At 68.2% G+C, this 115,343-nt stretch carries 103 protein-coding genes (1 of these 103 running past the window's edge); 65 read left to right on the forward strand and 38 right to left on the reverse strand.

Annotated features, from left to right (window positions below):
• From NN2_RS00005 to NN2_RS00020, 4 genes are all read left to right on the forward strand, one after another.
• Window positions 1-1,057: S1C family serine protease (locus NN2_RS00005; RefSeq protein WP_063910619.1), on the forward strand; the 1,057-nt coding region annotated here is incomplete at its 5' end.
• A gap of 98 nt (window positions 1,058-1,155) precedes the next feature.
• Window positions 1,156-1,650, forward strand: coding sequence for a MogA/MoaB family molybdenum cofactor biosynthesis protein (locus NN2_RS00010; RefSeq protein WP_081879443.1), 495 nt, complete (start codon window positions 1,156-1,158; stop codon window positions 1,648-1,650).
• Window positions 1,651-1,657: 7 nt separating this feature from the next.
• The gene (locus NN2_RS00015) at window positions 1,658-1,879 is read left to right on the forward strand and encodes a hypothetical protein (protein ID WP_063009126.1); all 222 of its coding nucleotides are present in this window, start codon (window positions 1,658-1,660) and stop codon (window positions 1,877-1,879) included.
• 107 nt (window positions 1,880-1,986) lie between these two features.
• Window positions 1,987-2,673: an MspA family porin gene (locus tag NN2_RS00020; RefSeq protein ID WP_063009128.1), complete on the forward strand. Its 687-nt coding sequence runs from the start codon at window positions 1,987-1,989 to the stop codon at window positions 2,671-2,673.
• Window positions 2,674-2,712: 39 nt separating this feature from the next.
• Here the strand turns inward: NN2_RS00020 and mscL are convergent, their stop codons facing one another.
• The 4 genes from mscL to NN2_RS00040 all read right to left on the reverse strand — a co-directional run bounded on the left by mscL (window position 2,713) and on the right by NN2_RS00040 (window position 5,274).
• Window positions 2,713-3,120, reverse strand: coding sequence for a large conductance mechanosensitive channel protein MscL (gene mscL, locus NN2_RS00025; protein WP_063009130.1), 408 nt, complete (start codon window positions 3,118-3,120; stop codon window positions 2,713-2,715).
• Between the two features lie 144 nt (window positions 3,121-3,264).
• A complete protein-coding gene (gene cpaB / locus NN2_RS00030) occupies window positions 3,265-3,999 on the reverse strand; it encodes a Flp pilus assembly protein CpaB (protein ID WP_063009429.1) in 735 nt (244 codons plus the stop codon).
• A gap of 159 nt (window positions 4,000-4,158) precedes the next feature.
• On the reverse strand, window positions 4,159-4,458 hold the full coding sequence (locus NN2_RS00035) for an FmdB family zinc ribbon protein (protein ID WP_063009132.1): 300 nt from the start codon (window positions 4,456-4,458) through the stop codon (window positions 4,159-4,161).
• Window positions 4,459-4,578: 120 nt separating this feature from the next.
• Complete coding sequence (locus NN2_RS00040) at window positions 4,579-5,274, reverse strand: 5-formyltetrahydrofolate cyclo-ligase (RefSeq protein ID WP_063009134.1); 696 nt, start codon at window positions 5,272-5,274, stop codon at window positions 4,579-4,581.
• A gap of 292 nt (window positions 5,275-5,566) precedes the next feature.
• On the opposite strand from NN2_RS00040, the gene NN2_RS00045 reads away from it, so the two are divergent.
• The 18 genes from NN2_RS00045 (at window position 5,567) to NN2_RS00130 (ending at window position 38,112) form a co-directional block, all read left to right on the forward strand.
• Window positions 5,567-6,520, forward strand: a complete 954-nt coding sequence (locus NN2_RS00045; RefSeq protein WP_030515108.1) for a UTP--glucose-1-phosphate uridylyltransferase — start codon at window positions 5,567-5,569, stop codon at window positions 6,518-6,520.
• A 68-nt stretch (window positions 6,521-6,588) separates the two neighbouring features.
• The gene (glp, locus tag NN2_RS00050; RefSeq protein ID WP_030515109.1) at window positions 6,589-7,842 is read left to right on the forward strand and encodes a molybdotransferase-like divisome protein Glp; all 1,254 of its coding nucleotides are present in this window, start codon (window positions 6,589-6,591) and stop codon (window positions 7,840-7,842) included.
• A 9-nt stretch (window positions 7,843-7,851) separates the two neighbouring features.
• Window positions 7,852-8,502, forward strand: a complete 651-nt coding sequence (locus NN2_RS00055) for a GNAT family N-acetyltransferase (RefSeq protein ID WP_030515110.1) — start codon at window positions 7,852-7,854, stop codon at window positions 8,500-8,502.
• Between the two features lie 230 nt (window positions 8,503-8,732).
• A complete protein-coding gene (sepX, locus tag NN2_RS00060; RefSeq protein WP_063009136.1) occupies window positions 8,733-9,935 on the forward strand; it encodes a divisome protein SepX/GlpR in 1,203 nt (400 codons plus the stop codon).
• A 499-nt stretch (window positions 9,936-10,434) separates the two neighbouring features.
• Window positions 10,435-11,400 (forward strand): ferritin family protein, encoded by a 966-nt coding sequence (locus NN2_RS00065; protein ID WP_030515112.1) that lies wholly within the window; start codon window positions 10,435-10,437, stop codon window positions 11,398-11,400.
• Between the two features lie 24 nt (window positions 11,401-11,424).
• Window positions 11,425-11,682 carry an acyl carrier protein gene (locus tag NN2_RS00070; protein ID WP_030515113.1) on the forward strand — a complete coding sequence of 86 codons (258 nt, stop codon included), beginning with the start codon at window positions 11,425-11,427 and terminating at the stop codon, window positions 11,680-11,682.
• Complete coding sequence (locus tag NN2_RS00075; RefSeq protein ID WP_063009138.1) at window positions 11,679-13,310, forward strand: AMP-binding protein; 1,632 nt, start codon at window positions 11,679-11,681, stop codon at window positions 13,308-13,310. Before NN2_RS00070 ends, NN2_RS00075 begins: the two co-directional genes overlap by 4 nt.
• A gap of 2 nt (window positions 13,311-13,312) precedes the next feature.
• Window positions 13,313-14,458: an acyltransferase gene (locus NN2_RS00080; protein WP_063009140.1), complete on the forward strand. Its 1,146-nt coding sequence runs from the start codon at window positions 13,313-13,315 to the stop codon at window positions 14,456-14,458.
• Window positions 14,459-14,473: 15 nt separating this feature from the next.
• Window positions 14,474-15,298, forward strand: a complete 825-nt coding sequence (locus tag NN2_RS00085) for a class I SAM-dependent methyltransferase (RefSeq protein WP_081879446.1) — start codon at window positions 14,474-14,476, stop codon at window positions 15,296-15,298.
• A 9-nt stretch (window positions 15,299-15,307) separates the two neighbouring features.
• On the forward strand, window positions 15,308-17,104 hold the full coding sequence (locus tag NN2_RS00090) for a carbamoyltransferase family protein (RefSeq protein ID WP_063009142.1): 1,797 nt from the start codon (window positions 15,308-15,310) through the stop codon (window positions 17,102-17,104).
• Window positions 17,105-17,120: 16 nt separating this feature from the next.
• Window positions 17,121-24,782: an amino acid adenylation domain-containing protein gene (locus NN2_RS00095; protein ID WP_063009144.1), complete on the forward strand. Its 7,662-nt coding sequence runs from the start codon at window positions 17,121-17,123 to the stop codon at window positions 24,780-24,782.
• A gap of 5 nt (window positions 24,783-24,787) precedes the next feature.
• Window positions 24,788-28,171: a type I polyketide synthase gene (locus NN2_RS00100; protein WP_082856604.1), complete on the forward strand. Its 3,384-nt coding sequence runs from the start codon at window positions 24,788-24,790 to the stop codon at window positions 28,169-28,171.
• Window positions 28,168-34,467, forward strand: a complete 6,300-nt coding sequence (locus tag NN2_RS00105) for a type I polyketide synthase (protein WP_063009148.1) — start codon at window positions 28,168-28,170, stop codon at window positions 34,465-34,467. The genes NN2_RS00100 and NN2_RS00105 overlap by 4 nt, the downstream gene beginning before the upstream one ends.
• Window positions 34,464-35,369, forward strand: coding sequence for a 3-oxoacyl-[acyl-carrier-protein] synthase III C-terminal domain-containing protein (locus tag NN2_RS00110; protein ID WP_063009150.1), 906 nt, complete (start codon window positions 34,464-34,466; stop codon window positions 35,367-35,369). Before NN2_RS00105 ends, NN2_RS00110 begins: the two co-directional genes overlap by 4 nt.
• 1 nt (window position 35,370) lies before the next feature.
• On the forward strand, window positions 35,371-36,702 hold the full coding sequence (gene fabD, locus NN2_RS00115; protein ID WP_063009152.1) for an ACP S-malonyltransferase: 1,332 nt from the start codon (window positions 35,371-35,373) through the stop codon (window positions 36,700-36,702).
• Window positions 36,703-36,786: 84 nt separating this feature from the next.
• Window positions 36,787-37,095, forward strand: coding sequence for a hypothetical protein (locus NN2_RS00120; protein WP_063009154.1), 309 nt, complete (start codon window positions 36,787-36,789; stop codon window positions 37,093-37,095).
• Window positions 37,092-37,523 carry a hypothetical protein gene (locus tag NN2_RS00125; protein WP_063009156.1) on the forward strand — a complete coding sequence of 144 codons (432 nt, stop codon included), beginning with the start codon at window positions 37,092-37,094 and terminating at the stop codon, window positions 37,521-37,523. Before NN2_RS00120 ends, NN2_RS00125 begins: the two co-directional genes overlap by 4 nt.
• On the forward strand, window positions 37,513-38,112 hold the full coding sequence (locus NN2_RS00130; protein ID WP_063009158.1) for a TetR/AcrR family transcriptional regulator: 600 nt from the start codon (window positions 37,513-37,515) through the stop codon (window positions 38,110-38,112). The genes NN2_RS00125 and NN2_RS00130 overlap by 11 nt, the downstream gene beginning before the upstream one ends.
• Window positions 38,113-38,129: 17 nt before the next feature.
• Here the strand turns inward: NN2_RS00130 and NN2_RS00135 are convergent, their stop codons facing one another.
• On the reverse strand, window positions 38,130-38,348 hold the full coding sequence (locus NN2_RS00135; protein WP_030515125.1) for a hypothetical protein: 219 nt from the start codon (window positions 38,346-38,348) through the stop codon (window positions 38,130-38,132).
• Between the two features lie 89 nt (window positions 38,349-38,437).
• On the opposite strand from NN2_RS00135, the gene NN2_RS00140 reads away from it, so the two are divergent.
• From NN2_RS00140 to NN2_RS00150, 3 genes are all read left to right on the forward strand, one after another.
• Window positions 38,438-39,475 (forward strand): AraC family transcriptional regulator, encoded by a 1,038-nt coding sequence (locus NN2_RS00140; RefSeq protein WP_146098713.1) that lies wholly within the window; start codon window positions 38,438-38,440, stop codon window positions 39,473-39,475.
• 367 nt (window positions 39,476-39,842) lie between these two features.
• Window positions 39,843-41,615: an FUSC family protein gene (locus NN2_RS00145; protein WP_156511169.1), complete on the forward strand. Its 1,773-nt coding sequence runs from the start codon at window positions 39,843-39,845 to the stop codon at window positions 41,613-41,615.
• Window positions 41,615-42,196: a MarR family winged helix-turn-helix transcriptional regulator gene (locus NN2_RS00150; protein ID WP_082856606.1), complete on the forward strand. Its 582-nt coding sequence runs from the start codon at window positions 41,615-41,617 to the stop codon at window positions 42,194-42,196. The genes NN2_RS00145 and NN2_RS00150 overlap by 1 nt, the downstream gene beginning before the upstream one ends.
• 91 nt (window positions 42,197-42,287) lie before the next feature.
• Here the strand turns inward: NN2_RS00150 and NN2_RS00155 are convergent, their stop codons facing one another.
• On the reverse strand, window positions 42,288-43,661 hold the full coding sequence (locus tag NN2_RS00155; protein WP_156511170.1) for a glycosyltransferase family 4 protein: 1,374 nt from the start codon (window positions 43,659-43,661) through the stop codon (window positions 42,288-42,290).
• A 699-nt stretch (window positions 43,662-44,360) separates the two neighbouring features.
• Between NN2_RS00155 and NN2_RS00160 the strand changes: the two genes are divergently transcribed.
• The 5 genes from NN2_RS00160 to NN2_RS00180 are packed head-to-tail and all read left to right on the forward strand — an operon-like array spanning window position 44,361 to window position 46,891.
• A complete protein-coding gene (locus NN2_RS00160; RefSeq protein WP_030515130.1) occupies window positions 44,361-44,741 on the forward strand; it encodes an ATP synthase subunit I in 381 nt (126 codons plus the stop codon).
• Entirely contained in the window at window positions 44,738-45,499 is a 762-nt protein-coding gene (gene atpB, locus NN2_RS00165; RefSeq protein ID WP_030515131.1) for a F0F1 ATP synthase subunit A, read from the forward strand. Before NN2_RS00160 ends, atpB begins: the two co-directional genes overlap by 4 nt.
• 56 nt (window positions 45,500-45,555) lie before the next feature.
• The gene (locus tag NN2_RS00170; RefSeq protein ID WP_025352811.1) at window positions 45,556-45,807 is read left to right on the forward strand and encodes a F0F1 ATP synthase subunit C; all 252 of its coding nucleotides are present in this window, start codon (window positions 45,556-45,558) and stop codon (window positions 45,805-45,807) included.
• An 8-nt stretch (window positions 45,808-45,815) separates the two neighbouring features.
• A complete protein-coding gene (locus NN2_RS00175; RefSeq protein WP_036524281.1) occupies window positions 45,816-46,316 on the forward strand; it encodes a F0F1 ATP synthase subunit B in 501 nt (166 codons plus the stop codon).
• Window positions 46,316-46,891, forward strand: coding sequence for a F0F1 ATP synthase subunit B family protein (locus tag NN2_RS00180; RefSeq protein ID WP_030515133.1), 576 nt, complete (start codon window positions 46,316-46,318; stop codon window positions 46,889-46,891). Before NN2_RS00175 ends, NN2_RS00180 begins: the two co-directional genes overlap by 1 nt.
• Window positions 46,892-46,940: 49 nt before the next feature.
• Here the strand turns inward: NN2_RS00180 and NN2_RS00185 are convergent, their stop codons facing one another.
• Entirely contained in the window at window positions 46,941-47,807 is an 867-nt protein-coding gene (locus NN2_RS00185) for an NAD-dependent protein deacetylase (protein ID WP_063009164.1), read from the reverse strand.
• A gap of 41 nt (window positions 47,808-47,848) precedes the next feature.
• Window positions 47,849-48,670, reverse strand: coding sequence for a COG4705 family protein (locus NN2_RS00190; protein WP_063009166.1), 822 nt, complete (start codon window positions 48,668-48,670; stop codon window positions 47,849-47,851).
• Between the two features lie 130 nt (window positions 48,671-48,800).
• On the opposite strand from NN2_RS00190, the gene NN2_RS00195 reads away from it, so the two are divergent.
• Entirely contained in the window at window positions 48,801-50,195 is a 1,395-nt protein-coding gene (locus NN2_RS00195; RefSeq protein ID WP_063009168.1) for a sensor histidine kinase, read from the forward strand.
• Window position 50,196: 1 nt separating this feature from the next.
• On the opposite strand, the gene NN2_RS00200 is transcribed toward NN2_RS00195, so the two are convergent.
• The 8 genes from NN2_RS00200 to NN2_RS00235 all read right to left on the reverse strand — a co-directional run bounded on the left by NN2_RS00200 (window position 50,197) and on the right by NN2_RS00235 (window position 55,802).
• Complete coding sequence (locus NN2_RS00200) at window positions 50,197-50,889, reverse strand: response regulator transcription factor (protein ID WP_063009170.1); 693 nt, start codon at window positions 50,887-50,889, stop codon at window positions 50,197-50,199.
• Between the two features lie 41 nt (window positions 50,890-50,930).
• On the reverse strand, window positions 50,931-51,545 hold the full coding sequence (locus NN2_RS00205) for a hypothetical protein (protein ID WP_063009172.1): 615 nt from the start codon (window positions 51,543-51,545) through the stop codon (window positions 50,931-50,933).
• 101 nt (window positions 51,546-51,646) lie between these two features.
• Window positions 51,647-52,411, reverse strand: coding sequence for an IclR family transcriptional regulator (locus tag NN2_RS00210; protein ID WP_063910620.1), 765 nt, complete (start codon window positions 52,409-52,411; stop codon window positions 51,647-51,649).
• Window positions 52,412-52,474: 63 nt separating this feature from the next.
• On the reverse strand, window positions 52,475-53,209 hold the full coding sequence (locus NN2_RS00215; protein ID WP_063009176.1) for a DUF8020 domain-containing protein: 735 nt from the start codon (window positions 53,207-53,209) through the stop codon (window positions 52,475-52,477).
• Window positions 53,210-53,224: 15 nt separating this feature from the next.
• Window positions 53,225-53,926 carry a DUF8020 domain-containing protein gene (locus tag NN2_RS00220; RefSeq protein WP_063009182.1) on the reverse strand — a complete coding sequence of 234 codons (702 nt, stop codon included), beginning with the start codon at window positions 53,924-53,926 and terminating at the stop codon, window positions 53,225-53,227.
• 131 nt (window positions 53,927-54,057) lie between these two features.
• Complete coding sequence (locus NN2_RS00225; RefSeq protein ID WP_063009184.1) at window positions 54,058-54,903, reverse strand: alpha/beta fold hydrolase; 846 nt, start codon at window positions 54,901-54,903, stop codon at window positions 54,058-54,060.
• A 73-nt stretch (window positions 54,904-54,976) separates the two neighbouring features.
• On the reverse strand, window positions 54,977-55,324 hold the full coding sequence (locus NN2_RS00230; RefSeq protein ID WP_063009433.1) for a DoxX family protein: 348 nt from the start codon (window positions 55,322-55,324) through the stop codon (window positions 54,977-54,979).
• A 58-nt stretch (window positions 55,325-55,382) separates the two neighbouring features.
• Complete coding sequence (locus tag NN2_RS00235) at window positions 55,383-55,802, reverse strand: hypothetical protein (RefSeq protein ID WP_063009187.1); 420 nt, start codon at window positions 55,800-55,802, stop codon at window positions 55,383-55,385.
• 371 nt (window positions 55,803-56,173) lie between these two features.
• On the opposite strand from NN2_RS00235, the gene NN2_RS00240 reads away from it, so the two are divergent.
• From NN2_RS00240 to NN2_RS00265, 6 genes are all read left to right on the forward strand, one after another.
• Complete coding sequence (locus tag NN2_RS00240; protein ID WP_063009188.1) at window positions 56,174-57,166, forward strand: quinone oxidoreductase family protein; 993 nt, start codon at window positions 56,174-56,176, stop codon at window positions 57,164-57,166.
• On the forward strand, window positions 57,163-58,056 hold the full coding sequence (locus tag NN2_RS00245; RefSeq protein WP_063009190.1) for a TauD/TfdA dioxygenase family protein: 894 nt from the start codon (window positions 57,163-57,165) through the stop codon (window positions 58,054-58,056). The genes NN2_RS00240 and NN2_RS00245 overlap by 4 nt, the downstream gene beginning before the upstream one ends.
• A gap of 57 nt (window positions 58,057-58,113) precedes the next feature.
• Window positions 58,114-59,166 (forward strand): beta-keto acid cleavage family enzyme, encoded by a 1,053-nt coding sequence (locus NN2_RS00250; protein WP_063009192.1) that lies wholly within the window; start codon window positions 58,114-58,116, stop codon window positions 59,164-59,166.
• A gap of 90 nt (window positions 59,167-59,256) precedes the next feature.
• On the forward strand, window positions 59,257-59,856 hold the full coding sequence (locus NN2_RS00255; RefSeq protein ID WP_030515148.1) for an RBBP9/YdeN family alpha/beta hydrolase: 600 nt from the start codon (window positions 59,257-59,259) through the stop codon (window positions 59,854-59,856).
• The gene (locus NN2_RS00260; RefSeq protein ID WP_063009194.1) at window positions 59,853-60,623 is read left to right on the forward strand and encodes a CoA transferase subunit A; all 771 of its coding nucleotides are present in this window, start codon (window positions 59,853-59,855) and stop codon (window positions 60,621-60,623) included. Before NN2_RS00255 ends, NN2_RS00260 begins: the two co-directional genes overlap by 4 nt.
• The gene (locus NN2_RS00265) at window positions 60,620-61,285 is read left to right on the forward strand and encodes a 3-oxoacid CoA-transferase subunit B (RefSeq protein ID WP_063009196.1); all 666 of its coding nucleotides are present in this window, start codon (window positions 60,620-60,622) and stop codon (window positions 61,283-61,285) included. Before NN2_RS00260 ends, NN2_RS00265 begins: the two co-directional genes overlap by 4 nt.
• 35 nt (window positions 61,286-61,320) lie before the next feature.
• Here the strand turns inward: NN2_RS00265 and NN2_RS00270 are convergent, their stop codons facing one another.
• The gene (locus NN2_RS00270; RefSeq protein WP_063009435.1) at window positions 61,321-62,352 is read right to left on the reverse strand and encodes an AraC family transcriptional regulator; all 1,032 of its coding nucleotides are present in this window, start codon (window positions 62,350-62,352) and stop codon (window positions 61,321-61,323) included.
• 206 nt (window positions 62,353-62,558) lie between these two features.
• On the opposite strand from NN2_RS00270, the gene NN2_RS00275 reads away from it, so the two are divergent.
• The 4 genes from NN2_RS00275 (at window position 62,559) to NN2_RS00290 (ending at window position 65,935) form a co-directional block, all read left to right on the forward strand.
• Window positions 62,559-63,866: an MFS transporter gene (locus tag NN2_RS00275; protein ID WP_063009198.1), complete on the forward strand. Its 1,308-nt coding sequence runs from the start codon at window positions 62,559-62,561 to the stop codon at window positions 63,864-63,866.
• An 11-nt stretch (window positions 63,867-63,877) separates the two neighbouring features.
• Entirely contained in the window at window positions 63,878-64,609 is a 732-nt protein-coding gene (locus NN2_RS00280) for a DUF8020 domain-containing protein (protein WP_063009200.1), read from the forward strand.
• Window positions 64,610-64,693: 84 nt separating this feature from the next.
• Window positions 64,694-65,032 (forward strand): carboxymuconolactone decarboxylase family protein, encoded by a 339-nt coding sequence (locus NN2_RS00285; RefSeq protein ID WP_063009437.1) that lies wholly within the window; start codon window positions 64,694-64,696, stop codon window positions 65,030-65,032.
• Between the two features lie 126 nt (window positions 65,033-65,158).
• Window positions 65,159-65,935 carry an acyl-[acyl-carrier-protein] thioesterase gene (locus NN2_RS00290; protein WP_063009202.1) on the forward strand — a complete coding sequence of 259 codons (777 nt, stop codon included), beginning with the start codon at window positions 65,159-65,161 and terminating at the stop codon, window positions 65,933-65,935.
• 43 nt (window positions 65,936-65,978) lie between these two features.
• Here NN2_RS00290 and NN2_RS00295 read toward each other — a convergent pair whose 3' ends face one another.
• Window positions 65,979-66,443 carry a hypothetical protein gene (locus NN2_RS00295; protein ID WP_063009203.1) on the reverse strand — a complete coding sequence of 155 codons (465 nt, stop codon included), beginning with the start codon at window positions 66,441-66,443 and terminating at the stop codon, window positions 65,979-65,981.
• A gap of 124 nt (window positions 66,444-66,567) precedes the next feature.
• Here NN2_RS00295 and NN2_RS00300 point away from each other — a divergent pair, with 124 nt between their 5' ends.
• From NN2_RS00300 to NN2_RS00320, 5 genes are all read left to right on the forward strand, one after another.
• Window positions 66,568-67,188, forward strand: a complete 621-nt coding sequence (locus NN2_RS00300) for a PadR family transcriptional regulator (protein WP_063009439.1) — start codon at window positions 66,568-66,570, stop codon at window positions 67,186-67,188.
• Between the two features lie 108 nt (window positions 67,189-67,296).
• Window positions 67,297-68,430 (forward strand): saccharopine dehydrogenase NADP-binding domain-containing protein, encoded by a 1,134-nt coding sequence (locus NN2_RS00305; protein ID WP_245658464.1) that lies wholly within the window; start codon window positions 67,297-67,299, stop codon window positions 68,428-68,430.
• A 91-nt stretch (window positions 68,431-68,521) separates the two neighbouring features.
• Window positions 68,522-69,700 (forward strand): FAD-dependent oxidoreductase, encoded by a 1,179-nt coding sequence (locus NN2_RS00310; protein ID WP_063009207.1) that lies wholly within the window; start codon window positions 68,522-68,524, stop codon window positions 69,698-69,700.
• A gap of 82 nt (window positions 69,701-69,782) precedes the next feature.
• A complete protein-coding gene (locus NN2_RS00315; RefSeq protein WP_063009209.1) occupies window positions 69,783-70,466 on the forward strand; it encodes a hypothetical protein in 684 nt (227 codons plus the stop codon).
• Between the two features lie 110 nt (window positions 70,467-70,576).
• Complete coding sequence (locus NN2_RS00320; RefSeq protein WP_063009441.1) at window positions 70,577-71,245, forward strand: phosphate signaling complex PhoU family protein; 669 nt, start codon at window positions 70,577-70,579, stop codon at window positions 71,243-71,245.
• Window positions 71,246-71,264: 19 nt separating this feature from the next.
• On the opposite strand, the gene NN2_RS00325 is transcribed toward NN2_RS00320, so the two are convergent.
• Complete coding sequence (locus NN2_RS00325; RefSeq protein ID WP_245658466.1) at window positions 71,265-72,194, reverse strand: family 43 glycosylhydrolase; 930 nt, start codon at window positions 72,192-72,194, stop codon at window positions 71,265-71,267.
• A 239-nt stretch (window positions 72,195-72,433) separates the two neighbouring features.
• Between NN2_RS00325 and NN2_RS00330 the strand changes: the two genes are divergently transcribed.
• The 3 genes from NN2_RS00330 (at window position 72,434) to NN2_RS00340 (ending at window position 76,665) form a co-directional block, all read left to right on the forward strand.
• Window positions 72,434-73,117 carry a hypothetical protein gene (locus tag NN2_RS00330; protein ID WP_063009211.1) on the forward strand — a complete coding sequence of 228 codons (684 nt, stop codon included), beginning with the start codon at window positions 72,434-72,436 and terminating at the stop codon, window positions 73,115-73,117.
• A 174-nt stretch (window positions 73,118-73,291) separates the two neighbouring features.
• Window positions 73,292-73,825 carry a hypothetical protein gene (locus NN2_RS00335; protein WP_063009213.1) on the forward strand — a complete coding sequence of 178 codons (534 nt, stop codon included), beginning with the start codon at window positions 73,292-73,294 and terminating at the stop codon, window positions 73,823-73,825.
• A 2-nt stretch (window positions 73,826-73,827) separates the two neighbouring features.
• Entirely contained in the window at window positions 73,828-76,665 is a 2,838-nt protein-coding gene (locus tag NN2_RS00340) for a M48 family metalloprotease (protein ID WP_063009215.1), read from the forward strand.
• Between the two features lie 19 nt (window positions 76,666-76,684).
• On the opposite strand, the gene NN2_RS00345 is transcribed toward NN2_RS00340, so the two are convergent.
• From NN2_RS00345 to NN2_RS00375, 8 genes are all read right to left on the reverse strand, one after another.
• Entirely contained in the window at window positions 76,685-77,527 is an 843-nt protein-coding gene (locus NN2_RS00345; protein ID WP_063009217.1) for a DUF8832 domain-containing protein, read from the reverse strand.
• 193 nt (window positions 77,528-77,720) lie between these two features.
• The gene (locus NN2_RS00350) at window positions 77,721-78,683 is read right to left on the reverse strand and encodes a DUF8129 domain-containing protein (protein ID WP_063009220.1); all 963 of its coding nucleotides are present in this window, start codon (window positions 78,681-78,683) and stop codon (window positions 77,721-77,723) included.
• A gap of 155 nt (window positions 78,684-78,838) precedes the next feature.
• Window positions 78,839-79,573, reverse strand: a complete 735-nt coding sequence (locus NN2_RS00355; protein WP_063009445.1) for an O-methyltransferase — start codon at window positions 79,571-79,573, stop codon at window positions 78,839-78,841.
• Window positions 79,574-79,743: 170 nt separating this feature from the next.
• Complete coding sequence (locus tag NN2_RS00360) at window positions 79,744-83,694, reverse strand: non-ribosomal peptide synthetase (RefSeq protein WP_063009222.1); 3,951 nt, start codon at window positions 83,692-83,694, stop codon at window positions 79,744-79,746.
• Window positions 83,695-83,756: 62 nt separating this feature from the next.
• Entirely contained in the window at window positions 83,757-84,521 is a 765-nt protein-coding gene (locus NN2_RS00365; RefSeq protein WP_063009224.1) for an amino acid hydroxylase, read from the reverse strand.
• A gap of 26 nt (window positions 84,522-84,547) precedes the next feature.
• Complete coding sequence (locus NN2_RS36815; protein WP_146102175.1) at window positions 84,548-84,865, reverse strand: hypothetical protein; 318 nt, start codon at window positions 84,863-84,865, stop codon at window positions 84,548-84,550.
• On the reverse strand, window positions 84,832-85,194 hold the full coding sequence (locus tag NN2_RS35885) for an alpha/beta hydrolase (protein ID WP_063009226.1): 363 nt from the start codon (window positions 85,192-85,194) through the stop codon (window positions 84,832-84,834). Before NN2_RS35885 ends, NN2_RS36815 begins: the two co-directional genes overlap by 34 nt.
• 135 nt (window positions 85,195-85,329) lie before the next feature.
• The gene (locus tag NN2_RS00375; RefSeq protein ID WP_063009228.1) at window positions 85,330-86,262 is read right to left on the reverse strand and encodes an SDR family NAD(P)-dependent oxidoreductase; all 933 of its coding nucleotides are present in this window, start codon (window positions 86,260-86,262) and stop codon (window positions 85,330-85,332) included.
• Window positions 86,263-86,626: 364 nt separating this feature from the next.
• On the opposite strand from NN2_RS00375, the gene NN2_RS38305 reads away from it, so the two are divergent.
• A complete protein-coding gene (locus tag NN2_RS38305) occupies window positions 86,627-87,244 on the forward strand; it encodes a hypothetical protein (protein ID WP_245658468.1) in 618 nt (205 codons plus the stop codon).
• Between the two features lie 336 nt (window positions 87,245-87,580).
• Window positions 87,581-88,102, forward strand: a complete 522-nt coding sequence (locus NN2_RS00390) for a MarR family winged helix-turn-helix transcriptional regulator (protein ID WP_063009232.1) — start codon at window positions 87,581-87,583, stop codon at window positions 88,100-88,102.
• A gap of 159 nt (window positions 88,103-88,261) precedes the next feature.
• On the opposite strand, the gene NN2_RS00395 is transcribed toward NN2_RS00390, so the two are convergent.
• Genes NN2_RS00395 through NN2_RS00405 form a run of 3 tightly spaced genes read right to left on the reverse strand, consistent with a single transcriptional unit; the run spans window position 88,262 to window position 90,307 of the window.
• Entirely contained in the window at window positions 88,262-89,281 is a 1,020-nt protein-coding gene (locus NN2_RS00395) for a hypothetical protein (RefSeq protein ID WP_063009234.1), read from the reverse strand.
• Between the two features lie 55 nt (window positions 89,282-89,336).
• Window positions 89,337-89,789, reverse strand: coding sequence for an RDD family protein (locus tag NN2_RS00400; RefSeq protein ID WP_030515175.1), 453 nt, complete (start codon window positions 89,787-89,789; stop codon window positions 89,337-89,339).
• Complete coding sequence (locus NN2_RS00405) at window positions 89,786-90,307, reverse strand: hypothetical protein (RefSeq protein WP_439955837.1); 522 nt, start codon at window positions 90,305-90,307, stop codon at window positions 89,786-89,788. Before NN2_RS00405 ends, NN2_RS00400 begins: the two co-directional genes overlap by 4 nt.
• 127 nt (window positions 90,308-90,434) lie before the next feature.
• On the opposite strand from NN2_RS00405, the gene NN2_RS00415 reads away from it, so the two are divergent.
• The gene (locus NN2_RS00415) at window positions 90,435-91,094 is read left to right on the forward strand and encodes a TetR family transcriptional regulator C-terminal domain-containing protein (RefSeq protein WP_156511171.1); all 660 of its coding nucleotides are present in this window, start codon (window positions 90,435-90,437) and stop codon (window positions 91,092-91,094) included.
• Here NN2_RS00415 and NN2_RS00420 read toward each other — a convergent pair whose 3' ends face one another.
• Together NN2_RS00420 and NN2_RS00425 are read right to left on the reverse strand one after the other, a co-directional pair.
• Window positions 91,095-92,768, reverse strand: coding sequence for a putative bifunctional diguanylate cyclase/phosphodiesterase (locus NN2_RS00420; RefSeq protein WP_245658469.1), 1,674 nt, complete (start codon window positions 92,766-92,768; stop codon window positions 91,095-91,097).
• Window positions 92,769-93,706: 938 nt separating this feature from the next.
• The gene (locus NN2_RS00425; protein ID WP_063009242.1) at window positions 93,707-94,912 is read right to left on the reverse strand and encodes a helix-turn-helix domain-containing protein; all 1,206 of its coding nucleotides are present in this window, start codon (window positions 94,910-94,912) and stop codon (window positions 93,707-93,709) included.
• A gap of 180 nt (window positions 94,913-95,092) precedes the next feature.
• Between NN2_RS00425 and NN2_RS36820 the strand changes: the two genes are divergently transcribed.
• Together NN2_RS36820 and NN2_RS36825 are read left to right on the forward strand one after the other, a co-directional pair.
• Window positions 95,093-95,308 carry a hypothetical protein gene (locus NN2_RS36820; RefSeq protein ID WP_156511172.1) on the forward strand — a complete coding sequence of 72 codons (216 nt, stop codon included), beginning with the start codon at window positions 95,093-95,095 and terminating at the stop codon, window positions 95,306-95,308.
• Window positions 95,305-95,466, forward strand: a complete 162-nt coding sequence (locus NN2_RS36825; RefSeq protein WP_156511173.1) for a hypothetical protein — start codon at window positions 95,305-95,307, stop codon at window positions 95,464-95,466. The genes NN2_RS36820 and NN2_RS36825 overlap by 4 nt, the downstream gene beginning before the upstream one ends.
• A gap of 88 nt (window positions 95,467-95,554) precedes the next feature.
• On the opposite strand, the gene NN2_RS00435 is transcribed toward NN2_RS36825, so the two are convergent.
• From NN2_RS00435 to NN2_RS00450, 4 genes are all read right to left on the reverse strand, one after another.
• Window positions 95,555-96,955, reverse strand: a complete 1,401-nt coding sequence (locus tag NN2_RS00435; protein ID WP_063009246.1) for a flavin monoamine oxidase family protein — start codon at window positions 96,953-96,955, stop codon at window positions 95,555-95,557.
• Window positions 96,948-97,340, reverse strand: coding sequence for a hotdog domain-containing protein (locus NN2_RS00440; RefSeq protein ID WP_063009248.1), 393 nt, complete (start codon window positions 97,338-97,340; stop codon window positions 96,948-96,950). Before NN2_RS00440 ends, NN2_RS00435 begins: the two co-directional genes overlap by 8 nt.
• Complete coding sequence (locus tag NN2_RS00445; RefSeq protein WP_082856610.1) at window positions 97,337-99,064, reverse strand: flavin-containing monooxygenase; 1,728 nt, start codon at window positions 99,062-99,064, stop codon at window positions 97,337-97,339. The genes NN2_RS00440 and NN2_RS00445 overlap by 4 nt, the downstream gene beginning before the upstream one ends.
• Before the next feature lie 109 nt (window positions 99,065-99,173).
• Window positions 99,174-100,178, reverse strand: coding sequence for an alpha/beta hydrolase (locus NN2_RS00450; RefSeq protein WP_063009250.1), 1,005 nt, complete (start codon window positions 100,176-100,178; stop codon window positions 99,174-99,176).
• 164 nt (window positions 100,179-100,342) lie between these two features.
• Here NN2_RS00450 and NN2_RS00455 point away from each other — a divergent pair, with 164 nt between their 5' ends.
• The 7 genes from NN2_RS00455 to NN2_RS00485 all read left to right on the forward strand — a co-directional run bounded on the left by NN2_RS00455 (window position 100,343) and on the right by NN2_RS00485 (window position 109,863).
• The gene (locus NN2_RS00455) at window positions 100,343-100,993 is read left to right on the forward strand and encodes a hypothetical protein (RefSeq protein WP_063009252.1); all 651 of its coding nucleotides are present in this window, start codon (window positions 100,343-100,345) and stop codon (window positions 100,991-100,993) included.
• Complete coding sequence (locus tag NN2_RS00460; protein WP_063009254.1) at window positions 100,986-102,341, forward strand: glutamine synthetase family protein; 1,356 nt, start codon at window positions 100,986-100,988, stop codon at window positions 102,339-102,341. Before NN2_RS00455 ends, NN2_RS00460 begins: the two co-directional genes overlap by 8 nt.
• Entirely contained in the window at window positions 102,338-103,150 is an 813-nt protein-coding gene (locus NN2_RS00465; protein ID WP_063009256.1) for a gamma-glutamyl-gamma-aminobutyrate hydrolase family protein, read from the forward strand. The genes NN2_RS00460 and NN2_RS00465 overlap by 4 nt, the downstream gene beginning before the upstream one ends.
• 71 nt (window positions 103,151-103,221) lie before the next feature.
• Window positions 103,222-105,552 (forward strand): AMP-binding protein, encoded by a 2,331-nt coding sequence (locus NN2_RS00470; RefSeq protein ID WP_063009449.1) that lies wholly within the window; start codon window positions 103,222-103,224, stop codon window positions 105,550-105,552.
• 37 nt (window positions 105,553-105,589) lie between these two features.
• On the forward strand, window positions 105,590-106,687 hold the full coding sequence (locus tag NN2_RS00475) for a Zn-dependent alcohol dehydrogenase (RefSeq protein ID WP_063009451.1): 1,098 nt from the start codon (window positions 105,590-105,592) through the stop codon (window positions 106,685-106,687).
• 29 nt (window positions 106,688-106,716) lie between these two features.
• Entirely contained in the window at window positions 106,717-108,180 is a 1,464-nt protein-coding gene (locus tag NN2_RS00480) for an aldehyde dehydrogenase family protein (RefSeq protein ID WP_063009258.1), read from the forward strand.
• Between the two features lie 45 nt (window positions 108,181-108,225).
• Window positions 108,226-109,863: an MFS transporter gene (locus NN2_RS00485; protein WP_082856611.1), complete on the forward strand. Its 1,638-nt coding sequence runs from the start codon at window positions 108,226-108,228 to the stop codon at window positions 109,861-109,863.
• Between the two features lie 59 nt (window positions 109,864-109,922).
• Here NN2_RS00485 and NN2_RS00490 read toward each other — a convergent pair whose 3' ends face one another.
• A complete protein-coding gene (locus NN2_RS00490) occupies window positions 109,923-110,531 on the reverse strand; it encodes a TetR/AcrR family transcriptional regulator (protein WP_063009262.1) in 609 nt (202 codons plus the stop codon).
• A gap of 226 nt (window positions 110,532-110,757) precedes the next feature.
• Between NN2_RS00490 and NN2_RS00495 the strand changes: the two genes are divergently transcribed.
• The 4 genes from NN2_RS00495 to NN2_RS00510 all read left to right on the forward strand — a co-directional run bounded on the left by NN2_RS00495 (window position 110,758) and on the right by NN2_RS00510 (window position 114,309).
• Complete coding sequence (locus NN2_RS00495) at window positions 110,758-111,450, forward strand: hypothetical protein (protein ID WP_063009264.1); 693 nt, start codon at window positions 110,758-110,760, stop codon at window positions 111,448-111,450.
• Between the two features lie 46 nt (window positions 111,451-111,496).
• Complete coding sequence (locus NN2_RS00500; protein WP_063009266.1) at window positions 111,497-112,888, forward strand: NAD(P)/FAD-dependent oxidoreductase; 1,392 nt, start codon at window positions 111,497-111,499, stop codon at window positions 112,886-112,888.
• A gap of 98 nt (window positions 112,889-112,986) precedes the next feature.
• Complete coding sequence (locus NN2_RS00505) at window positions 112,987-113,736, forward strand: DUF8020 domain-containing protein (RefSeq protein ID WP_063009268.1); 750 nt, start codon at window positions 112,987-112,989, stop codon at window positions 113,734-113,736.
• Between the two features lie 117 nt (window positions 113,737-113,853).
• The gene (locus NN2_RS00510) at window positions 113,854-114,309 is read left to right on the forward strand and encodes a Scr1 family TA system antitoxin-like transcriptional regulator (RefSeq protein ID WP_156511175.1); all 456 of its coding nucleotides are present in this window, start codon (window positions 113,854-113,856) and stop codon (window positions 114,307-114,309) included.
• 12 nt (window positions 114,310-114,321) lie between these two features.
• Here NN2_RS00510 and mobF read toward each other — a convergent pair whose 3' ends face one another.
• A protein-coding gene (mobF, locus tag NN2_RS00515; protein ID WP_063009272.1) for a MobF family relaxase crosses the window boundary here: on the reverse strand, window positions 114,322-115,343 show its end. It continues 3,082 nt past the right edge of the window; only the last 1,022 of its 4,104 coding nucleotides appear in the window; its start codon lies off the right edge, out of view; the stop codon is at window positions 114,322-114,324.

Raw genomic sequence — 115,343 nt, forward strand, 5'->3', positions numbered from 1 at the left:
CGCGGGTGGTATCGGCGGTGCGGTCGGCAGCCTCGCCACGCGTTCTGACAACAACGCGCCGGTCAACAATGCCCTGAACGCGCCCGCTCCGGTCGATCCGGCCTCGGCGAGCGCGCCGCCCGGATCCGTCCCCGCGGTCGCGCAGAAGGTCCTCCCCAGCGTGGTGATGATCCGCGTCGCGGGCGCCCGCGCGGAGGGCGAGGGCTCGGGTGTGGTGCTGTCCTCGGACGGGCTGATCCTCACCAACAACCATGTCGCCAGCGGTGCCGGTCCCAACGCGAAGATGGAGGTCGCCTTCCAGGACGGCAGTACCGCCAATGCTTCGGTCGTCGGTGTCGACCCGGTGTCGGATCTGGCTGTCATCAAGGCGGCAGGTAAGACCAACCTGACGCCGATCGAACTGGGCACCTCGCGCAACCTCATGGTCGGCCAGCCCGTGGTGGCGGTCGGCTCGCCGCTGGGCCTGGCCGGAACCGTCACCACCGGGATCGTGTCGGCGCTCAGCCGCCCGGTGTCGACCAGTGGTGAGGCCGGCTCACAGGGCACGGTCATCTCCGCGATCCAGACCGACGCCGCGATCAACCCCGGTAATTCCGGTGGCGCGCTGGTCGATACGAACGGCAAGCTGATCGGCATCAACACCGCGATCGCCACGCTCGGCGCCTCCGAGATGCCCGGTTCGCAGAGCGGATCGATCGGCCTGGGCTTCGCGATTCCGGTCGATCAGGCCCGTCGCGTGGCCGACGAACTGACCAAGTCCGGTCACGCCACCTATGCTCAGATCGGGATCTCGGTGCGCGCGCAGGACGACGTCAACGGCGCCCGGGTCTTGGACGTGACACCCGACGGTCCGGCCGCCAAGGCGGGCATCCCGTCGGGCGCGATCGTCACCCGCGTCGACGATCAGGTCATCGACTCGGGCAATTCGCTGATCGCCGCCGTGCGGTCGCACCAACCAGGTGACAAGGTGAAGGTCACCTACACCGATCCACAGGGACAGAATCCGAAAACCGTCGAGGTGACCCTCGGCGCCGCACCGGCGGAGGGTGGCCGATGATCCGTGAACCGCGTCCTTTGACAGTGCTCCCGACACCCGACGCCGACGAGCCCGGGGGACCGGAGTGGTTGTCGCCCACGGACGCTACGGTGAGCAATATGGAAATCGATGCTCCCGTGGCGGGCCGGGCACTTGTTGTGGTCGTCGACGATCGAACCGCGCACGGCGGGGTGGACTCGCTGGGCCCGCTGGTGACCGAATTGCTCACCGAATTCGGCTTCCTCGTGGATGCCACGGTGTCGGTGGCCGGTGACGAGATCGAGATTCGCAATGCCCTCAACACCGCCGTCATCGGCGGGGTCGACCTGGTGATCTCCGTGGGCGGCACCGGTATGTCGCCGCGGGATGTCACCCCGGAGGCGACCCTGGAGGTGCTCGATCGCGAACTGCCCGGAATCAGCGAGGCCCTGCGCGCCTCCGGACTCGCGGCCGGTTCGCTCGACGCCGGTCTGTCCCGTGGTCTGGCCGGCGTCTCGGGCAGCACCCTGGTCGTCAACCTGCCCGGCACGCGCGACGCCGTTCGCGACGGCATGGCCACGCTCGGTCCGCTCGTGAGCCGGGTCGTCGACGAACTGTCCGGATTGGCGGAATAATCGCGGTATGACCGACCGGCCGGCGGGGGCGCAGCGCCCGGACGATTCGCAATCGGCGGAACGCCCGGCGAAGGGGCGCACCCGTTCGGCCGCCGAGTCCGCGCGCCTGGCGCGGATCTTCGGCGAGGCGCTGCCGCGCACCAGCAGCGACGAGCGCGCCCCCGACTGTGAGTTGCCCCGCTCCGGGGACGACTGGCTGCGCGCGCAGGTCCCGCCACATCACGGATAATCGGACTTTGCGGTGCCTCGGATGCCGAGGCATGTCACCGTCCCCTGTCGGCAGCTGTGAATCTCGACGTTCATCGCGGCCGACCGCAAGAAGCTGACGAGAGAAATATGAATACGAACGGTCGGGTCTGGGGTGCGCGCATCGCCGGCATCGGTGCCGTGGCGACCGCCGCGCTCGGCCTGTTCTCCACCGGCGCCGCCAACGCCGGCACCTTCGTCCCGCTGCCCGGCGGCGACCTGTCCAAGACGCTGTCCGACGGCACCGTGGTGCACGTCCGGCTGGACGGCGAATCCGCGACCATCGATCCGGCGATCGTTGTCCCGGCGGTGCACCGCACTGCCCGGGTCTCGGGTAACGCCCATGTCGAACTGTCCGGCGACACGACCGTCGTGGGCGGCAGCATCTACCCCGGGTACACCGTGGGCTGCCAGGTCGACATCTCCGGTGTCGGCGTCGACGGCGGTCCCGGCGCGAGCATGGACTGGAGCGACGGCGAGAACGCCAAGCCGGATGCCGGCGGAAATGTCGGCGGCAATCTGATTCTCGCGCCGGGCCAGGCGAAGTCGTTCTATGTCCTCGACATCGAGGAGAAGGACGACGTCGGCCAGGATGTGCACAAGCCCCGCAACAAGTTCCGGGGTGACAGCGGTTCGGTGGCCTGGTCCGACGAAACCATCGGCCTGACCGGATGTGGCGGTGACGCGCAGGCGCGCGCATTCGTCAGCGTCGAGGTCGAGACCGACAACGTCATCTCATGGGTGACGCTGTGGGGCGAGCCGTTCAGCCTGGGCTGAGCCCGAGCCGGATACCCCTGGCGGCCTGCGGATTCGATCTCAGAACTCGTGCCGGCCGCCGGCGCTCTTGCTGCTCTCCGAGAGCAGATCGCGGATCTCGGCGAGCAGTGCGACCTCGGTCATCACCGCTTCCTTCTCGGTGCCGAATCGCTTCATCAGGCGGCCCGCCGGCAGGATCAGGATGAAGTACAAGATCGCCGCGATCAGAATGAAGTTGACCACGGCGGTGACGATCGGGCCGAGTGCGATGAACGTGGACGGCTTACTGGAATCCAGATAGAAGCCCCAGCCGTGTTCGTTCGCGCCGCCGAACAAATCCAGGAGGGGATTGACGATTCCGTTCACGATGGCGGTGACGACCGCGGTGAACGCGGTACCGATGACCACGGCAACCGCCAGATCGATCACGTTCCCACGGAGCAGGAAATCCCTGAAACCCTTCAGCATTGCGGCTCCTGTCTCATCCGGCGTGCCCCCGCCTCGCCGTTCGGTCTGGTCGTGGCATCCGATGCGATCGCTTTCCGCTATCGAATGAGGTACTCGGGATGCTAACGGACAGTTACGGCAAATGCTTGGCGAACACAGCGAACATCAGTGAAACACCACGGTCAGCGCCGTCTGCAACGAGGCGGCCGCGACGGTGGTCGCATGGCCCGGATCGAGTGCCAGCAGCACGATTCGTTCGGGGGCGGCTCGGGTCCGGGAGCCTGCGTCGGCGGCGCCGGAGATCAAGACCACCGCGGCATCGGAGGCGAGGGTGTGCGCGGACGGTGAACGCCCCCGTGGCGCAACCGTATCCGGATCGCCGTGGCCGCCGGTCTCTTCCGCGGCGACCACGTCCACCCGGTCGCCGGGCCGAAGAATATCGGCAATGGCGTTGTCCGCCAATCGCATCGGCACGATCCGGGCATTCGGCACACCGGTCGCCGCGGCTGCCAGCCGCGGGCCGACGATCCGGAGATCGGTCAGTATTTCCCCGGCGTGCACGGCGCCCGTGGAGGTCGCGCCGAGCAGTTTCGCGGGATCGGTGACGGCGCCGTCCGGTATCGCGTCGGGTGGCAGGTTCGCGCCCCGCAGATCCGCGGGGGACAGCACCTGTCCGGGTGCCACATCCCGCGCCGCGACGACGACCGGCGTGCGATGCCCGGCGGGGTCGCCGCGCAGGGCGACGACGGCCGCGGCGGCGGCCAGTCCGACGGCCGACAGGCGCCGTATCAGCGTCACGTCGAGCCAGGGTGGCCGTATCCGGGACAGGAATTCGGTGCCGCGAGCACGGCCGAGATCGGCGTCGAGGGGGCGTAGACGATCGAATCGCAAGGTCCGCATACCGGCCACCGTAGGGGCCGCAGCAGCTCGGTCATCCCGGAAAAGAGCAGGTCAGAACTTCTCTGTGGATAACGAAGAGGCTGTGGACAACCGGAGACCGGCGCGGACAGAAGACAGTGGCCGACCGGGCGGTCCGTGGCCGCCCGATTGCGGGCCGGGTCAGGCGACGGCGGTGCTGGTCGACGAGGAGCTCGACGAGGAACCCGAGCTGCTCGAGGCGGACGAATCGCTCGACTTGGATTCGCTCGACTTCGCGGCGGGCTCGCTGGCCGACGAGGAGCCGTTGCGGCTGTCGGTGCGGTAGAAGCCGCTGCCCTTGAAGACGATGCCGACCGAGTTGAACAGCTTGCGCAGCTTGCCGTTGCACTTCTCGCAGGTGGTCAGGGCGTCATCGGAGAACGACTGCACGATGTCGAACTTGTCGCCACACTGCGTGCACTGATACGAGTAAGTAGGCACCTGCGAACCTCCACGGTTTTCGTCTTTTAGCACTCTACAGCCGACAGTGCCAACAGTGCCAATCCGGTATTGATTCCCATGGTGCCGGTGCGGTCGGGCGCCGGCACGGTGGTCTCGCTCTCACCGTGGCACCGGGCGGACGTCGATCCGGCGATCGTCCGCGTCGAGCGTGCACAGCCCGGCCTCCGGCAGCAAGGCCCACCCCATCCGCCGATCGTGGGGTTCCTCCGGCAACACATCCAGCAGTTCCGAGTCCCGGACGACGGCCACCAGGCGTGCGTCCGGTCGCGCCGCGGGCAGTGTCCGGTCGTAGTAGCCGGCGCCTCGTCCCAGCCGCACGCCGCGCCGATCGACGGCGAGCGCCGGTATCACGATCACCTCCGGCCACTCGATCGCCGCCACGCCCAGCGGCGGTCCCTCGGGCTCGAGCAGGCCGTAGCGGGCGCGCCGCAGCCCCTCGATTCCGGTGTACTCCGCCCAGTCCAGTGGTCCGGGCGGTCCGGTCACGGGGACCATCACCCGAGCCCCCGCGGCCCGCAGCGCGTCGAGCATCGCCACCGAACCGGGTTCACCCGCGACCGGGAGATACCCGGCCACCCACTCCGAGCCCGGGGCACTCGAGCCGGATCCGCCCGCCGGGCGGCGCCGCTCGCCACCTGACCCATCGATACGCGACCGGTCGATGTCCAGGACCCGCGTCACGGAACGGGCCAGGGCGTCGGCCTCCGCGGCCCTGACCTCCGGCGGCACCGCCGCCCGGGCGGCCAGCAATCCCGCTCGCCACCGCCCCTTGTCCCGCTGACCGGCGATCTCCACAGGCTCACCCTAGGTGGGCGAACGGTGAGTTTGCCCGCTCCCGTGTTTCCAGGTGCCCTCGTCGGGGAATCGCTGACCCGACGCGGTATCGCGAACACGCTGGTAACGCAGTGAAACCATGGTTGCGGCCGGTTCCCCGACGGGTAGTCGCGGGGGCCGGCGGCGGACCTCGGCAGGGTTGCTGCCGCACCGTTTCGGTGCGACGGCGCCGCCGCGGCCGCCTAGGCTTCCCAGATGCCGGGCCGGTGTTGAGCCGGTCCGACGACAAGAGCGATGGATAGGGTGTGCACTTATGACAGCTGACGCCGGATCGGACGCGACGCAGGCCGTGAGTTCCTGCTTCCGTACCGCGGTGGTCCCCGCGGCCGGACTCGGGACACGGTTCCTGCCCGCGACCAAGACCGTGCCGAAAGAGCTGCTGCCGGTGGTGGACACGCCCGGTATCGAATTGGTGGCCGCCGAGGCCGCCGGATCGGGCGCCGAGCGGCTGGTCATCGTGACCTCGCCCGGTAAGGACGGGGTCGTCGCCCACTTCGTCGAGGACCTGGTGCTGGAGAGCACGCTCGCCGAGCGCGGGAAGTTCCAGCTGCTGGAGAAGGTGCGCAAGGCTCCGGGCCTGCTCGATGTGACCTCGGTGGTGCAGGACGAGCCCCTCGGGCTGGGCCATGCCGTCGCCCAGGCCGAGCAGGCGCTCGACCCCGACGAGGACGCCATCGCGGTGCTGCTGCCCGACGATCTGGTGCTGCCCTGCGGCGTCCTCGACGTGATGAGCCGTGTCCGCCGCAAACGCGGCGGCACGGTGCTGTGCGCGATCGACGTCCCGAAGCAGGAGGTCAGCGCCTACGGCGTCTTCGACGTGGAGCCGGTGACCGACAGTACGAACCCCGACGTGCTGCGTGTGGTCGGCATGGTGGAGAAGCCGGCGCTCGAGGAGGCGCCGTCGACCTTCACCGCCGCGGGCCGGTATCTGCTCGATCGTGCGATCTTCGACGCATTGCGCCGCATCGAGCCGGGTGCGGGCGGTGAGCTGCAGCTCACCGACGCCGTATCGCTGCTGATCGCGGAGGGACATCCGGTACATGTCGTTGTCCACCGTGGGTCGCGCCACGACCTCGGCAACCCTGGCGGTTATCTTCGTGCTGCGGTCGATTTCGCTTTGGAGCGAGACGAATACGGCCCCGCCTTGCGCGAGTGGTTGCAGCGTCGGCTTGCTCCGGATTGGAACCCGCAGCTGATCTCGTCGTGACGACGGGGTCGGCCGGGTCCCGTCACCGCGGGACCGGGTGATCAGTCGGAGTAAAGGGGAAGGGCGGCATGCGCTCGGTTGAGGACCAGCAGATCAAGGTGACCGCGGCGGCCGTGGCCCCGCGGCCGGTCCGGGTCGCGATCTCCGAGGCTCAGGGTCTGCTGTGTGCCGAGGACGTGGTCACCGAGCGTCCGCTGCCCGGATTCGATCAGGCCGCCATCGACGGTTATGCCGTGCGCAGCGTGGACGTGCAGGGCGCCGGCGCCGACATCCGCACCGAGGACGGCGATCCCATCGAGCTGACGCTGCCGGTGGTCGGCGAGGTCGCGGCCGGTTCGCGCCAGCCGATCCGACTGCAGCCGCGGCAATCGGTGCGCATCGATACCGGCGCGCCGCTGCCCACCCTCGCCGACGCCGTGCTGCCGCTGGATTTCACCGACGGTGGCCGGGCCCGGATCAAGATCTACGAGCCGGTTCGCTCCGGTGATTACGTGCGGCGCATCGGTGACGACGTGCAACCCGGCGATATCGCGGTCCGGGCGGGCACCATCATCGGCGCGGCGCAGGTCGGCCTGCTGGCGGCGGTCGGCCGGGACAAGGTGCTGGTGCATCCCCGGCCGCGGCTGTCGGTGATCTCGATCGGTGGTGAGCTGGTCGACATCGATCGCACGCCCGGCCCGGGACAGGTCTACGACGTGAACTCCTACGCGCTCGCCGCCGCCGCCCGCGACGCCGGCGCCGACGTGAATCGGGTCGGCATCGTCAGCGCCGATCCCAAGCGCCTGCGCGATGTGGTCGAGGGACAGCTCGTGCGTTCGGAGGTCGTCGTGATCGCGGGTGCGGTCGGCGGCTGGGCCTCCGAGCAGATCCGCGAGGCCCTGGAGGGGCTGGGTGAGCTGACGATCGACCGGGTGGCCATGCATCCGGGCTCGGTACAGGGCTTCGGCCGGCTCGGCCGCGACGAGGTGCCGACCTTCCTCCTCCCGTCGAATCCCGTTGGCGCCCTGGTCGTTTTCGAGATCATGGTGCGGCCGCTGATCCGGATCGCGCTGGGCCGCCGGCATCCGATGCGCCGCGTGGTGCGGGCCCGCACGATCATGCCGATCACCTCGATGGAGGGCCGTCGCGGTTACCTGCGCGCCCAACTGATGCGCGACGAGCAGACCGGTGAATACCTGGTGCAGCCGCTGGGGGTGAACGGCTCGTCGCATCTGCTCTCGACCCTGGCCGAGGCCAACAGCCTGATCGTCATCGACCCGGAGGTCACCGATATTCGCACCGGTGACGAGGTCCAGGTCGCATTTCTCGCACAGCGCGGGTGATCTGTGGACATGAACGTATTCCGGGCCGCCCAGCATCCGGGCTGGCCCGCACATCTCGGTCCGGTTCGAGTCGCGGGTGGGCGAGTGACCCTGCGCCCGATCCGGCTGCGGGACGCGGCGGCCTGGTCGCGAATCCGCCTGCGCGACCGCGAACATCTGGAGCCGTGGGAGCCGACCGGCCGGGGTAGCTGGGAGGCGCGCAATCACGCCTCCAACTGGCCCTCGCTGTGGTCGAGCCTGAAGGCCGAGGCGCGCCGGGGGGCGATGGTGCCGTTGGTGATCGAGGTGGACGGATCCTTCGGCGGCCAGCTGACCATCGGCAACATCGTGCGGGGTGCGTTGCGTTCGGCCTGGATCGGCTACTGGGTCGCCAAGGACGTCGGCGGCCAGGGTGTCGCCACCGCCGCGCTGGCGATGGGACTGGACCACTGCTTCGGGCCCGTGGGCCTGCACCGGGTGGAGGCGACGGTGCGGCCGGAGAATCTGGCCAGCCAGGCGGTACTGCGCAATGTGGGCTTCCGCGAGGAGGGCACGTTGCGGCGCTATCTGGACGTCGACGGCGCGTGGCGCGACCATCTGCTGGTCGCGATGACCGTCGAGGAGGTGTCCGGCACGGTCGTCGATCGCCTCATCCGCTCGGGTCGTGCCACGCCGCCGTGAGCGGCCCGGTCGCGCGGCGTTTTTCGGCGGTGACGCGCCCGGGCCTGGTGATGACCGCCTTGTGACGGGTGGGGCAGGTGTGGGCGGCGCGCCTGCGGGATATTCCTGTGACGCCGCATTAACCTACGGACGTCGGTGGTGCGTCCGGTGCCAGGACGAAACAGGTGGCGAGAACCTGCCCAGCGGTCGAGAAGGGACAGTGGTCAGGCGGGGACGGAGGTGGGAGCGCGATGCCGAATTCGATCTTGTGGATCGCGCTCGTCGTGCTCTGGGTCTTCGTGCTGTTCCCGATGCTGGCCGATCGGCATCCGCGGATCCGCCGCACCACGGACGTGGCCCTGGCAACCCGGGTGCTGCATCGAGGTGGTACCAGACGACGTGCGAAGAAAGGGCCGGCCACCGGGCATGAGACCGATCCGGACTGGGTGCCGACCCCTCGGCAGAAAAGGCTTTCCCACGGCGATGATGCGGAGGACCGGATGACGACATCGGCCGATGAGCCCGTCATCGAGGACGACCGGAACGCACCCGAGCGCGCCGAATCGGAGGTGACGCGGGCACACCGGAGCGCCGGTGATCCGCCCGGTCGCGCCGACGGGGGCGAGGAGCACGCCCGTGAAACCCCCGGCGACGCCGTCGATGCCGAGCCGGGCGACGAGCACGACGACTTCGGCGAAGTCGATCGCGACGGCGATCTCGCCGGAGACGCCCGCGCCGACGATCCAGACGATGCCGAGGAAGGTGAAGAGGCCGACGACGTCCCGGCCGCCGCCGAGACCGAGGATCGCCCGCAGGCGAGCATGGCCCGCATCCCACCCGCACCGAACGCGGCTGTTCCGGCCCGGCGCGGCGATGTGGATCCGGACGACGAGCTCGATGATCTCGACGACGGCGCCGACGGCGAACCCGGATCGGCCGCACGCGATTTCGTCCCCTCCCGGCGTGGCCGTGGCGGGTTCGATCCGGAGGCCGACGCCATCGCGCGCGCGGCCCGGTATCGCTTCCGGCAGCGCACCGCACTCGGATTGATCCTGAGCACACTGCTTTTCGGCGCCTTCGCGATCGCCGTGAGCGCGACCCTGTGGTGGGGGTGTGCGCTTTCGGTGGTGGCCTTCGGGGGCTATCTGGCCTACCTGCGGCGGCAGGTGCGCTTCGAGGAGGACATCCGCCGCCGCCGCGCGGCACGGCTGTCCGGAGCGCGGCAGCGCCCCGCCGAGAACGCCGAAGCCGTTGCGCAGGAAAGGGTCCGGGCCGAGCGTCGTCCGGGGATGGATCGCGATGCCGCCCGCGCGCTGCGCCGGCGCGCGGTGGTGCTCGACGTCGACGACGAGGACCCGCTGTTCGACCATCTGGAACATTTCGACGCCGCCGCTGCCCGGGCCACCCGGAACCGGGCCGCGGGTGGTGAAATCCGCCGCGCCGCAGGCGAATAGGAGCCGGGGAGCCGGTTGCCGACGGCCGCCGCATCGTAGCCAGGAGCTGCGAGCGGCGGCCGTTTCGGTGTGCCCTGGCGTTTTTTCGCGGCTGTGGCCGGACGAATCGGCGCTTGTGGCTAACTCTCCGCATCTCATAGGGGAGGTGGGGTGTGGTGGGCTGTCAGCCGGAATGTGAAACGTCCGTGTCCACTCACCGGGAGTGCCGAGAAGGCGGCAAATTCATAGGTAACCTTTTGTCGCTGTGATCTCCCCGTTACGAGTGGCTCGCGAGCTATTTCCGGAGTAAGCTCGGGCACCGTGCAGAATCGCTGTCCACAAGATCGAAGGATTTAATCCTTCCGGTACGGATGCGTGGTCACGGGTATTGACACGCCGCAGCAGGTGAGGACGCTGCGCGTGGGGTAGCTGGGCGGTTGGAAGGGTTGATCGACGTGTATGAAAGCACTCTGCTATCGATTTTCACCGGCCTGCTCGCGTAACAGATCGAGAAATCGCGATGAACAATTCAACGGTCATCGACGAGATCGAGATCGATCTTGCCGAACGGGTAACCGCGCTCGATCTCTATCGCCGCTGGGAAATGCAGCAATGGCAGGCGCAGAGCCTGGAATACGAGCGTGATGCCGAGGGCTGGACCCGGCTGCCTGCCTTCGCGCGGTTGCCGCTGCTGGCCACCCTGGCCCGCTTCCTGGTCGGCGAGACGACCGTGACCGAGACCTTGGCGCCGCTGGCCTACGCCGCGCCCGAGGTCGACTACAAGATGTATCTGGCCACCCAGCTGGCCGACGAGGCGCGCCACACCGTCTTCTTCCGGCGCTACCTCGCCTTTCTCTCCGAGACCCTCGGCAACGAGGAGTTATCGCAGGTCAGTGGCGTCGATCGGGTGGGCGACCTGTTCGAGAAGGCGCTCGTGGACGCGGTCGAGCGGGTGCGGGCGGACCCGGGCGACATCGCCGCCTGGTACGAGGGCGTGGTGGTCTACCACCTGCTGGTCGAGGGTGCGGTGGCGATGACCGGTCTGCACACCGTGCTGGGAACCGTGCGGGCGCTGCCACGCTTCGACATTCTGCGGACCGGTATCACGAATGTCGCCCGCGACGAATCGCGGCATATTTCCTTCGGTGTGCTGGCATTGCGCAACGGAGTGCGCGGCGGACAGCGCGACCATATTGTCGCGATGATTCGCAAACATATTCCGGCGGCCGCCCGGACATTGGTCGATCCGGAAACGCGTGATCCATTTCCGCGATTGGTGCCGGTGTTGCGGAAACGCGCCGAAATACTTCAGGAGCAATGGGAATTCGCGGAGAGTTCTCTCGGCCGGAGAATGACGTCGATCGGAATTCCTTCGGACACCATTTCGGAACTCACGGAGAATTGGCGGGAATCCTGTGCGGCAGCCGCGGGAGAATATGCCGATCTGCACGGTGAATCACATCCCATCACGTACCTCGTTCGATGAAAAAAAACAACTCGGGAGCATTTCGTGGACGAAAATGAAGTGCGCGACCAGGTACGGGAACTGGTCCGTCGGCACGCCCCCCAGCCTTCGGCGGAATTGGCCTCCGATGATGTGCTGGCCGAACAGCTGGGCTACGACTCGCTGGCCCTGATCGAACTCGCGCTCGGCCTGCAGGTGCGTTTCGGCATCGACGCCGGCGGCGATTCCGGTGCGACGAATGTGGTGACCGTCGGCGATATCGAGCAGATGGTGTGTGACGCGCTGCGGGCGAAACAGCCATGACCGGATTGCTCGACTGGCTGGCCTACGACGGCGAGGAACGAGGCTGGACCATCGCCGACAACGGCGATTGGCGCCGCATCGCCTATCCCCGGTTGAGTGAACAGGTGCGACGGGTGGCCGCGGCCTGTATCGAGGCCGGGGTACGTCCGGGTGCGGTGGTTTCCATCGTGGAATCGGCCCCGGAACGATTCATGACGAATTTCTTCGGCGTGCTGGCCGCGGGAGCCACTCCCAATCCGCTGGCGCCGCCACTACCACTGCAGAACGAGTCGGCGTATCGGCAGCAACTGTCCGCATTGCTGGCCGCGGCCGCTCCCTCGGCGATCATCGTGGCGGAGGAACTCGCCGGAGTGGTTCATCCGGTGCTCGAATCCGTGGGCGGGGTCACGATTGTCGGCACGTCGAATGCGACTCCCGCCGTGACCGAACTGCCGGGGTGTGCGCCGGACCGCATCGGTTTGCTCCAATTCACCTCCGGCAGTAGTGGTTCGCCCAAAGCGGTCCGGGTATCGGTGGCGAATCTGGAGGCCAATTGCGCCGCGATCGACCGGTGGCTGGAGTTTCGCCCGACTGACCGGATCGCCACCTGGCTGCCGCCGTATCACGATATGGGCCTGATCGGCTGCATCATCACGCCGACCATTCTGAATCTGGACATTCAGGCCATGACGCCGATCGATTTCATTCGGGACCCGTTGTCGTGGCTGTCCTGTTTCGGCCGCGACGGAGCGACGATCACCGCGACGCCGAACTTCGCGCTGGCGTATCTGCTGCGAAAGATGACCGACGAGGCCTTGGCCGGAATGGATTTCGATCCCTGGCGAGTGATGATCGTGGGCGCCGAACGGATCGATCCGGCGATTCTGCGCGGATTCGCCGAGCGATTGGCGCCCTACGGATTCGATTCGCGCACACCGTGTCCCGCCTACGGGCTGGCCGAGGGCACGCTCGCGGTCTCCGGCCTACGGCCGTCGGAGCCGGTGCAGGCCGCCGCGGTGACCCCCGAAACCGGCGCCGTGGACGGCCCGTTCGAGCTGATGTCGGCGCCGCTCGAGGACGGCCGGCGGTGGCTGGTCGGGTGTGGCGCACCGCTGGACGGAGTGACGGTGCGGACCGCGGCGACCGACGAATATGCCGGAGCGCCGGGCGAATTGATCGTCGGTGGCCCGAGCGTCGCCCGGGAATACCAGACGGCAGAGGGCACCCGCGATCTGTCGCGTGCCGAGGACGGTGCTCTGGCGACCGGTGATGCGGGGCTGCTGGTGGGTGGGCAGCTGTATCCGATCGGCCGGGTCGGCGACGCGGTGAAGGTGCGGGGCCGCACGATCTACGCCGAGGACATCGAGGCGGCCGTGGTGGAGGCCTTCGGCGTGCCCGCCAACCGAGTGGTCGCGCTGGCCGGCAACGCCTTCGGCGCCGCACGCGTCGCCGTGCTGGTCGAGGACAAGCCGGTCGAGGCCGTGCGGCTACGGCAGGTCCTGGCCGGGCAGCTGGGAACGGATACGTCGCTGCGGTTGTTCATCGGCGACCGGGGACTCATCGCGCGCACCACCAGCGGCAAGCCGCGGCGGCGGGTGATGTGGAACCAGTTGCTGCAGGGCGAATTCGACGCCCTGGAGAGGAGTTGACGATGGCGCCGGTACCGCTGTCGACCGTCGACCACATGTGGACGGCGAATATGGCCGGTCCGCTGCAGTTCGTGGTGGAGTTCGGCGAGGTGCTCGACGCCGATCGGATCGTCGAGGCCTATATCGAGACGGCCCGCGAATTCGTCGGCGCCGACGCGGCGCTGGTGCAACTCGACGAGCGCACCTTGGCGATGGATGTCGACGACCCGCGCCCCGCGATCCGGGCCACGGTCGCCGAATCCACCGTGCCGCTGAGCGAATGCCTCGATCCGGTCGAGATCGGAGTGGGGCATGTGCTCGCCCGCGGGCGGGTGGTGACCCGCGGCGACCGCACGGCCGTCGGGCTGTCGATGTCGCACGGCCTGGCCGACGGCTACGGCATGTTCTTCTTCCTGGCGGCCTGGGCGGCCCGGGCCCGCGGCGCTCGCTTCCTGTCGCCGCGCTGCGACCGCGAGGTGCTCACCCGCCCGCAGGCACGCGACCGCGACAGCGTCGATCCGGACGCGTTGCGCCGGGCGGGATTCGTGACGGTCGAGCCGGATCTGGAACTGCCCGAGCTCGACGTCCACACCGGTCGGCTGGATCTCGCCGAATGCGAGGCGCAAGCCGAGGTTTCGGGGTTGTCGACCGCGGATCTGGTGGCGGCGGGCCTGTTTCGCGACTACGCCGCGACCAAGGACACCGACCTGGTGACCCTGGCCTGCCCGGTCGACATCCGCCGCTTCGTCCGCGAACTCGGCCCGACCTATTTCGGCAACGCCTTCGTGCAGGTGCTGATCGATGTCGAGACCGAGCGCGTCCGCAACGCCTCGGTGCCGGAGATCGCCGGCTGGGTGCGTGACGCGATCGCCACCGCGCCCGGACGCATCGACGACGCGATCGCCGAACTCGAGGCGTTCCTGCAGGTGCACGGCATCGCGGGACTCGACCGGGTCTGGGGATATCCGCCGCAGTCGGGCTTTTTGGTCAGCAATCTGTCCCGGATCCCCGCCTCCTGGCTGGATTTCGGCGCCGGGCCGCCGGTCGGTCTGGTGACGCCGGGCCGCCGGCCGCGCCAGGACGGGTGCTATCTGCTGCCCGACCCCGAGCGGGCGCACAGCCTGCAGTGGGCCTCCACACTCGAGCACGAACCGGCCGCGCGTTCGTAGAGAGACGAATCCGATATGGCTGCAGCGATGACCTACAGCATGGCCGTCGGCGATCGCGACGCGGCGCGCCTGGCCCTGCTCGATCAGCATTACAACCCGAGTTCGCGTGCCTTCCTCGAATCGGTCGGGCTCTGCGCCGGCGCGACGGTGGCCGATATCGGCTGCGGGCACGGCGCGATGACGGCCTGGCTGGCCGAGCGGGTCGGACCCGACGGCGTCGTCTACGCCGTCGACGCCTCCGCCGAACAGCTCGAGATCGCGCGCCGCCTGGTGGGCGATCTGCCGCAGGTGCGCTACGTGCACGCGCGCATCGAAGACGCACCGCTCGAACCCGGTTCGGTCGATTGGGTGTACAGCCGCTTTCTGCTGATGCACGTGGCCGACGCCGCCGCCGCGCTCACCGCGATGGAGCGCATGCTCGCCGACGACGGCGCGCTGCTGCTGGAGATGTCCGATGTCGGGGCGCTGCGATTCGTGCCCGCCGACGATCCCGCCGCGGATCTGTGGCGGGAGTGGTGGTTCGCCCTCGGCCGGGCGCGCGGCGCCGCCCACGACATCTACGAGCGCACCCCACAGCTGCTCACCGAGGCCGGCTTCATCATCGCGCGTCGCGACCGCTTCCAGCCGGTCTCGGCTATGCCCGAGGCGAAGATGTTGCACGCCTTGGGATTCGAACAGTGCGTGCCGGCCTACCTCGAACACGCCGGCGCCGATCCGGCGGCCATCGATGCCCATCGCGCCTTCCTGCAGCGCGTCGTCCCGGATACCGACATCGCCGTCGAACTGTATGCGACCAGCCAGTATTTCGCCCGCAAACGTCCGCGGGCACGAAGATTGTGAGCCTCCGCCATGGTGAGAACACCAGCCGCGCAACCGAAATCGATCATGGGGATCAGCGGTCTGCACAACAGTGTGCCGTTCAAGCAGGCCCGCTTCCCGGGGCTGGAGTGGCGCGACTACCGCATCACCCAGGGCTTCGATTCCGCGGCGGCACTGCTGCACGACGGCGAGCTGGTCAGCGCGGTGGCCGAGGAGCGGTTCACCGGGGAGAAGGCGACCGGCGCCTTTCCCGAACACGCCATCCGATTCGGCTGTGAACGAGCCGGAATCTCGGTCGATTCGCTCGACGTGCTCGCCCACGGTTTCTCCTACGAGCCGCTGCGAGCCGAATTCGAACACAGCGAACTCGGACGCGCGCGGTTCCGCGAGGTCTTCGCCCGGCAGGTGCTGCTGGACAAACTCACCGAGACCTTCGGCGGCGACTGGGACGACCGGCTGGTGCAGGTACCGCATCACCTTGCCCACGCGGCCAGCACGTTCTATCCCAGCGGATTCGATTCGGCGCTGGTCCTCGTCGCCGACGGCATGGGGGAGCAGCACAGCGCGACCGTCGCGCTCGGAACGGATGCGGGCATCGAACCGATCGCGACGGTCTCGGAACTGAATTCCCTCGGAATTCTCTACGGCGTCTTCACCTACTATCTGGGCTTCGCGTTCGGCCTCGACGAGTACAAGATCATGGGGCTGGCGCCCTACGGTGACCACCGCAAACACTTCGCGGCGATGATGGATCTCATTCATCTGCGGCCCGACGGTACTTTCACGATTCCCATCCTGTACCGCAACGAAACCGATCTGGACCGGGAAACCTACCGCGGCACACTGAAAGCGATCGAGGAGATCTTCGGCCCGGCCCGCGGCCCCGACGACGAGTTGACCGACCACCACCGCGATATCGCCGCCGCCCTGCAGGCGGCGCTCGAGGCGACCCTGCTGCACACGCTGCGGTACTTCCGCAAACAGACCGGTGCGAAGAATCTGTGCATGGCCGGCGGGGTCGCGCTCAACTGCACGGCCAACGGCGTGATTCTGCGCAGCCGCCAGTTCAAGCGCATGTTCATCCAATCCGCCGCCGGTGACGACGGCACCGCGCTGGGTGCGGCGCTGTATGTGCACCACCAGCGCGAGGGGGCCGCCCCGATCGCGGGTATCGCGACACCGCTGAACGGCCCGGAATACTCCGACGAGCAGATCGCGGCGGCACTCGCGGGCCGGACCGATTGCACCGCAACCCGATTCGACGATTTCGCGGCGCTCGCCGCCGAATTGGGCCGCCGGTTGGCCGCCGGGCAGATCGGGGCGCTGTTTCAGGGACGTCTGGAATACGGTCCGCGCGCCCTGGGCAATCGCAGCATTCTCGGCGACCCGCGCCATCCGCGCATGCGCGACATCATCAACGCGAAGGTGAAGAAGCGGGAGGGCTTCCGCCCCTTCGCTCCCGCCGTCCTCGACGAGTACGCGACCACGTATTTCGACATCAAGGACGCCGAGGTCGACACCTATGCCTGGATGCTGTTCATCACCTCGGTGCGGCCGGAATTCCGCGAGGGGCTGCCGGCGGTCACCCATGTCGACGGATCGGCTCGGGTGCAGACGGTGTCGCGCGAGCGCAACGAGCGGTTCTGGACGGTGATCGACGCCTTCCGGCAGGAGACCGGCACACCGATCCTGCTGAACACCTCGTTCAACGTGAAGGGCCAGCCGATCGTGTGCACGCCGGCCGAGGGCCTGGACACCTTCGTCACCGCCGGACTGGACGTGCTGGCCATCGGCAATTACCTGGTAGAGCCGGTTCGCGCCGGATAAGTGGGATCGAGTTACTGTGCAAGCCGACTTTCTTCCCGGCGTCATCGCCATCGCCACCGATTTCCGCCGCGCACCGGTGCAGCGATACCTGCGTGCCCGGGAAGAGCATCGTCCCCGCTCGTCGGGTCCAGCAGTGGCGGCATTGATCGCCCTGATCCACCGGTATTCCGAACACGCCGAGGTCACACTCGGAGTGATTGCGCCGGAGGATGATTCACCGAGTCCGTTGCGGGTGGCCGTCGAGCCGGATCGCACGGCGCAGGCGCTGGCCGCAGAGGTCGATGCGGCCCGCTCGCGAGCGGCGGCCGCACGCGCCGGCTTCGACATCGACGAATTGATCGCGACGCTCTGTCCCACACCGGTATTCGATCGCCATCCGCTGTTCCAGATCGCCTACTGCGAAATCACCGGCGAGCACGACCCGGACGCGGCGGAGGACGCGCTCGAGGCCGTCGTCGGCTGCGATCTGGTCTTCGTCGAGGATCGCGGCGCGGGTGAACTGCGCTGCGAATACGATGCGGAGCTGTTCGAACCGCAGACGGTGCGGCGGCTGCTGGCGCAGTGGGCGATGCTGATCGACGCGTTCATCGCGCAGCCGGATACCGCGCTCGCGGCCTTGCCGATGCTGCCGGAGGAGGACCGGGCGGCCCTCGACGAGTGGTCGACCGGGCCGCAGCCGGCCCGTCCCGCGACGACGCTGCACGCACTGATCGCCGAACGAGCGGCGAGCCGGCCCGGCAGTCCCGCCGTGGTGTCCGAGGCGGGCACGCTGAGTTACGGCGAACTCGACGACCGCGCCGCGCGGGTCGCCGGATATCTGAGCGCCGCGGGGGTGCGGCCCCGGCAGATCGTCGCGCTGTGCCTGCGGCGTTCGCCGCGGGTGCCGGTGCTGGCGCTCGGTGTCATGAAGGCCGGTGCGGCCTATCTGCCGCTGGATCCCGCGGATCCGGATGCGCGGCTGGCGACGATCCTGGCGGATTCCGGGGCGTCGGTGGTGCTGTGTGACGACGCCGAGATCGCCGAACGCTTATCCGCCGAGGGCGTCACGGCGATCGATCTGGACGCCGTAGGGGACGAACTGGACCGGACCGAGCCCGCACCCGCCCGCGTCGGCGCGCCGACGGATCTCGCCTACGTCATCTACACCTCCGGTTCGACCGGCCGGCCCAAGGGTGTGCTGATCGAACATGCGGCGATCTGTAATCGCCTGCTGCACGACGCGATTCGCATCGACGAGTCCGACCGGGTGCTACAGAAGACGCCGCTGACGTTCGACGTGTCGGTGTGGGATCTGTTCTACCCGCTGGTGCACGGCGCGCAGTCGGTCCTGTGTGATGCCGAGGGGCATCGGGATTCGCGCTATCTCCTGGATGTCATTCGCGCGCGGGAGATCACCGTCGCGCACTTCGTGCCCTCGATGCTGCGCACGTGGCTGGCCGAGCCCGGCGCCGAGGCGTGCACCTCGCTGCGGTACGTGACCACCAGCGGTGAGGCGCTACCCGCCGACGTGGCCGCCGAATTCCACCGGCTGCTGCCGGATACCGCGCTCTACAACTACTACGGACCGACCGAAGCGGCCGTCGACGTCACCGGCGAACAGGTGCTTCCGGGGGCGGCGGTCACCCTCGGCCGACCGATCGAGAATGTGCGCGCCCTCGTCCTGGACGCCGCGGGACAGCTCGTGCCGGTGGGTGTTCCGGGGCAGCTGCATCTGGCCGGGGTCTGTCTGGCACGTGGCTATGTCGACCCCGCCGACGAGATCGGCCGCTTCGTGGCCGACCGGCGGACCGGAGAACGGCTGTACGCCACCGGTGATCGTGTGCGGCGGCTACCCGACGGACGCCTGGAGTATCTCGGCCGGGCCGACCATCAGCTCAAATTGCGTGGTCTGCGGATCGAAGCCGGTGAGGTCGAGGCCGCGTTACGCTCCGCCGAGGGAGTGCGCGAGGCCGTGGTCACGGTCTTCGGCGATGATCCGCAGCGGAGCGAACTGGTCGGCTACGTGAGCGCCGCCGCCGCGGGTGTCGACACCGACGCGGTGCGCGCACATGCCCGTACTCTGCTGCCGGCGTATATGGTGCCCGCGAAAATCGTTGTGCTCGAGGAGTTTCCCCGCAACTCGGCCGGGAAGATCGATCGCAGGAGTTTGCCCGCGCCCGTCGTCGCGGTGCCCGGCTCGACCGCCGCCTCACCGAGCGATCTCTCCGACGCGATAGCGGCGGTCTGGGCGCAAGTGCTCGAGTGCGATTCGGTGCCCGCCACCGCGAATTTCTTCGATCTGGGCGGCAATTCACTGCTCGTCGCCCGGGTGCACCTGGCACTGGAAGAGGCGCTCGGGATCTCGATCGCGCGCACGGACCTGTTCCGCTATCCGACCGTGGCCGCACTGGCCGCGGCCCTCGCCGGTTCGGTCGCTGCCTGGGAGTCGGTCGACGATGCCGGCGACCACAGCGGTCCGTTCGCGGTGATCGGCATGGCCGTGCGGGTGCCGGGCGCTGCCGATCTCGACGAATTCTGGGATGTCATCGCGGATGCGCGCACGACGATGACCGAACTCGACGACGAGCAGTTGCGGGCCGCGGGCGAATCGGAGGAGCGCATCGCCGCGCCGAATTACGTGCGCACAGCGGCCGTCCTGGACGATATCGCCGGATTCGACGCCGAGTACTTCGGTTTCACCGCCCGCGAGGCCCAGGTCACCGATCCGCAGCATCGGCTGCTGCTGGAATGCGCGGTCGAGGCGCTCGAACACGCGGGCTACGGTGGTGCGCCGCAGCGTCCGCGCACCGGGGTGTTCGTGGGCGGGCTGCCCAGCAGCTACTTCCACCGCTATTTCGCCGACGACTTCACGCAGCTGCCCTCCACCCAGCACTATCAGATCAAGGTCGGCAATGAACCCGACTTCCTGCCCACCTCGATCGCCTACCGCCTCGACCTGCACGGACCGGCCGTCACCGTGCAGAGCGCCTGTTCGACCTCGCTGGTCGCGGTCCATCTGGCCTGCCAATCCATCGGCCGCGGCGAATGCGAGATCGCCCTGGCCGGCGGGGTCGCGGTGCGCGTGCCGGATCGGGTCGGCTACCTGCATCAGGAGGGGATGGTCGCCTCGCCGGACGGGCACTGTCGCGCCTTCGACGAGCAGGCCGGCGGCACCGTCTTCGGCAACGGGGCGGGCGTGGTCGTGCTCAAACGGCTCGACGCCGCGGTGCGCGACGGTGACCGGATCTTCGCCGTGGTGCGCGGCACCGCGATCAACAACGACGGGTCCGCGAAGGTCGGGTTCACCGCGCCGAGTGTCGACGGCCAGGTCGAGGTCATCCGCCGGGCGCATCGCGTGGCCGGGGTGGCGCCGGCGGAGATCGGATACGTCGAGGCGCACGGTACCGCCACGCCGATGGGGGATCCGATGGAGATCGCCGCCCTCACCGAGGCATTCGGCGGTCCGCGCGCGGACCGGTGCGAGGTCGGATCGGTGAAGGCGAATATCGGCCACCTCGATACCGCCGCCGGTGTGGCGGGATTCGTCAAAGCCGTTCTGGCGTTGGACCACGCGGTCCTGCCGGGACTCGCGGATCTGCACCAGCCCAGTAGCCGGATTCCCTGGTCCGAGACGCCTTTCCGGGTGTCGCCGCGCTCGCGCGCATGGCCGTCGGATCGGCCGCGGATCGCCACGGTGTCGGCCTTCGGCATCGGCGGCACCAACGCGCATGCGGTGCTGGAGGCCGCGCCGCCGCGCATCGCGAGCGCCGCACCCGCGGGCTGGACCGGACTGTTCCGGTTGTCGGCGCGTTCCGAGGCGGCATTGCGTGACCTCGCGCAGCGCTACCTCGATCGGCTCGATGCCGATGCCGATGTCGCCGTCGAAGACGTCTGCTACACGACAGGTTTCGGCCGGGAGCATCATGGGCAGCGGCTTGCCGCGGTGATCTCCACGCTGCCGGAGTTGCGGGCGGCGCTGGCGGCGTACCTGCGCGGTGAACCCGCGGCGGCATTGTTCACCGAGGCGGAGCAGCATGCGGACCACCGCCTGTGCCTGGTCCTGGGCGACGCTCCCGAAGCCGGTGTCGACGAATTCCTCGACCGGTACGCCGACGATGCGGTGGTGCGGAAGGCGCGCGCGGAGGTGTCGGCGGCACTCGGCGGCGCCGAACCCACCGGAGTGCAGGCGGAGCTGGCCCGTCAGTACGTCCTGGTGCAGATGTGGCGGGCGTGCGGCCTGCACTGGGATGCGGTGATCGGTTACGGCACAGGCGAATACGTGGCCGCGACGATCTCCGGCGTCCTCGACCTGGCGACCGCCATGCGGGCCGCCGCGGCTGGGACACCGGCGTGGGCGGGTGAACGCCGGGACCTGCGGTTGGCATCGCACGCACCGAATGCGGACGCACCGCTCGATTCGTGCGTGGCGGCCGTGGGCTGTGATCGGATGCTGGTGCTGGGCCGTCGCAGCGACGAACGAGCCCGGCTACGGCTGGCCGCCGATCGGTACGGCGTCCACACGGTACTGGCGGCCGACGGGCCGCACGATTTCTCGCGCGGCCTGCTGGTGGCGGCGGCGAAACTCTATGCGAGCGGTGTGGACATCTGTCCCACGCCGTGGGGCCCGTTCGCCCAGGGGTGTCGAATCCCGCTGCCCACCTACGCATTCCAGCGCAGCACCTTCTGGGTCGAACCGAAACGAGCGAGCCGCCGTGCCGAAAGCGCCGCCGAGGAGACCGGGCTGCCCGGCCGTCCGGTGGATCTGCCGCTGTCGGAGGAGATTCGCTACGAACGCGGTTTCGCCTGTGACTCACCGTCGTATGTGACCGATCACCGGTTGTTCGGTACCGCGGTGGTGCCCGGCGCCTCGCATATCGCCATGGTGCTGGCCGCGGCCGCGCACCACATCGACGGGCCCTACGTGCTGCGGGACACGTTGTTCCTGCATCCGTTCGCCGTGTCGGACGGCGGCAGCCGCCGCGCACAACTGGTGCTGCGGCCGAGCGGTCCGGGCTGGGACGTGACCCTCGTCGCCGAGGAGGAATCCGGTGCGGGCGCGGCCTGGCCGGCGCTGTTCCGCACCGCGCTGGAAAGCGCTCCCGCCGAATCGGATTCGACATTCGGCGAGACCGAGCGCGGAGATATTCTCGCCCGCTGTCCGCAGGAGCTGTCCGGACTCGAGTTCTATCGTGATGTGTGGGTGCCGGGGCTCGACACCGGAAACTCCTTCCACTGGATCGAGAGCATCCGGCGCGGCGACAACGAGGCACTGTGCCTGACCACCCGTCCCGAGGGTGTGGAGATCGGGCCGGAACCGCTGCACGCGGGGTTGGTCGAGGCCGCGTTCCAGGTGCTCAACAGCTGCTGGAAATACGACAACGATCTGCTGCGGGCGCAGGAGAACATCTACGTTCCGTTCAGTATCGACCGCTACTACTTCTCCGGTCGCCGCACCGAGGGCCCGCTGTGGATCCATGCCCGATTGGCGGGCGGGCACGGCGCGGGTGACGAGGCGTTCACCGCGCATATCCGGATGTACAGCGCCACCGGCGAATTGGTGGTCGCCGTGGACGGATTCGAATCCCGGCGCATCAGCCGGGCGCAGGTGGAGCGGGCGCTCGCACACAAGACGGCCGATATCACCCACGAGCAACACTGGCAGCGCACCGAGGCGGCCGACACGGGCACCGAGCCGGTCTCGCTGCTGGTGGTCGACGATGAACCCGACCGGTTGAGCCGTTTCGCGCGGGTGCTGCGCGCGCGGGCGATTCCGGCCGAGACGGTACTGATCGGTGCGGATGCCCCGCCGGGATCGGGCATCACGCGCAGCGCGGCCACCGACGCCGAAATTTGCGCGTGGCCGGTCGAATTCGCCGCGGCGGACCGTCGCGGCTACGTCGACCTGCGCGGCCTGACGAGAGCCGACGGCGAGAGCGCGCGGTTCGTCGGCGAGGCCGCCCGGCGGTGTGCCGCGGCGGTGCGACCACTACCGGCGCTGGCATCCGAACGCGTCCGCGTGTGGTGGCCCACCCGCGGCGCCCAACCGGTGACCGGCGACGCCGACGTCACCGATCCGGCGGCGACCATGCTGTGGGGTATCGCCACGGTCGTCCGTCGCGAGTATCCGGAACTGCGGTGCAGCACAGTCGATCTGGATGGCGACGACGATTCGTCGCTGATCCGGCTGGCGGCCGAGATCCACCGCTGGTCGCCGGAGACGCGGATCGCGCATCGCGGCGGGAATCGCTACGTCGCGCGGCTCCGCCGGGCACAGCCGGGGACGGATGTGCGGATACGGCGCGATCGCAGCTATCTCGTCACGGGCGGGCTGCGGGGGATCGGCCCCCGCGTGGCGCACATGCTCGCCGAGCAGGGCGCGGGACACCTCGTGCTCGTCGGCCGCACCGCACCCGATCCGGAGACCGCGCGGTTGCTGGACGAGATCCGCGACGGCGGCTGCTCGGTCACCGTGCACACCGCCGACATCGGCGCCGAGTCGCTCGCCGGCGTGGTGGCGGCAGCGCCGCATCCGCTCGGCGGCATCGTGCATGCGGCCGGTGTGCTCGACGATGCGACGATCGCCGGGCTGGACGCCGGCCGATTCGAGAAGGTCCTGGCGCCCAAGGTCGGCGGTATCCACCGGCTGCGCGAAATAATCGGTGCGGATACGGAATTCGTGGTGTGCTTCTCGTCGCTGACCGCAACCGTCGGGGCGGGCGGACAGGCCAATTACGCGGCGGCCAATGCGTATCTGGACGGGTACGCGTCGCTGTTGCGGGCCCAGGGGATCCGCGCGACCAGCATCGCGTGGGGTCCGTGGGGCGACATCGGGATGGCGGCCCGGCTCGACGCCGAAGAGCGCGAGCGGGCCCGGCTGCGCGGCTACCGCCCGCTCTCGCCGGAGCAGGGGCTGCGTCTGCTGGCCGGCAATCTGGTCGCTGCCGGTCCGACCGTCGTCGCCGCGGATCTGGACTGGCCGAAGCTGGCCGCGGCCGCGGGTGGTGACCCGTGGTACGGAAGTATCGCCGCCACCCCCGCCGCTGCCGGACCGGCCGCCTCGCTGCGTGAACGGGTACTGGCGGCTGCCCGGACCGACCGGGCGGGCCTCGTGCGCGAGCTCACGGCCACCGAGGTGAAGGCGGTGCTGGGCCTCGACGCCGGGCATCTGATCGACCCGGAGGAGGGATTCACCCAGCTCGGGATGGACTCCCTCGCGGTCGTCGAACTGCGCTCACGCCTACAGGACGGTTTCGGACTCGCGCTGCCCGCGACCTTCGGATTCGACCATCCGACCGTCGAGAAGGCGGCCGAATATCTCATGGCCGCAATCGGTTCCGGGGAGCCCGACGCGCCCGACCCGGCCACTGCCGCCGTTCATGCTCGGCCGCACCACGCCACGACACAGGACGGAGCGCCGCACCTCACCGACGTACCGACCGAGGGTTCGGCTCCGGCCGGGCCGTATTCGGATGCCTCGGCCCCGGCCGCGCCGGTTTCGCCGGATGCGCTTCCGGCTGCGGATTCGCCCGCGCCGACCGCCGCTGTAGCGAGTCCGGCCGGTCCGCCTCCGGCCGAGTCGCAACCGGCGGCTTCGGAATCGGCCCCGTCGGCCCCGCCGGCGCCGCCCCAGTCGGAGGATCCGATCGCCGCCGAGCTGGCTCTGCTGGAGGCGGCATTACACAGCGACGCACAGTGGTGAGGGATATGTCCGCAGCAAGTTCCGAATCCGTCTCCACCACCGGTGTGACACCCGACCGCGAGCAGCGCATCGCCGCGGCCCTGCGCGCGGCGCGGGAGCGGCTGGCCGAACCTCGTCCGGCGGAACCGATCGCGATCGTCGGCATCGGCTGCCGGTTCCCCGGCGGCATCACCGGGCCGGACACCCTGTGGGACGTCGTGGCCGGGGGTGTCGACGCCACCGGCGAACAGCCCGGCGATCGGTGGGATGTGCAGCGGTTCTACGATCCGGACCCGGACAAGCCCGGCACCATCTACACCACCCGCGGCGGATTTCTCGACGCGGTGGACATGTTCGACGCCGACTTCTTCGGCATCTCGCCGCGCGAAGCGCACGCGATGGACCCGCAGCAACGGCTCCTGCTGGAGATCGCGTGGGAGGCGGTGGAGAACGCGGGTATCGCGCCCCAGCGGTTGCGCGGATCCGATACCGGCCTGTTCGTCGGATTCAGCTGGCGCGACTACGACCGCATCGCCGTCGCGAATATCCCCGAAGCCATGAACGCCTATGCGGGACTGGGGAATACACCGAGTATCGCGGTGGGCCGGGTGGCGTACACGCTGGATCTGCACGGACCGGTGTCACTGGTGGATACCGCGTGCTCCTCGTCGCTGGTGGCGGTCCATCAGGCGGTGCAGAGTCTGCGCAACGGCGACTGCTCGACGGCGCTGGCCGGTGGTGTGAATCTGATCCTCTCGCCGTTGTCGACGATGTTCTGCTGCCGCATCCGGGCGTTGTCGCCGGACGGCCGTTGCAAGACCTTCGATGCCTCCGCCGACGGATACGGTCGCGCCGAGGGCGCCGGTCTGGTGGTGCTCAAGCGGCTCTCGCAGGCACAGCGCGACGGCGACCGGATCTACGCGGTGATCCGCGGCTCCGCGGTCAACCACGACGGCCGGACCGGCGGACTCACCGTGCCGAGCGCCCGCGCCCAGGAGGCAGTGGTGCGGGCAGCGCTGCGGGCGGCGAATCTCGAACCGGCTCAAGTGAACTACATCGAGGCACACGGCACGGGCACCGCGCTGGGCGACCCGATCGAAATCGGTGCGCTGAACTCCGTCTTCGGCGGCGCGCGTGCGCCGCTGTGGGTCGGGTCGATCAAATCGAATTTCGGGCACGCCGAGACGGCGGCGGGGATCGCCGGTCTGATCAAGGCGGCCCTGGCCGTCGAGCGCGGTGTGCTGCCGCCGACGCTGCATGTGCGGGAACCGAATCCACGCATCGATTGGGCGTCCGGTTCGGCGCGGGTGGTCACCGAGACCACACCGTGGCCCGCCGGATCGCGGATCGCGGGTGTCAGTTCGTTCGGTTTCAGCGGGACCAACGCGCACGTGCTGGTCGAACAACCGCCGGCGGCAGCCGAATCCGGCAGCGTCGTACCCTCGGGCCTGCTGACGCTGTCCGCTCGCGGCGACGAGGGGTTGCGGGCGCAGGCGCGGCGGTTCGCGCTCGCGCTGCGCACCGTGGAACCGTCGAGACTCGAATCGGTGTGCGCGACAGCGAATCTCGGGCGGAGCGCGTTCGAACATCGACTCGCCGTGGTGGCCGGGAGTACGACCGCGATGGCGGCCGCCCTGGACGCACATACCGCCGGGCAGCGGCAGCCGACGATCGTGACCGGCCACGTGCCGCGTGGTCGTGCCGTGCGTACCGCACTGTTGATCGGGCACCGCGGACCCGGTGTGGAACCGCTCGATCGCGAAAGCTACACCGGCTCCGACGTCTTTCGCGCCGCCGTCGACGAATGCCTGGAGGCGACCGCCTCGCGGGAGAGTTTCCGGACCGCTCTGTTCGCCGGGCTGGCACCGCATCAGGCGCAGCGCGTCCCCGGCCTGGCGGATGCGCTGGCCTTCGTGCACCGGTACGCCACCACTCGCCAGTTGCTGGCATTCGGTCTGCGCCCGGCTGCCGTGCTGGGCGTCGGCGTGGGCGAGTACGTGACCGCCGCGATCGCCGGAATTCTGGAACCGGCTGTGGCACTGCGTGCTTCGGTCTCGACCGCGGCGCTGCTCGGCGAACGCGTGGTGGCACGCACCGACGACCGTGCGCCGCTCGACGCGGTACTGCGCGAAACCGGTGCGCGCCTGTGCGGTCACGCCGGCGACCGCTATCTGCTGGAGGCGGGCCCCGGCGGTCGCGAGCCGCTCCTGCACCGCCTGCGCGCCGCCGGTGTCGCCGCGACGACGCACGCCGAACTGCGCGACCACCTGGGAACGGCCGTCCCTGATCCGGGACAGCCGGGCGAGCCCGAACTCACCGTCGTCTCCGCGCACACCGGGATGCGCCTCGGCCACGAAGCGGCCGATCCCGCCTACTGGTCGAGCCGCCCGCTGTGGCCCGCGCACCTGGACCGGGCCTTCGCCACGCTGGGAGAACTCGACTGCACGGTATTCGCCGAGGTCGCGGGGGCGACGCTGACCGAACTGGGAAGCCGCCGCACCGCCCCGGAGAGCCGCTGGTTCACCACCGGAACCACTCGCGGCGAAGTGATCCGGTGCACGGCCGGGCTGTTCGTGGCCGGCGCCGTCGACGATCTGCGCGACCTGCACGGCACCCACTATCCCCGGATCACCCTCCCCACCTATCCCTTTCAGCGCCGCCGCTACTGGGTGGAAGCGTCCGGCGCCACGCATGCGACCGGCGAGCCGAGCGCACCCGCTGCGGCGGCTCGGCTTCCGCGGGTCGAAGCCCTCGATGTGGACAGCCTCGATGCCGCTCGATCGGCCACGACAGCTTCGGGCGATGGTCCGGGAACTGTCCAGGGGTCCGCAGTTCCCGGACCGCCTGTGCGCACCGATGCGACCGGGTCGGACGTGCCCGCGAGAGCCGTCGCATCGGCGCGGCCCGCGCCGTCCGAGGCGGAGCTGTACCTGCTGCGCCGACGCGTGAGCGCGGTGGTGGTCGCGAGTATCCGGCAGGTCTTCCAGATGCCGGATTCCGATCCCGTCGATCTGCAGACACCGCTGCAGGAACTCGGCTTCGACTCGCTCATGGCGATCGAATTGCGAACCGTATTGGGCCGTGCGCTCGCGCTGCCGATCGAAGCGGCATTCGCCTTCGAATTCCCGACGGCCACAGTGCAGATCGCCGAGCTCACCGCGCGGTTGGCCGCCGCACCGACGATTCCGTCCGAGCCGGCCGCCGAACCGGCGATGTCGGCACCGGCGACTGCGGCGGAACCGACCACGATCGAGCCGCAGCCGAAGTACCACGACCCGGCCGACCCGCACCCCGTGTCGTTCGACATCCCCGTCAGCACGACCCGCATCCCGCTCGACGGCTTGAGCGAATCCGATCTCATCGCGCTGGCTCGCGCGGAAGTGGCTGCCCTGGAAGAGGTGCTGCGTTGACCCCGACCGCGACGAATCCGAGTGCGCTGCCCGAGGGCGGCGACAGCAGTGAGGCCTTACGCGGCGCCATCGCCGCCCTGCGCACGGCCCGCGGGGCCTTGGCACAGCGCAGTGAGCCGGTCGCCGTGATCGGTGCGGGCTGTCGCCTGCCCGGCGGCGTGGGTTCGCTGGAGGAATTCTCAGAATTCCTGCGCGCGGGCGGCGACGGCGTGGTCGATATTCCACCGGACCGCTGGGATGTCGAGCACTACTACGATCCCGACGCCGACGCACCCGGCAGATCTTTCATCGCGAAGATGGGCGCCCTCACCGATATCGGCGATTTCGATGCCGCCTTCTTCGGCATCTCGCCGCGCGAGGCCGAGGCCATGGACCCGCAGCAGCGGCTGCTGCTCGAGGTCGCGTGGGAGGCGCTCGAGCATGCCGCGATTCCACCGGAGTCCCTGCGCGAGAGCCGGACCGCCGTCTTCGTCGGGATGTGCCCCAACGATTACGGCGCCGCGGCGACGGATCCGGCGGCGATCGACATCTATTCCGCCACCGGTCTGGCGCCGTCGGTGGCGGCGGGGCGGATCGCCTATCACCTCGGATTGCAGGGGCCCGCCCTGGTCGTCGACACCGCATGCTCGTCCGCACTGGTCGCGCTGCATCTGGCGGTGCAAAGCCTGCGGTCGGGGGAGTGCGAGCTGGCATTGGTGGCCGGGGTCAATCTGATCGTGTCCCCGCAGTCGATGATCTCGATGTCGAAACTCCGCGCGCCCTCGCCGAGCAATCGCTGCGCGCCCTTCTCCGCCGCCGCCGACGGACTGGTGCGCGGCGAGGGGTGCGGCGTCGTCGTGCTGAAGCGCGAGTCCGCCGCCCATGCCGCCGGTGATCGAGTGCTGGCCTCGATCGTGGCCACGGCCGTCGATCAGGACGGCCGCAGCAACGGCCTCACCGCGCCCAACGGCCGCGCCCAGGAACAGGTGCTGCGGGATGCGCTGCGCGAGGCCAAGCTGGAGGCCGGCCGCATCGACTACATCGAGGCGCACGGCACCGGCACACCGCTGGGCGACCCCATCGAATTGCGTGCGCTGTCCGCGGTTTTCGGCGCCGATCGAGACCGTCCACTGCTCGTCGGATCGGCCAAGGGCAATCTGGGCCATCTGGAACCGGCCGCCGGAATCGCCGGACTGCTCAAGGCCATCACGGTCGTCCGCGACCGGATCGTCCCGCCCACACTGCATTTCGACGCGCCGAATCCGCTGATCGACTGGGACGCCACGCCGATCGTGATCCCGGCCGAGGCGCGGGAGATCTCCGGCGCCGAGCCGGTGTACGCGGGGGTCAGCGCATTCGGATTCAGCGGGACCAACGCGCATACGATCATCACCGCGGCCCCGGGGATCGAACCGGCGGCCGAAGATGCCGGGGATGCCGGGGTTGCCGCCGAACCGGCTCGGGAACTGCTGGTCCTGCCGCTGTCGGCGGCCACCGAACAAGCGTTGCGGGATACCGCGCTTCGCTGGCGGGACCGGCTGGCGGCCGGCGCGCCTGCGCGTGACCTGTGCTTCACCGCGTCGCGTCGCGCCGCACTCGACCATCGTGCCGTGGTGATCGGGGAAACCGCCGCCGCACTGCAACGCGGACTTACCGCCATCGCCGAGGATCGTGATCGCGCGGGCGTGATTCGCGGCCGCCGCGGCGAACCGGGCGCCCTGGTCTTCGTCTTCGCCGGATTCGGCGGGCACTGGACCGGGATGGGTGCCCAGCTCATGGCCGACTATCCGGTATTCGCCGAGGCGGTGCGGCGGTGCGCGGCGGCGTTCGAACCTCATCTGGGCGCCGACATCGCGGAACTGCTGGCCACCGGCGAATCCGACGGCGGCCGTATCGATCTCGCCCAGCCCATGTCCTTCGCCGTGCAGATCGGATTGGCGGAATTGCTGGCGGCGACCGGGTTCCGGCCCGATGCCGTGATCGGTCACAGCGTCGGTGAGATCGCGGCCGCCCGGGTCGCGGGGGCACTGAGCCTCGCCGACGCCGCCGCGGTCATCGTCCACCGCAATCGCGTGCTGCGCGCGATCGAAGGGACCGGCGGCATGTTGTCGGTGCCGATGAGCGCCGGTGAGCTCGCCGGATGGCTGGAGCAGATCGAAGGCGAATTCGACCTCGCCGCGGTGAACGGACCCGCGCAGGTCGTCGTCTCGGGAACGGTCGCCGATCTGGATCGGCTCGAAAAGGCTCTGGCCGCAGCCGGTTACGATCCTCGGCGGGTGAAGATCGAGTCGGCCGCGCACAGCCGCCAGCTGGATCCGCACCTGGACGCCTTCGTCGAGCGGATCGCCGGCATCACCGCGATCCCGGGTGGCCGGGCCGCCTTCCTGTCCACCGTGGAGTCCGACTACGTCCCCACCGATGCGCTGACCGCCGACTACTGGGGTCGAAATCTGCGCAGCACGGTCCGCCTCGACGAGACCGTCGAGCGGGTGCTCGCGGAGGGTCCGGCGACCTTCGTCGAGATCGGGCCCAATCCCGTTCTGGTGGACGGTATCCGCGCCCGAATCGACGCCTCGAACGATCGGGGTGCGGTGGCCGGATCCCTGAAACGCAACGGCTACGCACGCCGCGACATCCTGGAACTGATCGCCCGGTTGTACGTGCACGGAGTCCCCGTGGACTGGGGGGCCGCCGGGGTCCGTGGCCGGATCGTCGAACTGCCGGCGTATCCGTGGCAGCACAAGCGGTTCTGGGCTCGCTCCGACTGGGATGTGGCGGCCGAACAGCACGATGGTCAGGCGGTGGTCGAATCGTCCGTCAGCGGCGAACGCCTGCTTCAGCGCGTGGTCGATCCCGCTCGCTCGCCCTGGTTGCTCGACCACGCGGTCGGGGATACGCCGGTCGCCGCGGGCGCCTGGCTGGTCAACCTCGCCGCCGCGGCCCGCCTGCAGCACGGTTTCGGGCCCGGCTGCCGTTTCGCCGATATCCGGTTCGAGCGGGTACTCACCCTGCCCGAGACCGGCCGTCGAGTGCAGGTGGTACTGCGCGACAACGAGTTTCGCATCAGCGCCCGCGCCGCCGAGCCGGGTGGCGCGGCCACGGTGTGGACCGAGCACGCTCGCGGACGGATCGTTTCCGGCGAGAACATCCCCGAGGTCCCGGGACTGGCCGCGGCGCGGCGGCACTGCCTCACCGCGGTGGACCCGCAGGATCTCTACGCGGCCTACACCCGCAACGGCACTCGCTACGGGCCCGCCTTCCGCACGGTGACGGAACTGTCGGTCGGCGATGGTGAGGCGCTCGGGCGGGTGAGCGCGGCGGCCGGTGCGCGCGACCCGGAGCACGGGGTGACGGCCGCCGCGGTGCTCGACGGATGTTTCCAGGTGGTCGGCGCACTGGCCGGGGACGAACTGTTCCTGCCGTCCGCGATCGGCGCCCTGCACGTCGCCGACCACATTCCGCCCCAGGTCCACGCCCATGTGCGCCGCTACGCCCGCGACGGTCGCCTGCAGACCGCCGACCTCGACATCTACGCCGACGACGGCTCGCTCGTCGCCACGGTGCGCGAGCTGACCGCCACCCGCGTCGACGCGGCGGATACCGCCGATGCCGCCGTCCTCGCGGTCGATTGGCAGCAGCGTCCGCGCGCGACCGGGCGGCTCTCGGGACGCTGGGTGGTCGTCGGCGGCGACCCGGACGACGACGCACCGCTGGGACCCGAAACGCTGATCCAGGAACTCGTCGCGGCGGGCGCAGACGCCGCCACGGTCGCGGTCGCGCCGAGTGCCGACGACACCGAACCGCACGCCCCGACCTTCGACGAACCCGCGGATCACATCCTGTACCTCGCCGGAACCGAGGACGGCGCAACGGCATTCGCCGATCTCGCCGCACTGCTCGGCCTCGCGCGGGCGGCCGTGCGGATGACCTCCGCGCCCCGGCTGTGGGTGGTCACGCGCGGCGGTCAGGCGGTGGCGCAGGAGTGCGTGGACCCGTGGCAGGCGGCCCTGTGGGGTTTCGGCACCGCCCTAGCCGCCGAACACCCCGAACTGCGCACCACGCTCGTCGACCTGGCCGCCGACGCGGGCGTGGACGGCGACGACACGGCCGACCTGGTCGCGGAACTCGCCGACGGCAGCGAGCGGCATATCGCGCTGCGCTCCGGACTTCGCTGGGTCGCGCGCCTCGACCGGGTCCGGCTGAATCCGGATCCACCCGTCGTCGCCGCGGGCACCCGCGGCTTCGGGGTGGATATCGACGAGCCCGGCCGCCTGCAGACGCTGACGCTGCGCGGTCGCGGCCGGCCGCGACCGGGCCCCCGTGAGGTCGTCGTCGCCGTGGCCGCCGCCGGTCTCAACTTCGCCGACGTCATGTGGGCCATGGGCTTTTTCGCGGATCTCGACGACGTGCCGCTGGGATCGGAATGCGCGGGCACCGTCGTCGCCGTGGGCGCCGAGGTCGACACGGTGCGCGTCGGCGACCGGGTGGTGGCGGTGGCGCTGAACTGCCTGGCCACCCATGCCGTCGCCGACGCGGCGCTGGTCTATCGCCTGCCGGAGACGTTCGCGCTCACCGACGCCGCGGCGTTGCCCACCGCCTACACCACCGCCTGCTACGCACTCGAACATCTGGCCCGGGTGCGCCCCGGCATGCGCATCCTGATCCATTCGGCTACGGGTGGCACGGGTGCGGCGGCCATCGCGGTGGCACGGCGGCACGGACTGGAGATCATCGCGACCGCGGGCACCGAGGACAAGCGCCGCTTCCTGCGGGAGCTGGGCATCGAGCACGTCTTCGACTCGCGCACCACGGAATTCGAGCAGCAGGTTCTCGATGTCACCGCCGGCGCGGGGGTCGATATCGTGCTCAACTCCCTCACCGGCGCGGCCGCCGAGGCGAGTCTGCGCACGGTCGCCGCCGACGGGATCTTCCTTGAGCTCGGCAAACGCGATATCTACGGCTCGGGGCGGCTCCCCCTGGAGCATTTCAAACGCCGCATCACCTACACCGCCGTCGATATGGCCGGCCTGCATCGCGAGCGCCCGGAGGTTTTCGCCGAACTGTTGCACCACACGCTCGACCGCGTCGTCTCCGGCGAACTGGAACCGCTTCCGGTGCAGACCTATCCGATCGCCGCGGCGGCCGAGGTGTTCCGGCTGATGAGCACCGGTGCGCACACCGGCAAACTGGTGCTGGTGACCGACGACGCGGCCACCACCGACATCGTGCGCGGTGCCGCGCAGGGGCTGGCCGAACCCGGCTGCGTCCTGATCACCGGCGGCCTCGGCGGGCTGGGTCTCGAACTGGCCCGCACCCTGGTCGAACGGGGCGGCACGCAGGTCGGACTGCTCGCCCGCTGGGAGCCGACCGCCGACGAACGCGCGATCATCGACGAACTCAACGTCGCCGGAGAGCGCGTGATCGTGGAACGCGCCGATGTCGCCGATGCGGTCGAGGTCACCGACGCCGTGGGGCGGTTGCGCTCCCGGATCGGTCCGGTGCGCGGGGTGTTCCATCTCGCGGCCGTCCTGCGCGACGCCGTCCTGACCAATCAGAGCTGGGACCGGTTCGATCCTGTGCTGCGTCCGAAGGCATTGGGCGCCTGGAACATTCACCGTGCGGTGGCCGGCGATCCCGTCGAGTACTTCGTGATGTACTCCTCCACCGCGACCCTGCTGCCCTCGGGCGGTCAATTGAACTACGCCGCCGCCAACGCGTTTCTCGACGGCCTGGCGCACTACCGGCGTGCGCAGGGGCTGGCGGCCACCGCGGTGGCATGGGGTCCGTTCCGCGATACCGGACTCGCCGCGCGCAGCGACGCGACCGAGGAGTATCTGGCCGGCCGTGGAATCCGCTCGCTGGCGCCGGCGACGGCATACACGCTGCTGGAGACACTGCTCGACGACGGTCGTCCCCGCGCCGCCATCATCGGTCTCGATGCCGACGCCTGGCTCGGCGCCCATCCCTTCGCGCGCGCCGTGCCGATGTACGAACCTCTGCGCGCCATGGGTTCCGGCGCCACCTCGGCCCTGGCGGACGAGCTGCGCCGCCTGCCGGCCGAGGAGCGTGAGGCCGCGCTGTGGGAGCTGCTGCTGAGCAGAACGGCCGCGGTCCTGCGCATCGATGCCGACGAGATCGATCCCGCCGCACCGTTTCTGGAACTGGGCATGAGTTCGCTGGCGCTGCTCGAATTCAAGAACGGGCTGTCGGCGGCGCTGGGGATCGACCTGCCCGGCGCGGTGCACTGGGAACATCCGACGGTGCGGGCGATGCACCGCTACCTGTCCGGCCGCCTGCGTGAGGAGGAGTCCCGATGAGCGTCTATCTGCACGGGATCTCCTACGCCGTCGGCGCTCGCGAGCCCATCGGGGGCCTGGAGCCGCTGCGCGAGGACCCCGCCATGCTGCGCGATATGCACGGCCTCGGCCTGTATCACTACTGCCGCACCGAACAGAGCCCGCTGCAACTGGCCGCCGAGGTGGTCGCGAGCACTCTCGACCGGATCCCGGTGGATGCGGCCGAGATCGACCTGCTGGTCTACGCGTCGTCGAGTCCCGAAACCGGCGCCCTGGCCGGTGGTGAATTCCTGCGCTTCTGTGAGCGTTTCGGCCTCACCCGCGCCACGCCGATCGGTGTCACCCTCGCCGAATGCGCGAATTTCGGCAGCGCCCTGCGGATCGCGCACAGCCTGGTAGCCGCCGGATCGGCCCGCAATGTCCTGGTCGTCACCTCCGACGCGTGCCCGGATCCGCACGCCCGCATCCTGCGCGACGCGCTCTCGGTGCTGAGCGACGGTGCGGCCGCCTGCCTGATCACCTCCGCCGAACCGTCGCGCATCGAGGTGCTCGGCTCGAATCAGGGCACCAACCAGCTGATCCGCGTGGCGAAGATGCCGGCGCTGGCCGGGCTCACCAAACGCGGCTTGTCCCGCGCGGTCGCCGATATGCTCGACCGCGCCGGCCTGGACCGCGCCGACGTGCGACGCATCATCGCCAACAACGTCAACGAGGAGGCCGTGCGGTTCATGGCCGATTCGGCCGGACTCGACCACGACCTGTGCTATCTCGACAACATCGCCGACTACGCCCACGTGCACTCGGCCGACAACCTGATCAACCTGCAGACCTATCTGGAGGACGGCGTCGCGCCGGGGGAGATCGTCATGACCATCAGCCACGGGTTCGGCACCTGGGGCGTCGCACTGTTGAGGATCGGCTGACATGCTCGCATTCGTATTCCCCGGTCAGGGCGCGCAATTCCCCGGCATGGGCAAGGCGCTGGCCGACACCTACCCGGTCGCGCGCGAGGTGTTCGACCGTGCCGACGCGGCGATCGAATTCGGCCTCGGCGAGCTCTGCTTCGGCGGCGACCCGGCGGCGCTGGCCCGGACCGAGTACGCCCAGCCCGCCATCCTGGCCACCAGCGTGGCGGCGTACCGGGTTCTGGTGTCCGAGACCGGCATTCATCCGGTGGTCGTGGCCGGTCACAGCCTCGGTGAGATCACCGCCCACGTCTGCGCCGGCGCCCTCGACTTCGAGACCGCGGTGCGCCTGGTGCGCCGCCGGGGTGCCCTGATGCAGGAGGCGGTGCCGCCCGGGGAGGGTTCGATGGTGGCCGTGATGGGTCTGGCCGCCGACGAGGTCGACCGGATCTGCGCTGCCGCAGCGCAATCCGAGGTCGTCGCGGTCGCCAACTACAACGGCGCGAGTCAGATGGTCATCTCCGGGCACACCGGCGCGGTCGTCCGGGCACGGCGACTCGCCGACGAACGCGGCGCGATCACCCGCGCTCTCGAGGTCAGCGCCCCGTTTCACTGCGCACTGATGGCACCGGCCGCGGCCGCCTTCCGATCCGAGCTGGCCCGCGCCGAATTCACGACGCCACGAATTCCGGTGGTGGACGGCACATCCGGGGATTGGCGAGCCGGAGCGGATCCGGCCGGCGCGCTGTCCGCGCAGATCTGCGCACCCGTGCGCTGGGACGCCGTGATGGCCGGACTGACGGCCCGCGGCGTCCGGTACGTGATCGAAGCCGGGCCCGGCGCCCGCCTCACCTCCATGGTGCGACGGTCGGAAAAATCCATCGCCGCAGCGCATTTCGGCGCGCCGGAGGATCTGGACGCGGTGCTCGATCTGCTCGCCGACCGGCCGTGGACGCGGCGCGAACTGGGATATTGGCGCCACGGCGAGCGCGGCGATCTGTACGCGCCAGGCACATCCGAGATCGTCTGGGCCGGTACCGACGAATCCGAGCCGATGACCGATGCGGCCTGGACCGTCCGTTCCGACGGCTCCCGTCTCCGGCGCTACGGCCCGATGGTGGTGATCACCGCGGACAACGCGCTCCATACTTTCGATCCGGACGCGTGGACGCCGCGCGAGGACGGAGCCTATCTGCGACGGGACCACCTCGCCGTCGAATATCCGGCCGATGGCGGTGAGACCTTCGACCCCGCGGAATGGATCGTCGACCCGGCCGGAACCCTGCGCCGGCGCGACGGCTCCCGCGTCATCTGGCCCGACGGCGACGAATGGAGTTTCGCGACACCCTGACCGATCTCATACGGTCGTATTGACCGCAGGCCTCATACGTTCGTATGGTAGTTCTCATACGAACGTATGAGAGGGTGGCTGCCGATGTTTCGTCTCGTGGAACTGCTCGGTCTGTGCGCGCCGCTGCTGGGTGCGGCGATCGCGCTGTACTACCGGCGGCGGCTGGGGCGGGCCTTCGGCGCCGCGGTACTCGCCGCGGGGGTGGCGGTGACCGGCTCGGTGGTCGGACTGGTCACCAGTCGGGCGATGTGGTTCGGTTCCGGTGGCGCCGAGGGCATTACGCGGCGCATGGAGTTCGGCGCCGGCGTCCGCAACCTCTTGCTGGTGCTGGCCTGGGCGCTGTTGCTGGTCGCCATCCTGCGGCGTCCGGTGCGGCCGGAGCCGGCGCGATGAGCGGCGCGCAGGTGGTGTTCGGTGCCGGCGAGCTGGCGGTGCTGGTGCTGGCGGTGGTCTCACTGGTGGCCGGCGTCGGATTGGCGCGCGGCTATCGCCTCGCCGGGTGGTCGCTGGCCGGAGCAGCGGTGCTGTGGCTGGTTGCCGAGGGTTTGCGTCTGCTGCAATTCGAAGCGCTGCTACCGGCGTTGGCGGGACCGGATCACGAATCGGCCCGCATGCTCGTCGGCCTGCTCGGGGATGCGGTCTACTTCGGCCTGAGCGGCGTCGCGGTGCTGCTGCTGTTCTTCGCCGCCGTCGTGGAGCGGGCCTCCCGTGGCGACGGCCGCCGGGAACCGGTGGCGGTGGCGCGTCGGGTGGGAGCACAGATCCGGCACTACTATCAGGCTCGCGATCAGCGGGAGAGGAGTCGGCGCGGTGGGCGTTGAGCGGGCCGGGGCGGCGGCCGGTGCCGCGATGGACCGTCGTGATCAGCTGCTCGATCGGCTGGCCGACGTCATCGCCGAGAACGGGATCGAGGGCGTCAGCATCCGCACGCTGGCCGCTCGCGCCGAGGTGTCGATCGGTACGGTGCAGTATTACTTCTCGACGAAAACCGACCTCCTGCACCGGGTGTGGGAATACGTGCGGGACGAGGCGGCCCGCCGCTTCGACGCCGCGACGGTGGCACAGCTTCGGCCGGCGCAGCGCCTGTCCCGCCTCGTCGACCTGCTCATCGCCCACGACAGCGAGGATCGCCTGGCCCGGGTGTGGGTCGCACTGGTGGCCCGCGCCGCCCACGACCCGGAGATCGCGGCGCTGCATCGAGCCCAGTGGCAGCACACCGAGGAACTGCTCGCCCGGGCGCTGGCCGCCGTGAATCCGGACCGATTCGACGAATCCGCCGATGCCGCAGCCGAATTGCTGGCGCTGCTCGACGGTCTCACGCTCGCCGTCCTCACCGAACCCGATCGCATGCCGCCGGCCCGGGCGCGCCGGATCGGGCGGGACTGGACCGACCGCTGGGCGGGGGGGTAACCGTCACCCGGGCGGTGTCAGTGCACCCGTGAGGAATCCGGAATCAGTCGGCCCGCCTCGACCAGAACACGCAGTGCGGCACGGCGGCGCGGGCATTCGTCGGTGCGGCAGCCCCGGTGCATCTGCATGATCTGATGGGCCTTCTGCGGGGTGAGGTCGAGCGGTTCCATCCAACAGGTACTGAACATGTCCACGGTGTAGTCGCCCTCCTCGATCCCTGCCTGACCTTCGGCCATCCCGTGCCGATGTCGGTCTGTCGAGGTTATGCCCCCACTTTCGGGGGCCGGAATGTGCCGAACGGACCGAATATTGGTAATTTCGGACTGTGGTTGGGATCGGTACGCCGTCCGATGTGTTACCGCACGGCAGCGTCAGTGTGCGCATGATGGTGAGTGTCGGGCTCGCGCATGGATTGGATGAACCGCTGTTATTGGCGGGCACCGGAATCGAACCCGCGGATCTGGCCGATGAACAGGTGCGAATTTGGCCGGATCAAGAATTCGCTGTCGCCCGCAATCTCATTCGCGCGCTCGGCGATCGTCCCGGGCTCGGCGTGCAGACCGCCGCGCAGGCGTCGCTCGGCAAGGCCGGTCTGGTCGGCCTCGCGGCCCTGGCCAGCGCGACCATGCGTGACGTGCTGAACATCGCGGTCCGCTATCAGGATCTCGTCTCGGTCGCGGCGCGCTATCACCTCGACGATTCCGGTGGCGACGAGGTCGCGCTGGTGGCCGACGGCTCGGGAATACCTGCCGACCTGCGTGGATTCTTCGTCGAACGCGAGGTGGCGCTGATCTTCGTGGCCGGCCGGGCGCTCGACGTGACCATCCCCGCCGTCCGCCTGGAACTGGAGCTGGACGCCGACCGGGCCGCCGCACTGGCCGAATTCGCCTCGATCGACACCATCCTCAGCGACTGCCCGCGTACCGCGCTGGTCCTGCCGCGCTCGTTCCTGGATCTGCGCATGCCACATGCCGATTCGCATACCGCGAATCTGATCGAGCGGCAGTGCCGCGAGGCGCTGCAGGTCCTGCTCGACGGCGGCTGGAAGTTGTCGACACTGGTCCGCGAGCGCCTGCTGCGCGAACCGGGTTCGGTGCCGTCGATGGCCGAAGTGGCCGCCGAGCTGCACATCAACGTCCGTACGCTGCGCCGCCAGCTCGCCTCCGAGGGCGCCAGCTTCCGCGGCCTGCTCAACACCGTGCGCGAGAGCACCGCGGCGGAGTTGCTGCGCGCCGGGGCGACGGTCGAGGATGTCGCCCGCCGGCTCGGATATGCGGAAACGGCTAATTTCACACACGCCTTCACCCGATGGATGGGGATGTCGCCGCGGGCTTACCGGCAGTCGCTGACCCGAAATCGATAGCGAATCGTGTCCTGACGCGTATTCGGATTTCGGGGAATCCGTGATTTAAGGTGCCCGCAACAATGTGTGGCACGGTGTTCCGGATAACTCGCTGCGCGTTTTTTCACGAGCACATTCTGCATTCGCAATATGGCGACCGAATGCCGGCGAATTGCGCCGAGGCCGGATGGTGGGCGCGTGCGGGTCAACGGGGAAACCGAGCCGCTCGGTTGTGTCTCGGCGCCGCGGTTCAGGGTCACCGGCCGTCCGGCCCCGCCGAGCTCGACGGCGAAACGTCGGGTGCCCAGCCGGCTACCCATGTCCAGCCGTGCGGCAGGGTGAGTGCCCTCATATAGTTTCCTGGTAAAATACCTGTTAACCTTCTCGGGTGTCGCATCGTGCCTCGTCCTCCCCGGCTGCCGGTCTCCGCGCCACGCTGCGGATGCTGTCGCTGCGCGGGGTCTTCCGGATGCGTCCGGTCGCCGACACCTGGTACCAGTCCGCGCTGTGCGCGCTGATCGCGATCGGCGGACCGGAGGTCGTGCTGCTGGCGACCGGGCAGGTGCAGCTGGCCTTCTATACCAGCGCCGGCGGTCTGTGCGCGCTGTACGGGCACGGCCTGCCGTATGCCGCCCGCGGCCGGACCCTGGCCTGGGTGGTGCTCGGGATGTTCGCCGGCACCGCGGTCGCGTTGACCGCGTCGGCGTTGATCGAATCCGCGGCGGTGCGGGTCCTGGTGATCGCGGTACTCGCCGGGCTTTACAAGCTGGTCTGCGACGCCTCCCGGATGGGACCGCCCGGCAACATCATCTTCACCTTCGTGGTCTCCAGCGCGGCCTTCATCCCGCAGCGTGCCGGACAACTTCCCGGTCACCTCGCTCTGATCCTGCTGGGCGGCGTCCTGGCGTGGTGTGTCTGTATGGCTCCGGCGCTGGTCCGTCCGCACGCGCCGCAACGCCTGGCCGTGGCACGGGCGCTGGAATCGACCGCCCGGCTGCTGCGGGTGCCACTCGGCGATGCGGGAGTACCGCGCGCCCGGCACGACGCCGCGGTCGCCGTGCAGGCCGGATGGACCGCGCTGTCCCGGGTGCCCGCGACCGCCCGCACCACGGCGCAACTCGCCGCGCTGGCCGGTCTGCTCGCCCGCGCCGAAACCCTCGCCGCCACAACCAGGCCCGCCGGTCCCGAATATCTGCTGTACCCCTCCGACGCCGAGAATGACACCGCGGCATCGGGTTTCGCCACGGCACGAGATCGAACCCGACTCGGCGCCGACGCCGGCGCCGGCACCCTCGACCGGTACGCCCGCGCCCTGCGCAGCGGCCTCGAGGTGCCCCGGATCCATTGCGCCGCAGCCGAAGAGTCCGAGATTCGCGGTATCGGCCTCGGCCGAACCGGTGCCGTCCGCGGGGCGGCGTTGCGGCGCGTGGGCCACGCCTTCCTGCCCGGCGCGCCCGGACTGCCGCTCGCCACCCGCGTCACCCTCGGCGCCGCGGCGGCGGGCTGGATCTCGTTGGCGCTGGGCGTGAATCGTCCGTACTGGGCCGTGATGACCGCCGCGGTCCTGATCGTCGTCAATACCGCGCAGTCGTGGCAGCGTACTGTGCAACGCGTGCTGGGCAATCTCGTGGGTGTCGCGCTGTTCACGGCGGTGGCGCCGTGGGCGCACAGCGCCGTCGCGCTGGTGGTGATGGCGCTGATCTGCCAGGTGATCGTCGAGGCCACCATCTCCCGGAACTATTGGGTCGCTTCGGTGTTCATCACACCGATGGCCCTGGCGATGGTGGAATTCGCCACCCCGCGACCGGCCTCCGAGCTCGGACTCGATCGCTGGCTCGACACCTGTGTGGGTGCGGTGGTCGCGGTCCTGATCTGCTTCGCCATCCCCAATCGCCGGGTCACCGACCGGGTGGCGGCGGCGCTGGGCGACCTCGATGCCGCGATCGGCCGGGCCCGCCGGGCGGTGGACTCCGGCACCGCGGCGCCGGCCGATCGGGCCCGGCTCGCCGCCGCCCTGATCGAGGTTCGCACGTGCGCCGATACCGCGGCGGGGGAATGGTGGAGTGCTCCGCTCCCCGATGAACGCATCGTCGCCGCGGAACGCACCGGACATCAGCTCCTGGATCGCTTGCCGGTCAGAACCTTCGCGGCGGTGTCGTGATGACCGCGCGGACCCCGGCCGGTTCTCCCTCCCCGGTCCTCGAAGACGCCAAAGAAAACGCGGCCGAGAACGCGGTAGCCGACGATGCCGTCGCCGAGGTGATGCGGCAGTGGGCGCGGGCCGCACCGGAACTCGATCTGCGTCCGATCGCGGTGATCGGCCGCATCACCCGCTGTGCGGCCCTGCTGCAACAGGTCGCCGACGCCCCGCTCGGCGACGAAGAACTGGCTCGACCGGAATTCGACATTCTGCTGGCGCTGCGACGGGTCGGCGGTGAACTCACGCCGGGCCGGCTGGCGCGCGAAACGTTCGCCTCGCCCGCGGCCGTGACCAAGCGGCTGCGGGGGCTGGAAGAGCGCGGGTTGGTCGGCCGTCGGGCCGACACCAGGGACCGGCGGGTCTCCCATATCGCGTTGACCGCGGACGGCCGCGCGCTGATCGATCGGCTGATGCCGCGACAGCTGGCCTACGAGGCCGGATTGCTGTCCGGACTACCCGATGACGACCAGCGCGAACTCGCTCGCATTCTGGCCGATGTGCTGGTGCGGTGGGAGGGACGGTTCGGCGGGCTGCCCCGCTGACTCTCGAGACGACTCGCTCCGCTTCTCCCGAGGACGCCCGCATCCGGTCGTACGACGAAGCGGACCGGATGCGGGTGGATTCGCCTGCGCGTCAGCCGTTTCCGACGGCCGAGAGCGGGCGGATCAGGGGAACGCCGTCGGATGCGACGGGTACCGGGACGCCGGCGAGTTTGTCGATCGCCGCGTAGTAGGCGGCCTCGTATCCGGCGCCCAACTGGTCGACGGAGAACTTCTCCACCACCCGGCGCCGGCAGGCGGCCGGGTCGATCTCGTCGGCCGCGGCGATGGCCGCCGGCAGTTCGGCGGGATCGTCGCAGATGATGCCCGTGACCCCGTGATCGACGACCTCTTCGACCGCGCCGCCGCGCAGGGCCACCACGGGGGTGCCGCAGGCCATCGCCTCGATCATCACGATGCCGAACGGCTCCTCCCATCGAATCGGGAACAGCAGGCAGCGCGCCGAGGCGAGCAGCAGCCGCTTCGCGATCTGGTCGGCCTCACCGAAGACGAAATCGGTGTCGCGCAGCAGCGGCCGCACCGCGTTCTCGAAGTAGGCCTTCTCCGGGGGTTCGTTCATCTTCGCCGCCAGCACCAGCGGCATCCCCGCCTCGTGGGCGGCGTGCAGGGCCAGGTCGGGGCCCTTGTAGGGGGCGTAGCGCCCCAGAAACAGGCCGAAGTCCTGTTTGCGGGTCTGGAACGGCCATTCCGCGGGGCGGACCGTGTTGTAGACGCGGCCGACCCAGTTGAGATTCTCCGCCAGGGAGCGTTGCCGATCGCTGATCGCGACGAACTGCGCGGTATCGGTCAGCGAGCTGTAGTACTCCTGCGCTTCCCCGTCGACCGGACCGTGCACGGTGACGACGGTCGGAATGCCGAGAGCGGAGTACATCGGAGCGTTCAGCGGCCCCGCGAAGGTGTGGTCGTGAACGACGTCGATCCGTTCGGTCTGCGCCAATTCGGTGATGATGCGCCGAACCTTGAGCGCGTTGAGCACCTCCGGGAACGGATCGCCGAGGCGTTCGGCGAGGATGTCGTCCCATACCCGGATGAACCGTGCAGTAGTCCCGGAGCGGCCGGCGCCCAAAAGGGTCACCCGGTGCCCGCGTGCTACCAGTGCGTCCGCCAGTTGAGCCACCACGGCTTCGACGCCGCCGTAACCGGCAGGCGGCACTTCGAAGTACGGCGGTGCGACCATCACGATGTGTAAGGACGCGCCGGGTTCGTGGAGCCGGTAGATCAAGGATTCCGAGTCCGCCAGTGAAGCGTCCTCCAACGTGGTGCCGCGCAGGGCGCCGGCCGCGGAAGCGCCGGACAGCGATGCGCCGGACAGCGATGCGCCGGACAACGATGCGCTGGACAAAGAGGCCGAGTACTCCGATTCCGGATAGTGCAGGGAGTCGTCGCACTCGACGGGACTGGAGCCGGACGGGCCCGCGGAATCCGAGCCTGACGGGTTACTGCTCATGGTACTGCCTCCTCAACGTGTGAAGCTGCGACCAAGCATGGCGAGAGACCAGAAACCACCAGGCGTCTCTCGGGAACTTCGGTTTCCCTCATCGGGCGGGCCGGAGCGACCCGGTGGGTGATGTACCCAGCAGCAGACACGGTAACCCTTCGGCAGTAAAATGTCCGGGAATGCCTGGTAGAACGCAAAATTTGTGCAAGTGAGCCGGGGTACGCGGGCGGGATTACTGAGCGGTAGGACATCGCGGCGGACCCTGTCGCCGGTCCTGCCGGGGGTGTCCGGGGCGTCACGGCCGCGCCGGCGCCTCCGCGTTCGGGCGCCGAGGCGCGCACATATATAAGGCATCGATAGATCGCCGAATTGAAATCCCGGCAATTCGGGCATTCGAGACAAATTGCGATTACGACGCGCCGACGGATTTACTGTTTCACGGCAGAGTATTGACCGTTGATTTACCATTGCCGCGCCGCTGCGCGTGGCGTCCGAATGTTCCGGAAAACGCCCTCATTTGCAGGTCGTACGGCGTAGAAAGTGATAGCCGGTCGATGGCTGGGGCAATTGTCCCGGAGTGTCCGGTGCAAAATTCAAGATCAAGTATATGAAGATCAAAAATGTTGCTACGCAAGAAGGTTGGTCTGTGTAAGCTGACCTCGATCACGACCTACTACGAGGTGGGATGGCGGCGATGGTGGTGTCGCAGTGAGTATCGACAAACTCCGGCTGCGCCGTGCGAGCTACATGGTAGCCGCATTCGGTGTGCTGGCTTTGGTGGTGACCGGTCCACTGGATCGGTTGATGCTGGGTGTTTTCATCTGTATCGGGCTGGGTTTGGGTTGGCTGAACGCGCAACTGACATTGCGGTCGGTCACCGGCATCACCCGCTCGGAATCGCCGAATAAGCAGGCGCTGGCCTTGTCGACGGCCGCGCGGCTGATCATCGTCACCGTACTGGCGATCATCGTGGCGTTCCTGACGCGCCCGAACGGTGTGGGCATCTTCTTCGGACTCGCGTTGTTCCAGGTGATCCTCGTCTTGCATACCGTTGTGCCCGAGTGGAGAGGGCTCCGTCAGCAGTCATGAGCAGCACTATCGCGACGATGATCCTGGCCGATGAAGAGCCGAAGATCGAAGTAGGTCACCACGCCACCACCGAGCTCTGGGGATTGACGTTCAACGTCGACACCATCCTCTCGACGGCGGTCGCCGCGGTGATAGTCATCGCCCTGGCGCTCTTCCTTCGCATGAAGATCACCTCAGGCGTACCGAACGGCGTGCAGTTGTTCTTCGAGACCATCACCGTGCAGATGCGCGGGCAGGTGGAGTCCGCGATCGGAATGCGTATCGCGCCGTTCGTATTGCCGCTGGCGGTAACGCTTTTCACCTTCATCCTGCTGTCGAACTGGATATCGGTGCTGCCGATGCAGTACGGCCGCGGCGAATTCATCTTCCCGCCGGCCTCCGATGTCAATTTCGTCTATGCCCTGGCATTGTTCGTCTTCGTCTTCTACCACGCGGCGGGTGTCCGGCGCCGCGGTCCGGTGACGCATGTGAAACAGTTGCTGAAGGGCCACACGGGGTGGGGACCGATGGTGTTGATCAACATCATCGAAGAGATCGCCAAGCCGTTGTCGCTGTCGCTGCGATTGTTCGGAAATATGTTCGCCGGCGGCGTCATGGTCGCGGTGATCGCGCTGTTCCCGTACTGGATCGCGTGGGGCCCCAACGCCATCTGGAAGCTGTTCGACTTGTTCGTCGGCGCCATTCAGGCGTTCATCTTCTCGCTTTTGACCGTCCTCTACTTCAGCCAGTCCATGACGCTGGAGCACGAAAACCACTGAACGGCAGTCCCGGTCGGCCTCACCGATCGGTCAACGTTGGAGAACAGGAAGAGAAAATGGCAGCAGATCCAGCAATCGTCCAGGGTGCCCTCATCGGCGGCGGCCTCATCATGGCCGGTGGCGCCATCGGCGCGGGTATCGGTGACGGTCTGGCCGGTTCGGCACTGATCAACGGCGTTACCCGGCAGCCCGAGGCCGAGGGCCGGTTGCGCGGTAACTTCTTCCTGACCGTCGGTCTGGTCGAGGCCGCGTACTTCATCAACCTCGCGTTCATGGCGCTGTTCGTATTCGCAACTCCCGGTAAGTAATCGGCGAGATGTCCGCGCGAACCGATGTGGTGGCCGAGGGGAACTTCCTCATCCCCAACGGCACCTTCTTCGTCGAGCTGATCATTTTCCTGATCGTGCTCGGAGTCATCTGGTTCTTCGTCGTTCCGCCGATCCGCAAGGTGCTGACCGAACGCGAGGAGCGGGTGGAGGCGACCGCCGCCAACGCCAAAGAGGCGAAACAGGTCTTCGCCGACGCCCAGGCGAAATATGAGACGGCGCTGGAACAAGCCCGTACCGAGGCGGCCGACATCCGCAACGAGGCACGGGCCCAGGGCCGGGCGATCATGGACGACCTGCGGACGCAGGCTCAGCAGGAGGTCGACGGCATCGTCGCCGAATCCGCTGCCCATCTGCGCGCCGAGGCCGACCGCGTCAAGTCCGAGCTGCGACTCGAGGTCGAGCCGCTGGCCCAATCGCTCGCCGACCAGGTGGTCGGTGACAGTCGCCACGCCGGCACCGCCGGTCGTAGGAGGGGCAGGGATTCGTAATGATTGACACCAGCGGCGGTGTGCTTGCCGCAGGCGGATACGAGATCACCTTCGACTGGCCGGTCTTCTTCAGTCAGCTGTTCGGCTTCGCCGTCATCGTCTTCATCATCTGGAAATGGGTTGTCCCGCCGGTGAAGAGGTTGATGGCGAAGAGTCAGGACGCGATCGCCAAGCAGCTCACCGAAAGCGATCACGCCGCGCAACAGCTGGAAGAGGCCAAGCGCTCGTACGCGAACGCCATCACCGAAGCGCACACCGAACTCGAGCAGATTCGCGCCGACGCGCGCGCCGACGCCGAGTACATCGTGGCGCAGATGCGAGAAGCGGCCGCAGCGGAAGTCGAACGGGTGCGACGGCAGGGTCGCGATCAGGTCGCCCAGCTGCGTCGCCAGATGGTGCGTGATCTGGAAACGGATCTGGCGGCCGCGATGCTGGCGATCACCGAGGAAAAGGTGCGCGACCAGGTGGCGACACCGGAGGCGAAGTCGGACAGTATCGAACGGTTCCTCGAGGACCTGGAGATCCTGGCCAACTCGTCGTCGGTCAAGCGGCAGGCCCAACCGGGCTGGAACTGAACATCGTAGGCGAGTAGCCGGTGGGCCACGGCTCACCGGCTACTCGTTTCTATACCGAGACGGTGGCGGGCGGGGTCAGCGCGTCGGCGAGCGCCGCGAGGGTGGGCGAGCAGCCGGAATCGATACGGACGGTGGCCAATTCGTCCCCTCGCGTGGCGCCGCGGTTCACGATCACGACGGGTTTACCGGATTTCGCGGCCCGGCGGACGAAGCGCAGCCCGGACATGACCGTCAGCGAAGAACCCGCGACGACCATCGCGTCGGCCGCGTCGACCATCGAAAATGCCTCGGCCACCCGATCTTTCGGGACGTTCTCGCCGAAGTAGACGATATCGGGCTTCAACATGCCACCGCAGTCGGTGCAGTCGACCATGCGGAAGCTGTCGGTCTCGCCGACCACGGCGTCCGCGTCCGGCGCCACCTCGATACCCGTGGCGGTCGCCAGTTCGGCGAAGCCGGGGTTGGCCGCTTCCAGCCGATCGGCGAGTGTCATGCGCGAGATCAGTCCGTGGCACGACAGGCAGCGCACCCGCGCGTAGGTACCGTGCAGATCGATGACGGCGCGGTGCCCCGCCTTGGTGTGCAGCAGGTCCACATTCTGCGTGATCAGTCCGCTGACCACCCCCGCATGTTCGAGCCGGGACAGCGCGCGATGGCCGAGATTCGGCCGCGCGGCGTCCATCCGCCGCCAGCCGACGTGATTGCGTGCCCAGTAGCGCTGCCGGAATACCGGATCACCGACGAACTGCTGATAGGTCATCGGATTGCGTGGCGGCGAATCCGGCCCGCGATAGTCGGGGATACCGCTGTCGGTCGACATGCCGGCCCCGGTCAGGACCACGATCCGCCGGCCCGTCAGCACCTCCACCGCACGATCGAGGCCGGTGTCGGTCGGCAGGGTCGCGAGTTGGGGCATGAATCCAGGTTACGAGCCCGTGCGCGATGTTCTCCCAGGGCTTACTCGATGGCGCGGATCAGATCGTCGTCGGAGTTCTCCGGTGTGGTCCTGGCCGCCTTCGCGTGGCTGTAGGCGATGCCGGCGACCAGGATGGCCAGCAGGACCGCCGAGGTGCCGTAGGTGCCGAATCCCAGTCCGCCGCTGCTGTGCGATTTCGAGAGCAGATCGCCCGCGGTGGCGCCGAGCGGCCGGGTGAGGATGAAGGCCATCCAGAACAGGACGACACCCGAGATCGGCGTGCAGTAGTGCGCCAGCAGGATGACCACCATGATCGTGCCGATCAGCGCCGCGCCGCCGCCGTAGCCGAGGCCCGAGCTGTCGGACAGGTAGTCGCCGAGCGAGGTGCCGAGGGTGTTCGACAGCAGGATCGCCGCCCAGTACAGCATCTCGCCGCGCAGCGTCCGGATATTCGAGACGTCGTAGGTCTGCCCGCTGAACCGCCAGATCACGAAGACGATCGCCAGGCCGCTGATCAGCAACGCCGCGCCCGCGCCGTAGCCGAGCCCGCCGTCGGTCGAGGTATCCGAACCCGGCCCGCGGTTGATCAGATCGGACATGGTGGTGCCGGCCGTACTGGTCGCGGCGATCACCGTCCAGTACAGGGCGGGATGGAAGCGGCGGGCCCGCAACTGGGCGATGAGGCTCACCACGAAGATGGCGAGGAACAGCAGCGAAGCGGCCGCGTAGCCCAGCTTCAGGGTCTGCGCCAGCAGATCGCCTCCGGTCTCTCCCAGGGTGGTCGCGGCGATCTTCAGAACCCAGAACAACGCCGTGACCTGGGGAAGTTTATATCCGGTCCGGGCCGGTGCCGGGTTGGTCACGTGGTAGTCCTTTCCGGGCCGCGAGCCGGCGACCGTCTCGACACAGGGACGGCGGCATTCTGCCCGCCCGTCGCTGAGACCACGCTGAGATCGTGACGGGCTCGCCGCGGTCGTGGTCGATGATGGGTGGGTGAATCGGTTCCGGCGCTGGATACATCCGTCGCGGTGGGGTGTGCGGATCCGGTCTGCCCTCGTTTCGGCTCTGGCGGTCGGTGTCGTGCTGCTCGTCGCCGCGGGTGCGATGGTCTGGTTGCTGCACCGTTCGCTGATCGACGAACTCGACGCCGCCGCGCAGGCCCGTGCCGGCGAGATCGCGGAGACGCTCGAACACGACCCGGCTCGGGTGCGCGAACTTCCGCGCGCCGAGGACGGGCGCGTCGCGGCGGCCCAGGTCGTCGCGCCGGATGGGACCGTGATCTGGGGTTTCGACGATCCGCACGGAGTACTGGCCACCGCCCCCGCAGGTGCGAGACGGGCCGTCGGACTGTCCGCCTCGCCTGGATACGACGAGGACTTGCGGGTCGCGAGCCGGGTCGCCGAAACGTCCTCGGGCCGCTACCAGGTGTTCGTCGCGGTCGACACCGAATCGGTCGAGCGGGCGGTCGGCCGGGTCGGGGCCTTGCTGGCGGTGGGAGCGCCGATCGTGGTGCTGGCCGCCGCCGTGGCAACGTATCTGCTGGTCGGCCGCTCGTTACGGTCGGTGGAGGCGATCCGCGAGCGCGTGGCCCGGATCGGTGCCACACAGCTCTCGGAGCGGGTGCCGGTGCCGACGCCGCGCGACGAGATCGCCCGGCTGGCCGAGACGATGAACGATATGCTCGCGCGCGTCGAGGCCGGACACCGGGCCCAGCGCCGTTTCGTCGGCGACGCCTCCCACGAATTGCGCAGTCCGCTCGCCACGGTCACGGCCGCACTGGAATTGGCGCGCCACCGGCCCGAAACGGTGGACGCGGAGCTGATCGACGGCACGCTGCTGCCGGAAGCCGAGCGCATGCGCCGGCTGATCGACGATCTGCTGACCCTCGCCGCCGCCGACGAACGCGGACTCGAATTGCGTACGGGCGATGTCGATCTCGACGACATCGCCCAGGCGGCGGCCGTCGCCGCTCGGGTGCGCGGGGGGATAACGGTCGATACGGATATCCGCCCGACCCGTATCGTCGGGGATCCGGAGCGATTGGCGCGGGCGCTGCGCAATATCGTCGACAACGCGGTCGCCCATGCCCGTTCACGGATCCGGATCGCGGTCACCGACGAGATCGCGCCGGGAGCGTCGGGGGGCGCCCGCCTCGTCGTGGACGACGACGGGCCGGGCATTCCCGCGGCCGACCGCACGCGGGTCTTCGATCGTTTCGTGCGACTCGAGGCCGACCGGTCCCGGACGACCGGGGGTTCGGGCCTCGGGCTGGCGATCGTCGCGGAAATCGTGGCCGCCCACGGGGGAGTGGTGCTTGTGGACGAGTCACCTTGGGGTGGAGCACGATTCGTTGTCGAGCTGCCGGTGACGGGACCGCCGGACCGGTGACTCATTCCGGTGCGGCGGTGACTTCCGAGTCGATCAGCCGATAGCCGACACCGCGCAGCGTTTCGATGCTGTTGCTGCCGAACGGCGTATCGATCTTCTTGCGCAGATAACCGATATAGACCTCGACGACGTTCTCCGGCCCGTCGTAGTGCGCATCCCAGACGTTGCGCAAGATCTCGGTTTTGGTGCGGGCACTGCCCTTGTGCCGCAACAGGTATTCGAGCAGTCCGAATTCCCTTGGTGTCAAAGACAATTCGGAATCAGCGCGGGTGACCGAGCGCCGCCGCGGGTCCAATCTCAGATCACCCGCGGCCAGGATTTCGGGCTGCTGTGGGGCGCGACGGCGCAGCAGGGCGCGCAGGCGGGCGGTGAGGACGACGAAGGAGAACGGTTTGGTCAGGTAGTCGTCGGCGCCCAGGTCCAGCGCGTCGACCTGGTCGTAGTCGCCGTCCTTCGCGGTGAGCATCAGCACCGGGGTGGTGATGTCGCGTTCGCGCAGCCGGCGCAGCACCTCGTAGCCGCTCAGTTCGGGCAGCATGATGTCGAGCACGATGACGTCGAAGTCGTCCTCGCTCGCCCACCACAGGCCGTCGGTGCCGGTGTGAGCGTGCTGGACGACGAAACCCTCCAGCTCCAGGCCGCGCCGCAGAGTGGCGGCGAGCCGGGGCTCGTCCTCGACCACCAGCACACGCATCCCTCCAGCATGCCGGATCCATGCGGTGGGCCGCGCGGGTCCTACAACCAGATGCCCGATTCGACGACCCATACGCCGCCGTTGTTCTTGCGGGCGGGCTGGGACAGTTGCAGGGAGACACGCTGTCCGTCCGGCCCGGTCGCGACGGCCAGGTAGGGCCCGCCGTGGGTGATCGCCGGCTGCGACCAGCCGAAGCGTCCGGAGACGAAGGCACGTGCGACGGCGTCCTCGTCCAGCCGCCACGGCTGGTGACCGGCGTCGACCGACTGCTGCAACTGCGCGGCCGCATCGCCGCTGATGCCTTCGCCGGGGAAGGCGGTGCCGGCCGGCGGATGGTCGCCTGCGGTCGGGCCGGACGGCGAGACGACGGGAAGCTCGGACGTTGGGGCAGAGGGGAATTCGGCGCGGCCGGACGAAGGCCGCTCGACACTGCCGGAGCCGTCGTGGGTTTCGACGGTGGTGTTCACGGCGGCTGTCTGCGTCGTCGAGCGGTATTCGGCGGTATTCGGCCCTTCCGAGGCCGGCGAATCGGTCGAGCAGGCGCCGAGGGGTACGGCGACCGCGACACCGACCGCGACGGCGATGACGCGGGGTATGTCCGTGGCCCGGATCTGCCGATGGCCGGATCTGTGCGGGAGTCGGGTGTGGGAGCGCATGGCGTTCTCCTGATGCGATCGGTGCCGTCATCGTGTGATCCGCGCCCGGCCGGTGTGTGTTATCGGCGGTGAGGCGTGTCGGCGCAATCGAGACCACTCCGTCATCGCGACGGGCGTGGGCGATGGTGCTCGCTCACCTGTCGCGACCGCGGTGTCAGCGCGCCGCGGATCTCGGCGGCCGCCGCCCGCACCCGCGGTGCGATGCGCCGCAGCGCCGCCGGACGATCACAGACGACACCCACGGCCGCCGACGCGTCGACGGCCACGGCCACCGCGGCCAGTCCGGATCCGAATTCGGCGTCGTCGTAATCGGTTGCGTGGCAGGCGATTCGGTGCAGCCTGCGGTGTAGTTCAGGGAGATCGACGCCGGGCTCGATATCGGTTACCCGCGCCTCGACATCCTCCGGCGGCAGGTGGGCCAGCGCGACCCGGCCGAGGGTGCTGCGATGCGCCGCCACCCGGGTCCCGACCCGGGTGGGCACCGCCGTCGCCGCCCGGCCGCCGAGTTTGTCGAGGTAGAGCACCTCGCCGCCGTCGAGGGCGCCGAGATGGACGACGGCCGCGGTGGCCAGTAGCAATTCGTGCAGAATCGGCGCCGCGCAGGCACGTAACCGGGACAGCCGCGCGGTGTCGGCGTTCCATGTGCGGACGCGCCGGCCCAGCGCATAACCGTCCGCACTGTGGGTGAGCCACTCCAGCTGGATGAGCTGCCGCACGATCCGATGCACGGTGGCGCGCGGCAGCCGGGTCCGGACGGCGATCTGGCCGAGCGTCAGGTGGCGATCCGGTGCCTGGAACAGATCCATCACCAAGGTGGCGCGCTCGAGCATCGTCAAAGGCAGCTGAGCTGCGGCTACCTCGGACATGTACCGATGGTAGAAGTCACTCGCGCCGCGCGAGGGCCACGTTATCCATTCGGTACGCCGAGCTCACCCGCCGGATCCGGACGCCGATCCGGCGCCGAGGCCGTTCGCGGACCCGCTGGGCAGTTGCAGTTGAGCGTCCGGTGCGCCGGTGCCGTTCGGGTCGAGCATTCCGCCCTGGCCGGCGTAGGGGCTTCGGCCCGGCGGCGCCTGCAGCACCGTGAGGTAATTCCACAGTCCCGCCGCGAGCGCACCCCCGCCGACCAGGACCGTCCCGAAGACACCGCCCGCACCCGCGAACGCCAGGACGGCCGCCGGAATCGTCGCCAGGCAGCCGGGGCCGACCACCAGGCAGGTACTCGCTCCGACCGCGGCGCCGATGAGGGCGCCCAGCACGGTGCCGACGACCGTCCCGATCACGGGGCCGCGCGACATGACGGTCGCGAAATCGTCGAGCGCCAACTGATTCTCCATCGCGGAAGCCGCGGGGCGTCTCGCGATATCCGGTGTCATCGTGAGCGTGCGCCCGCCGTCGCCGACGCGGGTAGCGATGCGGTGGGCGGTGCCGTCCAAGGTGAAGCTCGCCGGCAGCGTCGTGACGGGAGTGCCGCCCACGGTGACGCGGGCGGAACCGTCGTCACCCGCGCTGAACGTACCGGCGGCGAAGCCGCTGAGAACGACGGCGCCAGAGGTGGTTTCGATGCTCGGAGCCGGTGGCTCGGCGGTCGCGGTGGCGACGGTGACGGATGCGGCCAAGGCCGCGGTGGCCGCGGTGAGCACGGCAATCGTACGGCTGGACATCTGCGCCTCCCACGCTCAGCGACCGGTATCCGGCACACCCGGCCGGCCACGCAGATCGGGGGCGTATTCGCTGGTTCCCGGAGGAGCCAGCAGCGTGGTGACGTAGCGGTAGAGCCCCGCCGCGGTGGCGGGACCGCCGCCCAGTACCAGTCCCGCGACGCCGCCCGCGGCTCCCGCGAGGCTGACGATCGGCAGCACGGCGACCACACAGCCGACGCTCAACACCGCACACGAGGCACCCGCCAGGGCGATCCCGAGCCCGATGCCGAGGACCGCGCCCACCGCCGTGCCGATCAGCGCGCCGACCGAGGTGCCGATACTGACCGCGTTGACCAGGTCGTTCATCGCGAGTTGATTCTCCAGCGGCGAGGCGACCGGGGTCGGGGCGTCGCGGCGCAGGCCCGCGGTCTCCGGTGTCAGCGTGAGAGTCGTCGCATCCCCGCCGATCCGCGCGTGGATCGGCATGTGCTGGTCGCCGATCGCATAGGCGAGCGGCAGGGCATCGAGCACGCGGCCCTCATCGTCACGGACAGTGACCGCGGTGCCGTCGGGATCGACGGCGAAGCGGCCGTTGGTCAATTCGACTGTCACCGAGCCGGTATCGGTCGATGCGGCACGGTAGGCGACCACCGCCGGGGCCGGATCGGCCGCCGCGGTCCCCGCCGCGGCCAGTGTCGCGGCGCAGATCGCCACTGTCGTCGAGATCCGAATCTTCATGGGGCGCCCCCTCGTCTCGATCCACCGGGCGCTCGTGACGCCCGGCCCCGGTCCGGGTGCGGTGTCGCGCACGACGTGCGGGGAGCCGGACCGTAGCGCGGCGGATTCGGAAGCGTCCGAAGGCGTCTCGCTCAGCGAGACAGTTTCTCCGTCGTGGCCGGAAGCCCGGCCAGGAAGGTGGTGATCGCCGAGGTGACCGTTTCCGGATCCTCGACCATCGGCAGATGTCCGCAGTCGCTGAGCACGAGACGCTCACGGGGGCGCAATGTTTCGTCGAGCCGGGCGCCGGCGGCGGCCGAGAGGATCCGATTGCGCCGGCCCCAGACGGTGCAGATCGGCGGGAACTCGGGGCCCGGAGTGAAGTCGTCGAGTGCGGCGAAAGCGGGAAAGTCCTGTACCAGCCGGTCGAGCGCGAGCAGGCGGCCGCGATCGGCCCAATGTGATTGCAGGCGTGGGTCGTTCTGCAATTTCCGGTCGCGTCCGCGCGGTCCCAGCTGAGTGGCGACGATCCATGCGACGAGGGGTTTCGGCAGCGAGAGCCGCCGGGCCAACGGCGCGAGCGGCACGAACCGGTCGAACCACATCAGCGGCGCCTGATCTCCGTGCCGCACGGTATTCCAGGTGAGCGGATTGATCAGCACCAATCCGCGCACCCGCGCCGGATCACCGATCGCGAAACTCAGCGACGCCGCACTGCCCAGGCAATTCCCGACCAGTATCACCCGGTTCAGCCGGTACTCGTCGAGAAAGGCCCGCACCATGGCCACATAATCGGCGAGCCGATACCCGTGCGGTTGCTCCGATTCTCCGTAGCCGGGCAGGTCCAAGGCGAACACCTCGTATTCGCCCCGCAACGCGGCCATCTGCTCGTCCCAGATCCGCCGCTGGGCGCCCGCATTGTGGAGGAAGACGACCGGATCGCCGTGGCCGGCGCGGTCGTACACCACGCGCCGCCCCTGATATTCGAATTCCGCCACGACGACTCCTCACTTCTACGAACATCGATGTTCGTGAGTGGGTACGGTACCGCACCCGCGCCGAAAATGCGGGTCAGCGGGCCAATTGCAAGGCCAGGGTCGCGGCGGCCGGGATCAGATACAGCGCCGGGAAGATCGTGGTTCCGTAGGAATGGGCTCGTACCGTGGTTGCCATCGCGCCGAGGAAATACAGAATCAATCCCACGGCCGCGGCCACCCCGATCGCCGGGACGAAGAAGCCCACGACGAGTCCCAGCGCCCCGGCGGATTTGGCCAGGGCGAGCCAGTTCCACCAGCTTCGCGGCACGCCGTATTGATTCAGCGGTTCCACGACGAATTCGCTCTTGTTGAACAGTGAGTAGCCGGAGAAGCCGATCCACAGTGCGGCCGCTGCGCCGACGATGTAATACGCGATGTCCATGCCGGTGTGACGATGCGGCGGGCCGCGGTGTGACATGCAGCCGGGAGCGATGGTGCGATCAGCGTCGCTGCAAGGTGAATCCCGCGAGCGAATACGGGGCGTCGATCGAGGTCGCGGCGGCATTCACGGTGCCTTCCCAATAACCCTGCGGTGCGTCGACGGCGCGCAGGTCCAAACCCGTCGGCATCCCCTCGAACGTCACGTAGGTCTCATCGGGGCCGGCCGCGTTCTGGCGGCCGGTCTTCGAGGAATTCCCGCACACCAGCGTCACGGTCGCACCGTCGACGAAGACCTGCAGGTCGCAGTTGTGCACGGGTGAGCCGACCAAATTGTCGGGGTGCTGGGTGATGTGGTAGGTCCCGGCCGGAAGGATCCCGTTGCGGGGAACTCCGAGGTCGTCGGCAAAGGCGGCGGCCGGCACCGCGGAAAGGGTGGCGGCGGCGAGTGCGGCTCCGGCCGCGGCGCGTCGAACATTCATGGTCCGGCTCCCATCGGTCGATCCATCGAAATCAGCCGGATGCCGGAGTCGTCTCGGGCAACCGGGTCGCTCTGATGGGAGGATTCCCCGCTCCCGCAAACGAAACCAGCGGCGCGGACATCGGCGCGGTGGCGTCGCCTGCGTCTGGCTATCACCGTGTGGACCGGCTAATGATGTCCCGAGATGTTAAGTTCCAAGTCCCGTTGCGGTAAGTATTTGCGCCTGTCTGCGCCTACCGTTGAACGCATCACCCGGTGCCGGACTCGGCGGCGAGCGAACCGCCCGACCGGACGCACCGAGACAGTGCGGACCGTGGATCGCGAGCCCTCGCGGCGTCGATGCTCCGGTCCTGTCGGAAGAGGAGATGTCCTGTGCCACAAGCCTTTCGTTACTACGAGACCGGAGCGCCCGAGGTGCTGCGGTGGGAGCGCGTGGAAGTCGGCGATCCGGGGCCGAACGAGGTGCGGATTCGCCACCGTGCCGTGGGCCTGAACTTCGCCGACACCTATTTCCGTACCGGGCTGTACCCGGCGCCGCTGCCCGCGGGCATGGGCGTGGAGGGCGCGGGTGTGATCGAGGCGGTGGGCCCGGGTGTCACCGACTTCGCTCCGGGCGACCGGGTGACCTATACGGGTAGTCCGCTGGGGGCCTACAGCACGGAGCGGGTGATGCCGGCCGAACATCTGATCGCACTTCCGGACGGCATCGGCTTCGACACCGCGGCGGCGATGACCATGCGCGGCCTCACGGCGGCGTATCTGCTGCGCCGCATCCACCCGCTGCGTCCGGGCGATGCGGTGTTGCTGCACGCCGCCGCGGGCGGGGTCGGCCTGATCTTCACCCAATGGGCAAAGCTGTTGGGTATCACCGTGATCGGCACCGTCTCCTCCGACAGGAAGGCCGAGATCGCGCGGGACCACGGGTGCGATCACGTGATCGTGTACACCCGCGAGGATGTCGCCGAGCGCGTGCGTGAACTCACCGGCGGCGCCGGCGTCCGGGTCGTCTACGACAGCATCGGCAAGACGACCTTCGACTCCTCGCTGAATTCGCTGGCGCGACGCGGGCTGCTGGTGTGTTTCGGCACGGCCTCGGGTCCGGTGCCGCCGATCGACGCGATGAGCCTGGCCGTCAAGGGGTCGTTGTTCGTGACCCGGCCGGCCCTGGCCGATTACATCGCCGACCCGGCCGAGCGCGCCGAACTGGCCGGCGAGCTGTTCGCCCACGTCGCGGCGGGACGCATCCGCATCGACATCAATCAGCGCTACGAACTCGCGGACGCGGTGGCCGCGCACCGCGATCTGGAACAGGGCACGAGCATCGGCTCGTCGGTCTTCACCGTGGGCCGGGAAGGACAGTCATGACAAGCATTGCCCCCGTGCATCTTTCGGCGCGCTCCGCGCCGTTCGGAGTGCGTCCGCTCACCTGCGCCATCGGCGCGGAATTGTTCGATCTGGACCTGGCCGAGGTGGCGCGCGACGACGCTCTGTTCGCCGCCCTGAAGCAATTGCTGCTCGAGTACAAGGTGCTGTTCTTCCGCGATCAGAATATCAGTCGCGCCGAACATGTCGCGCTCGCAGAGCGTTTCGGGCCACTGGAGGACCACCCCGTCCTGGGCAGCGACCCCGAACATCCCGGCCTGGTTCGCATCTACAAGGACCTCGACAGCGCGCCGGAACACTACGAGAACGCCTTCCACTGCGACGCGACCTGGCGGGAGGCTCCGCCCATGGGATGTGTGCTGCGCTGCGTCGAAACGCCGGCCGTCGGCGGCGACACCATCTGGGTGAATATGGCCGAGGCGTATCGCCGCCTGCCCGAATCGGTGCGCTCGCGGATCGCGGGCTTGCGTGCCCGTCATTCCATCGAGGCGAGCTTCGGCGCGATGCGTCCGGACGCCGAACGCCTGCGGCTGCACGAACAGTTCCCGGATGCGGAACACCCGGTCGTGCGCACACACCCGGAAACCGGCGAGAAGGTGTTGTTCGTCAACGCGTTCACCACACATTTCGTCAATTACCACACGCCGGAGAATGTGCGGTTCGGCATCGACTACGCCCCCGGCGCATCGGAACTGCTGAACTACCTCGTCCGGCAGGCGAGCGTTCCCGAATATCAGGTCCGCTGGCGGTGGACCGAGAACAGCTTCGCCATCTGGGACAACCGCTGCACCCAGCATTACGCCGTGCAGGACTACTTCCCCGACGTTCGCAAGATGGAGCGCGCCGGAATCATCGGCGACAAGCCCTTCTGAAGTCACTGAACCACAGTCTATTTCGATACAGCAGCCTATTTCGATCGGAGTACAGCCATGCATTTCCACGACGACGCCTTGTTCCCGGAGAACCAGGAGAAGCTGGTCATCACCAGCGCGCCGTACGGGCCGGAATGGGAGCCCGACGATTTCCGCGAGGATCTGCCGCTGACCATGGAGGAACATGTCCAGCAAGCCGTCGACTGCTACGAGGCCGGCGCCACCGTGCTGCACATCCACGTGCGTGAACTCGACGGCAAGGGTTCCAAGCGCCTGTCGAAGTTCAACGAGCTGCTGGCCGGGCTGCGCGAGGCCGTCCCCGAGATGATCCTGCAGGTGGGCGGATCGATTTCGTTCGCGCCGGAAGGTGAAGGCGCCGAGGCGAAGTGGCTGTCCGACGACACCCGCCACATGCTGGCCGAACTCGATCCGAAGCCGGATCAGGTGACGATCGCGATCAACACCAGTCAGATGAACATCATGGAGTTGATGACCGCCGACGATATCGCCGGCACCTCGATGCAGCGGCCGGAACTGGCCGAGGCCTACCGGGAGATGACCGTCCCGGCCGGACCGGCGTGGGTGGCCGAACATCTGCGTCGCCTGCAGGGCGCGGGGATCCAGCCGCATTTCCAGCTGTCGAGCATTCCGCAGCTCGAGACGGTCGAGCGGCTGATCCGTCGCGGCGTGTACACGGGTCCGCTGAATCTGACATGGGTCGGCATCGGGGGCGGCTTCGACGGACCGAATCCCTACAACATCATGAATTTCATTCAGCGCGTCCCCGACGGGGCTTGCCTGACCCTCGAGACGCTGATGCGCTCGGTGCTGCCGGTCAACGCGATGGCGATCGCCATGGGACTGCACACGCGCTGCGGTAACGAGGACACCATCTGGGGGCGCAAGGGGGAGAAGTTCACCTCGGTGCAGCAGATCCAGCAGCTTGTCCGCATCGCCGGTGAACTGGGCCGCGAGGTCGCCACCGCCAAGGATGCGCGTGAGATCTACAAGATCGGCACCACCTACGCCGACGCCGACGAAACCCTCGCCCGGCTCGGCTACGCCCCCAACCGCAGGCCCGGCCAGGTCGGCTTCACCCACCACGCCTGAGTGGACGTACTCCGTGGGGCGGTCCACCGGCTCCGCCCGCCGGGCCTCCGTGCTCGGCCACACCGACTTGCAGAAAGGAGTTGCAGCACAGTGCACACTGCCCTCGACCCGACCGTGGTGATCGTGCCGGGCCTGCGTGATCACGTTCCCGATCACTGGCAGACGAAACTCGCCGCGACGCTGGAGCGGGTACGTATCGTGCCACCGCTCGAGCAGGACGGAATCGGCCTCGCGGCGCGGGTACAAGCCCTGGATCGGGTGCTGTCGGACGTGGCCGGGCCGGTGGTACTGGTGGCCCACAGTGCAGGCGTGATGATCACCGTGCACTGGGCACAACAACCGACCCGCGATGTTCACAGTGCGCTGCTGGCCACTCCGGCCGATATCGAAAAGCCCTTTCCTCCCGGCTATCCGACGACCGAGCAACTGGACGCCGACGGCTGGTTGCCGATTCCGCGGCGCCGGCTGCCGTTTCCGAGCATCGTCGCGGCGAGCACCACCGATCCGCTGGCATCCTTCCGGCGGGTGGCCGGTATGGCGGAGGCATGGGGCAGCCGGCTGGTCGACCTGGGCGATGTCGGACATCTCAATCCGGCGTCGGGTTTCGGACCCTGGGACCGCGCCGGGGAACTGCTGCGGGCGGCCGTCGACCTGGCCCGCCCGTCCGCGGTCGGTCGGGAGGCGCGATGACCGAGGTGATCATGTCGGCGGCGGCAGCGGTCGCCGACATCTCCTCCGGATCCTCGCTGGCGGTGGGCGGGTTCGGGTTGTGCGGCATCCCGGAGACGTTGATCGAGGCGGTCGCCGCCGCCGGAGCCGACGAACTCGCCGTCGTGTCCAACAATTGCGGCACGACGGCGTACGGCTTGGGAATTCTGCTGGCGGACAAGCGAGTACGCCGCGTCACCGCCTCCTATGTCGGTGAGAACGCGGAATTCGCCCGGCAGTATCTGTCGGGCGAACTCGAAGTCGAGCTCACTCCGCAGGGCACTCTCGCCGAACGGCTGCGCGCCGGCGGAGCGGGTATCCCCGCCTTCTACACACCGGCCGGCGTCGGCACGCTGATCGCCGACGGCGGAATGCCGTGGCGCTTCGGGCCGAACGGCAGCGTGGCGGTCGCGTCGCCGCCGAAGCCGGTGGCCACCTTCGCGGGGCCTGCCGGCCCGAAACCCTATGTGCTGGAGGAGGCGATCACCACCGACTTCGCCCTGGTGCACGCGCTCATCGGCGACACCGCCGGCAATCTGGTCTTCGACAAATCGGCGCGCAACTTCAATCCGCTGGTCGCGGCGGCGGGCCGGATTTGTATCGCCGAGGTCGAAACGGTCGTTCCCGCAGGCGATCTCGACCCGGACCGGATTCACCTGCCCGGCATCTTCGTCGATCGCATCGTGCCCGCCGGGCCGGCCCGGGGTCGCATCGAGAAGCGGACCGTACGGAGCGAGGAGAGGAAATGAGCGGCGTCATCGCCCGTTCCGGATGGGATCGCTCCGCGATGGCGGCGCGGGCCGCGCGAGAATTGCGTCCGGGTGAATACGTCAATCTCGGCATCGGCCTGCCCACGCTGATTCCCGACCACCTGCCCGCCGATATCCGGGTCACCCTGCATTCGGAGAACGGCATCCTCGGCACCGGGCCCTATCCGGTCGAGGCCGAGGTCGACGCGAATCTGATCAATGCCGGCAAGGAGACCGTCACGGTGCTTCCCGGTGCCTCCTTTTTCGATTCCGCGACCAGTTTCGGGATGATCCGGGGTGGTCACATCGATACCGCGATTCTCGGCGGCATGCAGGTTTCGGCCACCGGTGACCTCGCCAATTGGATGGTGCCGGGCCACATGGTCAAGGGCATGGGCGGGGCGATGGATCTGGTGCACGGCGCCCGCCGGGTGATCGTGCTGATGGAGCACACCGACAAATCCGGCGCGCCGAAACTGGTGGACCGCTGCACATTACCGCTGACCGGCGTGGGCGTGGTCCATCGCGTCATCACCGATCTGGCGGTCCTCGACGTCACCGCTTCCGGTCTGGTGTTGCGCGAATGCGCACCGGGCGTGACCGGGGACGACGTCGTCGCCGCGACCGGCGCCCCCGTACTCACCGACATCGGCGGACACTGACCGTTCTCGATCTCGCGATGGTGCGCGAGTTCGGATCATCGACCTGTTTCGCTCTGTCCGCCACTGTCTTTCGACGCAGCCCGACGCCATTGGCTCGGGCTGTGTCCGTGATGGCTGCGGAACCAGCGAGTGAAACTGGCGGGGCTGGAGAAACCGAGCATATCCGCGATCTCGGTGAGGGAACGGCCTTGATTTCCCACCACCCGGCGGGCCAGATCCAGCCGGGTGGTGTTCACGATCTCCGAGTAGGTGCAGCCCTCGTCCGCCAGGCGGCGGTGGACGGTACGACGGTCCACGCCCAGACTGCGCGCGACCTGGTCGGCGGAGCAGCGGCCGGTCGGTAGCAGCATTTCGACGAGTTCCTGGACCCGGTCGCGCATCGCCGTTGCGTGGCCGCTGTCCACGGCGCCGAGCAATTGTTGCGTGTACGGGCGCAGCAGCGGGTCCGACATCGGGTTCGGGGTATCGAGATCGCTTGTGTAGAGCGTGATTCCGGTGAATTCGTGATCGAATGTCAACTGGGGTCCGAACAATCGCAGATGCGTGGTGCGATCCCGCGGCGCGGAATGGGTGAAGGTGGTTTCCGCCGGTTGCCAGCCCGCTCCGAGGAATGCGCGCAGAATTCCCTGCAGCGCTCCCATGGCCAGTTCGGTGGCCTGGCGGGTGCTGCGGTGCTCGCCGATATCCAGACTCAAACGGACGTGGGCGATCCCGTTGCGTTCGGTGAGGCGTATGTGCAGCGATTCGTTGTAGGTGTGCTGATGGCGCACCATCAGTTCGAGGGCGCTGCGCACATCGGGTTCCTCGCGAATCACCAGACTCAGCGGGCCCAGATTGGACAGTCGCCGCCGTTCCGCGAGCAGCAGTCCGAAATCCTGCCGGCCGGATTCCGCGGCCGAACGCTCGAGGAGTTCGGTGACGGCCGCGGCGGGCACCCACCGGTCCTGCAGGCTCAGGCCGGCCGGATCGAGTCCGGCCTCGCGCAGCAACCGGGCGGGATCGAGCCCGAGAGACCGGCCGAGATCCACGTAGTCGTTCAAGGCCGCGTATCGCGCCAGGGGCTTCATCAGCGCCTCGCTGTCCCAGATTGTTCGCATCCGTGTCCCAGAGAGTAAAGCACGATAGGACCGGCGCCCCTACTGTTGTCTCCATCACAGCGAGGTGGCCGCCCGATGTTGCCGGTCGGCCACAGGGCTCGAGCGTTTCGGCGCCTCAGCGCCCGCACCTTCCCCAGCTCCGGCGGGCGTCGCCCGCCGCGTTCGTAGGAGCACCCATGCAGTTGAACACCACCCCTGAGCTTCCCGCCGCGCAGGCCTCGGCCGTATCGACCGGCCGTACGCGGCGCTACCCCTGGCTGGTCTTCGCCCTCGCCTTCGGGCTGTTGCTCGCCGACTACATGTCCCGCCAGGTCCTCAGCGCGGTCTTTCCGCTCCTGAAAACCGAATGGGGCCTGACGGATTCACAACTCGGATCACTGAACAGCGTGGTGGCGCTCATGGTGGGCCTGTTGACGTTCCCTCTCTCGCTGCTGGCCGATCGCTGGGGCCGGGTGCGCAGCCTGGTGCTGATGGCGACGCTGTGGAGTATCGCCACCCTGCTGTGCGCGCTCGCGTCGAACTATCACCAGATGCTCGGCGCGCGATTCCTGGTCGGCGTCGGGGAGGCGGCCTACGGCAGTGTCGGGATCGCGGTGGTCCTCGGCGTGTTCGCGCCGCGGGTGCATGCCGCGCTGAGCGGTGCCTTCATGGCCGGGGGTTCGTTCGGTTCGGTGCTGGGTGTCGCGGCCGGCGGCGCGATCGCGGTACACCTGGGATGGCGGTGGTCGTTCGTCACCATGGCGGTCGTGGGCCTGCTGCTCGCGGCGCTGTTCGCCGCGCTGGTCGACGAGCGGAAACTCGCTCGGCACGCCGACGCGGAATCGGTCGAACCGGCGACGCACACCGAATTCCGGGCGCCCGTCTCGTCGCTGTTCACCAACCCGGCGGTGCTGTGCGCCTACGTCGGTGGGGGCGTGCAGCTGTTCGCCGCCGCGGTGCTGCTGGCGTGGACGCCGAGCTTCTTCAATCGGGTCTACGGTTTGGCGGCGGATACCGCAGCCGTCGCCGCTGCGGGTGTCGTCCTGCTGGTCGGCGCCGGAATGGTGTGCTGCGGCATCGTCACCGACCGGATCGGCCGCCGCGACCTGTCGCGCAAATGGCTCGCCGCCATCGTGTTCTGCTCGATCTCGCTGATCTGCCTGACGCTCGGATTCAGCATCGAACACGGTGCGGCACAACTGATTCTGATCGGCGTCGGCGCATGGTTCTCGGGCGGTTCCTCCGGGCCCACCGCCGCGATGGTGGCCAACCTGACCCATTCGTCGGTCCGCGCCTCCGCGATGGGAACGCTGACGCTGTCCAACAGTCTGCTCGGAATGGCCTTGGGCCCCTTCGTCGTCGGCGTGCTCGCCGACCACTACGGCCTGAGCGCCGCACTACGACTCGCCCCGCTCGCCTATCTCGTCGCGATCGCCGCACTGGTGGCCGGTCGCTGCCTGTACCCGGCCGGGCTGCGCACACTCGCCGCTGTTCACAACCGATGATGAGGAAACCGATGAAATTCACGACACCCGCACTGATCACGGCGCTCGGGATCACCGCCGCCGCCGTCACCACCGGCACCGCTCATGCGGAACCGGACCGCGCCGCGGTGCACTACGAGATCGGCCGCCAGGCGGATTCTGCCCTGGTGACGACTTCGGACGGCAAGCTGAAAGTGGTTGCGGATCAATTGATTCTCACCGACCGTGCGGATCGGCCGGTCGCCGCCGTACCGCTGACCTTCGCCGTCGACGACATCGCGTATCCGATCACCGCCCGCATCGACGGCTCCACCGCGACACTCACCCCGGACCGCGGTAACGGGCGGCCCACCCAGGCGCGTCGCGATGTCGTCTCGGTCCGGCAGGCGGCGGAATCGTTCACGCCACGCGATTCACAGGCGCTGGGCGCGTTCGGTCAGCGGGTCGCCATCGCGGCCGGAGTCAGCGCGGTACTGGGCGCGGTCATCGGCGGCGGAATCGGCTGCCTGGTCGGCGGCGCCGTCGGCGCGGCGATCTCCAGTCCGGTGATCGTGCTCCTGGCGCCGTTCGTCGGAGCCACCGTCGCCGGCTGTGTCCTGGGCGCCGCCACGCTCGGCGCCGTGGGATCGATGGCCGGTCTCATCCTGGCCGGTGGGCCCATCACCCTGTTCTCCGCCATCCAGTACTTCTCGACGGTGCTGGCGCCGTGCCCGCCCGAGCTGCCCTACTGCAAGGACCCCGCACAGCCCGCACCCGCCAAGTAGTCGGCCGCCGGATTCTTCGACCACATCTCAGGAGGCATCGTGTTCGATTCGCCCGCACCGGTTTCCACACCGGTCGTCGACGGCATGCGGGCCGGCGGAAGCTGGAACCCGCTGTGGGATCAGCTCTACGAATGGGACCCGGAATGGACCGAACGGTTCATGGCCATGAACGCCACACCGATCGCGCGCCACATCTTTCCACCGGAATTCGTCGAATTGCTGAGCATCGCGATCGACGCGTCCTGCACCCACATGTACGCCCCGGGCGTGCGCCGGCACATCCGCGCCGCACTGGACTTGGGTGTGCCACCCGAACAGATCCTGACGGTCCTCCAGATGGTCAGCGTCCTCGGCATCCACGCCTGCAACCTCGGCATACCCATCCTCGCGGAGGAACTCGGCGAACCCCGGCCGGACCGATGACGCAGCAGTCCGATCGGTAGCGTCGATCGATCAGGTGGGGTCGCCGTGCGCCTGTGCCGCCGTGTTGACGCCGGGGGTCCGGGCTCGATCGCTACGCTGGCGCGGTCCCCGGGAAAAGGAGCGTTCATGGGTGCCGCTGTCGATCGGTTGGCCGAGATCGCGTTTCCGCTGTCGCCGTGTCCGGACGAGAGCCGGGCGTTTCACGAACAGTGGCCGGTGCGGCTGGGGGACACCGATGGGGACCAGCGGCTGCGGCTCGATGCGGTGGCGCGGTATCTGCAGGACATCGGCTACGACCACCTGCAAGTGGTCGAGGACGGCGATCTGCATCCGGGGTGGATCGTGCGGCGGACCGTGATCGACGTGCTGCGGCCCATCGAATTCGGGGATCGGGTGCATCTGCGGCGCTGGCCGTCCGCCCTGTCGAATCGGTGGTGCAACATGCGCATCCAGGTGCGCAGTGAGAACGGCGGCCTGATCGAGACCGAGATGTTCCTCATTCACGTCGATATCGAGGCCGGTCGGCCGGCGCGGATGACCGAGCGCTTCATGGCGCCGATGCGCGCCGCCACCGTCGAGCACCGCCTGCGGTGGCGGGCCGCCTTGCGGGAGGGGGCCGGTGACGACGCCGAATTCCGTCCGTTTCCGCTGCGGGTCACCGATGTGGACCGCTACGGGCACGTGAACAACGCGGTCCATTGGGAGGCTGTGGAGGAGGCGCTCGCGCGGTTCCCCGACGCACCGGCGCCGCCCTATCGGGTGATTCTCGAACACGCCGGGCCGGTGATGGGCGCCGACGAGGTGCTGATCCGCGCGTGGCGGGATGCGGGCGCGCTGCGTGTGCAGCTCGAAGTCGACGGCAGCGCACGCACATTGGCGCGGATCGAACCGCTCACGCGCTGACGATCCGCGCCGGGCGTTTGCCGCCGCCCGGCGCGGTCCTCGGTCATCGCGGCGCGTTGGCCGGGTCGGCGAGGGTCGGGGTGCGTCCCTGCCGATGTGCCTGCTGGGCATCGTCGAAGAACTCGCGGCTGAACAGTGCCGAGAGGATCGCGATACCGCCGCGGTGAACGCGGAACTCGCTCTTGGTGCTGGTTCCGGTCAACCGGACGACTCGGCCGGCGGCATCCTGCGGCCGAGCGAAATCCTTCACCCGGCCACGCCCGGTCCACTCCAGGTCGCTGTGCTCGACGACCGCGTCGTCGGGAACCAGCAGCTTGACCATGGCGTGGTCCACGTCGGCATGGACGACGATCGGGTCCTCGCCCTCGATCCACGGCGAGCGCAGGTCGATGACGACGCTCGCGTAACGGGCCTTCACCTCGAAGGCGGTGGCGTGGGTCCAATCGCCGAGACGCTTGGCGGTTTCGTGATCGGCGTGAATGCGGACGGTGTCGGTCGTGAGGGTCATTGTTCTGGTCCTTCCGGATCTCAGTGGTCGGGTTCGCCTGCCTCTCAATAGTGACACACAAACTAGTATCGAAGCAACTAGTCTTTCAAAAACTAGTCTGGTGGCACCTAGTAGGATGGGTGACATGCCCACCTCCGACCGGTTCAAGCGATCTCCGCTCGCCATGGCGGTGCTCGGCATCCTGCACCTGGAGCCGATGCATCCGTACGCCATCCAGCGCCGCATCAAGGAGTGGGGGAAGGACAAGGTCGTCAATGTCGGGCAGCGCGCCCAGCTGTACAAGACGATCGCGCGCCTGCAGGACGCCGGTCTGGTGGCGGTCCGCACCACCGGTCGCGACCAGCAGTATCCGGAACGCACGGTCTACGAGATCACCGACGCGGGCCGCGATGCCTGCACGGCCTGGCTCACGGACATGCTCGCCGTGCCCCGCAACGAATTTCCCGAATTCCCGGCCGCCCTGTCGTTTCTGATGCTCCTCGGTCCCGACGCGGCCCGCGAAGAACTGGAGCGCCGGCTGAAAGCGTTGCGTGCCGAGCATTCCGAGCTCGAGACCGGCCTCGCGCAGGCCACGCGGTTCGGCCTGCCGCGTGTCACCATGCTCGAGGACGAATATCAGCGTGCGGTCACCGAGGCCGAAATACGGTGGCTGGAAGGCGTTGTCGCCGCCCTCGCCGACGGGACGCTCACCTGGTCGTGGGAGTCGCTGGCACGGTTCCGGGACCAGGCCGCCCCCGGCGACTAGATATGCCACCGCCGGGTGCGGCTCGACGGCCCTATCGTCGGTTACGGTGCCGACGTCGAGACGAACCGGCACGAACCGCCGGCGACCAACAGGACACAGGGGATGGCAATGGCAAAGATCGTGTTGTTCGGAGCTACCGGATATACCGGCCGCCTGACCGCTCGAGCCCTGCTCGATCGCGGCGCCGAGCCGGTATTGGCCGCTCGTAACGCCACCGCGCTACAGCAGCTCGCGGCCGATCTCGGCGGCGTCGAGACCGCGGTGGCCGACGTAGCCGATCCCGCATCGGTGCGCGCCCTGCTCGATCGCGGGGACGTGCTGGTGACGACGGTGGGACCGTTCCTGCGGTACGGCGGCCCGGCGCTGGAGGCGGCACTCGAGGCGGGTGCGCACTACTTCGACTCGACCGGCGAAGGCCCGTTCATCCGCCGGGTCCTCGATCGCGACGCCGACGCGCGCCAGGCGGGTGTCGCCCTGCTGACGGCCTTCGGATTCGATTACGTCCCAGGCAATCTGGCCGCCGCCCTCGCGCTGCGCGACGCGCCGGACGCCGCCCGAGTCGACATCGGCTACTTCATCGCCAGCCCCGGCACCAGCGGCGGCACCCGCGCATCCATGGTCGGCATGTTGTTCGAGCGCGGCTTCGCCCTTCGCGACGGTGACATCGTGCCGGAGCGAACCGGGGCCCGGACGCACACCTTCGAGGTGGAGGGCCGCGCGCTCACGGGCGCCTCGATTCCGGGGTCGGAACACCTCGTTCTGCACCGCGCCCATCCGAACCTGCGCGAGGCCGACGTCTATCTCGGCATGCCCGGCGGCGCCGCCCGTGTGCTGCAGGCGACCTCCCTCGTCACGGACACCGTCGCCCGGGTGGCGCCCGTGAAGCACATGGCCGAGAGTGCCTTGAATGCCCTGGTCAAGGGTTCGACCGGGGGCCCGATGCGGCCACCCGGGCCCGGACGCGCACCTGGTCGGTCGCCGAAACCCGCGACGCCACGGGCCGAATCCTGTCCTCTGCCACCCTGGCCGGCGTCGACCCCTACGACTTCACCGCCGCGATCCTCGCCTGGGGCGCGCACACCACGCTCGCCGGTGGTCTCGTCGGCACCGGCGCCCTCGGGCCGGTCGAAGCCTTCGGCCTGGAACCGCTCACCGCCGCGGCGGCCGATGCCGGACTGCGCGGGGCCACACCCGCGTAGACTGACTTCCGGACGTGCGAAGACCCGGCCGGGTATGGGTTAGTCCCGGTGACGCGAACCGTTGAACACCGCACCTTCCGCAGGTGTGACCTGTACGTCCCTTCCGATGATGTTGCATGCGAAGGGACTCGGTCATGTCGAAGTTCACTGTTGTTGTCGCCGGAGCCGGGCTGGGCGGGCTGGCCTTGGCGCACGGGTTGTGCCGCCGGGGCATCGATGTCGTTGTGTACGAACGTGATTCCGCCGTGGATACCCGGCGTCAGGGCTACCGGCTGCATCTGGACGCCGCGGCACGACGTGCGCTGCACCAGGTGCTGCCCGCGTCGCTGTGCGCACTGTTCGACGCCACCACGGGCACCCCGAAACCCCGATTCACGGTGCTGGACACCGAACTCGGTGAACGGTTCGCCCAGGATTCGGCGGAGCCGGCCTACGCGGTCGACCGCCTGACGCTGCGCCGCATCCTGCTCACCGGTATCGACGACCGCGTCGTCTTCGGCAAGGCGGTCGTCGGATACCGCACCGAGGGCGATCGGATCGACGTTCGTCTGGCCGACGGCGACAGTGTTCGCGCCGACATACTGGTCGGCGCCGATGGGATCAATTCCGTCGTGCGCCGGCAGTATCTGCCGCATGCCCGGATCGTCGACACCGGTGTGCGCCAGCTCTACGGTGCGATCGCGCTGAACGCGCGGACGCGGAACTTGTTCGACGACAGCATGTTCGGCATCTTCAGCATGATCGCCGGCCCGGACCGGAATTTCGTCGGCGTCGCGCCCGTCGAATTCCCCGAGGACCCGGCGACCGCGGCGGCCCGCCTCGTGCCGGCCGCGAACCTGCCGTCCGTTCCGGACTACATGACCTGTTCGTTCGGCGCTCGCGCCGAGTGGTTCGGTGCCGTGGAAACGTCCCTGCGCGACCTCGACGGCGGCCGCCTGAAAGATCTCGTCTCCGCCGCGGTCCGGACCTGGCATCCACGCATTCGCGCGATCGTCGACGCCTGCGACCCGGCCGGTATGTTCGCCCTCCCGCTGCGAACCAGCGTGCCGATCCCGGCGTGGCCGACCACGCCGATCACCCTGCTGGGTGATGCCGTGCACGCCATGAGTCCGGCGGCGGGATCCGGCGCCTGCGTCGCACTACGCGACGCGGCCGACCTGGCCGAGACTCTCGAATCCGTTGTGGCAGGGAAGGATCGGCGTTCCGCGCTGCACGAGTACGAACGACGTCTGATCGACTACGGATTCACCGCGGTCCGCACCGGGGCAGCCGACGGACACCGCTTTCTGGGGCAGAACCCGCTGCCCGCGTAGGGGGCGGGACGAGGGCCGCGATCCGGCGATCGGGCGCTTCCCACGCCGAGCGGCCCCCTCGCGCGCATGGCAGGCTGCGGGCATGGAGCCCTCGCGCTGTGTTGTCCTGGTCCCGACCCACGGATCGATCGCACCGGATTTCGCCCGCAATCTGGCCCGGCTGGAGCAGCGTGGTTACGAGGTCCGGACCGTCACGGGATTCGCGGCGATCGATCAGGGACGCAGTCAGATGGCCACCGACGCGTTGCGCGACGGATTCGAAGGGCTGATGTGGATCGATTCCGATATCGCGTTCGATGTGGATTCGGTGGACCGGTTGCGCGCACACGATCTGCCGATCGTGTGCGGGATCTATGCGAAGAAGGGTGTGCGCGGCCTGGCCTGCCATGTGTTGCCCGGAACCCGGAGCATCCTGTTCGGTGAGGGCGGGGGATTGCTGGAGATCAAATACGCCGCCACCGGATTCCTGTTCACCCACCGCGACGTCTACGAAACCGTCGCCGAACACGAACAACTTCCGGTGTGCAATCTGCGGTTCGACCGCCCGACCGTCCCGTATTTCCTGCCCATGCTGGTACCCGACGGTGAGCACACCTGGTATTTGGGCGAGGACTACGCGTTCTGTGAGCGAGCGCGGCGCAGCGGCTACTCGATCATGGCCGACAGCTCGTTCCGGCTGGGGCATGTGGGGACCTACAGCTACAGCTGGGAGGAAGCGGGTGCGGATTCGCACCGCTACGCGAGTTACAACTACCGGCTGGGGTGAGTCGCAGATTGCGATCGAATGTCCGGAACGCGAATTCCGGTTACTTCGCAGCGATCGGGCGGTCCGGCACGAAATTCGCAATGTGCGTCCCACTGGGGTTGAATCGGGATATGCGGTCGGACTATCACGCGAATCTGCGGCAGCTCGCCGAGTTGTTGCATGCGATGTGTGAACAGGACCGGACGGCCATTTCGGCGGCCACCTACGCGGTGGTGAACGCCGATATCGAACAGGCCGAGGCCGCGCTGGACGTCGTCGGCCGGGTCGAGGAGATGGCGCAGCAGACCGAACAGGAAGCGCTGCGCCTGCTGGCCTTGCAGGCCCCGGTCGCCAGCGAGTTGCGGCGGGTGGTGACCGCTATCCAGCTCACCGGTCATCTTCAGCGCATGGGCGCGCTGGCCGGGCATATCGCCACCAGCGCGCGCCGGCGCCATCCCGAGCACGTCGTTCCCGAACCGGTGCGGCCGTTGGTCGAGCGCCTCGGCTCCACCGCCTGTGCCATCGCCACGAGCGCCGCGGCGGTGCTCGAAACCGGCGATCCCTACGACGCGGCCGGTCTCGACGCCCAGGACGACGCGCTGGACCATCTGCACGAGCAACTGCTGGCCGCGGTGCTGGACCACGACTGGGCGCACGGCATCACGGCCGCGGTCGATCTCACGCTGCTGGGACGGTATTACGAGCGCTTCGCCGACAATGCCGTGGAAGTGGGACGCCGCACCATCTTCCTCACCACCGGGGAAACCGCCGAGAACTGGGCGCCGGACGACGACGAGTGATCCGGCCGGCCCGCAGATCTCATGGGGCGGAATTGAATTCGGCCAGCACCGTGCCGTGCCGGACGACACCGGAGAGGCCGGGGAGCTCCGCCGGCGCCGACCAGGTGCGAAATCCGTCGTAGCTGTCGCTGTAGAGATAGCGGTCCTCGGTGTAGGCGTCGAGATAGATGCGATGCCCGCCGTCGGGCAGCGGCACCACCGACGGGCCTTCCCGCGGGCCGCCCCATCCGGCCCAATCACCTTTGGCTACAAAGGAATACGGGCCCAAGGGGTTGTCCGCGACCGCCAGTTCGACGAGTTTGGTGTCCTCGTTCTTCACGAACGCGTACACCCGCCCGTTCCACCGCACCAGCTGCGTGTCGATGTAGCCCAGCGAACCCGGACCGCTCGGGCCGACGCCGAGCAGCGGTATCGGCGGCGCCCAGGCGGAAAGTCCCGCGCCCGCCGGTATCAGCAGGTGCGGGGTGAAGCCGTGCCCCCAGGTCAGCGACACGATGATGCCGACTCGGCCCGCCGCATCGGCATACCACTCCGGGGCCCACGCCCCTTCCAGGCGGCCCGGCACCAGCATCGGGACCGAGGCCAGCTCCGTCCACGCGATCCGGTCGCGGCTGCGCGCCAGGCCGATCGAGGTCGCATCGGGGGCTTCGGTGTAGGTGAGGTAGTACCAGCCGTCGGTATGCAGCAGCACGCTCGGATCGCGAGCCAATCCGGTGCGCGGTGTGAACGCGCGTTCGGCGACCGGCGTGAACACCGTCGCATCCGCCGACTCGTATACGGCCACGGTGGTGTCACTGTCGGAGCGAAACGCCGTCATGGTGTACCGCGTGGGCACCCGCTGGGGATCGGCGCCGATCCCCGGTAGCGCCGACTGCGCTCGTGCCCTCCCCGGCGCCAGCAGGGGCAGTCCGGCCAGCAACGCGAGTGCGGCTCTGCGTCCCATCGCCATGACCAGCGATTGTGCGGTTCGCGCGCGACGATTCGCCGCAGGCGCGCCGGAGCGGACTCGCCTCCGGCGTGGCGTGGCCCCAGCCCGCCGCCGACTGTAGTGGAATCGATGCGCAGCCCCGCGGTTCAGCCCGAACGTGAAGTGATCTTGCTCGACACCACCGGCACCGACCTCCCGGCCGACGCGGCGAAGCCCGCGGCCGGACCGAAGGTGGTCAGACCAAGAGGGAGAACTCACTCGTGCGAACAACTCTTGTGGCGCTCGTGCTGGCTCTGTTGACAGCGGGCGGCGTCGCGACGGCGGGTCCGGCACCCGCGCAATCCGATCCGATTCCGATGAACCCGCGCACCTCGTTCGCTGTGGCCGCACTGATCCCCGGAACCGGCGCGGGCACAGAGAATTTCGACGAGATCCGGCCCGCCCTGTCGATCATCAAGCTGTATCTGGTCGACTACGTGCTGCGCCACGGTGACGGTTCCGGCTCGGATCGGCGGGCGGCGCAGCGCGCGATCCAGCTCTCCGAGAGTGCCGCCGCCAGTGAGCTGGATACCAAGTACCCCCACGCCATCGACGCCACCGCCGCGGAGTTCGGATCGGCCGACACCAGACGCGGTTCGTTCTGGGGCGACTCCTACACCAGCGCCCGGGACGTAGCCGAATTCCTCGCCGCCAAGCAACGCACCGATCCCGGTTCGCCCATGCTGCGGTGGATGGCCACCGCGAGCCCGATCGCCGCCGACGGTACTGCGCAGAACTGGGGCACCGCGCATCTTCCCGCGATCATCGGCACGAAATGGGGATGGTCGGACGACGGCACCGAGGTCGCCTCGGCCTCCTTCGGTCCCGGCTTCGCGATCGCCGCCTTCACCCACGGCGATGCGAACGACGAGAACGCCGACCTCGCGGTATTCACGGGGAAATAACGGCGCTGCGGCTGCCGGTCGGCGCGGCGTCGCGCACAGCGGTTGGAGATATTTCGTGTGCGGAGATCGCGGACCGGTTACCGTGACACCCGGAGATCCTCCGTTTGGTTCTGCCGCTGCGGGGGAAGGTATTTCGGAGAATCCCGCGTTCGAGCGGGCGGGGAGGGCGATTCGATGGACGCGGTAGGGGACACGGTGCCCGTCGGTTCGATTCCGATCGGTGCCGTGGTTCGGGATGTCGTCGCGGAGGTAGCTCCCGACGAGCTGCCGGTGGTGGATCGACTGCGGCAATTGGGCGACGACCGCGCGGCGCGTCTGCTCGCGCGCCGCAGAAGTGGTGGTGATCTGCTCGGTTTCGGCATCGACGAGGTCGCTGTGCTGGCGAGCCCGGTGCTGTGGATCGTGCTCACCAAGGCGGCGGAGCAGTTCACGGAGGGGGCGATCAGCAGCGGTGGCCAGGCGGCGCGGCGCTGGTTGCGCAAGCGGCTCGGCCGCGCGAAGGCCGTGACGGTATTGCCTCCGCTCGAGCCCGAACAGATCGCGGAGGTGCGGGCGCGGGTACTGGATTCCGCACTGCGCAGTGGCATGGACGCCGATCGGGCTCGGCTGCTGGCCGATTCGGTGGCCGGCCGTCTGGTCGTCGACGCGGTGCCCGAGCTCGCCGAGCCCTCGGCCGAACCCGACCGCGATTCGAGCACACCGAGCTGACCGTGCGTGCCGAGGAGGGGGAGGCCGCCGCGGGTCCGGACGCGGTACCTATAGACACCGGATTCTTCGCCGCAGGCACCGCGGTCCGGTTCGCGTTGCTGCTCGCCTTCGTCACGGTCGACAGCCTGACTCTGCTGTCGACCACCCTGGTGCAGTTACGCGAGGGCGACGAGTGGTACACCTGGTTCCAGTTGTGCCGTCTCGCAGTGGGATACGATCCGACCGAGCCGTATATACCCGCAGCGATGATGACGCGTGCGGCATTCGTCGCCTCGTGCGACGCGGCTCACGGGGTGCGTTCCCACAGCGATCCGGCGACGGTGATATCGGCCCTCGCGGTGGTGTTCGCTCTCGCCGCGGCGCTGTTCGTGCTGGGCCCGATGTGGCGGCGCCGACGTGGCCGGTTGCTGCCGGTGGATCCCGAGTCGTCCGACGAACTGGCGCGGCAATTGCGAGATCTCGTGCAGCGGGCCGACTTACGCAGGACACCGGCGTTCGCCATCGATCCGAGGGCGGATTCCGTCGGTGCGGTCGTCTTCGGCCGGATGGGCCGCTACACCGTATGCCTGGACGCCGGCCTGGTCGCACGGGGCAGCGCCGAGCCCGCCGTGCTGCGCGACGTGGTACTGCACGAACTGGCGCACATCCGCAATCGCGACGTGGACATCACCTACGCCACGGTCGCGCTGTGGCGGGCATTCCTGATCTGCGCGCTGCTGCCCAACATTGTCGGGCAGGCCGTATCACTGTTCCAGCATCCCGATATCTGGCGTAGTCAATGGGAATTGGGGTTGCGTGGCCTGATCCGGGTCGTGGTCCTCATCGCGTTGACTTATCTCGTCCGGGCGGACATCTTGCGTACCCGCGAGGTCTATGCCGATATCGACGCCGCGCGCCTCGCCGGGGATACCGCCTTCACATGGCGGGATCGACCCGGCGCGCGTCGTCCGAAACTCCCTGCCCGGCATCGCCTTCTGGGGCTGATGCGCACGCACCCCGACTGGTCCGACCGCAGTCGATGGCGAAACGACCCGGGAATACTGTTCGGCGCGACCGCACTCCCGATGTTCCTCACCGGAGTCACCGCGCAGGTGGCGAATGTTCAGGCGACCATCTGGTCGAGTCCCGGCACTACGGCCGAGGTGGCGACCTGGACGACCGCCGTACTCGTCGTCGGCATCGCGGGTTACATCCTCTGGCGCGCGGTCGGTTACGCGGTTCTCATCGATCGGCCGGTGCCCTCGGGATGGATTGCGGGCGTCTGGCTCGGCGCGGGCCTGGCGGTCGGCGAACTGCTGTCCTTCCGCACTGCCGGTGTGAGACTCTTGCCCCCCGACCCCGAGATTCTGATCGTCCTGCTGATCAGTGCTCCGGTATTCACGAGCTGGGTCACCCAGTGCGCCGAAATCTGGATTCGGGGTAGTCGTGGCCGATCGCTGCGCCTGGTGCGGATACTGGGACTCGCCGCGGCCCTGATCGTGTTCGGCACGTGGTACGGCTACTGGATGAACGGGCTTTTCCTCTTGCAGAGGGGGGCGCTGCGGTCGCCCGATTTGTCCTTGCCGGGAACCCCGGGATGGTTCTGGGTCGTCGCCGACCTCGGCAACAGACCGCTGGTACTCGTGGGCGCTTCCGTTCTGTGGTTGTTCCCGCTGCTCGCCGTGGTGCGGCGATGGAACACATTCCCGCCCGCATGGGTGCGACGCGCCCGCACCGACGCATCGGACGCGGGAGCGGTGGTGCATCGGGCCGTGCCGGTGCGGCACGCCGCCGCGGGTGCGGTCGTCGGCGGTGGACTGTGCTGGTTGACCGTTGTGGTGATCATGGCGCGACTGCATCCCGACCAGCCGCCCTTCGGGCAGCTACCCGACGAGTGGGTGTTCCGCTATCCGATGTGGCTGAGCGCGGGTCTCGGCTGTGTGCTCATGCTGACGGCGATCGGAGTGTCGGCGACCGCGGCGCGATTCCGGCTGCTCATGGGGCTCGCCGCCGCCGGCGGCGCCGGATTGGTCGGTCTGGCCGGCTTGTTCGTCCTCGCGGCGACCGACGGATGTATCGCACCCATGCGGGTCATGGCCCACACCTGCCGCTGGCGACCGGGCCCGGCCTGGATGGTCGTCACGTTGCAGGTGCCGTTCGTCCTCGGTCTCGCGATCTACCTCGCGGCGGTGGCCGCGCTGCTGGGTGCGGCCGTCGCCGTGGCCGGCCGTCGGCTCGCCGGCCGAGCGCGGGCCACGGCACCGCGATTCGACATGGAGCCCGAGCTGCCGCGATCGGCGGTTGTGCGTGGTGTCGTCGTGGTGCTCGCGGCCGGAGCGGTGATCGCTCTGGTTGCGAATACCGCGATTTCCTTCTACGACCGTGGACATGTCGAGGGGGCCGCCGTCGGAACACTCGGGCGGGAACCACAGCCCACCCCCGAGGCGCGGGCGCGCCGGATAGATGCCTGGCTTCGGGTCGGTGGTGCGGCCGAAGCCAACAGGCTCCACGACGACAACGAACGGTTACGAGCGGCTACTGCGGCCGCCGTGCGCGCTGCCGAGGGACAGCCGACGGTCGCCGTCGATCCGGAGATATTCGCGCCGTTGTGTGCCGCGATCGCCGCCGACGCCGACCGTGCGGCCGCGTTCGTTCCGATTCCGGACGACCTGGCCCAGGCCGACTGGGCGACATGGCTCGCCGTGGTGAAACGCGCCGGTGACGACTGCCGGCGCAGTTTCGACGACAAGAACGACGCCCTGTTCGACCGATCGATGACCGAGTACGTCGCGGCCGACGCCGCGTACGCGACGCTCTTGCGCCACTTCGACGAGATCCGCGACGCCGCGGCGGGGGGCTGACCGGGGCATGCGAGACCGCTCACCCGATTGTCGGCAGGGTGAACGCGGCGGTGCGGACCACGTCGCCGTGCTCGAAATCGAGGAACAGCCGGTAGGTTCCGGGGCCGGGGACGGCGGTGTGGAAGGTGACGTCCGGGCCCGGGGCGGTGACGCCGTCGCCGGGTTCGCCGTTCGGGTGGACGTGCACATAGGCCAGATCGCCCGCCCGCAGGATCACCAGATGGCCGTAGGCCGCCAGATACGGCTGTAGGTCGGTGACCGGCTCGCCGTTCTTCCGCACGGTCAGGGTGAGCAGGCGGCCCTCGCCGGGCACCAGATCGCCATCGAGAGTCACCTCGTAGCCGTCGACTTTCGCGGTCCGTTCGGCCGCGGGTGTCGGGCGAGGTTCGTACGCCCCGGTGACGGCCAGATCCGCGCCCAGGGTGATGGTCTTGCCGAGTGCGCGCGGGGCGATGTCGGTGAAGACTCGATACGCGCCCGCCGCCGGCAGGTTCAGCCGCACCGTCCAGATGCCGTCGGCGGTGAGTTCGGGATGCACGTGCCAGAACCCGGTCAGCTCCCGCTGCACCACGATCAGATGCAGCTCCCGATCGTGGATCGCGGTGTACTCGGTGACCGGTGTGCCGTCCGGCCCCAGGATCCGGAACCGGAAGTCGACCTCACCCGGTGCGAGGATCGGCTCGGCGAGCGCCAAAGTGTAACCGTCCTGGGTGATCTGGAGTCCGCCCGGCAGCCCACCACCGTGCGCGGCGTGTTCGGCGTGCCCGCCGTGGCCTTCGTGCCCGGCATGCTGCTCGCGCGGGCCGTGGGCCCCGTGATTGGCCTGTGCCCCATGGTGTTCGAGGTGAGCGTGTGTGGTCATCGTCCCGGCCTTTCGATTTGTTCTCGTCCGACATCGGAAACGTTAATACCCCCGGGGGGTATGTGCAACCGACGACAAGTGAGACGAAGAAGACGACCGGATTCGAAACGCGACCGGCCGGCCCGGAATCGGGCCGGCCGGTCGGTCGGAAAAGCTCTGAACGAAGTACCGAGCTCCTTCGGGGGAGTGCCCGTCAGCTCAGCCCGGTCACTTCCTGGGCGATCGCGGCGAGCCGCGTCTGAGCGGCCGAGACGACGCCGTGGCGGTTCTTGTGGGCTTCCTCGTAGGCGACGATCGCGCGGATGTCGGCCGGCTCGGTGAGCTCCTTCACCGCGGCGACGGCTTGGGACACGTTCAACTCGTCGTAGTCGCCGACCGGGAGCTCGCTAGGTTCGAGAACACCCGTGGTGGCGCGGATCGAATGCAGCGCATCGGCGGCCGCACCGGCGCCTTCGTGGCGCGTGACCTGCTCGGCGGTTTCGAGCGCGGCATCGCGCGAGGCCGACAGCGTCTTGACGGCGACATCACCGGCGTGGGCTCCCCGCGCGAGCAGCTCGCCGAGCGCCGGCGGGGTGGTGCGAACGGAGTCCAGCGCGCGATCCAGGCCGCGAGCCGACCACGTGACGGGCAGGTTGAACAGTTTCACCGCGGTCCCCGTCGCCGCCTGAAGAACGGTGCGGCGCAACGCGGCCGGTCCGCCGAGGGCTTCCTCGGCCAGGACGGTGGTCAGCCATTCCACGGTGGCCGAATGCGCGGTGATCAGGCGGTCGGCCAACGTCACGACCTCGCGCTGCCCCGCGGCGGTCGCCAGGGCCTTGATGTAGCGGGCGCGGTCGAGCAGCTGGTGCTCCAGCGCCAGGTCGCCGAGCAGCGCCTCGTCGAACGGCTGAGCCTGTTCGGCCATCGCCTTGATGGCAGCGACCGCGCGGCCGAGGAACGGGCCGACCACCTCGGGCACACTGCCCAGATCGCGGATGGCCGCCTCGATGGCCTCGGCGCGGGCGCGGCCCTTGTCGGCGTTCTCGGAAAGTTCCCGGCGAACCGCCTCGGTCCGGGCCTGAGCGATCCGGGTCTCGGCCACCTGGATCTCGGTGTTGGTCAAGGTCAGCACAGCTCGCAGCTGGGCCAGCAGGGTGGAGGTATCGGGAGTGCTCATGCGAATCTCGTCCTTCGGCGTATAGACGGCATCAGGTCGGGGCGCAACGTTGCACCATATCTGCGACTACCCGCGATAACCGACGATTAACATGTTCGGCGCTGACGCGATCGCCGCAGCGGGCAGTCGTGGATCGGCCGAGCGTCCTGATGCGGTCAACCGAGATAGGTCGATTCGAGCACGAGATCCTTGAGCACCTTCTGGTATTCGGCATGCGTCCGATGCTCTCGGGTTGTCCACCGGGTGCCCTCGTGGCGGCGCATGAACGCTCGATACTCCGGGGCGCCCGGGTATTTCACGTTGTCCGCCACCACGACCGAGCCGGGACGCAACCACTCCTGATCCATGATCCGGCGGAGATCGGGAAGATATTCGTCCTTCTCGTGGTCGAGGAAGGCGAAATCCAATGTGCCGGGGGAGAACTGGTGCTCATTACCCAGCGTGCCGAGCGTCTTCCCGTCGTCGCCCAGGGTGCCGACGATGACGACGATCCGCTCGCCGACGCCCGCGTGGTCCCAGATCTGCCGCGCGACAGCGGCATTCGCCGCGTTGAACTCGATCGAGTACAGCACGGCATCGGCCGGCATGACCCGCGCGATGCGCAATGCGCTGTACCCGCAATAGGTTCCGAGCTCCAGCAGGCGCCGCGGCCGCGCGGCGGCGACGGCCCGGTCGAGGATCCGGCCCTTCTCGTCACCGATGTTGATCAGGTAACTCTTGGTATAGCAGAACTCGTCGATCGCCCGGATGACGTCGTCGATGTCGCCTTTTCGCGCATGCGCGCACACATAGTCCGCCAGCGCCTGTTCCCGGCCGTCGCCGACCTGCCAGGTGGCGCCCATATGCCGGAGGCCGAACAGAAACCGCACATACGACCATCGCAGGAACATCACCGGTTTGCCCACGCTCTCGTTGGCGGCGATCGCCAGGGCGACCGCCGCGACGGCGGCCAGGGCCAACCGCGGGAGACGGAGACCGAACACAGCCGGCCGGCGGGCGGCCAGCAGAATCGACGAAGCAACCGACACCGCGGCGGCCACGATCGCAGTGGAATGCTTGCTCATCTGTTCTTCCCTTCGCCGTGCCGATGCAGTTCGGCCTCCAGGATCGGCCCGATGACCGCGAGGGCCTCGGGGTTGGTCATCTGGGCATGGGTGACGTCGACGCGGTGTTGCGTGATCTGCCCGGATACGAAGGGCCGCCACATCTCGCCGGTCAGCTCGCCGGTGATGCCTTCGGTCGCCGAGAAATACAGCAGATCGCCGTCGTAGCGTGCGGGCCGGTAGCTCGTGGACATGGCGACACTGTCGACATATCCCTGGTGGAGGCGTTCGAGCTGCTCACGGCTCAACCCGCGACCGGGACCGGGACTGTCGGCGAGCACGTCCACAGCTTCGTCCAGGGTGAGTGGCCGCGTGTCCGGGGTGGCCGACTCGTTGCCCTGCAGGTGGGTGACCAGATCACGGACGGTGGGCGGTTCCGGCTGGGGCGCACCCTCGTCGAAGGCCACGCTGTCGAACATCACGAGCAGTCCCACGGCGTGCCCCCGGGCGCGCAGCCGGACGGCGAGCGCGTGCGCGAGTTGCCCGCCCAGCGACCAGCCGAGCAGGTGGTAGGGGCCCTCCGGCTGGACGCGCGTGAGTTCGCGCAGATACACCTCGGCGAGCTCGTCGACGGTGTGGTACCTGCGCGACCCCCCGGAGACGGCCGGAGACTGCAGACCGTAGACGGGCCGGTCGGTGACGTACCGCAGCAGACCCGAGTAGCACCACGAGAGCGGAACGGCGGAATGCAGGCAGATCAGCGGAGTCCCGGAACCGCTGCCACGCAACGGAAGAACCGGCTCCAGCGCCGAACCGCCGACCGCCACATCGCTGTTCCCGCCGGCCGCCGTGGCCTCGATGGCGGCGGCCAAGGTGTGCACCGTCGGGGTGAACAGCGAGGAAATCGTCACCGTCGTGCCGGTCCGCTCCGACAGTTGCCGGCACAGCTCGACGCCCAGCAACGAGTTGCCGCCGAGTTCGAAGAAGTTGTCGTCCAAGCCGACCCGAGATTGCCCGGTGACCTCGGCGATGGTCTCCGCGACCGTGCGCTCGATCGGCGATGTCGGCGCGCGGAACGCCGGACGCGGCAACGTCTGCGGATCCGGCAACGCGGATCGATCGGTCTTGCCGCTGCTCGGATTGATCGGTATCTCGGGCAGCGGCACCAGCATCGCCGGAATCATGCCGGGCGGCAGCACGGTGCGTAGCCGCGCCAGGACGGCGGTGCGGTCGAAGTGCTCCTTCGCGGCCGCCGTGGGGACGACATAGCCGATCAGCCGATCGCCGAGCGCCTCGGACGTCCACACCCGCACCACGGCCTGATCGACCGTCTCGTCCGCGGCCAGTGCGCGCTCCACCTCGGACGGCTCGATGCGCTGCCCCCGCAGCGAGATTTGAACATCGCCACGGCCGAGGTACTCGAGCGTGCCGTCGGGTTGTTCCCGGACCATGTCACCCGTGCGATACATCCGAGTTCCGGGCTCTCCGTAAGGATTTGCCACGAAACTCTGCGCGGTGATTCCGGGCCGCCCGAGATACCCGCGCGCCAAGGCGTCCCCGGCGAGATACAGTTCGCCGCGGGCGCCGCGTGGCGCCGGGCGCAGCCGGGCGTCCAGTACCGGAGTCTGCACGCCGGGCAGTCCGCGGCCGATCGTGATGAGCGCGTTCGGATTGAGCGGTTCGGTTTGGGTCACCACGACGGTGGCCTCGGTGGGGCCGTAGGAGTTGAACATCGGGAGCCGGCCCGCCCAGCGTTCGGCCAATGCCGGCGGGCATTTGTCACCGCCCACGGTGACGGTCCGCAGCGCCGGCAATCGGTCCGGGTCGAGCGTCGCCAGAATGGCCGGTGTAACCACCAGATGGGTGACGCCCTCGTCCTCCATCACCTGCGAAAGCCGCTGTCCCGCAATGATGTCCGGCGCGAGTGCCACCAGCTTCGCTCCGGGTGTGAACGCGGAGAGATATTCGAGCATCGACGCATCGCAGAACGGTGAATGTGCCTGCAACACCACCGAATCGCTGCCGATGCGGTTACGGGTGCGCAGATCGTCGGCCAATGTCGCCAGACCTTCGTGGGTGCTCAGCACTCCCTTGGGTTCACCGGTCGATCCGGAGGTGTAGATCAGATAGGCCGGGTGGGCGGCCCGCAGCGGTCGTATCCGATCCGCGTCGGTCACCGCGGCGGTCGACCGGGCCGCGGCGGCACGGGTGAACTCGTCGCTGTCGAGCAACAGCCAATCGACCGCGGTGCTCTCCAGAGGCGTGCGCCACTCGGTGCGGGTGATGCCCAGCGCCGCACCGGAATCGGCGATCAGCTTCGACACGCGCGCCGGCGGATCAGCGGGATTGACCGGGAAGAACACCGCGCCGGCTCGGGCGACCGCCCACAGCGCCATGACCGATTCCACCGACCGGGACAACGCCACCGCGACAACGACTTCCGGCCGGGCTCCGTGCGCGATCAGCTCGCGCGCCCACTGCGCGGTCGTCTCGTCGAGTTCGCGATAGGTCACCGATCGGTCCGGCCCACTCAGTGCGATCCGTTCACCGGCATCGATTCCGCCGGAGAGCAACTCCGGCAGCAACCGCTGGTGCTGCCGCTGCTGCGGGGCGGCGATCGTGTGGGTACCGGCGACAGCCGCGAACACCTTCTCCGTAGCGTCGGCCCACAGGAATCGGGACAGGCACTCCATGAACTGCTGCCGATACCCCTCCACTTCGTCTGCCCGATACAGCTCCGGGTTGGCGTGGAAATCGACGACGAACGGCTCGTCGCCGAAGCGGTAGCAGCTGATCGCCATATCCTCCACCGGGCCGGCCGAAAGCAGTTGCGTCCGACCGCGAACGGCGCCGAAGTCGATGCTGTCGGGCAGGCTGAGAACGTTGATCAGCGGGCCGTAGCCGTGGCGACCGGCCCGGCCCACGCCGTGGTCACGGAGCAGGTCTTCGTGCCGGTACAACTGGTGGCGCAGCGCGCCGATCATGTTCAGGCGCACCTGGCGGACGAGGTCGCCCACCGTGCTCTCGGCCACGCCCCGCACTCGCAACGGCACCACGTTGGAGACCATCCCGGCCGACTGCCGCAGCGCTCCCGTGGTGCGACCGGCGACGGGCAGCGACACCGTGACATCGGTATCACCGGTCATCTGCGCGAGAAAGGCGGTCACCGCCGCGACCAGCACCTCGGCCACCCCCGTGCCGTACCGCCGCGCTGCGGCGTCGAGCCGTGCCATGACCTCCGCATCGACAATCGCATGCGCGATATGAGGGTGTGCCGAGGGCGCCGCGTACCGCTCGCTGAGGCGCGTTACGTGATCGAGGCCGGCCAGCTCCTTGCCCCAGTACTCGCGGTCGGCGGCGAACCGGGACGAGGACCGGTACCGCTGCTCGGCCGCCACGATCTCGGTCAGTGACACCGCCCGGCACGGTGCGGGGGGCCGTCCTTCGGTTGCGGCGGAATGTAATTCGGCCGTTCGCTGCAACACCCGAGCGGCGCCGAAACCGTCGACGGCGATGTGGTGGCTGCGCGCATAACAGCGATAACGGCCGGGGCCGAGAGTGAACAGCACCGTCTTCGTGACGTCGTCGCCGGTCAGGTCGATGCCCCGATGATGATCCCGGCTCATCCACTCGTCGGCGGCGCGTTCGGGATCGGGGTGATCACTCAGATCTATGCAGTCGAATCCGGCGTCCAGCTCGTGGTCGAGGTATTGGCGCGGTCGGCCCCCGACGACGGCGAATCGCACATGCGGCGACTGCAATTCGCGCGCGGCGCGGCGGGCGCACTGCTGGAGCAGGCCCAGATCGAGTTCGCCCTGCACATCGGTGTATTGGGAGATGGAGAACGGAACCGAGGGATGTAATTGCTGGGCCAGCCACAGTTCCGACTGCGCTACCGACAATTCGAAGAAGTCCGCGTCCGGAGCCACGCCGTCGTGACGACGCGTGGTACTCGAGAGGTCTACCACCGCAATTCCTTAAATCTCGACGGCGAGGATATCGACGAAAGTGTTTGTGCGAAAAGGCGACATCACGATCCGACCCGCGTCCGGAGAAAACCCTCTACTTCCGCCGTCATCCGGTCGACCGAATCGGCGACGAAGAGGAGGGGCTGGCAAATGCTGTCGTCGATATCGCTGGTGAGTATGTCCTCGACCCGGAACTCTCGCAGATCCGCATGCACGAAGGACTCCATCTCCGTGACCGAGGACAGAATCGCGGCTCCGTACGCGCGCGGATAACCCTTTTCGGCGACCACGCCGACCTCCAGGGTGAACCAGAACAATCGCGCGATCGCGGCCCGCTCCTCGTCGGAGGTGGCGCGGTTGGCGGCGCGGCCGAAGCAGCGATACAGTTCCGCGAATTCCGGATCGGCGAGTATCACCGCATGTCCGACCAATTCGTGGATGACATCGGGATCGGGCGAGAACGATTGTTCGGTCACCGGCCGCACGTCCGGGGTCGCGTGCAGGATGCCGTCGGCCATGGGGCCGTAGAACAGGCGGCCCGGCTGGCTTCCGATGGCCGGTGCGAGCTCGAAACCGGTCAGGGACCGAAGCGTGCGGGTAACCTCGCTCATCTGCGGTACCCGGTCGGCGGGCAGTTGAACGATGCGAGCGGCGGCACGATACTCCGCACATCCCAGTTCCTCGTGCATGGCCCGAAGCGTCGCGAAAACCCGTGACCAGAGCGCGTCTTCGTCGCTGCTGTAGACGAATTCGGGCAACGGCTGCCCGGGGCGGCATGCGCGGGCGACGCGCTCACGCTCGGAACGAACGTCGAGACCAACCGTCATCGCAATCAATCCTCTCCTCGAGTTGCCTAAAGTGCGCAGGTCATCACCACTCGGAATCGATCGGCGCTGACAATAGGTGCGTTCTGTGTGCGCGAGTACCCCCGGCTATTTCCTGCAAACAAATCGGCGAAGGCGGCGAGCATAAAGTAGAACGCGGCTTCCCGCAATACAGCTCGGGGAATATTGGGTGAAGATTCTTCGCCGTACGCGGACCTGCGCGAAAAGTGAAACGGGTTGTCCGGCAAGCGGAAGATTTCCTGCCCGATCTGTCGCTTTTCTCCCGAAATCTTCATGGCGCCTTCACCAATGTTCAGGCGCCGATCACGGCCGCGAACATCGGCCACGAATCGTGCACGACATTCACGTTCCGGTCGGCGAAGAACGTCGCCACGTCGGTGCGGTCGAGCCATCCCGACCCGGTTTCCCCGCCCTCGACGCCGTCGAGGAGATACAGCGTCGGGCGGGGCGCCGAGGTATCCGCCGGGCGCAGCACCCGTACGGGGACGGACCGGTCCATCGCCGGTGAGTACACGTTCAAGGCGGCCTGCGCGGCGACCGGCGACCGATCCACCGGATCGCCGCCGGCTGACGCGGCCCCCACGGTCGTCGCCGAGAGGAGCAGGACGAAGACCCCGGCGAGCCACCGTAAACCTCCCGCGGGCAGGTTCGGCATCGGCCCCTCCGCTCTTCTCGGGCGAACAACGGTGATCAGTCAAGCTACTACACGGCGAGCGGGGAACTCCCGGTTTGCCGCCACATTGCTGAGCGAGTCTTCTGTCGCTGAGGTCGGCGAATGCCGCGGCCAGGGTCAACGGGGTAGGGCCGGACACCTCAGCGGATCGACCCCGGTGAGGTCGGCGCAGGCGTCCCAGAGCTCGGCCGCGGTGTCGACGTCGGTCATATGGGCATGGGGTGTTTCGCGATGCGGTCGTCCACGAAGGCCGAAAACCCTCGGCCCCCACAGCTCACCACCGGTGATCTCGGCATCGAGGGTGGCTCGGACGATGCTCTCGGCGCCCGCGTGCTTGCCGTGCAGCACAACGCCGGCGGGCAGGCCGCGCAGGCGCTGGGCCGGAGGATGGACGAACAGCGGTGGTCGCGACGGGGTGAGCGAGTCCAGGGCGCCGCCGGGATGGGCGAGGATGTTCGCGGTGCCGGCCCCGCATGCCCGCAGTCGGCGATCCAATTCGAAACCGATCATCATCTGCGCCAGTTTCGATCGCCCGTAGGTGCGTTCGGGCCGGTAGTCGCGCTCCGACTGCAGATCGCCGAGATCCAGCCGCTCCGACCGCGCGGCGAAGCTGCCCACCGTGACCACCCGGCTCCGCGAGGCGGCTGTCAGCCTCGGCATCAGGTGTGCGACCAGCGCGAAATGGCCGAGATGATTTGTCGCGAACATCGCTTCGTGTCCCCGCGGGTTCACCCGGCGCTGCGGGGCCGACAGGAGTATTCCGGCGTTGAGTACGACCGCGTCCAAGCGCTCGACGCCGAGGGCGTCGACGGTCGCGGGCAGTGCGGACAGGTCCGCGAGGTCCAGCGGCACCGAGAGCGGTCGAGCGTGCGGAACGCGCCTCCGGATCGCCTTGATCGCGAGGCCGGCTTTGGCGGTGTCGCGGCACCCGAGCGCCACTGTGGCGCCCGCGGCGGCGAGTTGCTCCGCGACGAAGTATCCGATGCCCGCACTGGCGCCGGTGACCAGAATCGTCTTCCCCTCGGCTCGACAGCCGCTGTGCCATGTCATGCCGGCAACCCTGACATCGTGCTCTTGCACCGCCCTCACGTGCCACTGGCACGCGGGCGGATGTCGTGAACGGTAACCACCGGAAAGCTGACGGTCGGCGCGGGGGGATATATTCTCAGGTCGAAGGTTGTATTCGGGGGAATTGCAGGAAGAGATGCGGCGTGGAATTGCGCTCTTTACGAAAAGAATCTTGTGGGAATTAACTTTCCAGTCTGAATAATTAATTGCGGATAATGAAATTCTGGACGCGTTTTAATTACGCGATTTCGACCATGGAAAGATGAGAAGAAGCTATATTTTAGAAACTCAGTGTTGCGGTCCGACATCCGGTCGTACCGTTGCTCGATATTTTCTGGAGTTAGTCATGAGATCGATCTCTTCCCTGGTTCGTGCCGGCGTTCTCGCTCCCGTGGCGGTCGCCACCGTCTTTTGTCTGGCGGCACCGGCGAATGCCGCCCCGGTCAGCGTGAACTGGAGCTGTAAGGGCACCATTCTCGGGATCGGCCAGACCTCGAGTATGACCACATCGGTCACCGGCACCGCGCCGGGTTCGGCGGCGTCGGGTTCGGCGGTGGCCATCACCCTCACGCCGGGTTCCTCGTCGGTGCCCAGTTCGGCGTCCGGCTTCACGGTGAACAACATCAGCAACTTGAAGATGACCTTCCCGACTCCCGCGAATTCGACACTGGTCTCGGCCACCGCCTCCGGGGGGACCGTGGCCGGCACCGTCACCACGTCGGGTGGGAATGTCGTTCTGACCGTGCCCGGTCCGATCGCCGGCGGTACCAGCTTCACGCCGCCGGCGGTGACCATCAACGTCACCGCCGGTACTCCCGGCACGCCGATCACCAGCAAGTACGCGGGGACCAGCTACACGAATCCCGGTATGACCATGACGACCAACGTCGCCTTGGTCGGCAATGTGGCGACCTCGTGTTATCCGAATCCGTCCCCGACCCTCACCACCACATCTGTCAGCTGATTCCGCGGACAGGGGCCACGGCGTGACGGCCGGTGTCCGCGCCGGCGGCCGGTGGTGAACATGCCTGGACCGGGTTGTGTCAGCAGCCCGGTCCAGGTTTCACCCGGGCGGGACGGGTGACTGCTGTTCCTCATAGTGGTTGCCCCGCTTCACGTTTGGGGTACGGGAAACCGTTGGACCGAATTCTGAAATGCACCGTATCGCATGGGTCGGTGTGTCGTACAGTGCATGTCCGACACTGCCCACGGTCGCTTCGCCGGCCGCGGCGGTGCCAGCTTTCGTGATGTTCGTCAGCCGCGGTTCGGCTGTCGTCCGAATCGATTGACAGGAGCACACATGCCCGCTTCAATCGCCCGGCGGCGATCCCGGAGAACAGCCGAACCCGCCCGACTCTCGGTCGAACTCAAAAGGGCCCTGGAGTTCTACCACGGAACCGTCGAGGACCTGGCCCGCGAATTGATCAGAGTGCTGGGTGTGAACGAAACCGACCGGCGTGCTTTGGAAATCGTGCTGGCCGACGACGAGAAGTCGACGACGCCGGGACTGCTGGCCGAACGGCTCGGCATCACGGCTGCCGGCGTCACGATCATGCTCAATCGGCTGGAGAAGCAGGGCTATATCGCCCGCTCGCTGCATCCGACCGATCGTCGTCGCGTGATAGTGATGGCCACCGAACTCGCGGCGTATCGCATACGAGAAATCGTCGTGCCGATGCTCGTCGAGAGTTACAAGATGTTGTCGAGCTGGTACGACTCGCACGAACTCGAAATAATCGCCGACTTTCTCACCCGCGCGGGTGAGCTGCAACAAATCCACCGGCAACGACTGCGCGACGTGGATCCCTACTCGAGGTCCTGAAACTCGGCCGCGAAGCCTCGAGGCCTCGCCCGTTCGGCGAGGCGACACCGTAATGCGCGCGTTTCGCTGTTCGCGGAACTGCCGGAATTCGACGTCCGACGCTCGGGCGTGTTTTCGGTGTCGGAGGCGGTGTGCGCACCGGTTCCGGCGGTCGGCGCATCACAAGGAAGAAAGCGGTGGGCGGATGCGAACCGTCGACAACAGCGAACAGCGAGTGACAGCAACCGATATCGATGATGAGCCTCGGCGTCGAATTCCGCGGTCGGACGGACGATTCCGGCGGCAGATCTCGCGCGCGGGAGTGGTCACCGCGTTGGTGACCACGGCGATCGGGATAACGCTCGTGGTGCGAGCGGATTCGGGCCCGCCGGCGCACGTGAACGAGGCGCAGGCGCACCCCGGCGAACCCGCCGTGCAGACTCTCGACTGCGGCGCTGTTCCCAGCGAAGCCGGCGCGGTGAACGCGAGCCCGATGTCCGACGCGTCGAGCGAAATCTCCGTACCGGGCGACGGCACGGGCAGTACCGACACCACCGCCGATTCCGGAATCGCGCCACCGGCCGCGGATCCCACCGATCCCGGTGCCGGCCAGGCCACCGCGACAGAATCCACGACGGCCACGACGACGGATACCTCGGCGCCGGCCTCGACTGCGGCCTCGGCCGGCGCGAGTTTCTCTGCCACGGCGAGCCTTTCGATCCAGATCTTGCCCGGCGTGCCGGATCCGGGCGCGGTCGTCTCACCACCGATATCCACGGCCCCTACGACTTCGGTGGAGACATCGACGGTGACGGTAACTGCCGATCCGAGGACGGCGACCACGACTGTGCCGGCCACGACGGTGCCGACCGCCACTCTGCCTTCCACGGGAGTGCCGGCCGCCACCCTGTCGACCACCACGACTACGGCACCGGCCGGCACCACGACGACGGCAGCCAGGGGCACGACAACCAAGTCCGCGACAGCATCCGCGAGTACCACGATCGCGGCGAGTTCGACGACTTCCACGTCGCCGGAGGTCGCCACGACACCCGGAGCGACCACATCGACAAGGCCCACAACGACCACGACGTCGGCGACGAAACCTCCGATGCCGACGAAGTCGGCGCGTCCGACGACTCCGTCGATCGCACATCCACCGGCCACATCACCGAAACCCGCAGCGGGATAGGTGATCACGCGATCGTGGGTGCGCTCGCTCGAGCATCGGCGGTTGTCGCCGGATCCTGCGCACCTAAGCCGGCGAATGGGCCTCCGGCTGCCAGTCGTACACGACCGTGGTGCGCAAAACGATGTCCTGCAGCGAATACCGGCGCGGATCGACCACCACCCAGAACAATCCGACCGCGAACATCACGCAGAACACCGCCCGCACCAGAGCCCGCGGCCATCCCACGAGTTCGCCGCCGCGGGTCACCACCCGCAGCCCCATCATCACGGCGCCGACGGTGCGACCACTCACGGCCCAGCATCCGGTGAGATACAGCACCGACACCACGATGAATATGCCTGTCGACATCACCGCACCGGCGTCCGGCCAGGTGAAATCCTGTGGTGAGAACAGCAGCCGAGCGAACGCCAGGCACAGGTAGATCGCGGCCATGATCGCCAGGACGACGGCGACGTCGACCCCCGATGCGATCGACCGCGTCACGATGCCGGCGGGACGGTGCGCAGGGGCACTCACTCCGCGCCCGATTCGGACGGTGCTCGCCGGAGCAACTTTCCGACGAACCCCGCGACGGCATCGTCCGCGTGCATCCCCTGGCTCCGGATGCCGAGAACTGCCTCTGCGGACATCGAGTCGGTGGATTCGCGGATGATCCGAGGTAGATCGACACCCTCGATCACGCTGTCGGCCAACCCGACCAGATCGACCCGCCCGATGATCTTGTCGACATCGATCCGTTCGGCCACCGCGTCGAGATCCACGTTGTCGACGACGAGCTCCGTGAGGTCGACAGCGCCGACCGCGGTCCGCACGATCCGGCCGACCACCGCACGCAGCACCCGTTCGGTGTGGTCGTCGACGGCCTCCAGGGTGTCCGCGCCCCGCTGTTCCAGCTCCGCGAGCACCGGCTCGACGCCCGGCACCCGCCGCGCGACGCCGAACCCGAAACCCAGCACGCGCCCAGCAGCTCCGCCGACCCTCGCGGCGGCTCCCGCCACCAGGTTCACCGGCCTCGACATCGGGGTGCCGTCCACATCACCATCAAACTCGCTCGATACCGGATAGGTATGCCTTTCGGGTTATTCGGTGTGCGGACGTCGGCCGAGCTCGGCCGACCGCGGGCGTGGTTCCCGCTGCCAGATCCGGCGGGACGTCGACAGCGTGTCGCTGTCCAGCCCCGGTGGGTTGGTCCAGATCCGGCGAATCCGTTCGGTGGTGTCGAAACGCGGCCATCCGGGGTCGCCGGTCGCCGCGAAGGCGATGAAGGCGTTGCGCATCGCAGCCGAGAGGCCGGCGAAGTCCGGGGGAATCTCCGGTCCGATGCTCGATGGGCGGCTGGTCGATCAACTCACCACACTCGCCGACCCGCGCGACGCCGAATCGACTGTGCGCGAAGTACTTCGGAGCATGATCCCCGGAGCAGCCATCGCCGCCGCGGCCGAACCTCGGCCCGACGACAGCTGGCGCATCCAGGTGATGGCCCGGCTCGCCGTGGTCAACCGAGCCGCGCGAAATCCGGAGATGTCGGCCCGCCTGTCCGCCGGCTCCGATCGACTCGCGGCCGCCATCGCGGCCGCCCTCCCCGCGACGGCAACCGGCCAATCGGGCGATGATGCGCTGCGCACCGCACGCGGACTCCTGTCCCTCGTCGAGGGCCTCCTCCTGCAACTGGCACGCGGGGACATAGACCCCGGCGAAGCCGCCACGGTGTGTGGTTATTGTGACGGCCATTGGCGTGCTGTGCTCGTTGTCGAGTTGTGGAAGCCGTCGAATGGGCGCGTGTGTGCGCAACGGAAACCCGGTCGGTGCAGGTGCCGGTGATCACTGCTCGTTGTGCGCGGCTATGCCGCGCTGCGTGATGAGTTCGTCGAGGATCGCCTGCACGGTTTGGGGGCCGCTGTAGTGGTAGCCCTGCACCAGCGAGAAGCCAAGGTCGGTGAGCACTGCCGCTTGGTGCGCGGTCTCGACCCCTTCGGCGATGACCTCCATGTCGAGCGCGGTGCTGAGCGCCTTGATCACCCCGAGCAGCGGTGGCGCGGGTGAGTCCGCGGTGATCGCCGCGACGAAGGACCGGTCCACCTTGAGGATGTCCGCTGGAATGGCCGCCAGCCTGCTCAACGATGAGTAACCGGCGCCGAAGTCGTCGATAGCGATGCGTACGCCGGCGTTCCGCAAGGCGCTCAGGTTGTCGATCGCGTTCGGTGACTCGGCCTCCAACTGCGTCTCGGTGACCTCGAGCACCAGCTGCCCAGCGTGCCAGCCGGTGCTGCGCAGAATACTCCGTACCCGATTGCCGTAATCGCTGTCGGCCAGCTCCAGACCGCTGACATTGACGTTCAGCGTGAGGTCGAGATCTGCGACAGTTCTCCGCAGCGTGACTGCGTCCACACAGGCCCGGCGTAGTACGGCCTGGTCCAGGTCGGCAATCAAGTTGTACTCCTCCGCGGCGCGGATCACCTCGATCGTGCTGAGGCCAGGCTCGGTGGCCGAAGACCAGCGCAGCAACGCCTCCACACCGACCACCTTGTCGCCGAGCGGCAGGCTGACGAGCGGTTGGTACCGGACTTCCAGGTTGTTGTCTTCCGCGATGGCCCGGCGCAGTTCCTCAGCCAGGGCAACGCGCTGCCGGGATTCCAGCCTGGTCTGGTTGGGACCTGCCTGCTTGGCCCGATACCGGCCCACATCGGCCCGGCTGACCAGCATCGACGCCGGTTCACGCGGCTGCCATGACGTGACGCCGGCGGAGCAGCCGGTAGTTGTCGCCGCGCGCATGCGGTCGGTGAGCCCGACCGCGGCCCGTTCGGTCGTGTCCGGCAGCAGCACCGCGAACAGGTCGCCACCGAGCCGGGCCAGCGTCTGTTCCGGCGTCAACAGCTCACTCCAGGTGTCGGCGACGTGCTGCAGCACCGCATCGCCCGTGGGCTGGTCGAGGTGGCCGTTGTCGTCAGTCTGGAAGCGGTCCAGGTCGGCCAACACCAGCGCGGGGCGTTGGCCGAGCCGCCCGGCCTTGGCGATCTCGGCGTTCAGCAACCGATCGAAACCGCGCCGATTGAGCAGGCCGGTGAGCACATCGATGTCGGCTTCTGCGGCTCTGCGGGCCACAATCGTGACCACCACACCGACCATCACGGTCACCCCGGCCGCGATCACCCCGGTCCACCATTGCAGGTGCTCGCGCGTGCCCAACACCGCCATGCAGCACACCACGGCGAACCCGATCTCCAGGCCGGTGACGTACGTGCTGAAGAAGAACGCGGCATCGCACGCAACGAACACGTATATCGACGACAGCGTGACCGCGGCGGTGTCGCCGGGGAGCCAATGAATGGCAATGGTGATCAGCACGGTCCCGAGCGATACCAAGATCGGGTGCGCACGCACCGGCATCCGCTCACCCACCAGATACACCAGGATGCCGGTGAGCACCGCGACCAGCGCTGCCCCGAACACGACCGCGCGACTACCCGGCCCGTCGCCTGTCAGTGCGGTCACCACGGCAGCGAGCAGTCCGCCGACGAAAAAGAAGGCCCCAGTAGTCCTGGACATAAGGCTCGCTGTTGCCACCACTGATGCCGCCCGCGCCCGAGTACGGGAACCACCCCGGGTTCCGACTCCTCGCATCTCTCCAGACTAGCCACACCATCAGGGTCGGAATACCCAGGTCGGAGCACTAGCCGAGCCTTAACCGGGTACGGCCGGATACGTATCGGGCAAGTGGTCGCCAGCAGAAAGTGCCAGCAGATCTAGTACCAACACCACGCAACGTGTTCGCGCAATGCCATACAGCGAAGCAGTCGCATGTCGATGACCTGCGGCTGCTTCGGTGGGTGGAGCTAAGGGGAATCGAACCCCTGACCTTCTCGGTGACGGTCGGGTGGACTACTTCGGGCAACTGTGGACTGTCAAGTGTCGGCTGGAATGTGGTCCTGAGCAGGGAAGATGTCAATTCTCGACAACGGAGGACGATTGGAGACTGTGGTCGATATCGCTCACGGCGAGTGAATTAGTTGGGACTTAGTTGGAAGAGAGGTGGCTCGTCGCCACGGCGTGTCGTAGCGCCGACACGCGGTTGATTTTCGGCACGAGCTAACTGTTGGCTGCCGGGAATTCCGATCGGTCGTGGTGGTCAGCCGCGGCTCACAGCCGCGCCGCCGAACGTCTCAGATGTCGATTTGCCCGTCCAATGCTCCGTCCAAGGCGTCGAGGACCCAACGGAAGTCGCTTCCTACTCGCTTGGGCTTCGGTAGCCAAGGGTATTTGTCGCGGCTTCTGTTCCAGCGCCGCAGCACTTCCGGGTGTACATGGATGTGTTCAGCAGCGGCTTTGGTCGTCACCCAGCGCCGAACCGGTGGCGTGGGTGGACGCGCTTCAGGTGACATCACGGCCAGTCAATTGTGTGAAAAATGCTGCCTAGCAACGCTTTCCGTGTGCCATCACATAGAGACGACGCCGACCCTCTTGGCCAGCTTGCCCAGCTCTCCAGTGGCCAGGTCTCTGCGGGCCTCCCTCAGCATCGCGCCCACCAGCTCACGGACCGGGGACAGCCCACGGACATGCTGGGGTGCGGCGTGCTCACCTCTGAGCAGGGCATGGAGGGCCGAGCGGTGGTCGCGCTTCATGGCATAGGCCCTGCCCACCTCTACAAAGTACTGTGCGTGCCGGACTCCATTCGGCAGCTGGGTGGGGTCCAGGGTCTCCGCGATCCGCAGGGCCACCGCAGGCTCGCGCCTCTCCACCGCTGAACTCAGTTGCCAGAGTGCAACATTGGCGGGGCCGAAGGTCCGGTTACGGGCAGTGCTGGGGCCTGGCTGGGCATCATTCAGCCTGCTGGCCAGCTCCGCAGCCTCCTCCAGGTGAGGCTGCGCATCACCTCCGGCCAGAGTCTCAGCGAATCCTGCCTGGAGCCTGGCCATGCCCACGGTCTCCAGCTCCCCGCGCGTGGCCGCCTCAGGTGTCAGCCTGTCCGCTGTCCCGCTGGCGACCGAGAAGGATGCCGCCAGCGCGCCGGGGCGGGCTGCGAGAACCTGAGACTTCAGGAACTGCGCCGCGGCGACCGGTGCCAGTGAATCTGCGTGGGAGGCAGCCCTTTCCGACTCCTGCACGGCAGTCCAGGCCAGTGCGTCATGGCCGCGCTGACGGAGGGCCGAGGAGACACCATAGGCGGCGGTGGCCAGCAGGTCCCACGCCTGAGAGCTGCCGCTCTCGGTCAGCCGGTAGGCATCTGTCAGGAGGTCCGGCAGCAGGGGCCCGAGAGTGGCGTAATCGCCGGCGTGCCGTAGTTGGGACGCCTGCTCCACCGCTGTGGTCAGCTCCTCCAGGGTCCTGGGCCGCTTGGTGTCGGTGATGTTGCCCTGGGTCCACAACGCGGTCTCGATGGCAGGCACTGCCCGGTGGAAAGCACTGGTGGAGGGGTCGATTCGGTCATCGCTGCCCGTCAGGTCACTCAGGGTGCAGCCCAGTGCCTGGGCCAGGGCCAGCATGGTGCGGCGCGAATCCACTGGCCTGAGCCCAGCCTCGTACTTGGCCAGCACCGACCTGCTCAGCCCTGCCCGGTCTGCCAGCACCTGCTGAGTGATGCCCCGACGTGCGCGTATCTGGCGCACCCGCTGACCGATGTAGGTCTCCTCTTCGTCGGTCATGCCGCCTACCTGCGCTTTCCCGGTCGAGTTCCCACGCCTTACGTGCATTCTCCCCAAATGTTCCCTCAGGGAACAGGGTTCCGCCTCTCCAGGGCCAAGCTCCAGTGCAAGCCCCACCGCCGGGTGTCGAGGTCCCCGGCGGTGGGTGCGACCAAAAGGCGGGCTGAAGGGGGCACGGTTGTGGACCCGGTGGAAGCACCTGGGCGGTATCTCCAGCACGAGGACGGTTCCTGGTCCTTCGTCGGGGACGACGGCTGGCCGGTCGCGTCAGGGGAATACCGGGCAGAGCTGAGCGCCGACACGGAGGTGCCTGCCATCCCGGCCACCTCACCCGTGGTGGTGGACATCGAGCCCCTGAGCGTCGGGGACGTGGAGCTGAGGGAGCTGGAGCAGTGAGTGGGTGGCTGTTCATCGGCTGGCTGGTCGTGGTGGGTCTGCCTCTGGCAGTCCTGGTGGCCGTGATCCTCTGGCCTGAGCGGATTCCCGAGGACCGCACCGTGGAGGGTATCCGGCGGCGGATCGAGGATGAGGACAAGCCCCGCCGCCTCCCGTAGCTACCTGACCGAGAACATGCTGGCGGCATAGCTCAAGAGATCCGCTCCCTGACAGTTCGGCAGCCACGGTGTCGGCAACCCGCCAAAGTTAGGTTGCGGCAGCGTCGGTAAGGGGTAGGTAAGCGATGATCTCGCGGACTGCGCGCTCCGCCGCGCGGACGGCGCCTTCGAGGTAGCCCTCGAACTCGGGTGCGGTCTCGGTGCCGGCCCAGTGGACTCGGTCGACCGGCGCGGTGGCGGCGTCGGTGTATCGCGTCAGGACGCCGGGGGTGCGACTGCTGACACAGCCCGAGATCCAGGGGTCGTCGATCCAGCGCTGTTCGAGAATTCGGATGGGTTTCGCGGCGGCGGGGCCGAAGAGTTGCACCAGATCCTCGACTAGCGCCGTGTGCCGAGTCTGCTCGTTATCGAGCGCCGTGGCGGGCCAGGTCAGACCGGGCCCTCTGCTGCTGGTGCCGACGAACGTCAGAAGCACACCGAGGCCGGCGTCCTCGGGTGAACTGTCGACCACGAAGTGAGCGACCGGCAAGTCGGTGAGCGCAGTCCCGTTGAGGCCGCGTTCACGCCAGAACGGTGTCGGGTAGACGGCGAAGATCTTGTTCTCGGTGCCGTTGTGCCAGGAGCGCTGCAATGCGGCACGGCGGGTGGGCAGGCCGGGGGTGAAGGTGATGCGCCCGACGTCGGCGGGGGTCATTGCGACGATTACGCGTTGACAACTGATCGTCGCGCGGGCGGACTCGACGGTGACGCCGTGGGAGTCCTGTCTGATCGCGGACACCGGCGAGTCCAGGAGGACGCGGCTGCCCAGGCGCCGCGCCAGCTCGAGTGAAATCGCCTGCGCCCCGCCGGTGATGCGGGTCTCCTGGGCTCCGTCCGTTGTGTTGATCATGTAGTCGAGACCACCGGACGTTCGGATCTGGTGCAGCGCCTTGAGCAGCGAGATGCGGTGCGGGTCGTCGGCGTACATCGTGGTGAAGCACAGTGTGAGGAGCTCTCGCGATTGCTTGACGCGGGAATTCACATCCAGCCACCGGCCCAGGGTCTGGCCGTCCCAGATGTCGGCACGGTCGGCGTCCCACGGCGCGTCCACGGGAACCGTGCGCGCCATCCGCTCGAGCCGCAACGCGGCCTGTCCGAAGTCGGCCATCGCACATATCCCGAGCGGTGGGACGGTGCCCTCGAATGTGGACTGCCGGCCGTTGCGGCGGTAGATGGTGCGGCCTGCGGTGTAGGTGTCGAATGTGGTGATGCCGAGTTCGTCGAGCAGGCTGATCATGCGGGCGTGCTTGCCCCCGATCCACTGCCCGCCGCCGTCCACGACGACTCCGGATGCTGCCTCGAGGTTTACCGTGCGGCCACCGACACGGTGGCTTGCTTCGAGGACTACCACGGAACGGCCCTGTTGCTCGAGTCGGTGCGCCGCGGTGAGACCGGACAGGCCTGCGCCGATCACGACCACCTCCGGTGCAGGGTGCCCCAGCTCAGTCACGAGAGCCTCCGAATTCGATCGAGGTGTCCGCAGGAATGACGCCGGTTCCGCGAGCGCGGGTGGCGACGATGGGGTTGTCGAGGACCTCGGCTCGGCCGGTCTCGTCGAGCGAGCGGCAGATGATGCGGAGTTCGAACTCGACCGTTCGACTTCGTGTTCCCTTGGCCGCGAGACGTGCCTCGATCTCGATGACGTCGCCGCCGCGGATCGGAGCGAGGAACTCGACCGAGGAATAGCCGGCGAAGAGACTTTCGTGGCCGTCTCCGACGATCGCGAGGTGTGTCCCGGCGTCTCCGAACAGTTTCAGGCTGTACGCGCCGTCGACGAGACCGCCCGCGTAGTGGGCATCCGAGTAGGCGACGTACCGCTGGTGGACGACCTTCATCCGCCGACGACGGTGGCGGCGTCCGCGTACACCTCCTCGTGCGCCGTCGCTGCCTTCGTTTCCTCGATCGTCTCGGCGATGCGCACGATTTGAGATTCGGCAGCCCGTCCGTCGAGGGCGATGCCGGGATAGCCGAGACGTGCGAGCTCCTCGCACATCCGGCGATACCGGCCGACGCCACCTACATAGCCCATGAATGTCGACGGCTTGCCGGTCACGTTGGATCCGCGGTACCAGGATTCGGTGGTGGCGTAGAGCGTCTGGTTGACGGTGAACTCTGTGATGTCCACCCAGTCGTCCTGCGCCTGCACAGTGGCTTCGATGACCTCGTGGCCTTGGGCCCGAGCGTGGGCGATCAGGTCGGTGATCCAGTCGGTTGCCTGCTCGATCGTGGCGACGACGTTGCTTGCGAGTGCGGGGCTCTGGGGGCCGGCGATCATGAAGAAGTTCGGGAATCCGGCGGTCATGATGCCGAGGTAAGTGCGGACGCCCTCGCTCCAGGCCTCCTGAAGCGTGCCGGTGTCGGGCGTTGTGACGTTGAGCCCGAAGAGCGGGCCGGTGAAGGCGTCGAACCCGATTGCCAGGACGATGGCGTCGACCTCGTGGGAATCGGACTCTGTGACGATGCTGTCTGCGGTCATCGTGGTGATGGGATTGCCGCGAAGCGAGACGAGCGAGACATTCGGTCGGTTGAAGGTCTCGTAGTAGTCGGTGCCGAAGCAGCTGCGTTTGGCGCCGAGCGGGTGGTACCTGGGTTCGAGCAGGGACGCGGTGTGTGGATCACGTACGATCTCATGGATCTTGCCGCGGCAGAATTCTGCCGCGGTCTCGTTGGCCTTCTTGTCGAAGAGGAGATCGGCGAACTCCGCCCCGACGCCGAAGAAGCCACTGCGCACATAGGCCTCCTCGTAGCGCCGCCGGCGCTCGTCGTCGGAGACGTCGTAGGCGTTGTCGGTCACCACGCGGTCCGGGATCCCGCCCAGGGAGTACTTGCACTTCTGACGGAGCTCCGGATAGATGCGCTTGATCTCGTCCATGGTCTCCGGCGACAGCGTGGAGTTGCGGGCGGGGAAGACATAGTTGGGGGTGCGCTGGAAGACGGTGACGTGCTCGGCCACCTCGGCGATGAGCGGAATGCACTGCACGCCCGACGATCCGGTGCCGATCACGGCGACTCGCTTGCCCGCCAAGTCGTCCAGTGAGATGTTCCACCTGCTGGTCGACACCGTCAGGCCGGCGAACTTGTCGAGGCCGGGTACGTCGACGTCCTTCGGCGTCGAGAGGCCACCCGAGGCCGCAAGGAGGTAGCGGCCGCGACGGGTGTCGCCCGCGTCCAGGGTCAGCTCCCACACCTTCTCGTCCGGGAGCCAGTTCGCCGCGACGACCGTGCTGTCGAACTGGAAGCAGGGGCGCAGGTCGAACCGGTCGGCCACGTGATTGATGTAGCTCAGGATCTCCGCCTGCGGTGCGAAGCGTTCGGTCCAGGTCCATTCCTGCTGGAGTTCGGCGCTGAACGAATACGAGTAATAGATGCTTTCGACATCGCAGCGGGCACCGGGATAGGTGTTCCAGAACCAGGTTCCTCCGACGTCCGGAGCCTTCTCGAAACCGGCGAACGTCAAGCCCTGCTCGCGAGCCTTGTAGGCCGCGTACAAGCCGGAGAAGCCGGCACCGACGCACAGGACGTCGACAACAGGGTTGGGGGGAGTCGTGGGGTGAGTCATGTTTTCTGCCTTCGCGGGGGTCGGAGGTCGCGCGGAATTAGTTAGTCAAAGATTTAAGTCGATCATTTAAATCGAATGACTAACAAGGTAAGTGTCGGAGTCACGGGCGTCAATGCCTGGTCTGCGGTTCCGTGGTCGGCAGGTTGTGGCGGGTGGCCGATGTGCTGCGGAGATGGCGGACTACGTCGTCGATCGCGGTGTCGGTCTGGCTGAAGACTCCGACCTCGGCGAAGAATCCGTGGAAGACACCCGCGTGACGTACCAGCGTGACCGGCACGCCGTCGCGCCGCAGCCGCTCGGCATAGGCTTCGGCGTCGTCGCGCAGGGGGTCGACCTCGGCGGTGAGGACCAGGGCCGGCGGCAGGTCGCGCAACGACGGAGCCTTCATGGGTGCCGCGTACTGGTCGACTGTTCCGCGGGCCGTCCCGACGTACTGTTCCCAGAGCCAGCGTGCGTCCGCGGTCGTCAGCAGGGGTGCATCGGCGAACTCCGTCCAGGACGGCGCGGCGAAGCTGTCGTCGACTGCCGGGTAGATGAGGACCTGAGCCGCGGGTAGTGGGAGGCCGCGGTCTCGAAGGTGCAGGCAGACCGCGGCGGCAAGGTTGCCGCCCGCGGAGTCGCCCCCGACGGCGATCCTCGTCGCGTCGATGCCCAATTCATCGGCTGACCCGCGGATCCACGTGAGCGCGTCGAGTGAGTCCTCGAGCGGTGCGGGGTAGGGATGCTCGGGTGCCAGCCGGTACTCCAGGGAAACGACGTCCCATCCGGACTTGGCGGCGATGGCGCGGCAGACCTCGTCCACGCCGTCGAGGGTTCCGAGGACGAATCCGCCGCCGTGGAGATAGAGCAGGACCGGTCGCGGCGTGGTGTCTCGCTCTATCGGGGCGTGGTAGCGACGAGCGAGAAGCTCACCGGCGCGTGTCGGCACCGCGACGGCGTCCACTCGGTCGAGCGGCGTGCGGGGGGTGTCGGCGGGCGCGCTCGCCAGCAACGTCCGCGCCGTCTGGGCGCCGAGTTCGCGGACGGGGGTCGGCATCGCCGCGGCAACGGCGTGCGCCACGAGTAGTGCGCGATCGTCGAGTCGCCCCCAGCACGGGGGGATCTGCTCGGTCATGGATGTGCCTTTCTGCGGTGCCGACGAGAGCGGGTGTTGACACGGTGTGACGCGTGCCTCACTATCTTAGTCACACGTTTTAAATGGATGACTAACTTGTGCATCCGCGAGTGCTCACCCCATCCCGAACACGTGATGCGGAGGAGAGTTGAAAGGACCGAAGAATGATCAGAGCGAAGCGAGCGGCGGATGACGTCGCTGGGGTACCGGTCAGGATCGAGGACGATGGGAGCCCGATCGTCCGGCTGATCGGTCGTACGCTGCGCGACTCGGTCCGCGCCGGCTACGCGAAGAACGAACTCACCCGAACAGCTGGGGTTGTCGCGGTGAAGTCGCACGACACACCGCAGGCTGCGACGATTACTTTCGGTCTCACGGGCATCGACGTCTCCGGCGGTGTGCTGGTCGAGCCCGACGCGGTCGTGACGGTCGATCTGAATGGCCGGTTTGCCCCCACTACGGAGGCCGTCGGCGACACCGACCTCGCTGCTGGTGTCCTGCATGCGCTCACCCCGCCTCTTCCCACATGGCGTGAGGGGGCTCAGCGGTTCTGGAAGCTCACCCGGTCGCTCCCCGGTATGCCCGAGAAGCTGATCGTGGTGACCGAAGGGCCGGACGGACTGGAGCAGATCGTCCTCGGCGACGGCGCCTCGACCTATGTGATCGCCTCTGCCCCCGATTACCTCGCCGGCATCTTCTCCGGGGCTGATGATCTCGTCGCCGTCCTGTCCGCCGGCGCGCTCGGCCTGCAGGGCACCATGTCGCAGCTGGCGGTCATGGCGGGCGCCTCGTGGAAGGTTCGTTACGATGTCTGATTTCGTCGCGACCACGGGATCCCCTGTCCGGGCCGTCCGCCTCGAGTCGACGAATCCCGAGGGCTGCTTCCTCGGCAAGGTGGTGTCGCCGGCCAAATTCGAGTCCGGCAAGAACGTCGGATTCCCCCACGCGGACCTGCTGTTCGGTCTCGATCTGGGCAACGTCCCGGTCTTCGGCGCACCGTTCCCGTCGTGGCGCGGCCATCTCGACGACGTCTACATGCGTCCCGACCTGTCGACCCGGGTGCAGTGGAAGCCTGGCTTGGACTCGGTGATCGGCGACTATTGGCTCAAGGACGGCACGCCGGTGCCGCTGTGCCCGCGCAACATGGTGAAGCGGATGATGAGCCGCCTCGCCGAGCACGGGTATTCGGCGACTGTCGCGGTCGAGATCGAGGCGACCGTCTTCGAGGAGTCGATTCACCAGGCGCGTGCTCGTGGGTACCGCGACCTGTCCCCACTCGGCGGTTGCGCAGGTACGGCGTACCACCATGGGAAGTCGAAGGACTGGGTCGAGTACATGACCGCGGTGACCGATCGGCTCGACGAGGTCGGCATCGTGTGGGACGCCTGGAACGACGAGGACGCGGCCGGCCAGATCGAGCTCAACATCGCGATGGGCGATCCGATCAAGGTCGGCGACGACTGGGCCCGGACCCGCCAGATCATGCGGGAGGTCGCGTTCGACCTGGGCCGCAGCGTGACCTTCATGGCCAAGCCCACCGCCGGTTACGGCCAGGCATCCCACATCAACCTCTCGCTGCGGCGTGACGGTGCCAACGCGTTCTACGCCGAGGACGGGCCGTCCGAGACCATGCTGCACGCTATCGGCGGACTGTTGGCGACCATCGAAGGAAACACCTCGATCGTGTTGCCGCAGATCACCTCGTACCGTCGATTGGTCGACCTCAGCGGTCCGCCGGTCACGATCAGCTGGGGGATCAGCAACAAGACCGCCGCGGTGCGCGCGGTCGTCGGGCACCCCGCGTACTCGCGACTCGAATATCGCCTACCCGGGGCGGACGCGAACCTCTACCTCGCGCTCGCGGGCGTGCTGGCAGGCGTGATCGCCGGCCTGGAGCAGAAGATCGAACCGCCGGAGCCGGTCACCGACATGGCCTGGTGTCTGCCACCGGGCCTGGGCATCGAACGGATTCCGAACACCATCACCAAGGCTGCCGCAGCCCTGCACGCCGATGCGAACCTGCGCGAGATCCTGGGCGACGAGTTCGTGGACTACTGGGTCGCCTCGCGCAGGTGGGAGTGGCTGTCCTTCCACACGATGGGCGGTGATCCGTTCGCCGAACTCTCCGAATGGGAATCGGCCCGCTACTTCGAGCTGCCGTGAGCGCGCGCGAGGAGCACCCCCCGTTGCGTCCGCTGATCGGCACCACCGGTCGGCGGATACGGCTCTCCCTCATCGAGGGATCCGACGAGCGGTACGGGGATCGGTGCATGGACAGCTACATGTCCGACTTCGCGACGAGAATCGCTGCGGCCGGTGGACTACCCGTCCACCTGTCCTACGACACCGACGCATCGGCGGTCTGCGAGTGGCTGTCCGCAGTGGTGATCAGCGGTGGCCAGGATGTCCATCCGGCGTACTGGGGCGGAGACGCGTCCGTGGTCCGCGACATCGACCCACGGACGAATCCGATGGTCCACGATCCGGAACGCGACGCGTACGAGGTCGCCCTGGTCCGGGCAGCCCTCGAACGAGGGATTCCGGTGCTGGGTGTCTGCCGCGGGATGCAGGTGCTGAACGTCGCTCTGGGGGGCACGTTGATCGCCGATCTCCCACCCGGCTCCGTAGCGCACCTGTCGCCCGAGTCCGCACCCACCGACGGGTCCGACGACCACGTCGTCGCATTCGAGCGTGGCTCGGTCGCCGCCGAGCTGTTCGGCGACTTCGCGCGCACCAATTCCTGGCACCACCAGGCCGTCGACCGCTGCGGCGGTGGCTTGGTGGTGTCCGGACGGGCGAGCGACGGGGTCGTCGAGGCGATCGAGCTGCCGGATGCACCGGTCCTCGGCGTCCAGTGGCACCCGGAGTGGATGGTCCGCAGCGACCCCACGCTCACCTGGGTCGTCGACCAAGCCGCTCGGCAGCTGACAGATCACCGACACGCGGGGCAACGGCAGAGGAGCTACCAGTGACCACGCACGTACGCACCGAAGCCCGGGACGGCGGCGATCCGAGCCGACAACAGAGAATCGCCATCACTCGGATGGGAAGCGACCCCACAGTCCCGACGCTGACCGGACTTCTGGCCCGGCGCGCGCACGACGCTCCCGACGCGGAGTTCCTGCGGTTCGCCGAGCGGTCCTGGACATTCGCCCAGATCGATGGGTGGACCTCGCGCCTGGCGCATCGGCTGATCGAGGTCGACGGCGTCGAGCCGGGGGACCGCGTCGCGATCATGCTCCCGAACGTCGTCCACTGGCCCGTCGTCTGGCTCGCCGCGCTGAAGGCAGGGGCGGTGGTCGTCCCGATCAATTCGTCCTACCGGCGCGTGGACCTCGACTTCGTGCTGCGGGACTCGGGCGCACGGATCGTCTTCACCGACGCCGAGCGGGCCGCTCTGGTGGCCGAGGTGCGGGCGACCGACGACGAGCTCGGCGGCATCGGCGTGATCGATGTCGCCGACGACGGGTCGGAGGCGTTTCCAGACGAGGCGCCACTGGTGCCGGCCGATGCGGAGACGCTGGCGAACCTGCAATACACCTCGGGCACAACGGGTTTCCCGAAGGCATGCATGCTGACCCATGACTACTGGGTGCGACTGAGCTGGATCTGTGCGGGCGCGACCGGACTCGGCCCGGACGACGTGATCCTCACCTCACAACCGTTCTCCTATATGGATCCGCAGTGGAACACCGCCCTGGCATTGACGGTCGGAGCCCCGCTCGTCGTGCTACCCCGGTTCTCCGCGTCGACCTTCATGGCGGACGTACGCCGCCATGGCGTCACGTTCTTCTATGTCCTCGGGTCGATGCCGACGCTGCTGTTCAAACAGCCACGGACGCCCGAGGACCGTGACAACAAACTTCGGGCGGTGCTGTGTTCGGGAATCCCGGTCGCCCTCCACGCCGCGCTCGAGCAGCGGTGGGGTGCGCCCTGGCGCGAGATCTACGGGATGACCGAATCCGGAGCGGACCTGTTCAGCCCCTTCGACGACCGTGCGGCCGTGGGAAGTGGGAGCCTCGGTCATCCGCTGCCGACCAAACAGGTACGGGTCGTCGACGCGAACAACATCGACGTACCCGACGGCGCGCAGGGCGAGTTGATCGTCTCGGGCAGGCCGATGATGACCGGGTATTGGAACCGTCCCGACGCCACCGCAGCGGTGCTGCGCGACGGCTGGCTCCACACCGGTGACCTCGTCGTCCGCCGTCCCGACGGTGGCACCGTACTCGTCGGCCGGATCAAGGACATGGTGCGCCGGGGCGGCGAGAACGTCGCCTGTGCCGAGGTCGAGGCGGCGCTGGAGCGCGATGACCGCGTGGTCGCCGCCGCGGTGGTCGCCGAACCCGACGACATCTTGGGCGAGGAGATCAAAGCCTTCATCCAACTGCACGGTGGCGTCGCGGCCGACCACGCCACGGCCGAGGACATTCTCAGGCAGGCGCGCACGCAGCTGGCCCGCTTCAAAGTGCCCCGATATGTCGAATTCGTCGCTGACTTTCCCCGTACTCCGTCCGAGCGTGTCGCCAAACCGGCCCTCAAAAACCGCGCGGCAACCAACCCAGGGGTGAGCTTCGACTTCGCCCAACGGCGGACGTCGGGGGTGCCATCTAACAATGCCGGTGCGGAGTTCCTCGAGGTCGGCGTCGTGCGCAGTGTCGCCGTGGTGCGGTTGAACCGGCCCGAGAAACTCAACATCCTCGACCTGGCCACCAGACTCCGGCTGGCAACCGTCATCCGCGAGCTGGGCACCGGTGAGACCGTGCGCGGCATCGTGCTCACCGGCACGGGGCGCGCCTTCTCCGCGGGCGAGGATCTCCGGCACTCGCCGACCACCGACGCCGAGCTCAGGCAGGCCTTCGACAGCTTTCACGACATCACCCGCGCGATCTTGGCGACGCGCGTGCCCGTCGTCGCCGCAGTCAACGGCATCGCCGTCGGGGGAGCCTCCGAGATCACCCTGTGCTGCGACTCTCGCATCGGCACGGCGACGACCGAGTACTACCAGCCCGAGAACGGCCGGGGCCTCACAATCTCCAACGCGTCGAGCCTGCTGCTGCGGCGTCTGGTCGGCAACCACGCAATGCGCATGGTGCTCGGATCTCCGCGGATCTCCGCGGAGGAGGCGTTGCGGATCGGGCTCGTCGATGAGCTGGTCGAGCCCGACGCTCTTCTCGACCGCGCCATCGACACCGTCATCGCATGGACCCCGGAAGGGAACACCACCGGACTCCATCTCGCCCTCCTGCGTCCGCAGGCGCACGAAATCGAAGCGGCTTTCGCGCGCGAAGACGACGCGGCGAGCGCTTCCTGGCAGAGCGGGGCCCTGCGCGCCGGGGTCGAGAACTTCTGGTCGGCCCGGCCGAAACCGTGATGACCATCAACCGACAGAACGAATGGGAGGCGGCGACATGATCGACACCCGAGCCGCAGTACTGACCGAGATCAACCAGCCGCTCGCGCTGACCGACATCCGGGTGGACGACCCGGAGCCGCACGAGGTACGGGTCGCAGTCACGCACGTGGGGCTGTGCCACAGCGATCTCCACTACATGACCGGCAGCGTGCCGACTGACCTTCCGGTCGTGGTCGGACACGAGGTCGCGGGAATCGTCGAAACCATCGGCTCGGCAGTGACCGGGCTGCGACCCGGTGACCGGGTCACGGGCGCACTGACTCCCTCCTGTGGCCTGTGTGTCAACTGTGACGCAGGCCGGTCGACTCAATGCCTGCGGGTGGAGGAGATCCGCCGCCGTCCGCGGCCGGCCTTCCAGTTCGCCGACGGGCGGCCGATCGCACGTCTGGGTGACGTCGGTGCGTTCTCGAAGCACATCCTGATGCGGCAGAACTCGGTGGTGAAGCTGCCCGACGACGTGCCCCTGCACGTGGGATGCCTGCTGTCGTGCTGCATCGTCACCGGCGTCGGTGCCGTCTTTCGCGGCGCCCGCGTCCGGCCGGGCAGCACGGTCGCGGTCATCGGTTGCGGTGGCGTCGGCTCGGCCATCATCCAAGGCGCGCGGCTCGCCGGCGCGTCAGCGATCGTCGCCATCGACCTCGACGACGATCGGCTGAAGGCGGCCCGCGGCTACGGCGCCACGCACGTCATCGACGGCGGGGTAGACGACCCCGTGTCCGAACTTCGCCGCCTGCTCGGAGACGGCGTCGACTACGCCTTCGAGGCCGTGGGATCAGCACGGACCGCGGCGACCGCACTCGCACTGCTGCGCCCCACCGGCACCGCCTGCCTCGTCGGCATCGCGCCGGGCGGAACCGAGATCAGCGTGCCGGCCATGGACTTCTTCTTCCAGGAGAAGCGTCTCATCGGCTCGTACATGGGCTCCGGCCAGGCCCGGGAGGACATCGCGCAGTTCGCCCGCCTCTACCAGCAGGGGCGACTGCTACTCGACGAGATGGTCACCCGCGTCGTCCCGTTCGCCGAGATCAACGAGGGCTTCGAGGCGATGTCCTCGGGGGACGTCACGCGCATCGTCGTCGACCTCCAATCCTGAACCCGCGAACGAATATCGAGGTGAGCTCCATGACGAGCAACGAGATCACGATGCCCGAACCGCTGAACTACATCGCCGACGAGTGGAGCGAGTGTGCCACGGTCGGCGACGCGTGGAACGTCGACCCCAATACCCGCGAGCCCGTTCACCGGCTCGTCACCACCACAGCCGAGGACCTCGAGCGCGCACTGCAGCACGCGGAACGCGTCTACGAGGTCGGCCGCTGGGATGCCGACGCCCGGCTCGAGCGCGCCCAGATGCTCGAGCGCGCCGCCGACCTCATGGCGAGCCGCAGCGAGGACATCGCCCGCGCCGACTCCCTCACCAGTGGTACGCCTATCAGTGTCACGCGCAAGGTTGCGGCGTTCCTGCCGCACCGGATTCGTGCGACGGCGGCCGACCTGGTGGCCATCCCGCGCGTCACCGCCTTGTCCGCGGGTGGCCGGGACGTTCGGCTCTACAAGGTGCCGTGGGGGCCGGCCGCGATCCTCACGCCGTGGAACGGACCGAGCTTCATCCCGGCTGCCAAGGTGGTCAGCGCGATCGCCGCGGGGTGCCCGGTCGTTCTGAAGCCGTCCGAGCATGCACCGAGCAGCGCGCAGATCATTGTCGAGTGCTTCGTCGAGGCGGGCCTGCCGAGCGGCGCCCTGCAGCTCGTGCACGGTACCGGCGATGTCGGTGCGCGGCTCACCTGCGACCCGCGTGTCAAGATGGTCTGCTTCACCGGTGGACCCGGCGCCGGGCGCGCCATCGCCCGTGCCGCGGCGGAGGACTTCAAGGTCCTGCAGCTCGAGCTGGGCGGCAACAACCCGGTGATCGTGCTCGACGACGCCGACATCGACGTCGCCGCGGACGGCATCCTCGAGGGCATGACCAAGCTCAACGGTCAGTGGTGCGAAGGGCCCGGCAAGGTCCTCGCCCCGCGCGGCCTGGTCGATCGGCTGCTCGACGCGTTGACGGAAAGAATCTCGAAACTCGAGGTCGGTCACTCCCTGGACGAGAACGTCACGGTCGGTCCCATCTCGAACGGCTCGCACTTCCGGACGCTCCAGGACAGGATCGAGGGGCTCCGTGCTCTCGGGGCCACGATCCACCAGCCTGCCGCGCTGCCCGACCTCGGCGGCTATTTCCTGTCACCGACCGTCGCCGCGGGCGCGGATCCCGGACGCGCAACCGCCGAGTTGTTCGGTCCGGTGATCTCGTTGCACGCCGTGGACTCCACCGAGGCGGCGCTGCGCATCGCCAACGCCAACCCGTCGGGTCTCGACGCCTACGTCTTCGGCGGGGACACCGACCGGGCCATCGACGTGGGCTCTCGGATAGTCGCCGGAGAGGTACGGGTCAACGGCGCCAAGATCGCCGATCTCGGTGACGACTCCGCGCAGAGTTTCTGGGGCCCTGCTGGTATCGGCGGCCACGGGCCCGCGGAATCGGTGCGCGTGTTCTGCGGCGACCGCGTTGTCGGCGTCGACTCCCCGGAGCTGCCGCTATGAGGCACCGCCTGTCTTGGGCAAAGGACTCGAAGAGTTTGGAGAGAGATGCAGATCGAAGTTGAACTAGCCCGGGTGCGGCGCGTCGAAGGCAAGCGACCGGTAGACAAGAGAGCGTTGATCGCGGTCGGCGCGCTCTTGGCCACGGTCACCAACGCGGTCGCCTTCATGCTCCCGCCGCTCCTTCCGGTGATCACGACCAGTTACGCCCACAACTCGGTGAGTGCGGCCGTCTGGATGTTCGCCGCATTGACGCTGGGAGGCGGCGCCGGCTTCGTGCTGATCCCGCGGCTGACCGACATGCTGAGTGATCGGTCCATGACTCTGTTCGCCGGCGGCGTCCTGACTGCCGGCGCCCTCGTGGCGGCGATCGTCGACAACTACGTCGCGCTGGTGATCGGCTCCGCGCTCCTGGGCTTCGGCAGTTCCGCGCAGTTCGTGCCGCTGAGTTTCCTGCGCCGATATCTGCGCGGGGGCCGCGTTTCGACGGCCGTCATGGTGCTCGTGATGGCCACGGGCAGCGGCGTGGTGCTCGGTATGGTGGGTGGTGGTATCTCGGTGCGGATCTGGTCGCTGCCAAGCCATCTCAATGCTGACGGCACCGTGCCCACGCTGTCGATCGCGCCCTTCTACTTCATCCTGGCCGGGCTCTTCGTTCTCACGACCCTCGCGCTGCTGGCGGTCGTGCCGAACTGCCGGCCCGAGTCCACGGGGCGACTCGGGGTCGTCAACACCGTGTGGCTGATCGGATGGGTGTCCCTCATCCTGCTGTCCCTCAGCGCGCCGCCGGACAGCACGGTCGGCAAGAATGCCACGGTGATCCTCCTCGCCGGAGTGCTCGCGGCCGCCGGGTGGGTGGTGGCGGAGCGTCGGGCGTCGACGCCGGTCTTCGACATCAAAGTGCTGCGCACGCCGTATGTCACCACGGCATGTGCGTCTGCCGGGCTGTTCGGCTGCATCGATGCTTCGTTCCTGGTGCTGGCGAACTACTACGCCCAAACCGTGAACGAACTGCCTGTCTCGGCCGACGGTGGCCGAACGGGATGGTTGCCCGCGTTCGCCGAGTACGGCTTGAGGTTCGACCCGCTGCAGACGAGCCTGATCCTGCTGCCGTTCGCACTCACGATGTTCATCAGCGGCAGGTACTCGGAGAAGCTCATTGCTCGCGGCCGGCCGGAGGCCGTCCTGGCGGGCGGTGCCGCTCTGTGCGGGCTCGGACTGTTGTTCCTCGCCGTCGCTCACGACCAGGCCTGGCACTATGTGCTCGCGTCCGGGATCATCGGTCTGGGGAGCCGGGCGGGCTACAGCGCCGCGTTCGCGATTCCGCAGTTCGTGGTTCCGGAGGCGAAGTCCGGTATGGCCGCGGGTATGCCGGGAACGATCATGGCCATCGGCATCTCGGTCGGCGCGGCGCTCGTCACGATTCTGCTGAACGGATCCGGATTCGTGTACCACTCGGTCGATCTTGCGCAGCTGAGGGCGGGCAGGATGGATCCCTCCGCGATCGACTTGCGGAATTCGGATTATCTCCTCGACGGCGCCCACATGCCGAGCGCTGATGCGTACACGACGGCCTACTTCGTGTCGCTGGTCTTCCCGGCCTTGGTCGTGGTCGCGACGATATTGTCGCGCAGGCGCCACAAGGGCGGCTTCACCGCTGTACTCGCGGCGCGTCTTGCCGGCTGACCGGTGGCGCCGGCACACCGGCGGTTCGCCTCCGTTCCGAGGCGGCCGTCGGCGTGCAGTCAGCCCGCGATTGCGGCGGAACCGAGTCGGACCCTGAGCCAACCCCCGAGCACGGAGTCCGCGATCTCCATCTGTCTCGGGACGACGGACGGGTCGTTGTAGGTGATCCAGTTGACGGCGAAGCCGTCGGCCAGCGTGGCGATCGTATAGACGATCTCGTCGATGGTCTCCGAGTCGAGAGCCTGACCTGAGGCGGAGTCTCGGAGCGCGGCGCGCATCATCTCCATCGCCTGGTCGTACACCGCGATCCCGCGGTCCCCGTGCTGACGCCGTGCCCAGTTGATCAGTTCCATCGCTGCGGCGGCGAAGCTCGGTGACTCGAGGTAGCACTCCATCGCGCCCCGCAGGAGCCGCCGAGCCGTCTGCTCCACGGACGCCTGCGGTTCGCTCACCGGGGCGAGTTCTTGGAACTTTTCGGAGACGTACTTGAAGACGTCGGCGAACAGGTCCTCTTTTGTCCCGTAGCAGTAGTGCAGCATCGCCAGGTTGGCGTTGGCTTCATCGGTGATGCGCCGTGTCGTCGCTCCGTCGATGCCGTGGGCCGCGATGACCTCGATGGCCGCCTTGACGAAGTCGCCGCGCCGTTCGGTGGCGGAGATCCTGGACACGAATCCTCCCGGTGCAGAGTTGCGCCAAGAAAGTTAGACGCTTGATTAAGTCAAGATCGAGATTAGCACGACAGAGCACGTCCACTTTCTTAGTCAAACACTTTAATCAGATGACCGATTTAGTGTAGCGTGTGATCCAGATCGCAGGGTCGGCCGCCAGCCACCGGATCTTCACCCGGCCTTCACTGCAGTGACGAAGGCATGACTCACACGAGGAACTGATGACATGAAGGAACTGCTCTTTTTTGTGGCCGATCTCTGGATGATCGTTGTCGGCTACCGCTACGGATGGCGCTTCGTCCGGCGCTATCGCAACTATCTGCTCGGCCTGGAGTGGATGATTGTCGCCACGTCGGGCACCAACTTCCTGGTATGGTCCCTGCTCGGAAGCCCTACGGGGAGCCCCCTGTACGACGTCGCGTACTTCTTCGACGCCTTCTCCCGCTCGGTCGGCATCACGCTCATCCTTGTCCTGGGGCTGATGCGTGTGACGCACGGATACAAAGCTGGCGTCGCCGTCGACGTCGGCGCCTTCGGCCTTGCGATCGCCGCAGGCCTCTATCTCCAGCAGTTCCGTGGCCACGAGCTCCACCTCGGCCCGGCCACGTTCTACGTGGTAGTCAACGTTCTCACCACGATTTTCCTCGCCTACTTCGTGTGGCGGCTCTGGAAGATCGGCGCCAAGGCTCCCGCGATCGCGACCGGGCTGGTCAGTGCGGCGGCGACTGCGGTTGTGCTGATGTACGACTTCTTCCCGTTCCCGGACGACGAATACCGCACGGGCTTCTACATCTTGGCGCTCACTACCTGGGGATTCCAGATGTTCGTTTACTTCCGCGCCTACGGCGCGCTGCACGACCACAACGTGGCGCGCGGCATCGAGCCGGCCCCGGACGCCCACAGCGCCGTTCGCTCCTGAGCGTGCCGGACCACTCATCCCGAATATGTAAGCGAGGAACAATCGGATGAATACCGACAACGTCGAATACACCACGTTCACCGGCTGGGTCGACCCGCCACACGACATCCGGCCCGCCCTGTCCGGCGACCTCGATTGTGCGGTCGCCGTCGTCGGCGGCGGCATCGGGGGCATGTCGACCGCACTGCGGCTTGCCGAGCGTGGGCGAGACGTGGTGCTGCTGGAGGCCACATTCTGTGGGCACGGAGCCAGCTCGCGCAACGCCGGTCAACTGGCGGGCGCCCCCGGCGGCGACCTTCAACTGCTCGACATCCTGTCCCGCAAGAAGATGCCGGGCATGATCCGGCTCGCCGAGCATGCCGCGCACCACGTCGAGGACTTCATCGACAAACACGACATCGACTGTGAGTACGAAGCGACCGGGAACGCCTTCGCCGCGGTCTCGCGTGGACAGATGGGCCGGGTGCGCCGGGTGGCGAAGATACTGACGCGAGTCGGCGGACACGTCCAGGTGGGCACGAGCGAGGAACTCGGCATCCCGCGTGGGTTTCTCGGAGGAATGCGCGAGGTCATCGGCGGGCGAATGAACCCGGGCAAGTTCAGCCTCGGCATGCGCCAGGTCCTGCTCGGATCGTCCGCTCGGGTCTTCGAGCACACGAAGGTCACCGACATCGCACGCGAGGGCGCCCGAGTCGTCCTCACGACGGCGCACGGCAGCGTCCGGGCGGACACGGTGGTGCTGGCAACGAACGCGTACGCCGGCGAGTGGGACATCACCCCCAAGCACCTCTCGGTACCCATCTACACCGTCGAGGTGGAGACGGAGCCGATCGACCCCGCACGGATCGCCGCCCTCGGATGGACGAGCCGCATGGGCGTCGTCACCCAACACAACATCATGGAGAACTACCGACTCACTCCGCGTAACACGATCGTGTTCGGCGTACGCCGGCTCGAGCGTGGCACGAGCTACCCGCTCGTGGAGAAGGCTCCGGACCCAGCCCTGGTCGAGGAGCTCGCTGGAGCCTTCACGAGGCGGTTCCCATCGCTGTCGGATGTCGCGGTGGCGCGTGCCTGGGGTGGATGGATCGCGATCACCTCGTCCTGGCTTCCGGTCGCGGGCCGGATCGGCGACAACATCCTTTATTCGATCGCCTGCAACGGACACGGGCTCGCGCAGGCGCCCTACGTCGGCACCCTCATCGCCGATGCGATCGTCGACGGTGAGCGGCACGAGGACCTGCAGACGTTGTGGCACGACAAGCCCAGGTTCCCGCGGCCGATGATGATGAGCCGCAACGGATTACGCACCATCTGGGCCGTCGACCGGTTCAACGACATGGTCAATGGAAGCCGCCGCAATGCCCGGCGCGGCGCGGCCCTCGCGGACCGTGCCGGCGACCCGCGGCAAGGCTCCATTCCCGCCGACAAGCGCTGACACGGCGTCGGCGCTCTGCCACCACCAATGCGACAGACGAACGACCGCTGCACTGCGGGCACACCATGCAGGAAACCGACGTACGGAAGCGAAAGCCCATGAAGAACAACAGAATTGCGGCCACCATCGGATCGGTGGCAGCCGTCGCCGCCTTCACAGGTGGGACCGCGCATGCGGCGCCCGCCGAACCAGCGCCGATCCACGTCGACATCGCCCCCGCCGTCGCCTACACCGGCAGCGTCGTGGACAGCTCGGTCGTGGTGAACACCCCGTTCGGCTCATTGACGACACGCGGCGGCGACTTTCAGGTCGTCGACAGCCGCGGCAGCCTGGTCGCCGGTACGCCGCTGACCACGTCGAAGAATCCTGCCGACTGGCCCGTCGCCGCCCGGACCGATCCAACCCACGTCGCGAACGCCCCTGCGCCCCAACACCGCGCCGAGCTCGCCGGCGCCGACGCGAGCGCGGCGGCGCCGGAACTCGCGGCTGCTCCCGAGCCCACACCAGTTGCTGAACCCGTCGTGCACGACGTCGACGCGTCCGCCGACTTCAACGGTGCACTCGGGGTGGCAGCAACGCAGTTCGGTCTCGCAACAGGGGTCGGCACCCTCGCGGGCGGAGTCGTCGGCCTGGGCGTCGGCTGTCTCGCCGGCGCGTTGACCGGTGGTTTCGTCGCCATTCCCACCGGTCCGATCGCGGCGCCCGCAGCCGCGCTCGGCTGCGTCATGGGTGCCGGTATCGGTGCCGGGATCGGCGGCGTGACCGGCGCCGCGCTGCTCGGAATCCCGGTCGGCATCGCCAGCGCGGCGCAGATGTACAACTCCTTGCATGCGGCCGGCGACATCTGAATCGTCCGCTCGTGGCCTTTCGTTCGCTGCAGCAGCGCGGTTCGTAAAGTGTTGTAACTCTCGCATTTTGACGCGGCCGAGCAGTTCGCGGTGATGGGGCCGCGGTATCCTGACCGAGTGCCGCAGGTTGGTTCGGGCGGACGTGACGATATCGAGGAAGCCGTTGCGGTGCGAATGACGCGACAGCGGATATTGTGTTCGAAGGGAGGACGTTTCGCCTTCATCATCGGTGAGGCCGCCCTGCATCAGGTCGTCGATTCGGCGGCGATCATGGCGGCTCGGTTACAGGCGCTCATCGGCCACGCTGGGAACCCGCGGGTCGATCTATCGATCGTGCCACTGGCGGCTGCGGCGCCGATCGGCTCGCATGGGTTCGCGATGTTCGACCGAGACAGCGTGATGGTCGAGACGATCAGCGCGGAACTCACCGTGACCCGCCCTTCCGAAATCGCTGTCTACGACGACGCTTTCAGGGCGATGCACGAGATTGCCGCACGCGGGTCGGCGGCGGTCGGCATCCTCGCTCGTATCGGTGCCGAGCACGAACAGCACCAGCACGGTGTCGCCGATTGATGATGTAAACCTCTACAGATCGAGGTCATAGCCAGGCCGGGCGCCGATGTCCGGTTCCGCGTGGTCGGGAAGGTCTGGCTCGAAACCATCGAATTCCGTACCGTCTGGCTGGGCAATATCGATGGCGTCTTGTATCGCTCGCGCGTGCGGTGACGGTGCGGGGGTTGTTTCCGCGTCGGCATTTCGGGTCGGTCCTGAAGGTGCTTTGGTGAGGTCGAGTCGGTGCCAGAGGGCTGCGGCGGGCATGTCGTCGGGGAGTGGTCGTTGAGTGGCTGCGTCAGTGAGCAGGGTGTCGATGTCGTGGCCGGCATCGGCGGCGGTGTCGAGGTGCTGGGCGAGGACCGGCCACCACGGATCGGTGGTTAGGCGCGTGTCGATGCGTTTGGCGAGCCCGGACCAGGTGTGGGTGGCGGTGTGCAGGTCGCCGAGGGTGTCGACGACTTGGGTGTCGAGATGCTGTTGGTGGTTGCGCTCGACTGCCGGGTAGCGGCGGGGTCCGGTGGGTCGCAGGTCGGTGTCGGGGACGTGGCGGGCGGCCCGCCATATCGCGAGTTGTGCTGTGAGGTCGCGATTTTGGAGTAGCGGATGCGCCCATGGGGGCGCCGTCGCAGGCGTCCATGTGTGGGCGTCTGCATTGATCTCTGTGGCGATTGTGGTGATGATGCGGGCGCGTGCGTGGAGCTGTTGGGTGGTCTGGTTGTCGGGGAGTTCGGCGGGGACTGCGCGGATCCAGGGCAATGGCCCGCCGTGGGTGGAGTGGGTGCCGGTGGTGTCGAGGCGCCAGTCGAGGACGGCGGCCGGGTCGTGTGCGGTATCGAGTTCTCGTTCATGTGCTGCCCGTCGGAGGGCGAGGACCGGGTCAAGCCCGGTGATGGCGAGGGTGGCGAGATGCTGGCGCAGGACGGGGTAGGCGGGCGCGTCGGTAAGGCCGAGCAATAGCTGTTCTGCGGCGTGATCTAGATGGTCGAGAGCATCGGGGCCGAGAGCCGTTTCGACGGCCACGCCGATGGCGTCGTGGTAGGTGTCGATGGCGC

Source organism: Nocardia nova NBRC 15556, from assembly GCF_001613005.1.
GTDB classification, from domain to species: domain Bacteria; phylum Actinomycetota; class Actinomycetes; order Mycobacteriales; family Mycobacteriaceae; genus Nocardia; species Nocardia nova.

Coding starts and splice junctions, on each gene's coding strand:
- NN2_RS00010 (WP_081879443.1), top strand. CDS start 1,156: ATGGAAATCGATGCTCCCGTGGCGGGCCGGGCACTTGTTGTGGTCGTC.
- NN2_RS00015 (WP_063009126.1), top strand. CDS start 1,658: ATGACCGACCGGCCGGCGGGGGCGCAGCGCCCGGACGATTCGCAATCG.
- NN2_RS00020 (WP_063009128.1), top strand. CDS start 1,987: ATGAATACGAACGGTCGGGTCTGGGGTGCGCGCATCGCCGGCATCGGT.
- mscL (WP_063009130.1), bottom strand. CDS start 3,120: ATGCTGAAGGGTTTCAGGGATTTCCTGCTCCGTGGGAACGTGATCGAT.
- cpaB (WP_063009429.1), bottom strand. CDS start 3,999: ATGCGGACCTTGCGATTCGATCGTCTACGCCCCCTCGACGCCGATCTC.
- NN2_RS00045 (WP_030515108.1), top strand. CDS start 5,567: ATGACAGCTGACGCCGGATCGGACGCGACGCAGGCCGTGAGTTCCTGC.
- glp (WP_030515109.1), top strand. CDS start 6,589: ATGCGCTCGGTTGAGGACCAGCAGATCAAGGTGACCGCGGCGGCCGTG.
- NN2_RS00055 (WP_030515110.1), top strand. CDS start 7,852: ATGAACGTATTCCGGGCCGCCCAGCATCCGGGCTGGCCCGCACATCTC.
- sepX (WP_063009136.1), top strand. CDS start 8,733: ATGCCGAATTCGATCTTGTGGATCGCGCTCGTCGTGCTCTGGGTCTTC.
- NN2_RS00065 (WP_030515112.1), top strand. CDS start 10,435: ATGAACAATTCAACGGTCATCGACGAGATCGAGATCGATCTTGCCGAA.
- NN2_RS00075 (WP_063009138.1), top strand. CDS start 11,679: ATGACCGGATTGCTCGACTGGCTGGCCTACGACGGCGAGGAACGAGGC.
- NN2_RS00080 (WP_063009140.1), top strand. CDS start 13,313: ATGGCGCCGGTACCGCTGTCGACCGTCGACCACATGTGGACGGCGAAT.
- NN2_RS00085 (WP_081879446.1), top strand. CDS start 14,474: ATGGCTGCAGCGATGACCTACAGCATGGCCGTCGGCGATCGCGACGCG.
- NN2_RS00090 (WP_063009142.1), top strand. CDS start 15,308: ATGGTGAGAACACCAGCCGCGCAACCGAAATCGATCATGGGGATCAGC.
- NN2_RS00100 (WP_082856604.1), top strand. CDS start 24,788: ATGTCCGCAGCAAGTTCCGAATCCGTCTCCACCACCGGTGTGACACCC.
- NN2_RS00110 (WP_063009150.1), top strand. CDS start 34,464: ATGAGCGTCTATCTGCACGGGATCTCCTACGCCGTCGGCGCTCGCGAG.
- fabD (WP_063009152.1), top strand. CDS start 35,371: ATGCTCGCATTCGTATTCCCCGGTCAGGGCGCGCAATTCCCCGGCATG.
- NN2_RS00120 (WP_063009154.1), top strand. CDS start 36,787: ATGTTTCGTCTCGTGGAACTGCTCGGTCTGTGCGCGCCGCTGCTGGGT.
- NN2_RS00125 (WP_063009156.1), top strand. CDS start 37,092: ATGAGCGGCGCGCAGGTGGTGTTCGGTGCCGGCGAGCTGGCGGTGCTG.
- NN2_RS00135 (WP_030515125.1), bottom strand. CDS start 38,348: ATGGCCGAAGGTCAGGCAGGGATCGAGGAGGGCGACTACACCGTGGAC.
- NN2_RS00150 (WP_082856606.1), top strand. CDS start 41,615: ATGACCGCGCGGACCCCGGCCGGTTCTCCCTCCCCGGTCCTCGAAGAC.
- NN2_RS00155 (WP_156511170.1), bottom strand. CDS start 43,661: ATGAGCAGTAACCCGTCAGGCTCGGATTCCGCGGGCCCGTCCGGCTCC.
- atpB (WP_030515131.1), top strand. CDS start 44,738: ATGAGCAGCACTATCGCGACGATGATCCTGGCCGATGAAGAGCCGAAG.
- NN2_RS00170 (WP_025352811.1), top strand. CDS start 45,556: ATGGCAGCAGATCCAGCAATCGTCCAGGGTGCCCTCATCGGCGGCGGC.
- NN2_RS00175 (WP_036524281.1), top strand. CDS start 45,816: ATGTCCGCGCGAACCGATGTGGTGGCCGAGGGGAACTTCCTCATCCCC.
- NN2_RS00180 (WP_030515133.1), top strand. CDS start 46,316: ATGATTGACACCAGCGGCGGTGTGCTTGCCGCAGGCGGATACGAGATC.
- NN2_RS00185 (WP_063009164.1), bottom strand. CDS start 47,807: ATGCCCCAACTCGCGACCCTGCCGACCGACACCGGCCTCGATCGTGCG.
- NN2_RS00200 (WP_063009170.1), bottom strand. CDS start 50,889: ATGCGTGTGCTGGTGGTCGAGGACGAGCCCCGGCTCGCCGCCACTCTG.
- NN2_RS00205 (WP_063009172.1), bottom strand. CDS start 51,545: ATGCGCTCCCACACCCGACTCCCGCACAGATCCGGCCATCGGCAGATC.
- NN2_RS00210 (WP_063910620.1), bottom strand. CDS start 52,411: ATGTCCGAGGTAGCCGCAGCTCAGCTGCCTTTGACGATGCTCGAGCGC.
- NN2_RS00215 (WP_063009176.1), bottom strand. CDS start 53,209: ATGTCCAGCCGTACGATTGCCGTGCTCACCGCGGCCACCGCGGCCTTG.
- NN2_RS00220 (WP_063009182.1), bottom strand. CDS start 53,926: ATGAAGATTCGGATCTCGACGACAGTGGCGATCTGCGCCGCGACACTG.
- NN2_RS00230 (WP_063009433.1), bottom strand. CDS start 55,324: ATGGACATCGCGTATTACATCGTCGGCGCAGCGGCCGCACTGTGGATC.
- NN2_RS00235 (WP_063009187.1), bottom strand. CDS start 55,802: ATGAATGTTCGACGCGCCGCGGCCGGAGCCGCACTCGCCGCCGCCACC.
- NN2_RS00245 (WP_063009190.1), top strand. CDS start 57,163: ATGACAAGCATTGCCCCCGTGCATCTTTCGGCGCGCTCCGCGCCGTTC.
- NN2_RS00250 (WP_063009192.1), top strand. CDS start 58,114: ATGCATTTCCACGACGACGCCTTGTTCCCGGAGAACCAGGAGAAGCTG.
- NN2_RS00260 (WP_063009194.1), top strand. CDS start 59,853: ATGACCGAGGTGATCATGTCGGCGGCGGCAGCGGTCGCCGACATCTCC.
- NN2_RS00265 (WP_063009196.1), top strand. CDS start 60,620: ATGAGCGGCGTCATCGCCCGTTCCGGATGGGATCGCTCCGCGATGGCG.
- NN2_RS00270 (WP_063009435.1), bottom strand. CDS start 62,352: ATGAAGCCCCTGGCGCGATACGCGGCCTTGAACGACTACGTGGATCTC.
- NN2_RS00275 (WP_063009198.1), top strand. CDS start 62,559: ATGCAGTTGAACACCACCCCTGAGCTTCCCGCCGCGCAGGCCTCGGCC.
- NN2_RS00280 (WP_063009200.1), top strand. CDS start 63,878: ATGAAATTCACGACACCCGCACTGATCACGGCGCTCGGGATCACCGCC.
- NN2_RS00285 (WP_063009437.1), top strand. CDS start 64,694: ATGCGGGCCGGCGGAAGCTGGAACCCGCTGTGGGATCAGCTCTACGAA.
- NN2_RS00290 (WP_063009202.1), top strand. CDS start 65,159: ATGGGTGCCGCTGTCGATCGGTTGGCCGAGATCGCGTTTCCGCTGTCG.
- NN2_RS00295 (WP_063009203.1), bottom strand. CDS start 66,443: ATGACCCTCACGACCGACACCGTCCGCATTCACGCCGATCACGAAACC.
- NN2_RS00300 (WP_063009439.1), top strand. CDS start 66,568: ATGCCCACCTCCGACCGGTTCAAGCGATCTCCGCTCGCCATGGCGGTG.
- NN2_RS00305 (WP_245658464.1), top strand. CDS start 67,297: ATGGCAAAGATCGTGTTGTTCGGAGCTACCGGATATACCGGCCGCCTG.
- NN2_RS00310 (WP_063009207.1), top strand. CDS start 68,522: ATGTCGAAGTTCACTGTTGTTGTCGCCGGAGCCGGGCTGGGCGGGCTG.
- NN2_RS00315 (WP_063009209.1), top strand. CDS start 69,783: ATGGAGCCCTCGCGCTGTGTTGTCCTGGTCCCGACCCACGGATCGATC.
- NN2_RS00320 (WP_063009441.1), top strand. CDS start 70,577: ATGCGGTCGGACTATCACGCGAATCTGCGGCAGCTCGCCGAGTTGTTG.
- NN2_RS00325 (WP_245658466.1), bottom strand. CDS start 72,194: ATGGCGATGGGACGCAGAGCCGCACTCGCGTTGCTGGCCGGACTGCCC.
- NN2_RS00335 (WP_063009213.1), top strand. CDS start 73,292: ATGGACGCGGTAGGGGACACGGTGCCCGTCGGTTCGATTCCGATCGGT.
- NN2_RS00345 (WP_063009217.1), bottom strand. CDS start 77,527: ATGACCACACACGCTCACCTCGAACACCATGGGGCACAGGCCAATCAC.
- NN2_RS00350 (WP_063009220.1), bottom strand. CDS start 78,683: ATGAGCACTCCCGATACCTCCACCCTGCTGGCCCAGCTGCGAGCTGTG.
- NN2_RS00355 (WP_063009445.1), bottom strand. CDS start 79,573: ATGTTCCTGCGATGGTCGTATGTGCGGTTTCTGTTCGGCCTCCGGCAT.
- NN2_RS00365 (WP_063009224.1), bottom strand. CDS start 84,521: ATGACGGTTGGTCTCGACGTTCGTTCCGAGCGTGAGCGCGTCGCCCGC.
- NN2_RS35885 (WP_063009226.1), bottom strand. CDS start 85,194: ATGCCGAACCTGCCCGCGGGAGGTTTACGGTGGCTCGCCGGGGTCTTC.
- NN2_RS00375 (WP_063009228.1), bottom strand. CDS start 86,262: ATGACATGGCACAGCGGCTGTCGAGCCGAGGGGAAGACGATTCTGGTC.
- NN2_RS38305 (WP_245658468.1), top strand. CDS start 86,627: ATGAGATCGATCTCTTCCCTGGTTCGTGCCGGCGTTCTCGCTCCCGTG.
- NN2_RS00390 (WP_063009232.1), top strand. CDS start 87,581: ATGCCCGCTTCAATCGCCCGGCGGCGATCCCGGAGAACAGCCGAACCC.
- NN2_RS00425 (WP_063009242.1), bottom strand. CDS start 94,912: ATGACCGACGAAGAGGAGACCTACATCGGTCAGCGGGTGCGCCAGATA.
- NN2_RS00440 (WP_063009248.1), bottom strand. CDS start 97,340: ATGAAGGTCGTCCACCAGCGGTACGTCGCCTACTCGGATGCCCACTAC.
- NN2_RS00445 (WP_082856610.1), bottom strand. CDS start 99,064: ATGACTCACCCCACGACTCCCCCCAACCCTGTTGTCGACGTCCTGTGC.
- NN2_RS00450 (WP_063009250.1), bottom strand. CDS start 100,178: ATGACCGAGCAGATCCCCCCGTGCTGGGGGCGACTCGACGATCGCGCA.
- NN2_RS00455 (WP_063009252.1), top strand. CDS start 100,343: ATGATCAGAGCGAAGCGAGCGGCGGATGACGTCGCTGGGGTACCGGTC.
- NN2_RS00460 (WP_063009254.1), top strand. CDS start 100,986: ATGTCTGATTTCGTCGCGACCACGGGATCCCCTGTCCGGGCCGTCCGC.
- NN2_RS00470 (WP_063009449.1), top strand. CDS start 103,222: ATGGGAAGCGACCCCACAGTCCCGACGCTGACCGGACTTCTGGCCCGG.
- NN2_RS00475 (WP_063009451.1), top strand. CDS start 105,590: ATGATCGACACCCGAGCCGCAGTACTGACCGAGATCAACCAGCCGCTC.
- NN2_RS00480 (WP_063009258.1), top strand. CDS start 106,717: ATGACGAGCAACGAGATCACGATGCCCGAACCGCTGAACTACATCGCC.
- NN2_RS00485 (WP_082856611.1), top strand. CDS start 108,226: ATGCAGATCGAAGTTGAACTAGCCCGGGTGCGGCGCGTCGAAGGCAAG.
- NN2_RS00495 (WP_063009264.1), top strand. CDS start 110,758: ATGAAGGAACTGCTCTTTTTTGTGGCCGATCTCTGGATGATCGTTGTC.
- NN2_RS00500 (WP_063009266.1), top strand. CDS start 111,497: ATGAATACCGACAACGTCGAATACACCACGTTCACCGGCTGGGTCGAC.
- NN2_RS00505 (WP_063009268.1), top strand. CDS start 112,987: ATGAAGAACAACAGAATTGCGGCCACCATCGGATCGGTGGCAGCCGTC.